Below are 113,581 nucleotides of genomic sequence, written 5' to 3' on the forward strand. Positions count from 1 at the left end.
AGCGTTTGGGCAAGGCTCGCGCAATGCTTCGCGTAGAAGCGGCGTAGGGAATTTTTCATTTTTTGAAGGTTTTAGGGGTTTGGGTAAGCGTAGGCTAAGCGGTAGGCTATTTGGCTTTGGGGTAGTAGGCCGAGTCGATCACTTCCCCTTTTTCATCGAGCAGGTAACCTCTTGAGGCTCCCCTTTTGACGGCTTTCGTGCCGTTGTGGAGTTCGTATCTGGCATCCTTGGTGCACGTCCACACCAGTTGCTCTTTGCGGTTATAGAAACATGCTTTCATGGTCCCGTCTAAGTGTGTGCGGTGTTATTCGGCCTCTACTTCTTCCCGTTGCCGGAGGTACTGATGGACTTTGATGCTCTGGTCTGCCTTGTCACACACCAGCAACAGGTCGCGTAAAGCGCGCAGGCTGTCGGTGTCCATCTCTTCCAGGTGGAAGGTTTCGCGTAAGTAGTTTTTCATGGGCGGTTAATCTTTAGGTTTTAGAAGTTAGGTCAAAGCAGGTATTTGCAGGGAGGCAATTGTTTAACCCCCATATAAGCGTTCTAACTTCTTCCAGTGTCAAGTCTATAAAAGCATCCTGCCCTTCCTGCTCGATTTGCAGTTGAACACTATCGTCATCATTGCAGAGAGATAGCTTTCTTTCGTTTTCGGCAATTAGATTCTGGTTCATAATGATCTTGTTTTAAGGTTAGTATAATTCGTACTCTCTTGGGGTAACTTCCAATTTTCGGATAAAGGCTATTCTGTCTGATTTAGCCTCTCCCTTGTTTTGCTCTCGCATGTAATCCTGTATTGCGTCATCAATACCGTAAGGTGGTGTTACCTGAAATTTCTTTGTAACCCTGCCTGTAAACCACACTATGTAGTATTTCATTTTTGATTAGATTTTCTTGTTGGTGATAAATTCCAGCAGCGCGGTTAAGTTCTCGACGTGCTGCACATCGTCTAAGCAATCTTCCGAGTTAGGGTCATCCGCAGCAGCGACAACATTCCGAAGACCGTCTCGGAAATACAGAAGCTCGTCAACGAGTAGCTGCAACATTTTGTACCTGTAATCTTCTTGTTCTTGTTCCGTCATACATCCATTAGGTTAGTTGATACATTAATTTTCGTTCCCTAAGATGGAGGCGAAAGGCGCGAAGGACTCCGGGAACTCGCAAATCAGTTCCCCTATGACCTTACAGTATCCCAGTCCGTTCTCCTGACAATACACTTCGGCTTCTTCCTGCGTGTTACCCGGCACTTCCGGGCCGCCGTACTTCACCAACCCCCGCTCCGGGGCGGTAGGGTCAAGCGCCATAATTTCGGTTACCCACTGTTTCATAATATCTGTTATCTTAGTTGAAGTCAATAATTCCTAATTCATCTACCTGCTCTAGAGCCGCTTTTAAAGCATAGGGGTAGTAAGGGTAGCACTTATCAGATTCATGCACCTCGTCAATATTGAAGTCGTGTATCTTGAAGGTATAAGGATTCATACCCATTTCCGTAAAGTCTACTACAATCAGGATATTGTAATTTTCTACCAGTTCAAGCATTCGCTGAAGCAGGGCTGTCTTTTCGTTATGTTCCATTTTTAGGATTGGTTTAGTTTGAGCACTGAAAGTAAACTACCTGAAATCGTGGTTTACTTTTAGCCATTAGTATAAGTCTCTACCTCTTTCAGTGTGCTCAATCGTGATTTTGGGAGTAGCCGTAGGCAGATAATTCAAGCCTTCCTGCTTTACTACCTTTGCCGTTACCGTTTCGAGATCATCGTTTTCATCACATAATATTGTTGTGGTTCCAGTGCCTATACCGTACACTATATTAACCGTGTGCTTAACTTTTGCCATGTTGATTCAAATATTAGTCAACCGTGATACATTCGTTTTAAAGTACCCCACTCCTTATAGCAGGAGCAGGCTGTTTTGGGGTTTATTCTGCTACACTTTCTTATTGGGCGTACACTCCTTTCACACTACACTCTATCACATCTCTGGAGGTCTTCATGGCCATGTCGTAGTGCTCCCGTTGGATGCCTGCCGGGTTGCGCTGCCGCATCTCCCAGAGGATGTCGCCTTTCTCGATCTCCACATTGCCGATGGCCTCGGCCAGGGAGTCAGCCGCTTTGGGGCGGGTCTCGTAGTGCTCGATCAAGAGGGTGCGCAGGTGGTTAAGGAAGGCATCGATATGCGCCACCGGCACATCAGCCACGTTCGATAATTGGATGGTAGAGGTGTTGTTCATAGAGGTTAGGTGTTTAAGGTTTTGAAAACTTGATTTAGAGCAGCACTCCCATTTCTTTGCTTATCCGGTTTATCCAGATCAGGCCCCGAATCCACTTGATTACATCCCTGATGTCTGTGCATTCGTAGTTGCCGTTGCAAGCCGGGTAGAAGTACCGGCGCTTCTTGCTGCCAGTGCCGTACACATACTGTTCGATCGTGTAGCCTTTGTATTGGTAGGTTCTTTCCAACATCTTTTAAGCGTTTAGGGGTTGATGTTGAATTAACTTTTCGTAATGCTCTTTACTCATCGCTTTGGCTCTTTTCAACTTCTCTTTCCAGGCCCTCGGGTAGAGTTCGGCAAACAGCTTCTTGTTGTGCTCGTAGATCGTGTGCACCTCTAAGTTTTCCAGTACCAGGTTCCCTTTGAAGGTGGCGAACGCTTTGCACGTCTTGGGTATAATGTGGCTCAGTGTCAGGCTACTCGTCTCCCCGCTGGAGAAGCAGACCGGGTTCTCTGCCAGAAGCTCTTTCTTGATCCGCGAGAGTTCCGACTCCTGCTTCTTGGCTTTCGGGCTTTGCTTTTTGATCTCCTGTTTGGGCTTGGCCTTGCTCACTTTCACTTTCTGCCCTTTGCTGGTGCACTCAGGACACTTGGGGTTTGCTTTCAGCTTCTGATACACCCCGCAGGAACAGAGTTCGTAAGTCATGCGGCTTGGTGGTTAAAGCTGTTGCGCTCTTTCCAGTCCTGCAAGCTCTCCGGGGTGAAGCGGTACTGTTTGCCTGCCTTGTAATAAGCCAGTGCTTTTCTCGCTTTCGGGTTCTCCTTGTAGAGCTTGGCGCAATCCGTAACAAACTGGGTGGACATGCCTATCTTTTCGGCGGCTTGCTTTAAGGTGAAGTCGGTAGAGAGTCCGGCTTGGTTGCCTTTGAGCTTCTCCAGTTCGGCGCGTAGCTCTTTGATCTGTTCCAAGATGGCAAGCCCGTCTTTGGTGGTCATTACCTCGATACCCATATCTTAATATTCAGATTATTTAATTATCCTTTATTCCAGATTCACGTAGTAAGAAACTAAGCGGTAGCCTTGACGCTAAGTAGGGTGTGCAGAAACTCGCGCCCCTTCTGTGTCCAGACCATTTGCGGGTTGCTCTTCTGGTTGCCTTCGCGGTCGATATAGGGCACGTTCTTGATGCGCGTGAATCCTTTGTCGTTGTATTTGGAAGTCATAACCCAGATGCCATGTACTTTGCGGATAACTTTCAACTCTTCCAGCCGCTTGTTGAGGCGGTTGGCGGAAAGCCCGAAGTCCTGCGCAATGATGGTGGTCGGGACAGCGTCGTGCGTGTCAAGTACTTGGTTGTAGTAGGCAACCATTGGAGCTTGCTCCTGAATGACCTTGATGTGCTGTTCGTTCTGCGCCTCAAGTAACAGGGTGCGGTGCTGCGCCTGCTTGAGCTTTTCGTGTGAGAGCAAGAGTGCCTTAGAAAGAAGCTCGTCGTCTGACATGCTCGTTAGCTCCGTCTTGCCAGTGGTCAGGAGTTCTTCGATGCGGTCGTACACCCACAGCTCGAACTCAGGAGAAAGCCAACCGGCGAATTTGAGCGCCAGCTTCTGGTGCATCCATGTGCCGGGGTTGCTCCCGCCGTGATTTACAACCAAGGTTGGTTTTCCAATCTTGCTATCCAGGAGGTCTACAAACTCCTTAGTGTTAGCGTTAAGAATAAACTGAGCAGCCTTCTTGTTAGGAAAAGGTTTTGCCATCTGAGTAGCATTCACCATCACTTCACCATCCTTGCTGAAAGTGATTGGGCTGTTTTGATATTGGAATACTTGCAGGTTCATCAGGCAACAGAGCTTAAATAGTTAGAAATGATTTCGATGGAGGGGTCGGTGTGGGTTTGTGCTGCCTCCGCCTCTTTGATAAGGGCCTGCAGGATAACCGGGTTCTTGATGCGCCCCCAGGCGACGTTGTAGACTTCGCGCTGCTTTTCTACTAACTGTTTGCCTCTTAGAGGTTTGTTGTTGAGCGCCTGCACGATCCGAGTGGCGTACCCCCGGCGCTTGGATAGCTTTGCGCGAATATCGTGGAGCGCTTGCTGGTAATAGGTGGCTTCCATATTGATTGACTTTTTACTATGTTTGAGGTATCGTTTAATCTTCTTTACAAATGTACGTTCAATTGAATATATAAGTCAAGCAAATTGAGTATTTATTTTCAATTGAATGCAAAATAATTTACAAATGACTGTAAACCAGCGAATTGAGAAGTTAATAGAAGCACTCAATTTAAACGCAAGAAGCTTTTCTATTAAGATAGGAGCCAAAGAAGCTACTACTCGCAACTATTTGTCGCGGGGGAGTACACCCAATGCGGAGTATTTGGAAAGCATAGTCAATTCAATTGAAGGGATTAGTTCTGAATGGCTGCTAACCGGGAAGGGGGACATGTTTGACAAGGAAGCGAACACAACCGGCTCCTATAGAATAAAAGGCAACTCGAACGTACAGGGCACCGGCAACCAGGTCTCAGGCTCAGGCGACTGCGAACAGCAACTGGCCATTGCCCTAAAGGAAATAGAGGGGCTGAAAAGGGAAGTGGAACTCTATAAGGAGATGGTCGCCCTCTTGAAGAAATAAACGCGCCGTAACGGCTAGTATGACAAACCCCTACAACGGGCGCTTTCTGGAGGCGTTCGCTTATCTTAAATCCAGGGGGGTGGTCAAGTCCCAGAACAAGTTCTGTTCCGCGCTTGGGTTCCCCCCTACTCACATGACCGGCATCAAGTCCGGCAAGCGCAACATCTCACTCCAGACCATAACCAACCTGTATACAGTTTACGGCGTATCCCTATACTATATGGTTCTAGGGAGGGGACCCGTTATGGCACCAAGTTTAGACGAGGAGGAAAAGCACCGCATGGAACTGGAGCTGGAGCGCACCCGGCAGGCATTGACCATTTACGAGCGCCTGCTGGAGGCGAAAGACGAGGAGATCAGGTATTTACGGGAGCTGCTGCGGCTGGAGGTCAACAAAGAGGGGGATAAGGGTTCGTAGATGGATTGCACCGTTTCGTATAAGTTTTAAAAAATAAACTCCGAAAAGTGACAAAGGGTATTGCATATATATGCGGAGGTTGGTATGTTTAGGCCTGCTAAGAATTTTAGCAAAACCAACCAACACACACCCTTTTTATGAATACAGAAATACTCAATTGGGCGATTACCCTCGCCTGCGTCGCTGGCCTAGGCTTTCTATGCTGGCGTAGATCCAAACCACCCTCTTATGCCCCTGCCCCGGATCCGCTGTACGGCATCGAGGGCTCGGCCAACGTACAGGGCAACCACAACCGCATCACCAAGAAGAAGGTTAAGAAGGTCAGCAACGAATTGCACTACTTTGCCCAGTGCAAGGACCTGCAGCGCACCGTGGACGCCCAGCAGAACACGATCATGCACCTGGAGGCCCATATCCTGGGGGAGGCGATGCTCAAGCAGGAGATGCTCGGGATGCTCAAGGACAAGGACGTCGAGATACAGAAACTGCGCGAGCGCCTGGGGGATATGGAAAACCTGCCCCTGTATGACATGAAACTACTGATCGCCAACTAAACACCACCATGAAAGAGTAAAGCAGGAGCGCCGCACACGCTCCTTTTTTATTTGTAGTAGGCCCAGGCTTTCAGGATCTTCTCTGCTGTCTTGACGGGCTCCAGGTGGGCGTACCTGCCCGTGTTGCCTGCCGTGGCGTGCCCCAATACCAGTTGCGCCGTTTCAAAGTCGCTTGCCTCCCGTACCCTTGATGCTGCCGTGTGCCGGGCCTTGTGCGAGGAAATGACCTTGTGGAGGGGCTCCTCTTTCTCTGTCAGCACCCCGTTCCTGATGGACTCCACCGTCACCAGCCGGTTGAGCTTGGCCTCCTTGGCCGCGTCTTTCAAAAGCTCGTTGTAGTTGGTCTGTATCTTGGGCATCCCCTCGTATTTGTCGTAGATGGATTTAGCCAGCGGCGGGAACGGCACGACTACGGGCTGTCCGGTCTTGCCCTGCCTTTTGCGGATACAAAGCGTAGGGCCGAAGCTCGTCTCGTAGGTGACCAGGTGCAGCTTCTTGACGGACTCCAGATCCCCCCGCCGCAAACCCAACTGGCAAGCGATCAGAAACGCGTCGATGGCCTCCCTGTACTGCGGCTTTGAGAACGTGAATTCATGCAGCATTTTCATCTCCTGCCAGGTCAGGTCGTGGTTGATCTTCTCGGTGTTGAAGGTATTCTTCAGGTGGGGCAAATCAAAGGGCAAACCAGCCATTTTTAAAACGTTTTTCCAGCCCTGCAGGTGTTTACCCACAGTGGAGTCTTCCAGCTCCTCTGAATACAAATAGGCCATGTAGTCGTGCCAGGCCTTCTCGGTCATCTGCTGGGGCGTGATGCCGGGCTTGTGCCGGTTCAGGTGCGTGATGACCTGCCGGAACTTGCGGGCGTGGCTGTCCTTGTTGACCTGCCCGCCGTAGCCCCTTCGGGTGGTGTACGCGTCTATCCACTCCTGCAAATACTCGACGGCCGTGTGGGACTTGGCCTGCTTCTTCTGCTCCCGCAAAGGCCTGAGTATCTTCCGCAGGTCTTCGCCCGTGGGCAGCGTCCCTGCGTCGAGCATCTCCCGGAAGGTCTGCTGCACCTGCCCTTTGATGCGCTCTATCCGGGCGTTCAGGTGGTCGCTGTACTCGTGCCGGGTGGTGACCTGCTCCCGTTTCGGGTTCCACTGGTTGGGCCTGAGCACTTCGCCCGTGGCCTGCCGCAGGCGGTTGATGCCGTCACAGCGCACGTCGATATATAAGGATTGTGTGCCCTTTTCGCTAACTTTGGAATGGAGGTAGAAACGCAGGTGTATCATAAAAAAACGGGTGTGCCTTTATTTGGGCTGCAAGTGTGCCCCCGGTTTACATAAAAGGGCATAACAAACGGTGATGCGGAAAGGTGCAAAGAAGGCGAAAAAGGCCGAAAACAACAACGCCACACAACTTTTTGTTATGTGGCGTGATGCGAAAGTGGGCCCACCTGGAATCGAACCAGGCACCTACTGATTATGAGTCAGTTGCTCTAACCGAATGAGCTATAGGCCCGTTCCCTTAAAAGAAGGTGCTTCCTTTGATTTGGGAGTGCAATTCTACATATTTGTAGGGACAATTTCAAATACCAGACCAAAAAATTTCGTGGACCTGACTAGCGTTAAAAACATCATCTTCGACCTCGGCGGGGTCATCATCAATATAGATTACTTTAAAAGCATACGCGAACTGGAGCAGTACTGCACCGATGGTCACACCATCGAGTACAGCCAACGCGCACAGTCTCACCTCTTTGACCTCTTCGAGACCGGCAACAGCAGCCCCGGGGAGTTTCGCCAGCACCTGCGCGAAGCCTACCACCTCAACGCCACCGACGAGCAGATTGACGAGGCCTGGAACGCCATGCTGCTCGACATTCCGGCCGAAAGAATTGAGTTGCTGCGCGAGTTGGGCAATAAATACCGCATTTTCCTGCTCAGTAATACCAACGCTATCCACATGAAGCGCTTCAACGAGATGGTGGAACACAGCTTTACCATGCCGAGCCTTGACTCGCTCTTCGAGCAGGCCTACTACTCGCACCTGATCGGGCAGCGTAAACCCGACGCCATCGTGTTTGAGCAGATACTCGAGCAAAACGACCTGAAGCGTGAAGAGACGCTCTTCATCGACGACAGCATCCAGCACATCGAAAGCGCAAAAAAGGTGGGTCTGCAGACGCTCTTCCTGGAGCCGCCGCTCACCATCAACCAGGTGTTCAGGGATGTGGTTTCCTAAGCAGCAAGACAGGTATAGCCTGCACCTGCTGCTCTTTGTGCTCACCCTGGTCACGACGACCATTGCCGGAGCCGAGTGGCGCTTTGGCAAGATGTTCTTCTGGGGAGCGGAGGGCTTTTCGTGGACAGGTACGTTTACCTGGGCCGAGCTGGCCGCAGGACTTTACTTCTCTGTCCCTTTTCTGGGGGTGCTCACGGTGCATGAGTTCGGGCACTACTTCACCGCGAAACGATACCGGGCCGACGTATCACTGCCCTATTATATCCCGCTATGGTTCGGCATTACGTCTACCATCGGCACCATGGGGGCTTTCATTCGAATCAGAAGTCGCATCTTTTCCCGGCAGCAGTTCTTCGACATAGGTATAGCCGGTCCGCTGGCCGGTTTTGTGGTAGCAATCCCTTTGCTTTGGTACGGCTTCACACACCTGCCTGACCCCGACTTTATCTTTACGGTTCACCCGGAGTACCAGCAGTTTGGGCAGGACTATGCCAGGTATGTGTACCAGGGAGAAGGCAATTTTTCGCTGGGCAAGAACCTGCTGTTTTTGTTTTTCGAACGCTTCGTCGCAGACCCGGCACTGGTGCCCAATGCCTATGAAGTGATCCACTACCCGTTGCTGTTTGCGGGCTACCTGGCTTTGTTCTTCACGGCGCTCAACCTGCTGCCCATCGGTCAGCTGGACGGCGGACACGTGCTCTACGGCCTGATCGGGTATAAGCGCTTCAACCAACTCTCCCCCATTTTCTTCGCGCTCTTTATCCTATATGCCGGTATGGGCATGATCTCGCCGCACCGCGAACCCCTATGGGATGATAGTTTACTGGTCGTGCTGGCTCCATTTGTTTTCTTTGCCTTCCGGGGCATTCTGCACGACAACCGGCGCGGCCTGATGGCAGCGCTGGGGATGCTACTGGCGCAATACAGCCTGGCTGAGACCTTTCCAGAGCTGGTGGGCTACATCTGGGCATGGCCGCTCTATGTGCTATACCTGTTCTTCGTGCTGGAGCCCGCTACACCTAAGTTCCGCTATACCTTATACCTGGTGCTGGTTGTCTTGACAGCTCAAGTCGCGATTTCCTGGCTATACCCTCCGGCTGACGGCTATAGCGGCTGGCTGGTGTTCGGACTGCTCCTCTCCAGGCTGATGGGCATCTTCCACCCTTCTTGTCCTAACGAGGCACCATTAACTCTAGGGCGTAAGGTGTTAGGGATACTAGCTTTTGTGATTTTCCTGCTATGCTTTACGCCGACGCCGTTTGTGATTGGGTAATTGGGTTAAGAAGATTATTGTGCACGATTAACCTCCCCCTCCCGAGAGGGAAACCACCTCCCCCGGCCCCTCCTTTTAACGAGGGCCCCTATCCCCAAAACAGGAGGGGGTTTTGCGAACGATTAACATCCCCCTACCCCCTTCAAAGGGGGACTTTTTGGTAATTGCCATCTCTCAGGTTTAGTTTTGTAGTCCTCACTCTTTAGTATTGCCTCTGATTATACCCACCCCTGCCCCTCCCAAGAGGGGAATTTCTGTCGCTGCTGATTTGCAGGTAGAGACTTCGTAGAAACTTTCTCAACAAAACCAGGTCCAACCACTCTTTACCCTGCTTATCCTTTAAGAGGGCCCCTACCCCCAGGCGGGGAGCTTTTGCCGCTACTTCTTTAGAGGTATAAGTGCTGTAGGATTTGACACATACCATACTCACCACTGGCAGGTATAGGAAGAGTAACTTGCACCTGAGCGATGAAACAGATGACATGAGCCAGGTGCACCTTTGACGATTTTGTGTTTGAGCGGTCAGCGAGTTTAAAAGCGTCTTGATTTTTTTGCTTACTTTTTTCATCAAGGAAAAAAGTGAGGCCCGCCCGGCCAGGGCAAGCAACAGAGCAACGCAAGTGGAATTCTCACAAAAGCTGCAGCTATACCACTTTCCCGCCGCACAGGCGAAGCTATAAAACAACACTGGTTGCTATACCTGCGGCAGCTCCCGCTACGCAAGCAAAAATCAAATAGCACTTAATAGAAAAAGGGGCCAGAGGCCCCTTCGATAGTAGACACGAGCAAGGACGCTCACGCCATAGACAAAATCAAATCACCCCTGATACCCAGTAATCCCGCCAAGCAGATTTCTCACTTGCTTGAACCCCTGCTGCTGCAGGAAAGCTTTGGCAGAAGCGGATCGCATGCCGGACTTGCAGTGCACGATCACTTCCAGGTCTTTGTAGTCTTCAATGTCGTCAAGGCGCTGTGGCAGCGCTCCCAGCGGGATGTTCTGTGCGCCTTCTATTTTGCTTTCCTGGTGCTCCCAGTCTTCGCGAACGTCGATGATAACGGGCGTTTCTCCCTTGGCGAGTCTTTCCTTGAGTTCCTCGGCCGTGATGTCTGTTGTGATCATAATTTTAGTAGGATGCGTTTGGTAGTGAATGTATGATGGTCGGTTTCAATTCGGATAGTGTATAAGCCTGGCGAAAGCGCTGGGAGGCGCACCGGATCCTGCCAGACTGTTGCTTTATGACGCAGAATCTCACGCCCGGTTACGTCGTAGATCAAAAAAGAACGGTAAGGTCCTGAAAAATGAAGTACACCGGTATTCGGATTGGGGTATACCTGCAGACTCGCCTCAACCGCCTCTTCCTCCAGACCCAGTGCCTGACCAGCCATGACAGGGCGTAGCATCACGGCACCTGCGTTAACCGAATCCTGCTGCCAGCCGCTCACCACTGTGTTGTAAAACAGGCGCCCCGTAGCTCCGGCGTTTCGGTCAAATCCGATGTTAAGGTATAGCGTGGCCGGCTGACTGAAGCCTACATAAAACGTGCCCTCCACCGGAACTGGCTGGTTTAGCTCCACTTCATAGAACGTGTTGAGCCCTTCGTTCTGCTGCACCGGAAACGACTGTTCAAGCAGGGTACGGCCCGGGCGTCCGTTGTCATCGGCCCAGATGCGGAAGATGATGGACACGTTGTTATGCCGCACGCCTACCTGCGGAAAATTCACCCGGAAGGCACGTACCTGATCCGGTACTGCCGCCTCAAAACGTTGTGCCACCTGGGTATTGCCATAGGTATAGAGGCTGCTGTAACCGGCCTCGGCTGAGCCATCGTCCAGGGCAAAGTAATCGCTGAAGGTAGTGCGCTGCAAGGTGCTGTCGTTGGCGCGTTGCCGGGCGTTCTGTTCTTTGGTATCGAGCCAGAAGCCGTGCTCCAGCACAAACATCTCTGGATTCAGATTGAGGTTGCTGATGCGCGGGGTGGCAGTAATACGGCGCTGCCTTGCCTGGCCAGGTATAAGGGCTTCTTCACGCAGAAAGGTATCGACCGGCGAGGCACCGACCTGCCGAATAAAAGCACGCCAGGCGATGGCGCCCGGCAGGTCGCCGAGGTTGTTCAGGCTGGCGGAAATCTCGTCGCGCAGGTATAGCTCGGGGTTGGCCACGAACTGACGGGCAGGCACCGCGGTATAATCCATTAGTGGCGAAATACTTTCACTGATACCGATGTCTCGGGTGGTGTTTTGTCCGCGGCGGCGGTTGCGGTCTAGCTCCACGTAGTCGAGGTTCCAGACATCACGTATGGCGTTGCGGGTTCCCTCGCTGCGGAAACGGAACTGAAACTCGTCGTGAAGGAAACGTTGCTCCCGGATAGCTACCCAGGCCTGCGCAAACTCTGTTACCAGTCCCGGTGCGGACTGTTGCCATACCTGTACCCAGGTGCCAGTGGCGTCTTTAAACTCCAGACGCAAGAGGCGTGGGTTGTTATTATTTCGCTCCGGCGCACTCCCCTGCCCTCCGGACTGCCAGTAAAAACTCAGGTATACTGAATCGGCCGGTGTGAGCCCCCCTAACCGGATGGGTTGAGACGTAAGCGTATCAGTCGGCCCGGCGAGGTTGCTGCCATAGGGATTGCCCTGCGCATTGAGTCCGTCGAATGTCGCTACGTTGCGGGTGATCGGCCGAAGGGCGAAGCGGTTGTTTACATAAGTGCCGCCATTGATCCAGTAGGCTGGGTCGGGCGTGGTGGTGGCACCAGAGAAGTCGTCAAAAAACGGAAGTGAGATCGGGTTGTTCTCTGTCCGGAGTTGGTAAAAGCTGCTAGAAGGTATACGCTGCGAATCCTGCTGCAAGGGCATCAGTACGCCCTGAGCCGAGGCAAAAGAGCCGCAGCAGAGCAGTACCATCGTCAACAGAAACTGTCTTATACCCATAGCTTATAAAAGATGCGCCCGCCACGGTGAGCAGCGAGCGCATTTGTTAGTCTATACCTTGCACAGGCTCTTCGCCGGCCACCCAAAGGTCTACCAGCTCACCTGTTCGTATCTTGGCTTTCACATCGGCGATCGGACGCTGACGAACAATCGTACCGTCCGGCTTACCGCTGCCTGCCACGTAAATGATATTGCCCAACTGGAGTTTCTGGCCTACCAGCAGCACCGAAGCCTCGTCGAGCGGCATGCCTACCACATCCGGCACTTCAAACTCGGTGTTGCCCAGTCCATCGCCCACATGCAGGTCTACGATAGCGCCTTTTGGCACCGGATCGCCCGGCTGTATTTCTTTGCCGTTCACGAACTGCTTCAACACGGCACCATGCTGCAGATCAGGCACATTGGTGATCTTGCCACGACGCAGGTTATAGCTTTTGAGGATAAGCTCCGCATTTTTCACCGAACCGTCGATCAGCTTGGGCATCTTGATCATCGGCGGGTTTTTCATGTTCACGCTGATGTAGATCTTGCGATTTTCCTTCACTTTAGAGCCTGGCGAAGGGTCTTGTGTCAGTATCTCAAAAGGCTTGTACTCTGGATGATAGCTGGAGTCGTTTACGAAATAGCGCAGGTTCTGTTCTTCCAGAAATGGCTCCGCATCCGGCAGCTGCATACCTGTAATTTTCGGCACTGAAATAGTCTCGCCATGGTTGGTAGCCGACGGCAGGTATAGGTAGAAGAATCCGAAGATCAGCCCGGCCACGATCACTCCCATCAAAGCCAGGTGCACCAGCACCCCCACAAATGAATTCGTCTTTAACATTTATTCTTGATTGCTAATTGTTTGCCCCTGAGGGGCTTTTGTTGATTGTTATTTGGCTAAATGGTTAAATTGTTGAATGGTTAAATTGCTGTCCTTGAACGATTAACCCACCCCTGCCCCTCCGAGGAGGGGAATTAAATATTGTGAAGAAATCCCCTCTTGGGAGGGGCAGGGGTGGGTTAATCATGCACCAATCGTTCACCCAACCATCAACAATTTAACCATTTAACAATTTAGTTTCTCGCCTTATACCCTTCCAACTCTTTAGCCCGCTCGTTTCGCTCCACACCGAATGTGAGGATGCGGTCGATGAACTCGTAGGGTTTGTAGCCGTTGATGGCAGTCTGGTGGAAGATGCAGGTTGCCGGCGTCATACCAGGCAGGGAGTTCACCTCGATGATGATGGTCTCCACCTCGTCATTTTCGAGCACACGCACAAACGCATCGATGCGGGCGTATCCTTCGATGTTCAGGATCTGGGCCACGCGCTTCAGGTCTTCCTTCACTTGGTCAGATATCTTTTGGCGGCGCTCCGGGTCAGCAGAGTAACGAGCCGGGGTGATGTTCTGCCCCTCTCCTGCCAAAAACTTCTCCTCCAGCGACAATACTTCTCCTTCCGCCAAAGCTTCGGAAGCTTCGAACACCTCATACTCCACGGTGCCATCCGGTGCATACCTGGTCAACAGGCCGCCGGTGATCTCGAGGAAATGCTTTGCGCCGTTCCGGCTGATCAGCGTTTCCACCAGGTAACCCTGCTTGTTCGGGAATTCTTCTTTGAAACCCAACGACAGCGTTCTGGCGCACTCTGTATCCAGCTCTTCCATCTCACGGAAGATCAGAGTAGTAAAGGCGTCTAATTCTGCTCTGTTCTTGATCTTCTTCACTGCCGAGCTACAGCCATCGTCAGCCGGCTTGGCGATGAACGGATATCGGAACTCGTTCTCAAGGCTCTGGTAGAAAGCCTCTTTGTCTTTCAGCCAGTCCTCTTTCCAGGCCATGCGGTGGTGCGCTACCGGCACGCCGTGTTTGGCCAGGATCTCGTTGGTGTCGTACTTGTTGATCGTGATCTGCGAAGAACTGATGCCGGAACCATTGTAAGGTATAGCCAGCTTCTCGAGCTCCTGCTGCAGGGCACCGTCCTCTCCCGGACGACCGTGCAGCGCGATGAACACCGCATCCACCATGTTCTGCAACTGGCTATAGGTCAGACGCTGCGGCTCGTCGAGGCTCTTGCCTGTATACTTGCGGGTGATGCCTTCTGCCTCTTTTATAATGTCCTGCAGCACCGGGTGCGGTTTGCCGCCCTCTTCAAAATGATGAATCTTTTCTTTGATGTCGTCAGCATTGTCCTTCAGCATGATGTTGATCGGAATGCTGTACAGACGATGGGCCTCGTTACTGCCCGTCAGGAAGATCGGCAGCGGTTCGTATTTAGTAGAGGAAGAAAGCTTCTCGTAAATGTTACGACCACTCTCTACCGAAATATGTCTCTCAGAGGAATAACCACCCATGATCACCCCCACCCGGATCTTGTCGTGGCGGTGGGCGTTCTCTTCCTGTATAGCGTTATCCAGTTTGCTCAACAGCCTGGTCAGCATCACAGTATCTTTGCCTGACTTGAGGCGCTCGGCTACCGAGGTGCGGATGATGTAGGTCAGGAACTGCGATGGGTTCAAGCCGATCTCAGCCGCCTGGTGGAAGAAGAACGACGACGGCAGCATGCCTGAGGTCGTGTTCGGGTCGTTCAGGAAGATGTTGCCTTCTTTGGTGATAAAGCCGTCGAGACGGGCGTATACGTTGAAGCCCAGGTCAACAAACAGCTTGCTACAGTTCTTGCGGATTTGCTGGATCTGTTCGCTTGGCAAATTGATCGGCGTGATCTTGCGTGCCAGACCCGGCAGGTACTTCGAGCGGTAGTCGAAAACCTCATTGCCCTTCACGATCTCTGTTGGCGGCAAAGCGATTGGCTGACCGGCTTCGTCCTGCACCACAATGCAGGAGAACTCGCGCCCTTGGATGAAAGCCTCGACCAGCACCTGCTGCTCGTGTTCTACACTGGTCAGCACGATGGTTTCGGTATCGGTTGTCGCGAAGGTATGGTTGATGTGGTTGAGCAGCTCTTCTGGGTGGTAGAGGATGGTGCCATCTTCCAGCACAACTGGCATGCCGATGCCCTCGCGGATGTCCACGAGTTGCTTCATACTGGCCACCTGCTTCTCCTCACCGAGTGCCTGCCACTGCGCCTTGTAAATGTTCTTGGTAAAGAAACTGCGGTCCATGCCCTGCTCAAAGAGCTCGTAGTTGTGCTCCTTCACAATGGATACGCCAATCGAAGAACCCTGATGCGGCGCCTTCAATACCAGCGGCAGACCCAGGTCTGCTACCAGTGACTCGAACAGCTGCTTGCGGTTGTTTGTATCTTTCCATTCAGCATACTGTACCTTGCGGTAGTCTGGCGTCGGGAAACCGTGCTGCTTGAGCATTTCCTTCTGCGCGGCTTTGTCTATACCTATAGAAGATGGTAGAATACCGGAGCCAGAGTAAGGTATATGGTACCACTCGAGCAAACCCTGAATGCTGCCGTCCTCGCCATATGGTCCGTGAAGCGCCAGAAAAGCGAAGTCGAAGTGGTTGCGGAACTTATGCGGCATCAGGCGCTTGCCAGCTTTGGCAATGATGCGGTCCTGCTCCTCGATGCTCAGCTCACCCAGCGACTCCAGGTAGATCTGCAGTCCGTGCTCGCTCTCCGGCAGGGCCTCCACCGGCGGGTAAAAATCGCGGATAGTGCCTTTGTAGATGTACTGCCAGTCCAGCAGAATGAAATTGCCGAGACTATCAGCAAACACCGGAACAGCCTCAAAAAGGGCTTTATCTAAGTTGTCGTACACGGTGCGGCCGCCTGCGAAAGAGATCTCACGCTCACGGGACGGTCCGCCAAATATTATTCCTACTCTCATGGTATGCAAAGGTAACAAATACACGCTGTATTTAAGGCGCAAAAGATACAGGATGCTTTTGGAAATACATAGCAAATTCGGGATTTATGATAGTTCGCTATTAGTATAACGATGTAGGTTGGGGAAAATTCAATGTTTAACCAAGAGGTAGGCGGTTTTGCCACGTTAGGATTATGGCGCGGGCGTCCTCGCTCGTGTCTGTTATGGTGGGGCCTCTGGCCCAGGTATAGGTATAGCTGCCGGTATGGCTATACCTATACTTGTCGTAGCTTAAGCCTTCCTATACCTTAAGCTGATTTGTTTTATAGCTTCGCCTGTGCGGCGGGCACTCACTTTTTGTCTTGACACAAAAAGTAAGCAAAAAAGTCAAGACGCTCCAAACTCGCTGAACGCTCAAACAGTGGAGCGCCGCAAAGTGCACCTGGCAAAAGTGATTTGCTTTGTAGCTTTCGGGGCAAGTTAGTCTTGCTATACCTGCCAGTGGTCTGTGAAAAGTGCCAGGGAGCTTATACCTGACTAATGGTAGTTACAGACTCCCCTCCTTGGTTAAGGAGGGGCAGGGGTGGTTGGACCCGGTTCAGTAAAGAAAATGCTGAAGCTACTACACTCATACCTATAAAATGGAAGCAGCTGCAAATCCCCTCTAGGGAGGGGCAGGGGTGGGTTAATTGTGTACAGCGAGTAAGCGGCTACAAAGCTTATACCTGTGAAGCAGTACTTACAGATTTCCCATCTTGGATAAGGACGGATACGGGTGGTTGAATACGGTATGCAAGAGCATTCTGGCAACCCGTGGGCCAGGTCTCTCTTAAATCCTGCAAATACTGATTCAGGCAAATACCCTTTTCCCTATATTTGTACAACCATTTACGCATACCGGAAACAAAAACTCCGCAAAAACGAAAAACGAGTAAGACTAACGAAAAAGACAAGTACATGAGAACTGTAGACGCGTATAACTTTGCCGGCAAGAAAGCTTTGGTCCGGGTGGACTTCAACGTGCCACTCGATGCTGACTACCGCATCACCGACGACACCCGCATCCGCGCGGCCGTGCCGACTATCCAGAAAATATTGAATGATGGCGGCGCTGTGATTCTGATGTCGCACCTCGGTCGCCCGAAAGCCGGACCGGAAGAGAAATACTCGCTGCGCCACTTAGTGGATCGCCTCTCCAAAGAATTCAACACCACTGTCAAATTTGCTACTGACTGCGTAGGCCCTGAAGCGGCACAACTGGCGCAAGTCCTGAAGCCAGGTGAGATCCTGCTGCTCGAGAACCTGCGTTTCCACAAAGCCGAGGAGAAAGGCGATGCGGAATTTGCAAGAGAACTATCCACATTGGGTGATGTGTACGTGAACGATGCTTTTGGCACAGCCCACCGCGAACATGCTTCTACAGCTGTGATTGCACGCTACTTCCCCAACGACAAGGTGATGGGCTACGTGATGCACGCCGAGCTCGACAATGCCCGCCGCGTGATGGACAATGCCGAGCGCCCTTATACCGCCATCATGGGTGGTGCCAAGATATCGGACAAGATCCTGATCATCGAGAAACTGATGGACCGCGTAGACAACTTGCTGATCGGCGGGGGCATGAGCTATACCTTCGTGAAAGCAGACGGCGGACAGATCGGTTCTTCGCTGGTGGAAGAAGATAAAGTGGAGCTGGCAAGCCGCCTGATCGCGATGGCCAGAGAAAAAGGCGTGAACCTGATGATCCCGGTGGATTCGATCATCGCTGACGAGTTCAGCAACGATGCCAATGTGGACACGGCACTCAGCCACCACATCAAGCCACTCTGGATGGGCCTCGATATCGGACCAAACGCCCGCGAACTGTACGCCGATGTGATACGCAACTCGAAGACTATACTATGGAACGGTCCGATGGGTGTGTTTGAGATGTCGAACTTCTCGGTTGGTACCGAAGCCGTGGCCGAAGCGGTGGTGGACGCTACCCGTCGCGGTGCTTACTCGCTGATCGGGGGTGGTGACTCCGCCGCTGCCGTCAACCAGCTGGGCTACGCTGACCGCGTGTCTTATGTGTCAACCGGTGGCGGTGCGCTGCTCGAGTACATGGAAGGCAAAACGCTTCCGGGTGTAGCAGCCATTGAGCGCGATGATTATTAATTAATAGGTGATAAGTTTATGGCGCGTGCTTTTTCGCACGTGACTTACTATTGTGGGGCCTCTGGCCCCAGTTGCTAAGCCGAGACAATTCACAACTGGGCCGGAAACCCACCTATAATAAGCACGAGCGAGGACGCTCGCGCTATAGGATTACCCAAATACAAATCCCTCGCTGCTCTTCCGTAGCGGGGGGTTTTACTAAACAGCAAACAGTAGCTCCTACTGTGTTTTTACCCAGGCATGTACCTAATCACACTGGTCCTTTTAAGCTCTGAAGGACGGACAAACTTTACAAGAGCCAGAGACTAAACATGAAAATCTATACCCTATTGCTGGCACTTTTGCTGGCGTGTCCATTTGCGGCTACAGCGCAAACGTCAGAAGGTAATCCATCCCTCTTCAATTTTAAACGCGGTGTTGGTATCGTGACGCCGGACAGTTCCTTCTCAGTCAATATGCGCTTCCGGATGCAAAGCCGGGCAGTGTACAACTCCATTTCCAAAGACGATTTTGGGGTATCGGAGTACGAAATGCGGGTGCGGCGCCTGCGTTTGCGCTTCGAGGGTTTTATGTACTCGCCCAAGCTGACCTACAACATCCAGCTTTCCTTTTCGCGCGGCGACATGGACTGGAGCATGCGCGATCAATCCGACATCAATACAAGCCCCAACGTGGTGCGTGATGCCGTGGTGTACTACAAGCCAAACGACAGGTGGCAGTTTGCCTTCGGGCAGACCAAACTGCCAGGCAACCGCCAGCGTGTGATCTCTTCCGGCGATCAGCAGTTCATCGACCGCTCCATTGTGAACGTGGGCCTCAATGTTGACCGAGACTTCGGCTTTCAGGCGGTGTACAACAATAATTTCGGCACTCTTCATTACCTGCTCAAAGGAGCGCTCACTTCCGGAGAGGGACGCAATGTGTTCTCGACTGACAAAGGCCTGGCTTATACAGGTCGGGTAGAAATTCTTCCCCTTGGAAAGTTCACCAACGGAGGCGACTACTTTGAAGGCGACCTGGAGCGAGAGCCCACTCCGAAGCTGTCGCTGGCGGGCGGCATGAGCCACAACGAAGATGCTCGCCGCACCGGTGGCCAGGTGGGCCGCGACCTGTACGAGCAAACCGATATCCAGACCTATATTTTTGACGGACTGCTCAAGTATAGAGGTATAGCCCTGTATGCCGAGTACATGGCCCGGGAGGCAGATAACCCGATCACTTTGAATGCGGCGGGCGAGCGACGTCATGTCCTGGCCGGCCGTGGGCAGAACTACCAGCTGAGCTATATCTTCCCGAGCAATGTGGAGCTGGCCGGTCGCTACTCACGCATCACCCCTAACCGTGAAGTGCGTTCCTTTGAAAACACCGAGCAGGCGTATGTGGCGGGCGTGACCAAATACCTGCGTGCGCACCGCCTGAAAGTACAGGGCAATGTGGCCTATCACTCACAAAACGCTTTTCTATCCGTGAACAACGATTACCACTGGGCGGCCGGCGTTCAGATTGAGCTTGGGATATAGACCGATAATAGGTATAGCAGCCCGCCGCTAATTAAATTGCGTATTCCCGATAATGTGCGGAACTTGCAAGCCCAAACAACTGCGTATGGAAGAACAGAAAAACAACCCCCTGCACGGCAAAACGCTCGAGCGCATCCTGGTGCAGCTCGTAGACTACTATGGCTGGGAGGAGCTGGGGTATAAGATCAACATCAATAGTTTCAACAGCAACCCAAGCATCAACTCCAGCCTGAAGTTTTTGCGCAAAACTCCCTGGGCACGACAAAAGGTAGAAGAGCTGTATATCAGAACCTTTGCCAACAAATAGGGGCCTCCCAACAGATCAAATATGAAAGATTATAAGAAATACTACATCGTGCCGGCCGCCCCGGAAGAGGTATACGCGGCCCTTACCAACCCCAACACAATCCAGCTTTGGTCAGGCGATCCGGCTGAGATGTCGACGGAGCCGGGTTCGGAGTTCTCGCTTTTTGAGGGAAACATCGTCGGCAAAAACCTGGAGTTTGAGGAGGGCAAGCTGCTGGTACAGGAGTGGTACTTCGGTGAGCAGGAAATTAAATCCATCGTTACCATCAAGCTGCACCCGCACAAGCACGGCACATCCGCCGAGCTACGTCACCTCAACATACCTGACGAGGCATACGACGACATAGTGGAAGGCTGGAACGAGTCTTACTTCGGTGCCCTGATCGAGTTTTACGAAGACGAGTTTTAGGCTTTGAGCTTTTTAGAAGTATCGGGCATCCATGTGCAGGAAGACGGCCATACCGTGCTGCACAACATCAGCTTTCGACAGGGCGAGTATGAGAAGCTGGCGATAGCGGGCGAAACGGGGTCCGGAAAAAGTACCCTGCTGCAGACTATTGCCGGCCTGGTACAGCCCAGCGCAGGACATGTCATTTTTGAGGGCAAACATGTCATCGGTCCGCACGACAAACTGGTACCGGGTCACGAAGGAATCGCCTACCTGTCGCAGCACTACGACTTGCCCCAGTTCCTGCGCGTAGAACAGGTGCTCCGCTACGCCAATATGCTGCAGGGCGACGAGGCCGAAACACTGTATGAAGTATGCCGCATCAGCCATCTAAAGCAGCGCAAAACGAACCAGCTTTCGGGTGGGGAGCGCCAGCGCATTGCCCTGGCCCGGCTGCTCAGCACCTGGCCCAGTCTGCTGCTGCTCGATGAGCCCTACTCCAACCTCGACAAAGGTCACAAGGAATTACTAAAAGAAGTCATTCACGACATTACGGAGCGACTCGCCATTACCTGCATCCTCATCTCCCACGACCCGCACGACACCCTCTCCTGGGCAGACCGCATTTTGGTGATAGAAGGAGGCCGCCTTGTGCAGCAAGGCACACCTGAACAGGTATACCGCCACCCAGCAGATACCTATACCGCTGGTCTGTTTGGCAACTTCAACCGCATACCTGCCGATGCAGCCGCAGAATTTGCCAGTAAGCTAGGTATAGCCACCGCTGGCCGCGACCTGCTGGTGCGCCCGGAGCATTTAAAGTTCGTGGATAAAGGTATAGCCACACTGACTGGCACCGTGCAGAAAATAACGTTCTACGGCGGTTTCTACGATATACTGGTACAGTTACCCGGCATCAGCGTTTCAGTCAGAACACAGGCTATACCTGCCGTTATCGGCGAACAGGTATACCTGGCGGTTCAGGCTGAGGATATCACTTTGATTTAGAACTTTTAGCTTCAGGTGCTAAACACGCCTAATCCACCATATTGCCATTCCCATTCCCCATATCCCGCAGTACCCGTGCTGTTACAAGCAACTGCCCTACGTGGCGCATACTGTGCTCGGCCGCATGAAAGAGCAATCCGAGCACCGTAGACTCTACCTGCGCGCGCCCTACCCTCCTGGATTCGGTCAGGGTGCTTTCATCCGTTTGCCGCAACTGTTCCAGGACCTTGTCCACCTGCTCGTTAAACTTCTGCACCAGCGTTTCGGACTGTTTGTCCTGCCCTACGGGTTTGCCTTCGGCGTACAGGTAAGCCAGTTGCTGCTCTGTCAGTTGCTCACCGCGGGCATAAGTAAAGAGGCGCTCCAGTATGCCGGTAAGGTGCTGCAGGTGGTAACCCACCGAGGCCACGCCGGCAGGCCGCTCCCAGAGCAGTTCATCCGGAAAATCCTGCATAAAGTTTCCGACTTCTTCGCGGGCCTGTAGCAGCGCATGGGCTACTGGCTGCAGCAGGGCGGGCACATCAGGCAGCGGTCCACGCAGCCAGACTTCAAGGTTTTTGGTTTGTGTCATAAGTTGAAGGGCTTGTCTATGAGCGATGTACGGAATCAGGAAATAAACAGTCTACCTTTCCATGTTTTTCAAGCTCCCATGTGCTGATGCCCCTGTCTGCATTTCGGTTTGCACCATCCACGGATTATACCTAATATGCAGCCATCCTATTGTATAACCTATACCTGAGTTTTATGCCAGCTTACATTATTTTAGACATAGACGTAACAGACGCCGCTACTTACGAAGAGTACAAAAAACTGACGCCAGGCTCACTGCAGCCTTTCGACGGCAAGTTTATCGTGCGAGGCGGTAATCCCCAGAACCTCGAAGGTAACTGGAGCCCAACCCGTATCGTGGTGCTCGAATTCCCGACCATGGACCAAGCCAAAGCCTGGCACTCTTCTGATGGGTACGCCCCAGCCAAAGCCCTGCGCCAAAGCGCCTCCAGCACCCAAATGATTGCAGTGGAGGGAAGTTGATTTTAATTGTTAAATGGCTGATGGTTGGATTGTTGGATGCACGATTGGTGCATGATTAACCCACTCCTGCCTCTCCGAGGAGGGGAATTAGGTGCACGATTGCTTGTCTGAATCAGGATTTGCAGGATTAAAGGATTAACAAGATTCTCAATATTGATTGTCTCTTTTAATTAAATCCTGAAAATTATAAAATCCTGCAAATCCTGATTCAGACAAAAAACAACAATTTAACCATCAGCCATTTAACAATTTACCATCCCTCCTATTCAAATAGTCGAGCGCTTCCTGCACTGATATGAGGTCATTTTGGTCGTGGTAGCAGCGGATGCGCTCCATCTCTCCGGCGATGAGTCCGGCGCGGGTATCTTCTACTTTGCCCTGCGAGTGCGTCACTTCCTCCTGCCAGGGCATGGCTTTGCCGGGCAGGCTGTACAGGTATAGCTCAGGGTACTCCCGCAAAGCTGCGGTGATAGCCGTCATAAAAGCGCGGGGCTGCTGGAAAGGAGCCGCTGTCACGACCAGGCTCTTGAAGCCCTGCTCCTTTGCGTAACGTACCGCCGATGTTGCCTCGATCAGGGTATGCAGTATCTCGGTATCAGCGGGCACGGGCGGAACAGGTATAAGCTGCTCCTCTCCTATACCGAGTTTTTTCATTTCCTTTTTCCATACCTCAAACCCGGGATAGCCGCTCATGGCTTTGGTGCCAAGGCAGAGCACTTTCTCGGTACGGCCGTTTTGCAGGAAATTCTGGGCCGTCTCGAAGGCTGCCTGCTGGTTATCTTCGGTCTGGCCGAACAGAAACAAGCCATCCACTGGCTTGTCAGGTATGGTATCGCACAATGCGCGAATGATGAGTTCTTCTATCATAGCTCCGCTTATACGCAACAGAAATGCGCAAGGTATATACCCGCAAAAATGCCTAATTTTGCGCATGATCAAATACCTGCTACCCCTTTTCCTACTTTTATTTAGCAGCAACTCCGCCATGAGCCAAAGCAAACCCGAAATCCCTGCCGTTGTTAAACCAGTGGAGTTGCAGCTGAAAGGCTACAACAACCGCGACATCGACCTGTTTGCCAGCGCCTTCAGCGACACCGTGAAGGTATACCGCCAGCCGGGCGTGCTCACCTACCAGGGTCGCAACGAATTGCACAAGCGCTACGGCGCCATGTTTGCCAGCACACCGGATCTGCACTGCGAAATCGTGAACCGCATTGTGGCAGGCGATGTGGTGATCGACCAGGAGAAAGTGCAGCGCAAAAAAGGCGAGCCGCGTACCGACGCCATCGCCGTGTACCGCGTAAAAGACGGGCTGATTGTGGAGGTGACGTTTATACCGCCCCACAACCAATAAGCTATACCTGCTATACCTTTACTTATACCTAGCTGATGACCAACAAGATAGATAGTATTATATTCGACCTGGACGGCACCCTGTGGGACGCCGCCGACACTGTGGCCAAAGCCTGGAGAGCTGCCCGGGAGAAAGTTAACTTTGAGATACAGGAGATCACTCCTGAAAAGGTCCGCTCCATTGCGGGCACCCAGCACAACCTGATCTTTGACAAGCTGTTCCCACAACTGGACCAGGCGCAACGCCAGGAACTGATGGAAGTGAGCGGCCAGGAAGAAATGGCCCACATCCGCAAGCACGGCGGCAACCTGTACGAAGGACTGGAAGAAACCCTGGAGTACCTGCACGGCAAGTACCCACTCTTTATTGTGAGCAATTGCCAGGACGGCTACATCGAGGCCTTTCTGGAGCGGCACGACCTGGGCAAATATTTCGGCGACTTCGAGTGCTCCGGCCGCACCGGCGACTCCAAAGACATCAACCTGAAAGCCATTGTGGAGCGTAATAACCTGCAGGCTCCGGTTTATGTGGGCGACACCCCCGGCGATCTGGAGGCGAGCCAGAAAGCGGGCGTGCCGTTTATACACGCCGGCTACGGCTACCGCGAGGTAAGCGAGTACGAGCACCGCCTCGAGCGCATCAGCGACCTGACCACACTTTTCTAACTTTCGGTTATGATCTTCGAAGCCCAGCCTGATGATATTGATGAGCTTTACGAGCTCTGGCGCCTGCTGCTTGACACGCAACAGTCCTATCACGTTGTGTTCAGGTATAAACCGGGCAGTGACCAGACCCTGAAGGCAGAGCTGCTCAACCGCATCAAGGACAAAAGTACGCGGGTGTTTGTGTACGAGGTTGATGAAGTTTGGGCGGGTATGCTGGTGGCCAGCCTGCGGCCCGGCTCAGCGGGCTTCAAGCTTTCTAACAAAGGCTACATTGGCGAGACGGTGGTACGGGAGCAATTTCGTGGCAAAGGGATCGGCAAAGAGCTGTTCGAAGCCGCCCGCAAGTGGCTGAGCGATCAGGGGGCTGACCACCTGGAACTGCAGGTGTCGGTGCACAACCCGAGGGGTACCCGCTTCTGGGAATCGCTGGGTTTTACCCCCTCTACACAACACATGGTACTGCCCCTGAAGGAGACGGGGAATTCGAAAAAAAACTAAGGTAAAAGCCTGAACAGAAGCTGCGGGGTTGCGTAACTCACTATGGGCAACGCTGCATGTTGCCATTCCCTAACAGCTTCTACTTACGCATACCATGGTTCTAACTTTACGCACCCTTGCGCCTCTTCTGGCGCTTTTGTTGCTGCTCACAAGCGGCTGCGACAAAGAAAACGAAGATGTATCGCCTCTCCCTGATCCGCCTATTTATAACAAGCAGGTCGCCTTCAGGATTTTCACAGAAACCGATTACAGCGAGGCCCGCTGGCAGGACTCAAAAGTGAATCTGCACCTCAAGCTGCGCCGCATCAGCACCAATTTGCCCAAAGAGCTCATCGTAATGGATACTACGTTCGGTTGGATGCCTTTCCAGGAACTCCCGCTCAAAGGCGCCCCCATGCAGCTGAATAAACAACTGAAGGAGGTGCACAAAGAACAGGATCGGCTCGTGCTGGATGTCACCAAAACTGTATCCATTAACGGGTACGAAACGGTATTCCGCTACGAGCAGACGCTGGACCACAGCAAGCAGCAGGAGACCGTTGAGGTGAAACTGTAGCTACGCTTTAAGGTCGCAGCTCGTATACCTTGTCGAACCAGGTTTCGGCTATTTTCCGGAAGACTGAGAAGCCTGCTGCCGTGGCTGCTTTTTGCAGCTCAGGCTCGTGACCGTCAATGCCGCGCTCTACCCGGTAGACGTGCTCTGCCACAGTAGGTATAACCCTGGTGGAACGCAGGCGCTGGTATTGCTCTTCGCTGACAATGCTGCTGTCTTTCGCTTCTGCCACCACCAGCACACCATCCGCTTTAAGCACCTTTCGGCATTCGGCCAGAAGGTCCTGCAGGCTGTCTCCCATGTGGTGCGCGCTCTCGATCAGGGTGATCAGGTCGTATTGATAGGCGAACACATGCTCATCTATCGCCAACTCGAAGTGTGCGTTGGGGATGTGCTTCTGTTTGGCCAGCAGGTTGGCCCGCTCCACAGAGGAGGCATACCTGTCGAAGCCGAGGAAGGTGGAGTTGGGAAAGACGCGTGCCATCACCAGCGTAGACGCTCCGTGGCGACCGTTGCCAAGATCTGCCACCAGTATGCCAGCCTCCAGTTTTTCGGCCAGACCCGCTATACCCGGAATCCAGCTGTGCAGCAGACTGGACAGGTACTCCTCACTGAAAAACCTTCCGGTTACATCTGCAGGAAGCAGGCTTCGTCCTCTTGCATAATTACTTGGCAGCGCATGCGTCAATTCCATCGGTTTGATCAGTTGGCTACCGTTTGCCTTCATAAAGCGGTTCCCTACATAGTAGGGGCTTGTGGGGTCCGTCATGGCGATGGCGTGCGCTTCAGGGAGGCAGAAAGTGTCAGCCTCACTCTCATGCACCAGGTAACCGTCTGCGGCCAGACTGTCGGCCCAGTGCTTCACCAGCCGGATGCTGGCGCCGGAGTTTCGGGCTATCTGGCCGACCGTCATGGGCCCGGCGTTGGCCATTGCTTTAAATAGCCCCAGTTGGCTGCCCAGGAAAGACATTCTCACCCGCTCGGCAGCACTCAGGTCGTCCAATACATGGTGGGCAAAATCTTCCACCCTTTCTGGTCGGCCTCTTTTTCGTTGAATTGTATTCTCTTTCATGGCGGTAGTGTTTAGTGTGGTAATAACAACCTAAAATTAAAACACTTACAGCATCATGTATTGTATAAATTTCGGAATAATTTGTGCAGACTAGAAGCTCTTTCTTATTTCCAGAGGTGTCTGGCCAGTCTTGCGCTTCATGAAGTGACTGAAATGGGATTGATCCTCAAAATGGAGCATGTAGGCAATCTCCGCCATGCTCATTTCTGTGTTGCTCAGCAGCAGGCGGGCCTCCTGCAGCAGCCGGTTGTGGATCATTTCGTGTGGGGGCTTACCGGTGGTGCTTTTCACGACATCGGACAGGTGCTTGGGCGTGATGTTGAGCAGGCTGGCATACTGCTGCACCTCGTGCATATCGCGGAAGTGCTCGCCTACCAGGTGCTTGTAGGCGCTTGTCAGTTGCACGGCGCGGGTCGCTTTCTCTTTTATGTAGACGGTATACCTGGCCTTGTAGCAATCACGGATGAGCAGCAGCAGGATGTGGATGTAGTCACGAAGCAGCTGTGTTCTTTCCCTCGAATGACCGCTGTTTACTTCCAGGATATTCTCAAAAGACCGCTGCACCAGGTTACTCTCGTTGGCCGTGAGGCTGATGACGTGCTCGGCTTCCAGATCGAAAAAAGGAAACTGTTCTGACAAGGCTCCCTGCAAAACCGGTTCCATAAACGCCGTTGTGAACTCGATGCAGAAGCCCTTGCAATCTTTAATATTGGCCGAAGCATACAGCACATTGGCCGGAACGATCACCAGGTCGTGCGGCAGGAGCCAGCGGTGTTTATCATCAAGCTGAATATCGTGCAGGCCGTCGAGCAGGAGGTAGATCAGATTAAAGTTTCTTCGCAAGGCCGGAATTCCCAGCTTTGGGTCAACATTTTGGTGCCTTTCCTCCATGCGTCCTGGCAGGATCTGAAGTCCCGGATCATGGGGCTGAGTATCGTGGTTTATTTTTCTTTCAAAGGCAGCAATTGTATCAAAGGTCAGTATCTCATTTCTGGACACAAAAATCCGGTTAAATTTCCCTACATACCCTCCTGCGCCAAATTCGCCCGTAATGCGAAGGATGCTTTCTCTGCAAGAAGTATGTTGATATCACTTGAGTTGGTTGCTCTCAAAACTTGCAGGGTTTCTCTCCTAGTTAGAACAACTTATCACTTAAAAAAGTATCAATTTTTAAGCATTTAATTTAAGTATACAGCCGGTTTTGGGTGAAGCTTACCAGCGCGTTGCTGTAGGGCAGCATACAGGAAGCGAACAAAACCTGCAGCGTGTAGCGGGATGAATACGATTGGATTAGAATATGATCAAAACAAGCTGGGCATATCTCTCCTCAAACATTGACTGCAGCCCTTTGACAGGCGGGAAAACAGATTAATGTAGAAAGGGTGCCATTGTTCGGGAAGGTGCTTTGGTTGATTCGCAACGAAGGTATAAGTATAGGTATAGGTATAGGTATAGGTATAGGTATAGGTATAGGGCTATACGCAAAAACACCGCTGAGCTATACCTGTTCTGCCGCCAGGTATAGCTTGCCGCTCTCGGCGTACTTCACGATGCCTGTGTCCACCAGTTCGCGCAATAGCTCGGTTACGGTCTCGGAATGTTTGGCCTCGAATTGCTGCACGAGCTCTTTCGGAAGCAGCTTTTGAGTCTGCACCGCCTCCAAAAGTTGCTGGCGTAAAGCCTGCTGCTCCTGCCCTTCCCGCTCCTTCTTGCGCTGCGCCAGGCAGTAGTCGCAGATGCGGCAGCTTTTGTCGCTGACTTCGGCAAAGTACTCCAGCAGCAGCTGGGTGCGGCAACGATCGGTGGTCTCGACATAATGCGCTATTTCTTTGGCCTGCTTCAGGGCACGGTCGCGCAGTTGGTCCAGCTTTTTGTGGTTGAGCGGCAGGTTGGCGGCATCCAGCCGTGGCGCTGTGAAGACCAGCTGCGGGGCGTCGTGCTGCGGCTCGTACACCAGCACCTGCAGCTTATGCAGGTACTCTAGTTTGCGGCGCACTTCCTGTTCCGGCTTCCTGAGCTGCTCGGCCAGTTTGCGTTCCGATATTTTTACGAAGCCCGTAAAGGCTTCGCCTCCATACATGCGCAGGATCAGGCGCAGCAAGGCATCGTGCTCCGCATTGGCCACCTGGAACTCGTAAAGCGTCATGTTGTCGAGGAGCAGGTATAGCCGCGACGGACTGTAATAAGCCTCGTTGAGCTGTACGTAGCCCTCCCCTTCCAGCCGCTTGATGGCGTGGTGGGTTTCGAGTGCAGACAGTTTGTAGTTCTTGGAAAAGGCCGCCAGATCAAAATCGAAACTGCCCATGAAACCGCTGCCAACCGCCATTTGGTAGTAGTTGGCCAGGCACTGGTACACCCGCCGGATCAGCTCCAGCGGCGGATGCGCCTCCTTTACTTTCTGCAGCAGGTCTTTGGTATCGCTGGGGCCGTAAAGCAGCGTGGCATAGGCATACTTTTCATCACGGCCGGCACGACCCGCCTCCTGGTAATAGGCCTCCAGACTCTCCGGCAGATCAAGGTGCACGACCAGCCGCACATCCGGTTTGTCGATGCCCATGCCGAAGGCGTTGGTTGCCACAATCACGCGTACCTTATCTTCGATCCAGGCCTGCTGTGTTTTGTTGCGCTCTTCAAACTTAAGTCCGGCATGGTAAGCTGCGGCAGGTATACGCCGGCTCTGCAGGAAACGGGCTATCTCGACGGTCTGCCGGCGGCTGCGCACATACACGATCGACTGCCCCGGCAGGCGTTGCAAAATCTCGAGCAGGCGGCCCACTTTGTCTTCGGTATAGAGGCAGGAATAAGAAAGATTAGCCCGGGCAAAGCTTTTGACAAAGACATTTTGCTTTTTGAAAGCCAGTTTCTCCTGAATATCGATGCGCACCTGCTCCGTGGCTGTGGCCGTAAGGGCCAGCACAGGTATAGCAGGAAGCGTTTCGCGCAGGGCGGCCAGCTCCAGGTAAGGCGGCCGGAAGTCGTAGCCCCATTGGGAGATACAGTGCGCCTCGTCCACAGCCAGCAAACTTATTTTCATGCGCTTCACCCGCTCCTGAAACAACTCGGTCTGCAAACGCTCCGGCGACAGGTATAGGAACTTGACGTTGCCATACACGCAGTTGTCCATCGCAATGTCGATCTCCCGACGGTTCATACCCGAGAAAATGGCCACGGCAGGTATACCGCGTTTTTTCAGCTGCTCCACCTGGTCCTTCATCAGCGCAATCAGCGGCGTAATTACCAGGCAGATTCCCTCCATGGCCATGGCCGGCACCTGGAAACAGATCGACTTACCCCCACCCGTCGGTAACAGGGCCAGCGTATCCTGCCCATCCAGCACAGAGCGGATAATATCCTCCTGCAAGGGCCGAAACTGGTCATAGCCCCAATAGGTGCGCAATATGTGGTGGATGTCTTGCAAGGAAGTTCGGGTTTGGGATAGCGAAGATAAAGTATAGAAGACAGAAGTCAGAATTTTTCGCCCCGTATACCTTCATTTCCATTGCAAGTGAGGAATCCTAAACTGGTGTTTGGGAAGAAGTCGAAAGCGCTGTAGTAAGTGCTAAACCTGTTTCCTATACCTGGCTAGAAGGAACCGGGGAGACCATCGTACACTGATACAACTCCCGGCGTAGCGATGACATGAGGATAATACGCAGGCTAAGGGGCATAAAAAAAGCCTCCCGGAGTTAGCTCCGGGAGGCTTTTTTGGTGTGGCAAATCAATTACAGGTTTATTGACACTCCCAGTGTACCAAAGCCGAATGCGCCGCGGCCACCTTCAAGGTAGACACCTACTGTCTCGTTGAACTTATACTTTACGCCCAGTACCGGTCCGATAAAAAAGTTTGTGGAGTTAGCATGCGAACCCTGAAAGTCGTCTTCTCCGGAAATAGTCCTGAATTCCAGTCCCACCAGCAACGTACCGTACAGGTCCAGCTTCTCTTCGCTGATACTCGCTCCCAAAGCTTCGTTTATAAGGGGGACAGCATGGTAAGTAGCTCTGGCACCTACTGAGGTAAAGTTCCATTTGTAGTCATAGCCATAGTGGCTGTACTTCCAGCTGGCATAACCCACGTAAGGGCCTACACTTATACTTTCGTGAATTCCTTTCTCGATAGAAGCAGTAACCGGGATAAATACACCTGAGCGGTTACCTGCAAATCCATAGCCATAGTAGCCCAGCGAAGTTCCTGCATGAATAAATAGATCGCCCTGTTCATAGGCCTTCTTCTGAGCGAACACACACTGCATCATCAGGAAGCAGGCAAAAGTTAAAAGTAATTTTGCTTTCATAAGATCTTAAAATTTACATGAATAATACCGACAAATATATAGGTAAATCTATATATTAAAAAAATGATTCCCTAGCAGCTTAGAATAACTTCCAGGTCAGTCTAAATGAAATTTATAGGATACCCCAAACCCGATACTATCAGGGTAGAAAAACAAAGCGGCCTGTCTCTAAGAGACAGGCCGCTAAACGTTGCTGTACTTGTAGTTTTTAGGCAGCAGCAGACTGACCATCTTCGCGGTCCTCGATCACCTTCTTCAGCTTCTCGATCGCCTGTGCGGCACGCTCTTCGTCAAAGCGGTTGATGTTGAGCAACATCTTGGTCTTTTCCTGGCGCGTGATCACCGGGTTGTTCAGCAGTCGGATGATTTCCTCTTTCTGCTTGGCCGATGCGTAGCGTATACCTGGCGTAGGTTCAGCGTCTGCGGCGGCGGCTTCAGCAGCAGCTGTGGCTGGCGCAGCCTTCATCGTGGCCTTCTTCTCAGTCGGCACGGCAGGCTTCGAAGTCTCGTTGCCCGCATAGTCCATCTCCTCTACCGGAGTTGGCTCGTAACCGGCCGCCCGAATAATCCAGGCCAGAATGTTGCGGTACGCCTTGCCAATGGCACGGGTCTGCGCCATGGAGGCAATCGCGAATTCCTGGTAGTACTTCTTGCCCTGCTCTTTGTTGGAGCAGATCGCAAAGCCGGCACCCACCACCTGCTGACTGCGCAGGTCGAGCAGATTCACCTTCGCCTGGTACTTGATCTCGTCGTCGGTGCTGATGTTTACCACATGCTCCACCACCGGCAAGATACCCAGACGGGAACCGGCATACTGCCAGCCTTCCACGTTCACGTACTCTTTACCTTGTATATTTTGATATAACCTGTTCTCTTTTATAAACTTAGCCAGGTCAACAGCTAAGTGAAGCGTCTCATCAGATTTCGCTATATCATAGCTCTCTACCTTCGGCTTCCTCTCCACTTTTGTCTCTTTATTCACTTGACTCATATCTAGTTAGTTTTCATGTTTTAGTACATATATCAAACATACCTGCTCCTGAAATGGTGCAAAAAAGCATAAAAAATATGCATTATAAACAACTGATTACCAGCCATTTATAAATTATTTTCAGGAAAATACATTTCCTCCTTCATTCGCCTCTTTTTTAGCACAAAAAAGCAAAGGGGGGATATATTGTACGTAAAAATTACAATTGAGATAAGCCTGTGAAATTCAGGACATAATTTCGGGGGAAGGCATACCGGAAAAGCCAGCTACAGGATAGCCAGGTATAGCGCGAACAGGACCGGGATAGGTATAGCTTAAGCTCTGACTTCCTGCACGATCAGGCCGTCTTTCATAACCAGCTTGCGGTCGGCCATGGTGGCCAGCTGCTCGTTGTGCGTTACGATCACGAAGGTCTGGTTGAATTCGTCGCGCAGCTTGAAGAAGATCTCGTGCAGTTCCTGGGCATTTTTGGAGTCGAGGTTACCGCTGGGCTCATCTGCGAAAATGATGCGCGGCGAGTTGATCAGTGCACGCGCTACGGCTGTGCGCTGCTGCTCTCCACCCGACATTTCGGAAGGCTTGTGGTGCATGCGGTGCCCTAGGTTGAGCATGCTCAGCAACTCGGCGGCCCGCTCTGTTACCTCAATTTCCGGGCGACCGGCCAGGAAGCCAGGCAGGCAGGCGTTCTCGAGGGCTGTGAACTCAGGCAGCAGGTTATGGAACTGAAAGATGAAGCCAATGTGCCGGTTACGGAAGCGCGCCAGTTCGGAGGCATTAAGGCGGGAGATGTTCTTGTCGTCAAACAGCACGTCGCCGGTATCGGCCGAGTCGAGCGTGCCCAGAATATGTAGCAGTGTGCTTTTGCCAGCGCCCGAGGCGCCAACAATGGAAACAACTTCGCCGGCATGGATGGTCAGGTCTATACCCTTGAGCACTTCCAGTGAACCGTATTTCTTGTGAACGTTAACTACTTGCAGCACGATCTGGCGGTAATGTGTTTGACAATGAATGATCTGTCAAAGCTACAAAACAAAAGGTATAAGTGAGGTACCTGCCGTCCGAAATTTAGCAGTACCCTCAGTTCAAAGCCAGACCAGCGGGCGCAGCGTTAGCTCCTGTTATAATGAAAATTCCTGGTGCTAGCCGTGCTTAGTTGCAATACTCGATTTTCAGGTCAGGGGTATCATCTTCCATATTCTGATTTGGGAAAATAACGAGTACGCCATTACCATAATCCCATGTGTGCAAACTATAACCAGAAGAATTACCCAGGTATACGACAGTTTCCCACTCATCAGAACCGTCTCTTTTAATGTAAATATTTTGAATCTGGCTGTTGGCTGGTAGGTTTGAGTAGAAGTTGAAAATATCGATCTCCATGATCCAGGAATAATTCCAGGAAAGATCTTTGAAGATAAATTCTTCTGGATTAGTGCAAGCCGGTTCTTCTGTGGGAGCAATAACTGTAACCGTTACCGTATCCTTTGCAGCCAGCTTATCTTCATCGGTCACTGTCAGTTCAAAGTCATAATTGCCAGGCTCAGTAAGTCCACTTGCATAAGCTTTGACATCAGAAAAATGCGGTTGTGTGATTTTGACAGCGGCAGGCCCTTCCATTAATCTCCACTGGTAGGAGATAATGTTAGAATCCGGATCTGTGCTGGCACTGCCGTTTAAAACGTAATCTTTATACGGACGATACAGGGTTGTATCATTTCCCGCACGTGCGATTGGGGCGATGGGTTGGGCTGAAAAGTCAGGGGAAACAGAATCTTCGTCTTTGTTACAGGCGATGCATAGTAGGAGGAGCGTAAATATTACGTTTCTGAACGAGTAGAAGTACTTTATCATGACCCTTTTTTGAAACTAGACTTTTATCATATACCTTTCATTTTTAAACGCAAATTATTGATTATCAGAATAATAAGCATTACATAGTTATCACTATAAGCTATACGAGGTCATTGTTTGGGTAGAACATTTAGCCTTTGCTTTTTTAGTCAAGCTACTGCAATCTCAGGTAAAGTCGCAAAATCTTATACCTAATAAAACTGGACCCGGGAGCTGGTTTTATGAGCAGGTGTAAAGACCCATGTCACCTTTCCCTTTTGAACATTATCTGTAGATCAGGGATCTGTTTGCCAAAGCCTTAAACCCACAAAGGCCACTTAACAATATAAGCCCCGTCAGCTGCAATTGCCTGAAAAATCAACTCTCTACCTCAGCACTTCCACTTGCCTGTACCGTGTCGCTTTCAGCCCCTCTCCCGCTTTCCAGCACGTCTTTTACATACAGTTCGTTAATTACCACAATCAGCACAGCCAGTATGGGGGCCGACATCAGCAAGCCCAATCCACCCTGCAGTATACCCAACAACACCTGAAAAAAGAGCAGCAAGGCGGGAGGCAGATCCACCGTTTTCTGGAAGATGATCGGCGTGATGATGTAAGTCTCCACCATTTGAATGCCCCCGTAGACAATGATGACCAACAGCGCCATATCGGGGCTTACCGTCAGTCCGATCAGCACGGCAGGTATACCAGCCAGCCAGGGACCAATGTTTGGTATAAAGGCCAGAAAAAAGGAGATCAGGCCCAATGCGAGCGCCAGGGGCAGGCCGATGATCATGTACGCAATGGCCGTGCTGACACCAATGATCGCCATGGCTGACAGCATCCCCAGCAGCCACATTTTCAAGGTATAGTAGCAGGCATGCAGCACTTCCAGCATGCGGGTGCGCCGGCGTTCGGGGAACAGCTTCACGAAGCCGTGGGTATAGAGCGTCGGGTTTGCCGCAAAAAAGAGCGCCGTGATCACCACAATGAAAAAATCGGCCAGAACGCTGAGCGTAGAGGAAAAAGCACCCGAAAGGCGCTGCAGGATCTCCCTTTGCTCGGGCATCATGCGCTTGTAGTCTTCAGGCAGCTCCTCTACCAGCCGTTGGCCCCAGTTGTACTGACTCAGCCATTCTTTCAGACTGTTGAAGGCCTGCGGAATCTTTTCGCGCATCTGGTCGCCCTGTTCATAAATAGTAGGTGCCACCAGCAAAAAAGAACCTATCAGCAGGCCAAAGACCAGCAGCGTTACCAGCAGTAAAGCCAGCCAGCGCTTCAGGCCCAGATGCCGCACCACCCAGTCGGTGAGTCCGCAAAACAGCACCGCCATGAGGATGCCGGCAAAAACCAACAGAAAAAAGTAAGCTGCCGCAGCCAGCAGGTAAAACCCAGAGGCAATCAGCAGCACGATGAAAGCGGCCAGCGTCACACGTTTGGCAAATGAGCTTTTTGAGGCCATAGTCCGCTTTTTTATAAGTTCAGTTATAACGTACGTATTACGTACACTTACTGCAATCGATGTTTTACAGTTACTTTCCCTGCACGCTGGTGAGCGAATGCCCGATCTGAGAAGAAACACTGGCCATGGCAGACGGCAGGCAGCGATTCGCCAATATTTTAAAAACCTATTTCTTGAATTTAAGCCGATAAAGGCTTACTTTCGTGCGTCCAATAAAACTGAAAGCATGAACATACACGAATATCAGGCTAAAGAGATTCTGAAAAGCTACGGCGTTCGCATACAGGAAGGCATCGTGGCGGAAACGCCAGACCAGGCTGTAAAAGCGGCTATGAAACTGACCGAAGAAACCGGCACAGGCTGGCACGTGATCAAAGCGCAAATTCATGCGGGTGGCCGTGGTAAAGGCGGTGGCGTGAAGCTGGCCAAAAACCTGGATCAGGTGAAGCAGATCGCCAACGACATCCTGGGCATGACACTGGTAACGCACCAGACTGGTCCTGAAGGCAAACTGGTACAGAAAGTACTCGTGGCGCAGGACGTATACTACCCTGGCGAATCCGATCCGAAGGAGTACTACCTGAGCATCCTGCTGGACCGCGCCAAAGGCCGCAACGTGATCATGGCATCTACTGAAGGTGGTATGGACATCGAAGAAGTAGCTGAGAAAACGCCTGAGAAGATCATCAAAGAGTGGATCGATCCGGCTGTAGGGCTGCGTCCGTTCCAGGCGAACAAAATAGCTTTTGCATTCGGACTGCAGGGCGAGGCTTTCAAAGAGATGGTGAAGTTTATCTCCAACCTTTACAGAGCCTATGTGGAGACTGACTCTTCTATGTTCGAGATCAACCCGGTTCTGAAGACTTCTGACAACAAAATTCTGGCAGTAGACGCCAAAGTGGACCTGGACGACAACGCCCTGTTCCGTCACAAAAACCTGGCTGCCCTGCGCGATACTTCGGAAGAAGATCCGTTGGAAGTAGAGGCGAGCGCATCTAACCTGAACTACGTGAAGCTGGACGGCAACGTAGGTTGTATGGTAAACGGTGCAGGTCTTGCCATGGCTACCATGGACATCATCAAGCTTTCTGGCGGTGAGCCTGCTAACTTCCTGGACGTAGGGGGTGGGGCAAACGCACAGACGGTTGAAGCTGGTTTCCGCATCATCCTGAAAGACCCGAACGTGAAGGCGATTCTGATCAACATCTTCGGCGGTATCGTTCGTTGCGACCGTGTTGCCAATGGTGTGGTAGAGGCTTACAAGAACATCGGTGACATCAAGGTGCCGATCATCGTTCGTCTGCAGGGAACAAACGCCGAAGAAGGCGCCCGCATCATCGACGAGTCTGGCCTGAAGGTATACTCTGCCGTAGCGCTGAAAGAAGCTGCTGAGAAGGTAGAGCAGGTATTGGCTGAAGTAGGAGCTTAATTCCACAACATATAAAACAGAAAGGGCTGCCAAAACTGGCAGCCCTTTCTGTTTTATACTACTTCCAGCTCCACATTGATATTGCCCCGCGTACCGATGGAGTAAGGACATACCTCATGCGCTTCATTCACCAGCTGCTCTGCTTTTTCTTTGTCGAGTCCCTGCAGGTGCACCTCCAGCTTCACGCCCAACCCGTATTTTCCGTCTTCAGACTTAAGCAGATCCACATGCGCCTTTACAGTAGACTCCGGGTTTAACCGGATATGTTGCTTACCCGCAACCAGCAGTAGCGCACTCTGAAAGCAGGCCGCATACCCTGCCGCAAACAGTTGCTCAGGGTTAGACTTCCCCTTCTCCCCTCCCAACCCCTCTGGCAACGAGAGCGGCATATCAATTACACCATCTGACGACACAACATGACCTCTGCGGCCCCCTGTGGCAGTAACCTCTGCCGTATACACTGTTTCCATAGCTTTCTGATTTCGTTTGCTTGATTTGAAATATTATTTATTAACTCTCAAATTCTTCTTATTGTTTTAGGTATGAAGCGATTAAGAGTGTATTCCACTGTTATACCTGCCCGCTCTACCTTTCTGCATTATAATTATCGCTTCTAAAATTTCCTTTTTAGCGCATTGTTTCTATTTTTGCAACACGGTAAGCACCCGTAGTTCAATTGGATAGAATATCGGATTTCGGCTCCGAGGGTTAGGGGTTCGAATCCTCTCGGGTGCACATCAAGAAGCCTTACAGCAATGTAGGGCTTTTTTTATGCCCTGCGCCACGCAATTTTCCACTCCACTGCCTGACTTGCCGGTATTTCTATATCTTTGAATGATGACTCCAAACTGCCGGATGTCCTCAAAACTATAGACAAAAATGGAGAGACCGAATACGCAGCAACACGAACTGCTCCGTGTACTTACTTTAAAAGATGCGGTGGGCGTTGGCCTGGGCGCCATTATCGGGGCAGGTATATTCGTCGTGACCGGGGTGGCGGCAGGTTTGGCCGGTCCGGCGTTTCTGATCGGGTTGCTCTTCGCAGGTATGATCGCGGCCTTCAATGCGCTTTCGTCCGCACAGCTGGCTGCCGTATACCCGCACTCCGGAGGCACTTATGAGTATGGTTACCGGCTGCTCAACCCCACGCTCGGTTTCTCGGCCGGCTGGATGTTCCTGATCAGCAAACTATCCGCAGCGGGTGTTGTCGCCATTGGTTTTGGCAGTTACTTCTACCAGCTTATACCTGTCTTTTCTCCCTTGATCCTTTCGGTACTGGCCGTTCTTTTGCTGACGATGGCCAACTATTTCGGTATCAAAAAAGCCGGGATGCTCAATCTCGTTATTGTTTCAGTGACGCTTATTTCGCTGCTATACCTGGTGTTCAGCGGTATACCTGCCGTCAAACAGGAAAACTTTCAGCCTTTTGCCCCCTTTGGCGTGGCAGGTATAGCGGAGGCGGCAGCCTTGCTGTTTTTCGCTTTCACGGGGTACGCCCGCATTGCCACGCTGGCCGAGGAAGTCCGCGAGCCCCACAAAACCATTCCACGTGCAGTTATCATCACCATCGTTTCAGCTATTGTGCTGTATGCAGCCGTTTCACTGGTAGCGGTTGGCGTGATCGGCACAGAGCGGATGGCCGACAGCAGATCGCCTTTGCAGGTGGTGGCAGCTGCGCTGAGCACGCCCGCCATCCAGACAGTGATCACGATTGGTGCGTCGACGGCGATGCTTGGGGTGCTCCTGAGCCAGATTTTGGGGATTAGCCGGATGATGCTGGCCATGGGAAGACGGCACGATCTGCCGCCTGTGTTTGAGCAGGTGCACCGCCGCTTCAGGGTCCCTCATGTAGGCATCCTCCTTACGGGTGCAATCATTCTGCTGCTGGTCCTGGCGGGTTCCTTCGAATTTATCCTGCGTTCTGCTTCCTTCACGATTCTGCTCTACTATAGCATTACCAACATCGCTGCTTTAAAGCAACCCAATTCGGAGCAGATCTACGGCAAGCTTATACCGGTGCTGGGCCTTGTCGGCTGTCTGGCCATGTCGGTGTCACTGCCGCTTCAGGTAATTCTTTCCGGGCTTGGTCTGCTGGCGGTCGGGTTTGTGCTGCGGTTGCTGTTTCATAAGGTATATGACAAATAAGCTACTCCGAACCCGTTAAGCTAACCGGGCATTATACCTGTAAATAATTTAAGGTATAGATGCGGGCCTGGTCTTGCTATGAAACAACGTTTTTGCTATGTTGCAGAAAATTATCGGGGTGTAGCGTAGCCTGGTATCGCGCCAGCATGGGGTGCTGGAGGTCGTGGGTTCGAATCCCGCCACTCCGACAAAAAAGGGCCTTTACAGCATGTAGAGGCCTTTTTTTATGCAATTAGTTATTCCAATTTCTATAAAGCAATAACATTTTTGTCATCATCCTTTTCCACAAAACTTATAGGAGTAACATAATTGCGCTACATTTATTCTAAATTTCATATATTGTAAAAGTATACTGCATTAGCGTTATGATTATTTTATTAAAACAATAAACACGGATGGGTTTTGCCAATCTTTACAAAAGAGATTCAATCGAGAGCCGGTACCTGGTGAAGATTGCGCAGATATTAGAATTGCCTTACAGCTACTTTTTGGATGAGGACGCGGAGCTATCGCAGAGTACCAGCGGCAGCAATATCCAGCAGGCTTCCAAAGTGGGTCAGAACCACCAGAGCATTAATGTGGGCATGAGCGCAGCCGATTGCGTGCAGAAGCTGGAGGCTTGCCAGCGGGAGAATGCTTTGCTGGAAGAGGCAGTTAAGGATAAGGATATGATTATAGAACTGATGCAAGGCAGAAGGTAGGGAGGCGAATGGCAACTTACAATTTATACTCAACTAGAAACAGATTAACACCCGATGTCTATTCTTATGACTCGTTGCCTAATAAATTAAAGATCCAAGTCATACGGATCTGGAGAAAAATGCATTCTCAAGAATTTGAATACTATTATGGTGATGAATTGGCAGGCAGTTGGTGGGCAATTCACGAAATACTCTGTGATGAGTATGGAACGCACAAGTTGATGTCAAACTTCTATGGCAGCAGCAAGCAAGCTGAAATTGAATCTTTTCTTCAAGATATATCTACAAGTATTGAGCAATGTTTAGATGTTATCGAATTAGTATTTAATTCTATTGCAGCTATAGACCATAAGCTCATCTACGGTCAACACAGGTACCTCCCAGATGAGGCTATTGACGATTTAAATACTAGATTTTTAGAAAATGGAGTTGGTTATGAATTCCGTGATGGTGAAATCATACGCATAGACAACACGCTGCTCCACCGTGAAATCATAATTCCAACCCTACATTTTTTATCCGCATCGGAATTCAAAAACGCCGATGAGGAATATTTGAGTGCTCATGAGCATTTCAGACATGGTCGTACAAAAGAGTGCTTAGTGGACTGCCTCAAGGCAATGGAAAGTACTATCAAAATTATCTGCGACCTGAATGGATGGCCATACAAACAAACAGATAATATTAGCAAGCTTATTTCTACTATAATCGAGCATAATCTAATACCAGATTTTCTACTACAGCACTTCTCTTCTCTTAGATCTACTTTAGAAAGTGGCGTGCCAACTATTCGCAATAAGATGGGCGGCCACGGTGCAGGCACCCAAGTATTAGATGTTCCAATGCATTACGCCAGCTATATGTTATACCTGACGGGCGCCACTATAAATTTCTTGGTCTCTTGCTACCAGGAGCGGAAATAATATTCACTTATAAAATCTCTATATTGTTTACCCTCAACATGGAAGCAAAAGAAGAAAAGTATTTAGACCACCACTTTTCAGGACACTTAGTGCCTGTTGAATTTGATGGATATTCTTACAAGGTAAGTGTTTACACAGATAGTGGAACATCGCTCTTCAAGGAATTAACATCAATCACAAGGCCAGCCATAATCAATAGTGGGAAGCACCATAATTTTGAAGCTACTTTAGCTAATGACACTTTTGCAAAAGCTAAAACCAGGTTAGCGTTCTCATTTTTCGAACAAGGGGAGGAATATATTGAGTCTATAACAACTACCAGTATAGAAAACTCTGATAGTGATTTAACGGATTACGAAATACAGCTCCGAATACTAGAGGGACTTAGAAATATGCGAAAAAGTTTCCCTCAAATTTATCAATATCACAGATTCTCTACCTTAGGCATCCGTAAAATTTTAGGCATCTCTGAACGTCAATATCAATACAATATTGAATTACTAGATGAAGACGCTTTTATTTTTTCTGAAAATACCAGAGAGTGTAATATTGCTAATGGGGGATTTTATATCTCAAGTATTGGGGTTCGGCATCTAGAACATGAACTCACAAATGCTAATTCTGATATTCCTGAAGATTATGATGCAAAATTAGGTGACGAAGAGATACTCCAAACCTTTACCGAGGAGGATGTACTAGAGATGGTTGTCAATTTCAAGAAAGAAGTGAGTGGCCATAGATTATTTTTTGATTACGCTAAAATAGAATCATTCCCAAATGAGCTTTTTCAACTAGAGAAATTAGAAGAAATTATCTTTTATGGATGCGAAACAACAGATATACCAATAGAAATATCTAATCTTCCTAACTTAAAAAAGCTAATCATTATAGAAAGCCAGATAAGAAATTTGGTAGAAATTATACCTTATCTGAATAAGCTTGAAGTTCTGCACTTAGAAGAATTAGATTTAGAAACTATACCACATCAAATTGGAGATTTCAAGAATTTAGAACATTTAGGTTTTTCTGGGAATAAATTAACTGTGCTTCCAAATACTTTTAAGAATTTATCAAGTTTAGTGACTTTAAATTTGGAAAATAATTTATTTGAAAGCTTCCCAGAAATTGTTTTTGAACTTAAAAACCTCTACTTATTAAATTTACAGAATAATCAGTTAACAGATATTCCAGTAGATATTGCTAAGCTCAAAAACTTAGCAACTCTGAATCTTAAGAACAATCAGATAAAATCACTGCCTGAATCGATTTCTTCTTTAAGAAAGATTAACACTCTAGATATTACAGATAATCCATTATCAGAAATGCCTGAACTGGCTAAAATGAGCCTTGTCGAAATTTTCTATTATCTAGATAAGCAGCATGCAGATAAGTCTTATGTTACTCATTGGGAAGTACCCAATTCTTTAAAAATATCATTCCAGCAGTACCTTAATTTTTTCACAGAATTTGTTTATCGCTTGACTGGTGAGGATATAGCTTTCGAAGTTACTAAAACTGAAAATGGGTTGAAGATAACAGCTCAGCCAACCGATAAGCTCAGTATTGATGAAGTAGACGCTTATTTGCAGATGTACATGAAGCAGGACGTTGATATACGACCAGATTCCGGGGCTGATAACTATAAAATATTTGAAATCAGACGCATGCTGCAAGACTGGAAATCTGAAAAACAGAACCTCGACAATAAGGTAGAAAGGCAGTTAGAAACAATTCAGTATTTGTCGAAGTCAAACGAAGAGAAGGAGAAGCAGATAAAGCAGCTATATCTTAACATCAGCTACTTTCAAGATCATTCTTCTCATTTAATTAAACTAATATCCGATTCAACAAACTCTCATTCTTTGAGCCAAAAGTTTTTATATCAATATGTAGAAAAAGATAGTAGTAAGGGAAATTTTGACGATCAGCTGGTCCGGCTCAATCAATTCATGGAGATGATTGAGTCGGACATGAGCCTGAGTAATGAGCAAAGGATTCAGGCAAATTTGGCTCTTGCATCAATGGTTGAAGAGTTAAAGAATAATGAGCCTAATAAGAAGACATTCACTAAAGCACTTGAAGCCACTAAAAAAGTGACTACTATCACTACTCAGCTTGTTAAGCTTTGGAAAGACATTTCAGGTGATACAGAATAGCTTCTGCTTGGCTCAACGCCTGAAGGCATTGATCATACTTTTCTTTCGCTATAAATAGTTTCTCACATACCATATGCCCCTGCACTTTTATTTGTTGAGAAAGAACTTCTCCATATTCGTGTTGTAAGCGTTTGTTCCTTGGGAAGAGCTCTTCGGATTTAAGATAATCTTCAGGTCTTGGAGCAGGCAGCTGTTTAAGAAGCTCAATAATTTCTTGTTTGTCTTTTTCTGTAAACATAAGTTTTCCGAATTGTTCATGTACACCTCTGACAATAATACGATCATAGCATGTACATTAAAAAGACAGTAATTATAATAAGACTTTATGCTGCAATGAAAGTCTAAACATTATTATCTCTAAATACCGTTGAGTCTTTCTCAACCTAACCCTTAGAGATGAAGACTTACGATACTGAAATTAAACTAATTGCCCAAAATGTTGAGAGAAACCTCCAAGTAGTAAATATTAGCTGCTCCCTTTGCCATAACCAAATAGAATATCTCAGAAGTGAGACCGCTTTGATCAAGCGTGTACTGATGGAAAACAGGCAAATTTTAAAAGATATAATGCGAGTTCTAGAGCGCCATGGTGAAAAGCATAAACTTCTTGCGTCAGTTACTGCGTCACTTGACCTTGCGTTAGTATTTGCGTCAGTAGCATACAAAAACCTCGAAATTTTAGCTCAAACCAACATTTAACCAACGCTTCTGAGGCAATTTTACATAAAGTGATTTGGTGGTATTTGCGTTCGAATCCCGCCAATCCGACTAAAAAGACCTTGCAGCAAGCTGCAAGGTCTTTTTGTTAAATCTAATACCTCCTCACGACGGCATCTCCTCCACCAGCTGCGCTATACCTTTCTCTATTTGTTCACGCAGCTTTTCGGGTTTGTCAGAGATGATGCGCTCTGCCGTGCCTTGCCACATCAACTCGTTCTGCACAGGGTCTACCAGGTGCACCGACACCGTGCCTACGTTATAGCGTCCTACTTCCACTTCTTTGCTCTGCCAGGTATAACGGCGCTGCCCGATGTAGCGGGGCGGATCCGTTATGATGTTGGTCTCCCTCGTCTGCACCTTCCTGTCCACGACGATGCCCAGGTTGATCAGCAGATCCGCTTCATCTACAGACGGGGCCTGCTTCAGACCGCGGCGCTCCAATTGACGGGCAAGCTCCTGCTTAACAAAACGCACATGCTCCTCATAATCAGGACCCATCTCCTCCACGTCCGTATCCACCTCCATGAAGGCAAACTGCCGGTAGGTTGCCAGCGTAAAGCCCGGCGCGGGCTCAGACTGAATGCTCGTAGCAGGACTGCAGGCAGACAGGAGCAAGAGCAACAGCAAAGCAGTACTAAACAACAGATTTCTCATTTCGGAAAGTGCTTGAGTGTTCAAAAAAATATATCTGTATACGTAAGCAGTAATCCTTGAAGTATATCTCTATTGCAATTATTATACCTAACTTAGCACCTATCCTACGTCAGGATCCTTTCTTCGATGGAAAATTTACGCATCGTCTAAACCATACGTCCATAAGCTACGTTTTGCCCTACCATGAACACAACAGCACAAGTACTAGAAAAAAACAGAGAGCGCATCCTCGAAAAGTGGATGCAAAATCAGTTGTCCGATGCCTCACTCCGTGACGATCTGATGACGAATGATGAATTGCAGCGTCAGTCAAGAGAAATGCTCGACGGCCTGCTCCGAGCTGTAGCCAAAGGCAATTACGACAACATCTATGACACCGAGTTTGAGCAGGTAACCGATACACTCCGCGACATCTCCATCACCAGAGCAAGGCAAGGATTCAGCCCGCGCGAAACCGGCGCCTATGTGCTGAGCCTGAAGCAGTCGGTGATTGAGGTACTGGTAGAGCAACGCCAGGATGACACAAGCACGCTCTACAAGGAGATCATGCAGCTCAACAACCTGCTCGACAACCTGAGCATCCTCACTTTCGAAACTTTCATCAAAGGTCGTGAAGAAGTTATCCTGCGTCAGACCGATGAGATCAGCGAGATATCTACGCCCGTGATCCGGGTTTGGGATGGCATACTTGCCCTGCCCATCATCGGTACGCTGGACAGTGCCCGTACGCAGGTTGTGATGGAAAACCTGCTGCAGGAGATCGTGAACACAGGCAGTAACATCGCTATCCTGGACATATCAGGCGTACCTGCCGTGGACTCACTGGTAGCTCAGCACCTGATCAAAACCGTAAGCGCCACCCGCCTGATGGGTGCCGAGTGTATTATCAGTGGCATCCGTGCCGAGATTGCGCAGACCATCGTACACCTGGGCATCGACCTGTCCAATATCAAAACCAAGGCCAGCCTGGCCAGTGCACTGCATCTTGCCTTCAGCATGACCAACCTGGAGGTACGCCGCACAGAGCGAAGCAAGGCACCAAAACTAACGCGCTAGTACGATGGAAAGGATACCGATTTTAAAGATGGGGCCCTTCCTGCTGGTTACCATTCAGATAGACCTCTACGACAGGCTGGCTCTGACGCTTGAGAACGACCTGATCAACATGGTAAGCCAGACCGGGGCGCGGGGCGTATTGATTGATATTTCCACGGTAAGCATCGTCGATTCATTTATGGGCCGCATTTTAGGCAACATCGCCTCTATGTCGCGCATTATGGATGCCGAAACCGTAGTAGTAGGAATGCAGCCCGCCGTGGCTATTACGCTTGTGGAGCTTGGCCTGACCCTGCAAGGTGTATACACTGCCCTGAATGTAGAAAAGGGCATGGAATTACTTAACACTAAACTAGGCGATAACCTGGAACTAGACGACGAAGAGGAGGAAGACCAGGATGATCGTAATGACTAAAGACACGATGGAAATCGTGCGCGAACAGGATGTGGTACCCTTCCGCAACCGTGTGCGCGAATTTTGCACCCGCATCGGGATGAGCCTGGTGAACCAGACCAAGCTGATTACGGCGGCGAGCGAACTGGTGCGAAACATGCTCAAGTACGCCACCGGGGGCAAGGTAATACTCGAAGTGATCAGCCTAAACGCCAAAACCGGCATAAGGCTGACCTTCAAGGATGAAGGCCCAGGTATAGCGGATGTCACGTTGGCCATGCGCGATGGCTTCTCTACCGGCAGAAGCCTTGGTCTTGGTCTGCCCGGCGCCAAACGGCTCGTGAACGAATTCGACCTCAAAAGCAATCCGGGAGAAGGCACCACCGTTACAGTCATCCACTGGAAAAATGGACGTTAATCAACACCACCGCTTCGCAGTACCCGACCGCAGCTACGCCAGCCTCACCAAGAAAGACATTACCCGCCTGGCCGAGAGCTTTGCCTTGTCAGAGGGAGCTGTGGGCAAAGTCAACATTATTGTGTCGGAGATGCTCACCAACCTGGAGAAGCACACGACGCAGGGCGGCGAACTACTGGTGAAAGCCATCGGTAAGCCTATCAGAGGTATTGAAATCATCAGCCTCGATAACGGCCCCGGCATGACCGATCCCGATCGCATGCTGGAGGATGGTGTGTCAACTTTTGGCTCAGCGGGTGAAGGCCTCGGGGCAATCAGGCGGCAGTCGGATGTGTTCGATCTTTATTCACATCCCCAGGTAGGCACGGTCATCGTGACCCAGGTATACAAGTCGGCTAAGTCTATACCTTCAGCACGTCGCTATGAAATTGGCAGCGTTATGGTACCCAAGCCAAAAGAGGTAGACTGTGGCGACGGGTATGCCATTATTCACCACGATCGGGGCGCTTACCTGCTGGCCCTGGATGGGCTCGGGCATGGCACCTATGCGATGGAGGCCGCGCAGCTTGCTGTTAAAACCTTCTGCGAAAACCCCATACCTGATCCGGCTTTGTCGCTGCAGGCCATCCACAACGGCATCCGCCGCACCCGGGGCGCAGTAGGCTTTGCCGCCAGCATCGACATCACTCTGAATAAATTCAGTTACTGCGGTATTGGCAACATTGCCGGCAAGCTTTTCTCGATGGAAGGTTCGCTGGGCAATATGCCGTATAAGAATGTGATCTCTTACAATGGCATACTCGGCCATAACGTACCGGGCACTTTCAACAACCAAAGCCTGGATTGGAACCGCAACAAGCTGCTCATTGTGCATAGCGATGGTTTGAAATCGCGCTGGGACCTGAGCCGCTATCCCAATCTGCAACGCCACCTCCCCACTACCATCGCGGCGGTACTTTACAAAGACCACAGTCGCCAGACAGATGACACGCTCGTACTTGTATGTAAAGCCAAACCGTAGCCCATGCCAAAGAATCTTCTCAAGATAAACATTGCCAATGAGCTGGATGTGGTGCTGGCCTACAGGCGGGCCATGCAGCTGTCTGAAAAAACAGGTATGGCGCAGGCGAACCAAACCAAGTTTGCCACGGCCGTTTCAGAGATCTGCCGCAATGTGGTGGAGCATGTAGGCAATGGCACTATTCAGTTTGGCATTGTACAGGAGAGCGGCCACAACTACCTGGAGGCCAGGGTATCGGACCGCGGGCGTGGCATCGGCAACCTCGATCAGATCTATGACCGGGCCAGGTATGCCAGCAGCGCCACAGCGCGTGGCATGGGCATTGTCAACTCCCGCAAGCTCGTCGATTTCTTTGAGATCAAGACCGAAAACGAGCAGGGCACGGCCGTAACCCTCCGCAAGCGCATACCTACGCAGTCGCCGGTCATTACCAAGAGCCTGAAGGAGATCTGGCTGCAGGAGTTTAACGACGAGGAAGGTATATCGCCGTACGCGGAGATCAAAAAACAGAACATGCAGCAGCTCGAACTGCTCGAGAAGCTGCGGCTGCGCAACCTGGAGGCCGAGCAGCAACTGCAGGAAATCAGGAGGCTGAACCTGCAACTCCAGCAATCCAACTCCGAGATACAAACGCTCTCCGAAGAGCGCGAGCGCCGCAACCTGGAGCTCCAGAAAGTGAACGCCGACCTGGATGCCTTTGCCCATACTGTTTCGCACGATCTGCGCTCCCCCCTGCAAAACATCGGCGGCATCATCAACTTTCTGGAAAACAGCCTGCAAAACGGGAATAGCGACGACGCAGCTACCCTCCTGCCGATGCTGCGGGAGCAGGCCAGCAAGATGGACAAACTGATAACAGGTATACTGGCCTACTCGCTAGCCGGTCACCACAGCCTGCACCGCCAGATCGTATCCGTTCGGGTCGTGCTGCAAAAAGTACTGGAGTCACTCTTTATACCGGCGTCTTTCAAAATCATACTGCCGGATGACATGCCGACCCTCTATACCCAGGAGATCTACTTTTACCAAATTTTCAGCAACCTGCTCGGCAACGCGGTTAAGTACCACGACAGACCCGAAGAGGCCGTGATTGAAGTAGAGTATAGCTTTCAGTCCGGTTTTATCTTCTTTGAAGTGCAGGACAACGGCCCAGGTATAGCCCCCGAAGACCAGGAGCAGATCTTTAGCAAATATGAGGCGCTGGGCCACAACCTGACACGTTCCGACAGCTCGGGTCTGGGCCTTGCCATCATAAAACGCATACTCGAGGAAAAGCGGGGTGATGTTTGGGTGGAGTCTGCAGGGCGTGGCGCTCGTTTTGTGTTTTCGTGGCCGGCCAGCGAAGTGGTAACCGAATCGGAGGATTCTGAATAAACAACAAAGCCTGTATACCTTGCGGCGTACAGGCTTTGTTGTGATATTACCTGGTTCTTCTTAGTTTTTGCGGTTCTGGAAAAACTCGGCCAGTATCTCTTTCACATCGTGGTTGGTGAGCGCCTTGGAGAAGTGTTTCTTCACTTTCTTGAAGCTTTTGATACGCTCCAGGTCATAGAAGCTCGCGGAGGAAGTCAGCATCAGAATGATCACGTGGTCACCGGCATCCAAACCCTTGCGCTGGTATTCCTCCAGAAACTCAAAACCGTCCATCATGGGCATCTTAATATCCAGAAAAATAAGGTCAGGGCATTTAAAACCAGCTTCAGGCTTCTCGCCACAGGCTTTGCTCAGGTAGTCAATTGCTTCTCTGCCGTTTTTCAGTACCCGGATCTCTCTGGATACCTTCATATCGGTCAGCAGACGCTTGTTCAGATAATTGGTGGTATCGTCGTCGTCTACCAACAGCACTAGGTCAAGCATTTCGGATGCTTCCTTCATAGTTAGTTTTTTATCTCTCCTAAATCAACAGTAAGGCACAATCACACCCTTGGATGCACTTCTACCCGGTTGAGCCACTAACATATCGAAAACATTTAATGTTCAATATTGCGACTCTTTATGCACTATATAGCAGTATTACGAAAGCGGTACAGAATATGCACACTATAGCGCCGCAAAAGTACATTATTGATCGTAAAGTTTAAAGCTTATTCAGCTGCCATCGCATTTATATTTTTCTGGCCATCACACCTCTCCTGGTCTTTACGTAGCCTTTTTTCTTCTTTTTGCTTTTGCCCCGCCACATCACTATACCTGTCACCCACAAGGTGGCCGGCACCAGGCCCAGAAAGAACCAGAGTATGCGCGTGATCCAGCCGCCAATTTCCCCGAAATGTGTTGGCACGAACCAGTTGCGGGTAAGCTGCGTGCCTACCGGTGCCGTGTGCGGATTGTAATCATAAACGATAGCGCCGGTGTATTGGTCCAGGTATACCATCGGGCGGTACTGCGGGCCGGCCTCCAGTTCGGATGAGGCCAGGTAGGTCAGGTTGAGCGTTGCCGCACTATCAGGGGCCATGACAAGAGTGCGCTTGACGTATCCGGGGTGTAGCGCATCCATCCGGTCGAGTGCCTCATATACAGTGAGCGGCGCTGTTGCTTCCTGATAAGAAGACCGCAGCGCTTTGACGTAAGGTGTCGGCTCCTTGGCCAGCGTCAGCTTATCCACCACGTTTTGGGTTTGCTCCTGAAAGCCAAAATATACTCCGGTAATGGCCGCCAGAAACAGCGGTATGCTAAAGTAGAATCCAAACACATTGTGCAGGTCGAAATTCCGGCGCTTGAACGAGGCATTGGGTTTGAGACGCAAACGCTCTTTCAGTTGGTGCCGCTTGCGCGGAAACCACAGGTATAGCCCCGTCGAGAGCAGCACAAAGGCCAGCAGAAGCGCACATGTTCGAGTGATGAGGGCACCGGTATCGCCCATGGCCAGGTGACGGTGCAGGTCCAGTACCGTGTCCATTGCACCGCGCCGCTTCTCGAGCTGCCCTACATAGTTGCCGGTTGCTGCGTCAAAAAAGAGAAACTGTTTGTTGCCCTTTACCTTGACAATGTAGTTCTCCAGCTCGCGCACCGGGAAAAAAATGTTGGTCACCTGGCCCCCGAACTGCTCTTCAGCATTTTTCACGACTAGGCGCACCTCCACCGGGGCAGCTTCCGGCTCAGAGCTTTTATAGTGCTCGGGGTATAGCGCCACCGTCAGTTCGGGCTGAAACACGTAGAGCGAGCCCATCAAGCCCATAAAGGCTAGCACGGCACCCGCCGTCAGGCCGACCCATAGATGTAGCTGAAGAAGGAATTTGCGCATATACCTGAACTTGAAATCGGCGGCACCGCCCCTGTCAGGACAATGCCGCCGATAAAATTTATCTCTGATCCGTTTACTTAAAACCTAACCCCCACGGTGCCCTGCACAGTAGTAGGCGCACCCGGCATGATCACGGTTACAGACTGTGAGCCTTCGTAGTATTTCACGTTGGTCAGGTTCTTCACGTTCAGAGCCGCATGGAAGCGCTTGCTGTTGTAGAACATGGTTGCATCGTAGCGGGTGTAGCCTGGAAGCATAAAGCTGTTGGCATCATCCACCGGACGATCTTCCACATACGTAAAGCCACCGCCGATACCAAGACCTTTCAAAAAGCCATTCTGCAGTTCGTAAGTTGTCCAAAGGCTACTGTTGTTATACCCCACGCCTCTGAAGCGACGGCCCACTGTGCGTTTCGGATCGTCTCCACTCAGGGCATCCTTCGTCACGCGGGCGTCGGTGTAGGTATAGGTGGCGATCACATTCAGGCCAGGCAGCACCTCCCCTGTAATATCGGTTTCTATACCTTTGCTCTGCACCTCGCCTAGCTGCACACTGGCACCGCTCTGTGTCGGGTGAGGCACCACCACGTTCTGGCGCGTGATGTCGAAGTAAGCGGCCGTCAGGTTCACGCGGTCGTTCAGCAGACCGATTTTCGTACCGGCTTCATACTGCACAGATGTGATCGGCTTGAAGGCCTCGCCCTCCAGTGTCTGTCCTATACCTGGCTGGAAGCCTTTGGAGTAGTTCGCATAAACAGAAACCGGACCGTATACCTCGTACAGCACACCCAGCCTTGGGTTAAAGGCCTTGTTACTTTGTTTGGTCGTTTCGTCTTTCATGCGGTTCTCTTTCTCCTGTTCCCAGAAGTCGTAGCGGCCGCCCAGCAGTACTTTCAGGCGCTGGTTGATAGTAATGAAGTCCTGCAGGTAGAAGCCCAGCACATCCACACGGTCCTGGTAGTCCTGTGAGTAGGTGAGCAGCGAATAGTCCTTGGGCTTCGGGTTATATTGTGGATTCAGGATGTCAAACACGTCGTAAGGAGCACGCTTCACCCAGATGTCAAACACAGAACGCGAAATCTCTATACCTCCCACGGCCTTGTGCTCTACCAGTGCGCCGGTGTTGAAGCTGGCGTATAGCTCATTCTGGGTAGCGATGTTGCGGTCGTAGGTGTCCTGGTCCTGGTGCTGGCGGTTGATGCGGAACGAACCGTCTTTCAGGACGGTGGTTTGCTCCACCACATCGCGCGTTTCGGTGGCGTAGTTGTAGTTGAAGGCGTGGCGGAAGCTCAATGCCTCTGAGAACTTGTGCTGCAGGTTATACTGCGCCATGCGGTTAGTAAACTCCCCTGTATTGCTCGGCTCAAACACCACACGGCTTCTTGGTACGGGAGCAATCTGGCCATTAACCGAGAAGATGCCGCGGTCAGATGGCTGGTCGTGGTTCAGGAACTCGGTCTCCACTGTCAGGGAGGTCTTATCAGAGAAATCGTAGGTGATGGCCGGGGCCACGAATATGCGCTTGGTCTTCACGAAATCGCGGTAGCTGTCGGCACGCTCGTATGCGGCGTTCAGTCTGTATTTAAACGTCTTGGACTCGTTGAAGGCACCGCCCAGGTCGATGGCAGGTCTTACCAGTCCGAAGTTATTGGCCGTGATCTGGATATCCTGGAAGGTATGGGCGGTTGGTTTTTTGGTGGAGATGTTCACCATGCCGCCCGGGTCGCTCACGCCGTACAGCACAGAAGCCGGGCCTTTCATCACTTCGATCTGCTGGATGTTGGCGCTCTCGCGGTAAGTGCGCACTGTGTTGCGGAAGCCGTTTTTGAACACGCTCTGCATATCGGTGCGGAATCCGCGGATCTGGAAAATGTCAGAGCGGCCGCCAAAGCCCGTCTCCATGCTCACCCCGCTCACGTTGCGCATGGCGTCCTCGAGACGCAGTACCTGCAACTGATCCAGGGCGCGCCGCGACACCACCTGCACGGATTGCGGCACCGATTTGATAGGTGCCTCCATTTTGGTGGCCGTGGTAGCGGTACGCTGCAGGTACTCGCCACTGCGGTGCGCGGTCACCTGCACCTCGCCTAGCGAATGCGACGACACGGCCAGGTCCACATTGACGAAGGCCGCCTTCCCGCCTGCTACCTCCAGCAACTGCTTTTGCAGGGTATAGCCTATACCTGAGGCAACCAGCGTATAGTTACCAGCCGGTATGTTTTTGATCAGGAATTTCCCCTCGTCATCTGTCGTGGAGCCGTAAGAGGTACCCTCCAGCCCTACGCTGATGCCGGCTATACCTTCGCCTCTTTCGGATTGGATGCGGCCTTCGATGCGGCCTGTGGTTTGTGCAAATACCTGTTGTGCCAGCAGCACAAGGGTACATACGATGGTGAGTGCGCGTTGCATGTATCTTTAATTAGATCAATTCTAAAAAGTGATGCAAAAGTAAGCACCATATCCATAACAGAAAAGACTTATTTAGATATCTTCTAAATAAGTGACAAAAATCATCGATAGCCAATCAACACCCGCCTTCATACATCCTTTTCGAGCCATTTCAAGTATCTAGAGTGGTACCTGCAAGCAGAGAGTGGTATCGCTAAACATTGAAACAGAACCGAAAGACATGGATACTTACAACCTGAAACCCGAACACATGCGTGCGCCCAACAACCTGACACGCGAGGAAATCGAGAAAAGCCTGGAAGAGCTTGACAGCAAGATCAAGACCCTGAAGGCCCGCGCAAACGCCACCGCTGCCGACTCAAACCATACCTACCACGAGCATGTTGCCGCGCTGGAAGCCAAACGTGAACTGATCGCCAGCAAACTGGGCGACCAGGAGGACAGCCAAAGCAAATGGCAGGGCCTGAAAGACGGCCTCGACAACCTGAGAAAAGACATGGACAACCTGTTCAAATAAAAACAGAAAGCCCCGGCGCTAGGTATAGCACCGGGGCTTTCTGTTTAAGTTACAGCCGCTGATTAGCCAGCCACCGGCTCACGGAAGCCTACCCAGGTAAAGCGCTTGATCACATATTCAGGGTTCGTGAATGAGGCGTTACCGGCCGGGTTGCCGCCCGTCACGTGGAAATCAGAGAAAGCCGCATTCTGGTTCACATAAATGCCACCTGTCAGGTTAAAGCTCACCGGCGTGCCCGCCAGACTCATCTCGTCCATGATCTTCTCTTTTGTCTCTTCATCCGTGGTATAGGCACCGCAGGAGATCGCGCCGTAATTCATGGCCATCTCTTTTGCCAGTTCGATCGACTGGTCCGTGTCCTTGGTTTTGATGATAAGGGCGATTGGGCCAAACAGTTCGCGGCTGAAGCTCTCCTTCTCCGTAGCGTCTACTTCATAGATTACCGGGGAGCAGGTACGGGCATTTTCGAACATCGGGTTGCTGATGTCGCAGGTGCTCAGCACTTCTCTGCCTTTTACGCTGGCTGCCTCTTTCACACGCTCCGCTGTGGCCGGGTTCTGGATAGCCCCCAAAATGTGCGGTCCGGCTTTCGGATTGTTCACCAGACCTGTTACAGCATCGGCCAGTTTTTTCACTACCTCGTCATACGGCATCATCTCCCCGCCCACTTTCACGCCAGACTCAGGCACGAAGAAGTTCTGAGGCGCCGTACACATCTGCCCGGAGTATAGGCTAAGCGAGAAAGCCAGGTTCTGGGCCACCTTGTCAATGTCCTGCACCGAATCCAGGATGATCGAGTTCACGCCTGTTTTCTCTGTGAAAGTAACTTTGCCGGGAAGACTTTCCACGTAGTTACCGAACTCCGTACCGCCCGTGTAGTCGATCAGTTTTACCTTCGGGTTCTCGGCCAGTTCTTTGGTGATAAGGCGATCGTCCGCGTCTACACCCAATTGGCAGATGTAAGGGCTCAGGCCATTTTCCACCAGCACCTTCTGCACCTCTGCTACCACAATGGCGATAGGCAACACCGCTTTCGGGTGCGGCTTCACGATAACCGGGTTGCCGGTAACAAGGCTTGCATACATGCCCGGCACTGTGTTCCAGGTCGGGAATGTAGAGCAGCCGATCACCATGCCGATGCCTTTCGGCACGGCGCGCCAGCTCTTGTTCAGTTTGAGGTTATACTTGCCCATTGGCTTCTCCCACTCCATGTGCTCCGGAAAGCGTGTCTGCTCTTCGTAACCTGCTGCGATCGCCTCCAACGCCCGGTCGGCCGCATGCGGTCCCGATGCCTGAAACGACATCATGTAGGCCTGGCCTGTTGTGTGCATCGTCGCATAAGCGATTTCGAAGAAACGGGTCTTTATGCGCTCCAGCGACTCCACCAGGATGGCAGCGCGGTCAACTGGTTTTACCTTGCGCCACTGGTGGAAAGCCTCGTCGGCACGCTCCACCAGCGTTTCTGCACTAAAGTAAGGGTACTTTATACCTAGTGGCTGCTGCTCATAAGGCGATTCTTCCTGACCTGCCCAATTTTCAGCGCCATCGTGCACCAATTCTGTAAACTTGTTGTTAAGATGCTGCTTATACCTCTCACGGCCTTCCTTATCGGCATTTTCGCCATAGATGTCAGGCATCGGGTTTTCAGGATATTGGGCAAAAAAACGACGCTCGTGCAAGGCTTTCACAGCGTTTTCTAGAATAGGAAGATGTTTATTTTTCAAATCCGAGGTCATAGTATTTATTTTATATAATTAAACACATATATTAGAATCATATTGTTGGAAAGTTACGTATTTTTTTATTAAGCTCGGGAAGCATCTTTAAATTTCGCCGTGCTGTATGCGCTTTACTTTATACCTCTCCCAACTCAGGCAGAGGTTGTATTCACCTAATAGTTTAATATGATTTAATGTTTACCCCAGGGCCAGTGGTTTACCGCTGCATACTTTCTTTCCTGTTTCTAGTCCTGAGTTCGTCCCTGCTGGCTGCGCAGCATCTGGCCGCTCCAGCAGGTATAGGCTCCGCGACTAAACCGCATACCGTCGTCTACAAGCTCAAGCCGCCGTCCGGCAATCAGTTGCGCATGGCTAACGGAAACCCCATGCAAAAAGCCTTGCAAAAGGTAGGTGCCAAATCGGTGGATCAGAAGTTCCCGGGCAAAGCCCCCTCCCCTTTCGCCCGGAAAGCCCGCGTGGACCTCTCGCTGATCTACGAACTGAAATACGACCCTTCGCATAACCTGGAAGCCGTACAGCAAGCCCTGCTGGCAACCGGCTTGGTGGAGTATGTGGAACCCCTTTACGAACGGGTACCCCTTTACCAGCCCAACGACCCTGCCTCCGACTCGACAAAAACCTCGCAGGCATACCTGAGAAACATACAGGCCTATGGCGCCTGGGCCGTGCAAAAGGGCGATACCAACATCGTGATCGGTGTTCTGGATTCCGGCTTCCGCTTTACGCACGAAGACATCAAGAATAAGATCAGGTATAATTACGACGACCCCATCGATGGAATCGACAACGACGGCGACGGACTGATTGATAATTTCTACGGCTGGGATTTTGGGGACAAGGACAATATTCTAACAGATGACTCTCCCTACAAAGGCCACGGCACGAAGGTGGCAGGCGTGGCAATCGGCGAGGCCGACAACGGCGCAGGTATAGCCGGGGTGGGCTTCCGTACCAAGTTTATGCCGATTAAGGTTTTCCCATCTACTTCGTATGGCAGCTTTGGAGGCTACGAGGCCATTGTGTATGCGGCAGACAAGGGTTGCAGCATCATCAACCTGTCCTGGGGAGGTACGGGATTTTCGAAGTTTGAGCAGGACATCATCAACTATGCGGCGCTGGAGAAGGACGTGGTGATCGTGGCGGCGGCTGGCAACACCAATGCATTTGTAAACATATACCCGGCGGCCTATGACAACGTGCTGGCTGTGGGCGGCACGCATAACGATGTGAAGACAAACGGCCATACCTGGAACTACAGGATTAGCCTGACAGCCCCAAGCCAGAGCATCTACAGTACTACCTACAGCCGCGACAACTCTTATGGTAGTGACACCGGCACCTCGCTGGCGTCTCCGCTTGTTGCCGGTGCCGCCGCGCTGCTTCGTTCCCAAATGCCCCACCTCAATGCCGTACAGGTTATCCAGCGCCTGCGCGCCACTGCCGATGACATTTACCAGCTGCCGGGAAATGCCGCTTACCACGAACTGCTCGGCAAGGGGCGCCTGAATGTGAAACGAGCCCTTCGGGATGTCCACGCAAAATCGGTACGCTGCACTTCTTTCAGCGTCGTTGACAACAAAGTTGCCCAGGTCGGTGACACGCTGCTGATTCACTTGAGTATGATGAATTACCTCGACCCGACTGCTGCCCTGAAGTTAACACTCACCTCCACCTCCCCCTTTATCAAAGTCCTGGAGGAGAGTGAACTCAGCATCGGCGCCATGGGTACGCTGGCGACAAGCAACAACCACAGCAAGCCATTCCGGTTCGTGGTGCTCGCCGATGCACCTCATAATGCCCAGGCCACTTTCAGAGTCGGTTTTGAGGATGGCGCTTACCAGGATTTTCAATACTACCAGCTGCCTGTCAACCCCGATTACCTTACCCTGTCGGCTAATAACCTGCACATCACCCTGAACAGCAAAGGCAACCTGGGGTATAACGGGTATAATTTCGGGCAGGGCATCGGTATTACCTACAAAGGCAGCACCTCGTTGCTTTTTGAAGGCGGGCTAATAGTCGCCACTGCCCCGGACCGAGTGTCAGACAATGTACGCAATGCCAGCTGGCAAACAGACAACGACTTTGTATCAGTGAACGCTGCCCGACTGCGCCACAACACGGCTGATGCAGATCAAGAGATCAAAGGCTCGATGCGCGACAAATTCCCGGCTCCGGCCCAGGCAGGCGTGCAGGTGAACTACAAAGGAATGGCCTGGAGCGAAACGCCTGACGCAGACTACATTATTTTGGAGTACCGCATCCGCAATATCACCCCCGATACGATCAAAACCCTGCATGCCGGTCTGTTCGCCGACTGGAACATAACGGATGCCTACATGAATGTGGCCGACTGGGACGAAACGCTGAAAATGGGCTACGTGTATAACATGGGCCAGGCCTCGCCTTATGCTGGTATTAGTCTGCTTTCCGTAACCCCTCCTTCCTATTACGCGATCGATAACCTGTCCGGGGGCTCCTCTACCTTCGCGATTGCCGACGGCTTTAGCACGCAGGAGAAATACAGAGCCTTGTCGGGTGGGGTGGCCAGAAAAAAAGCCTGGGGCAGCGGCTATGGCAATGATGTGGCCCATGTAGTGGGCACTACGGCCAGCAGTTTAGCACCGGGACAGAGCCAACTGGTTTCGTTTGCCATCGTGGCCGGCGACGATCTGGAGCAGCTTCGTCAGAGTGCCAGGGCTGCGCTCATAAAATATCAAACCATGAAAGCCGGACCTGCGCCTTTGGCCATCAGCGATACGGTTTGCGTCGGCGCTTCGGTCAGCCTGACGCCAGCGGGTGGTAAGCAGTTTAAGTTTTTTGCAGACGCGGCCAAGACAAAGCTCCTGGGCACTGGCAATAACTTCAACATCGCCGCCCTCGACACGAGCACCATCTTATATGTTTGCAATGCCGACTCTTTGTTCGACAGCCCGCTGTCGCCCTTTGAGATTGTAGTAGCCGATTCTCCCGTGGCTGGTTTCAGCATCGTGCAGCAACAGGAGCAAATGGAGCCTGGCAAGCGCATCGACTTCCGCAACGAAAGCGAGCATGGCGACAGCTGGCGGTGGAATTTTGGCAACGGCCACACTTCCACGGAGCAGCACCCCAGCTATACCTATGAACTGCCTGGCACTTACGACGTTTCCCTGATTGTCGCGAATGCCTCTGATTGTGGTGAAGACACCGTTGTGCGGCGGATAGAAATCAAACAAGCCGAAACAGTAATTCCGCCGCTGGAAACTCCTCCACAGTTTCAGGTATACCCGAACCCGGCTGTGCACGAGCTGCATATTGCTTTGCCAAAGGCGGATGCCCCACTCACCCTATTGATGACAGATGCGATGGGACGACGGGTTAGTCCGAAGTTACGAAGCCGTTTGCCGCACAAGGCCATTTACGATCTGCACGGTCTGGCAGAAGGGCTTTACATCGTGCAGCTTACATACGAGCAAAATACTACCACGAGTCGCCTGCTGATTATCAGGCCATGAGTGGAGACATGAACAGCAGGTAAACGTCAATAAAAAGCTATACCTGCTCCAAAACAAAACGACAGTTCCAAGAGCAGCTTTTAGGGTAAGAACAAGAGCTATACCAGCATCAAAACAAAACGCCCCACTCTTTCGAGCGGGGCGTTTCTATTTTTGGCAGTTAGCTGCTAATTAACCGTTAGCTGACTGCTTCTGCTGCAAACGGATCAGGTTAAGCGCTGAACCAGCCTTGAACCACTCGATCTGACCTTCGTTGTAGGTATGGTTTACCTGGAAAGCGTCCTGCGAACCATCTTTGTGCGTTAACACCACTTTCAGCGGAACACCTGGCGTAAAGTTCTCCAGACCCAGGATATCGATCGTGTCGTTCTCCTCGATCAGGTCATAATCCGCTTTGTTAGCGAACGTAAGACCCAGCATACCCTGCTTCTTCAGGTTGGTTTCGTGGATACGCGCGAATGACTTCACGATAACGGCACGAACACCCAGGTGACGCGGCTCCATGGCAGCGTGCTCACGAGATGAACCTTCACCATAGTTCTCGTCACCTATCACCACTGTTCCGATACCGGCAGCCTTATACGTACGGGCCGTGGCAGGCACAGTGTCGTAACCACGCGTCATGTCGTTGAATACCTTGTTAGCCTCCCCGTTGAAGGCGTTGATAGCACCGATCAGCATGTTATTGGAGATGTTGTCGAGGTGACCACGGTACTTCAACCAAGGACCAGCCATGGAGATGTGGTCAGTCGTACACTTGCCTTGTGCCTTGATGAGCAGCTTCAGACCTTTCAGGTCAGTACCCTCCCATGGCTTAAAGCCTTCCAGCAACTGCAGACGATCAGACTTCGGATCTACCACTACTTCTACGCTGCTACCGTCTTCGGCTGGGGCTACATAGCCTGCGTCTTCTACGGCGAAGCCTTGCGGCGGCAATTCAATGCCTCTTGGCTCATCCAGCATTACTTCTTCACCGTCGGAGTTGATCAACTTGTCAACCAGCGGGTTGAAAGTCAGGTCACCTGCAATGGCGAAAGCAGTTACGATCTCAGGCGAAGCCACGAACGCGTGTGTGTTCGGGTTGCCGTCGTTACGCTTGGCGAAGTTACGGTTGAATGACGTGATGATCGAGTTCTTGCGAGTTGGGTCGTCAGTGTGACGGGCCCACTGTCCGATGCACGGTCCGCAGGCGTTTGCCAGTACCACACCGCCCATCTGAGCGAAGGTATCCAACAAGCCGTCGCGGGCTGTCGTGAAGCGTACCAGTTCAGAACCTGGTGTGATGGTGAACTCAGCCTGTGCAACCAGTTTCTTAGACACCGCCTGTTCTGCGATAGAGGCCGAACGGGTCAAGTCTTCATAAGAAGAGTTGGTACAAGAACCGATCAGACCTACTTCCAGTTTAGATGGCCAGTTGTGCTCTTTTACAACAGCAGCGAACTGAGAAATTGGCCAGGCCGCATCCGGCGTGAACGGGCCGTTTACGTGTGGCTCCAATGTAGAAAGATCAATCTCGATCAGCTGATCGTAGAAAGCAGCCGGATCAGCGTATACCTCGTCGTCGGCACGCAGGTAGGCAGCTACCTCGTCTGCCATTTCTACTACTTCTTCGCGGTTGGTAGCGCGCAGGTATGCACGCATGCTGTCGTCATAAGAGAATACCGATGTAGTTGCCCCGATCTCAGCACCCATGTTACAGATGGTGCCTTTACCGGTACAAGACATAGACTCAGCACCATCACCGAAGTACTCCACAATCGCGCCTGTGCCACCTTTTACAGTCAGGATACCGGCTACTTTCAGGATTACGTCTTTCGGTGAAGTCCAGCCACTCATTTTGCCGGTCAGTTTCACACCGATCACTTTCGGGAATTTAAGCTCCCAGGCCATGCCGGACATAACGTCTACAGCATCAGCACCACCTACACCAATCGCCACCATACCCAAGCCACCAGCGTTTGGTGTGTGGGAGTCCGTACCGATCATCATACCGCCCGGGAAGGCGTAGTTCTCGAGTACCACCTGGTGGATGATACCGGCACCCGGCTTCCAGAAGCCGATGCCATATTTATTTGAAACAGAGGCAAGGAAATCGTATACCTCTTTGTTTTCAGTATAAGCGTCCTGCAAGTCCTGGTCAGCACCTACGCGGGCCTGAATCAGGTGATCGCAATGTACTGTAGAAGGTACAGCTGCCTGCGGCTTGCCAGCCTGCATGAACTGAAGCAAGGCCATTTGTGCCGTTGCATCCTGCATAGCCACCCTGTCCGGAGCGAAGTCCACGTAGGTCTTGCCGCGCTCAAAAGACTGTGTCGCGTTGCCGTCGTAGAGGTGCGCGTACAAGATTTTTTCTGTTAGGGTAAGCGGTCTGCCTACTGCGTTACGGGCAGCATTCACGCGCTCGGCCATCCCGGCATATACTGCCTTGATCATTCCTAAATCAAATGCCATAGTTCTGCTATTGTTGTTATGTTTAATGCTTCGTTGTGAAGTTTACAAATGTACGAAATATGAGTGTTTAAGCACAACATTAGCGGTCATGAATATAACATTTCCACCACCGCCTGCGCTATTCATTCTCATGTTTCGCATTTAACGATTCCTTCTCGTAATTTTGCCGTATGATACGTACTTGTTTTAATACCCCGGCAAGGCTGATTTTGTTGTTGGCTTTGTCATTCACGCAGCTATTAACCTCCTGTGGCTCTATGACATCTACTGATAACACCATCAAACCGGGCCCGTGGCGCGTTGTGCTGCAGTCACAGGGCCAGGAGATTCCCTTTATCATGGAAGCAGAAGAGCAGAACGGCAAGACCGTGCTATACCTGGTGAACGCCGATGAGCGCATTCTGGTGGATGAATTTCACCAGGAGGGTGATTCGCTCCGGATCAGGCTGCACATTTTCGACGCCGACCTGATCGCGAAAGTAGACGGCGATAAAATGGCCGGCCGCTTCACCCGAAACGACCTGTCCAAGCCTTACTCCGTTCCTTTTACAGCCGAGCACGGCAAAACCAACCGCTTCAAGGAAAACCCTGCTCCGGCTACTTTTGACTATACCGGCAAATGGGAAGTGACTTTTACGAACAAAGACGGCAAAACCTACCCAGCTATCGGTGTGTTTGAGCAGAAGGATAATCACGTAACCGGCACGTTCATCACCCAGACTGGCGATTACCGCTACCTGGAAGGACAGGTGGAAGGCAACGAGCTGAAGCTGTCGACTTTTGACGGCAACCACGACTACCTGTTCACAGCCAAACCAAGTGCGGACAGTACGTTGCAAGGCGAGTACTTTGCCGGCCTCTACGACTACGAGTCCTGGACAGCCAAGCGCAACGAGAACGCCGAGCTGGCCAACGCTAACGAACTGACTTTCCTGAAGCCAGGCTATGAGTCGCTGGAATTCACTTTCCCGGATCTGGAAGGGAACAAAGTTTCTTTGTCGGATGACAAGTACCAGGGCAAGGTGGTGCTGGTGCAACTGCTGGGTTCCTGGTGCCCGAACTGTATGGACGAAACCCAGTTCCTGGCCCCTTACTACAGCAAGAACAAAGACCGCGGCCTGGAGATCATCGGCCTGGGTTTTGAGCGCACCAAAGGCTACGAACAAGCCGTACCGCGCTTGACAAAGATGAAAGACCGCTTTGATATCGAGTACGACCTGCTTTACGCAGGTCCGGCCGACAAAGAAGCTGCCGCACAGGCGCTCCCGGCACTCAACCATGTCCTCTCCTTCCCCACCACCATCTTCATCGACCGCCAGGGTAAAGTGCGCAAGATCCACACCGGATTCTCTGGCCCCGGCACCGGCAAGTACTACGAAGAGTGGGTAGCGGATTTTAACAAAACGATGGACGAGCTGCTGGCGGAGGACATCTAATTGTTGATTGCTGATTGTTGATTGCTGATTGTTTGATCGGCAGGTATAGCAAAGGCCGCTACTGGTGCAGTAGCGGCCTTTGTTTTGCATACCTTTTGCCCTTTTATGTTGAACTCAGTACCTAAAATTTAATTTTCTCTCACTTTCGTAGCTCTGGAGCTACACTAGTTTCCGAAGCCTCACAATCCGGAACGTGCCTCCAAGTGCAGCCGGCTCATTCAGCTCTACCTGAAGAGAAGTATGGCTGGCGATGCTGCCGATGCTACGGTTGATGTCAGAAAAGAGCGTGCCGGCTACCTGGTTAAAGAGGCGCCGCAGCAGCGAGGGTTTCTGCCCGTCGGGCAAAAACTTATCGAAAACCATCACCTTGCCGCCCGGCTTGAGCACCCGCTCTACCTCCTTGATGCAGGCCACCGGATCAGGTATAACCGCAATGATCAGGTGCAGGATAACAGCATCAAAACTGTTGTCAGGATAGGTCATTTGCTGCCCGTTCATCACTTGCGCATTGACAGGTATACCTAGTTTTTCGGCACGGGATCTCAGCTTGCTGATCATGCCAGGGGTAATGTCGTTGGCAGTGATGTGGGTGTATCCTTGCAGGTATGGCAAGTCAAGTCCGGTACCCGCACCGACAATCAGGATGGCGTCATTGGGTTTGGCTTGCAGCAGTTGGATGGAACGCTGGCGGTACTTTCGGAAAATCCGGTCAGCGATCAGGTCGTAAATGGGCAGGTATACCGTATAGCGCAGCCGGTTCCAGGTATTGGTGTTGAGACTCATTTTTCACAGGTTATTTTGCACACTCAAAATTACCTACGCATCTGCCTCTAAAGATTACAGATTTCGTTAGGAGGTTTACAGATATTTCTGATTGGCTATACAGGCACTACGAGCTAATGAGAAGTAGTCTTATTACCTAGGTCTGAAACCTCATTGCAGTAAAGTGCTTTTGTTCTGTCGCAAACCTTCGCCAGTCACAAACTTGCAGCACGCACAATCACAAGTTAGGCTTGCGGTAGAGGCCAGATATGCGGTATAGTCTTAAGTGCAATTACACTAATCCCGTAAATCCTGATTCCGACAAATTATACCTGTGCACGATTCGGACAGGTCACAACCTGTCCCTACCAAGGTCGGCTATACCTAGGACAGAGAACATCCTGCTAATCTAAGATTAACAATTTAACCATCAACAATTTAACAATTCAATTCTACTTCTCGCGCTCTATCGTGTAGGCGATCAGTTGCTCCAGGGAGGTGCGGGATGGGGAGGCGGGGAAGGTATGGAGGATGGCCAGGGCCTCGGCGTGGTATTGGTTCATCGCCTCGATGGTGTACTGTATACCGCCAGAGGTTTTCACATAGTCGATCACCTGCTGCACGCGCTTGTTGTCGCCGTTGTTGTTTTTCACGTTGTAGATCACGCGGCGGCGTGTCATCCAGTCAGCTTCGCGCAGGGCGTGGATCAGCGGCAGTGTCATCTTCTTTTCCTTGATGTCGATGCCAACTGGCTTGCCGATCTCTGCCGTGCCGTAGTCGAACAGGTCGTCTTTGATCTGGAAAGCAATGCCTACTTTTTCACCAAACAGACGGGCCTTCTCGATGTCCTCTTTGGAGGCACCGGCCGAGGCAGCGCCAACCGCGCAGCAGGAAGCAATAAGCGAAGCGGTTTTCTGACGAATGATGTCAAAGTAAACAGCTTCGTCGATGTCCAGGCGGCGGGCTTTTTCGATCTGCAGCAGCTCGCCCTCGCTCATCTCCTTCACAGCATTAGACACGATCTTGAGCAGTTCGTAATCGTCATTCTGTAGGGAAAGCAGCAAACCTTTGGAGAGCAGGTAGTCGCCTACCAGCACGGCAATCTTGTTTTTCCAGAGGGCGTTCACCGAGAAGAAACCGCGGCGGTAGTTGGCCTCGTCCACCACATCGTCGTGCACGAGGGTGGCCGTGTGCAATAGTTCAATGAGGGCGGCCCCCCGGTAGGTGGCATCGCCAATGGCGTCGCCGCGGAAAAGCTTGGCCATGAAGAACACGAACATCGGCCGCATCTGCTTGCCTTTGCGCTTTACGATGTAGCTCATGATCTTGTCGAGCAGCAGTACCTTAGACTTCATCGAAGTCCTGAACTTTTTCTCGAACAGCTCCATCTCCTGGGCAATGGGCGCTTGTATTTCCTTTAGGCTAATGCTCATGTGATATTCCGCAATATTACTAGGTGTGGGGGTCGTTTCCAAACAAGTATAGCAATATCAGCGTTTAAATAATCTAAGTTTAGCGCGCTGGTATACTTTACCAACAGCACAGCCTTGTGCTGGTTTGCCGCTTGCTGAAAATAACTATATTGCCTTCTGATAACACAGCGCATCTTGCCATGGCAGACACACTCAAAGTAGACTTCGTGGTATACCCGGAGCACGCGCGTCCTTTTACCGCTGACGCCACTTACAACCCGGACGGAAACAGGAAGCCGGTCGTGCTCTATACCCATGGTTTCAAGGGCTTCAAAGACTGGGGCCACTTCAACCTGCTGGCCGACTATTTCGCCAGCCAGGGCTTTGTGTTCGTCAAGTTCAACTTCTCGCACAACGGCACCAGCGTCGACAACGATTCGGACCTGCACGACATGGAAGCCTTCGGGCGCAACAACTTCAGCATCGAGCTTGAGGACCTCAAGTCGCTCATCGACTTGATGCATGACGAAGAAGGACCGCTGCCACAAAATGAGCTGGACCTGAACCGCATTTACCTGATCGGCCACAGCCGTGGCGGCGGATCTGTTATACTCAAAGCCGCTGAAGACACCCGTGTGCGGGCCGTGGCTACCTGGGCCGCCGTGAATAACTTTGACCAGCGCTGGGACGAGTTGGAAAAGGAATCCTGGAAAAAAGAGGGGGTGCAGTGGGTGACGAATGCCCGCACAGGTATACGCATGCCGCTCTACTACCAGATCGTGGAAGACTACCTGGCCAATGTGGAGCGTTTGGAAATCCCGACGGTGATCCGGAAAATGCAGCAGCCTTTGCTCATACTACATGGTGAGGAAGACGAAACCCTGCCTGTGCAAATGGCCCACGACCTGCATACCTGGAAACCGGATGCCGAGCTGCATTTGTTACCGGGCGCCGATCATTCTTTTGGCGGCCAGCACCCATACCAGCAGGAAGTATTACCTACAGCGGCCAGAGCCGCCGCCGACCTGAGCATTGCCTTTTTCAACAAACATGCCTAAGCTATACCTGCTCCTGGGCGGCAACCTCGGTGACCGCCCGCTATACCTGTTTCAAGCCCGCGAACGCATTGCAGCACAGATCGGCCCGATCGCGCAAAGCTCCTCCCTTTACGAAACTGCCGCCTGGGGCAAAACCGATCAGCCTGCCTTCCTGAACCAGGTGCTGGAAGTGGAAACGGACCTTAGTCCGGAACAGGTGCTGCAAGGTATAAACCAGATCGAGCAGGAACTGGGGCGCATCCGGCACGAGCACTGGGGAGCCCGCGTCATCGACATCGACATCCTGTTCTACGACCTGTTGGTCATGCAGACGCAGCGCCTGACCATCCCCCATCCGCAGTTGCACCTGCGACGGTTTACGCTGCTGCCACTGAGCGAGATCGCACCGCAGCTGCTGCACCCGGTGCTCAACCAGCCGGTAACACAGCTCCTACATGATTGCCCGGACGAACTCCCCGTTCACCCCTTTGTTTCGGCCGCTGACTAAGGGCATGTTATACCCGAGTTCCTTTTAAGCAGTATCATAAATAAAAAAGACCATTGCAGCAGCGGCCGCAATGGTCTTTTTCAATTTCACGCGAAGTGTTATGCTACTGAACTTACCTCAGCTGTACGCTCGATCTTTTTCACCAAGCCCTGCAGTACTTTACCCGGACCGCACTCCATAAAGTGCGTGGCGCCATCGGCAACCATTTGCTGTACCGATTGCGTCCAGCGAACGGGGGCTGTCAGCTGGCTGATCAGGTTTTGCTTGATCTCTTCGGGATCAGTATGCGGCATGGCGTCCACGTTCTGATAGATCGGGCAGATGCCCTTGCTGAAGGTGGTTTCGTTGATGGCTTTGGCCAGTTCTACTTCTGCCGGTTTCATGAGTGGCGAGTGGAAAGCGCCACCAACCGGCAATGGCAAGGCGCGCTTGGCTCCGGCTTCCTTCATCTTCTCACAGGCAATCTCTATCCCTTTGTTAGAACCGGAGATCACCAGCTGGCCCGGGCAGTTGTAGTTGGCTGCCACCACTACTTCCCCTTCTATGGAGGCGCATACCTCTTCTACCTTCGCATCGTCCAGTCCCAGTATAGCGGCCATGGTAGACGGGTTCGCTTCGCAGGCTGCCTGCATGGCCATCGCTCTTTTATACACCAGTCTCAGGCCGTCTTCAAAGCTCAGCACTTTGCTGGCCACCAATGCCGAAAACTCACCAAGCGAGTGCCCCGCTACCATGTCAGGATTAAAGTCCTGGGCCACGGCCGCCTGCGCTACCGAATGCAGGAAAATAGCCGGCTGTGTTACACGGGTCTGCTTTAGCTCCTCGTCCGTACCGCTGAACATGATCTCTGTGATGTTGAATCCCAGGATCTCGTTTGCTTTTTCGAACAGCTGACGGGCAGTCTCGTGCTGCTCGTACAGATCCTTGCCCATACCCACAAACTGAGAACCCTGTCCCGGGAATACGTATGCCTTTTTCATTCTTTATTATTAAGGTTGATTGCTGATTGTCGATGGTTGCATGGTTGAATTGTTGATGGTTGAATTGTTAAATGGTTGAGAACTTGGGTGTGCTTACATAAATGGCAAACCTACACCTGAGATTTAGCTATACCTTATTTTAACAATAACTGATCTCTGGCTATACCTGTATTATACCTGCTCGCAGGCTTGCGCTTACAGGTATAGGTACATTAACAATCGTCTATACCTTTCCGTGCTTATACCGCTTACCAAGGTATAAGAAGGGGCAATAAAGCCAACAGCTGTTCGGCAAGCTAAAGCCCAACAACCATTTAACCATCAACAATTTAACAATTTAGTAAGCCACAAACCGGGCCCTTTCCTCGGGGCTGGGCAGCATGCAGGCTTCATTGCGTCCTGCTATGCGGTAGCGGTGTTTCGCGATGAAGCGGTACACAAAATTGCGGAAAGATAAGGGAATAAACCTAAAATAGTAAAGCACGGCCCATGGAAAATTGAGATGGCGGGCAATGCGAAGTGCGGCTTCTGACTCGGTATAGAGCTGGCCGTTTTCAAAAAAAAGAATGGAATCCGGCAAGGGATCAGGCACAAGCTGCTGCGGCACGAGCTGCTCTACCAATCCGGATTGCAAAGCGGCAAAATGCAGGTTCTGCCGCTTGTTATACTTCAAAGCGATTTGTATGCTGGCCTGGCAAAAGCCGCAGGTGCCATCGTAAAATACGATGGGCAAACCCTGCAGCCGGTCCAGTTCCTCTTTTGTCATTAGCGTACTATTTCTACCCAGCCTTTGTATTTACTGCGGCTGCGTTCAGGGTCAATGGATATAAATTCAACCTCGGCCTCGTAGTAGTAAACCCCATCTGAGAGGCGCTTACCATCATTGTCGGTGCCCGGCCAGTTGATATACGGATCTTCGTTGCTTTCGTATACCTTCACCCCCCAACGGTTAAATACCTTGAAAGTGGTGGAGCGTATGAACGCCGCCCTTGGATCCGGTCTGAACACATCGTTTTTGCCGTCATCGTTTGGCGTGATGATGTTCGGAAGCTGGAAGAAGAAGCAGTTGTCCTTACACTCTTCGTTGCTTGGCTCACTTTCCTCCCCTGTCATGCTGGTGGCCGTCACGTAGTAGCAGGCGGCAAAAGACTCCAGCCCGGTATGGGTATAGGTGGTCTCTTTGGTGGTAGCGATGGCCCGATGCTCCGTCTCGCCCGGCCCTCTGAAGTAGACGGTATAGAAGTCGATCTCATCCGTGCACCCATCCCCGATCTTCGGCACCCAGTTGAGCACATTCTGGTAAGGCGGCTTGGTTGGATTTGCGAAGAAGGCCTCGCAATCCAGCACATCCAGGGTCAGCTCCGGCGGACAGATGACAAGCGGTAACTGCACGCACACTTCCTGGCTCAGGTTCTGCAAGGGTTCCGGCAACCCTTCTATCTGGTAAGTGCCCTGGGTGCGCACGACGTAGCAGTAGGTCTGGCCACGTTCCAGCGGCGCTGCGGCCGTACCTTGGTCCACAAAAGCACCTCCTGTAGCCGAAGCCGTCACGCTGCCAACCTGTACCAGTTCGCCATTTACCACTCTGAAGATCTGGTGCTCGAGCACTTCATTTCGCCATGGCACATTGTAGGTCCAGCTGAGCGAGACTTGCATGGCGTCGCCCGAGCTCTGCGCTTCAGCTGCCAATCGCACACTGGAGGCTGAGGTGGAGTCGCGCAGCATGTTCGGAGTGGCGCCACCCGCTGTACGAGTACTGTAGAATTCGAGCTTATACCTGTAAGCATTTGCCTCTGTGTTCAGTCCGCTGTTTACGAACACCGTGTCACTCAGTCTGCGCGAAGTGAATACCTGCTGATAGGCTCCGCCCGGCTCCTGCCCTACCTTGCGGTATAGCCTGTACTCGAAAGGAGGATTCAGGCGCTCTATACCTGGGCCAGGCTGCGTCCAGCGAACTGTGATCTGTCCGTTGGTGGCTGCGGTGCGGTCTACTGTTACATTCGTAATATAAGGTATGTCACGCTCGAGCACGACACAGGCTTCCAGCGATGCAATGCTTTGTCCACCTGCTGGTCTTGGGAACTCCGCGTAGATCACGTAGCAGTACTCCGCTCCGGCGGTCAGGCCCTGTCCGTTGTTATTGTCTAAAAACTCCGTCTTATCCTTGCTCACCTCGCCTATCAGCGTATAGCCTGCACTGGCCGGCACACCGGTTTCGCAAGGCCCTGGTCGCCAACCCGACGGCCCCTCGCGCCTGTAAATGCGGATGGTGGAGGCATTCTGGCAAATGTATTTGTCCCAGGTCAGGCGCACGGTACGGTCCTCACCGTTAGCCAGCAGGTTCTGAGGCGCTGGACCTATGACGGTGATGCGGTAAGGCTGCAGGTCGGCCAGCTGCCTGGCGGGTGGTGGCGGGTTGTCCTCTGCCCTGAAAATCAGCTGGTAAGGATTGGCCCGCACATCGTTGCAGGAAGTATTCCATACCAACTGTCCGGCGGCGCGGCCTGGCTGGTTGACAGTCCCTCTGAAAGTGGCCGGAGGTAATATACCGCCTGTGCCTGGTACGGTCAGGTTGATCAAATGTCCGTCGGGGTCGGTCGCTGTGATGGTGGTGCGCAGCGTTTCGCCGGCCACGATACAAGTGTCGCGGGGCACGAGCACCGGCGGTTTGTTACGGGCATCCACTACCAGGATCTGCATGTCGCGCACCACCGTACTGATCAGCACGGGGGCAGCCCCTGTTGTACGCCACTCCTCTACCACAAAGGCCACGTTATATTCCCCCAGTCGGCAGGGGGCATCCCAGGTGAGCTGTCCGGTAATGGGGTCGAGGGTGAAGGTGGAAGGTCCGGTGTTAGTGGCGTTACGGCAGTTGTCAACCGTATGCGGGTCGCGGTAGCCGGGCACGTTCGTGATCAGGCCGGTGGCCTGGTTGCGGTGCTGGGGCTGTATCAGTTTGTAGGCGAGGCTGTCGCCGTCAGCGTCGATTGCTCCCGGGTTATGCACCCAGCGCTCGCCGGCAGTAGCTTCGTCAATTGGGGCAACCTGCAGTATCGGCGTGCTGTTCAGGCCACGAAGCGGGTTAATGGAGATCGTCGTAGAAATGGCAAAGGTCAGCTGATCAGTTGGGGCGGCCATGTTCAGGATGCCTCCGTTCCGGTTTTCGCCTACCCACGTTACGATAAAGGTGCCGTTGGCCGGAAAGGTATACTCCCACTTAAACTCTTCGCGGTCTACGTCCGGCTTGATGTTGGTGACAGACAGGCGTTCTACTGTGACAGTCTCTCCAGTACCCATCGAGATGAATACCCTCGGGTCATCGGCTGTGGAGGAGGTTTTGGTGTACATCACCATGGTGAAAAAGAACTTCCGGGGGTTGGGATTGGGACCTGTGTCCCTGACGGCGGTAATGTCCCCGGCCCGGATGTGTGTCGCCTGCGCCGCGTTTGCATACCCCAACAACAACATCAATACCAACAGCACTATGCGGCCAGGCAAGCAACAGCTCAAGCGTAAACTATTTGGCATAAGCGTAGAGTTAGATTTGGCGCTGAACAAAGGTAAAATGAAAACTGAAATTTTACCTTTTTATTATCAACAAAAGCAAGAAAAGTGGGTTTATAATATATGGTTTTCAGTCCTACGCATTGCAATTTAGATTGATTCAAAATATGCTATTTTATTGTTTTATACAGGCTCCGCATGTACCTTTGGGCATTAAAAAGCATTCATTACTTAACCTTCTAACAAATACAGATGAATTGGTTTACTAAAACGTTTTCCAGTACAATCGGACGTAAGATCATCATGTCGGTAACGGGCCTTTTCCTGTGCTCCTTCCTGGTGGTGCACCTTGTGGGTAACCTTACGCTGTTTTACCAAGATGGTGGCGAGGCATTTAACATCTACTCCCATTTTATGGCCAACAATCCCGTTATCCGTACGATGGAAATAGTGCTGGTACTTGGATTCCTGTTCCACATCTACGATGCGATCGTGTTGACGCGCCGCAACAAAGTTGCCCGTCCTGTTGGGTACGCTGAGAACCACCCGCAGGAAAACTCTACCTGGTCTTCGCGCAACATGGGCCTGCTGGGTACCATTATCCTGGTGTTCCTGCTGGTGCACCTGTGGAACTTCTTTGTGCCGGCCCGCTTCGGAGAGCTGGAGGGCGTTCCAAACGCTGAGTACACAAACCTGTACGCCGAGGTAGTAAGAGCATTCAAAAACCCGATCTACGTAGGCCTTTATGTTATCTCGATGATTGCATTGGCCTATCACCTGATCCACGGTTTCCAGAGCGCGTTCCAGTCTCTGGGTCTCACACACAAGAAGTACACGCCGTTCATCAAAACCTTCGGTGTGGCTTTCTCAGTGCTTATCAGCCTGGGTTTTGCGCTTATCCCGCTTTACTTCTTTTTCTTCGTTAACTTGTAATTAAGCTAATATACTTGCTATGATATTAGATTCTAAAATCCCGGAAGGCGCATTAGCTGAAAAGTGGGATAAGCATAAATTCAATGTGAAGCTGGTAAACCCGGCCAACAAACGTAAATACGACATCATTGTAGTAGGTACCGGTCTTGCCGGTGCTTCTGCCGCTGCCACACTGGGCGAACTGGGCTATAACGTGAAGGCGTTCTGCTTCCAGGATTCACCGCGTCGCGCACACTCGATCGCCGCACAGGGTGGTATCAACGCCGCTAAAAACTACCAGAACGACGGTGACTCGATCTACCGTCTGTTCTACGACACCATCAAAGGTGGTGACTACCGCGCCCGTGAGGCCAACGTGTACCGCCTGGCGCAGGTGTCTGTTGACATTATTGACCAGTGCGTGGCACAAGGTGTTCCTTTCGCGCGTGAGTACGGCGGACTGCTCGCTAACCGTTCGTTCGGTGGAGCGCAGGTATCGCGTACCTTCTACGCCCGCGGCCAAACCGGACAGCAGCTGTTACTGGGTGCTTACTCTGCCCTGAACCGTCAGGTAGCCTATGGCAAAGTGAAAATGTACCCGCGCACCGAAATGCTGGACCTCGTGATGGTGGACGGCAAAGCCCGTGGCATTGTGGTGCGTAACCTGATCACAGGTAAAGTTGAGTCGCACAGCGCGCACGCAGTAGTGCTGGCAACAGGTGGCTACGGCAACGTATTCTTCCTGTCTACCAACGCGATGGGCTCCAACGCCACGGCGGCCTGGAGAGCGCACAAGAAAGGCGCTTTGTTCGCTAACCCTTGCTTCACGCAGATTCACCCAACCTGTATACCTGTATCCGGCGACTACCAGTCCAAGCTGACGCTGATGTCTGAGTCGCTCCGTAACGATGGCCGTGTATGGGTGCCGAAGACAGTGGAGATTGCCCAGCGCCTGCGCAAGGGTGAGATCTCAGTGAACGATATCAAAGAAGAAGACCGCGACTACTACCTGGAGCGTAAGTACCCTGCCTTCGGTAACCTCGTACCGCGCGACGTGGCATCACGCAATGCCAAGCTGGTATGCGACGAAGGCCGCGGTGTAGGCTCCTCTGGTCTGGCCGTATACCTGGACTTTGCAGATGCGATCAATCGTGAAGGCCAGCCGGCCATTGCTGCCAAGTACGGTAACCTGTTCGAGATGTATGCCAAGATCACGGACGAGAACCCTTACGAAAAGCCGATGCGCATTTACCCTGCCGTGCACTATACCATGGGTGGCCTTTGGGTGGACTACAACCTGATGACCAACATACCGGGTCTGTACGCGACGGGCGAGTGTAACTTCTCTGACCACGGTGCTAACCGCCTCGGTGCTTCGGCCCTGATGCAGGGTCTGGCCGACGGTTATTTCGTGATCCCTTACACCATTGGTGATTACCTGGCGCAAACACCTTACGACAAGGTGAGCACAGAGCACCCAGCCTTTAAGGAAGCTGAGCAGAACGTGATGGGCATTACCCAGCGTCTACTATCTATCAAAGGAAACCGCACGGTGGATGACTTCCACAAGGCGCTTGGACAGATCATGTGGGACTACTGTGGTATGGCCCGTAACGCCGAAGGTCTTCAGTTCGCGAAGCAGGAGATCCGCAAGCTGCGCGACGAGTTCTGGCAGAACGTGAAAGTGACCGGTGTGAACGAAGAGCTGAACCAGACATTGGAGAAAGCGCACCGCGTGGCTGACTTCCTGGAACTTGGTGAGCTAATGGTAGACGACGCGCTGCACAGAAACGAGTCTTGCGGCGGTCACTTCCGTGAGGAATACCAGACGCCTGAGAACGAGGCCCTGCGTGATGACGAGAACTTTGCTTATGTAGCTGCCTGGGAGTTTACAGGAACTGGCAACCAGCCGGTGCTGCACAAGGAAGAACTGAAGTTCGAGAACGTGAAGCTGACGCAGCGTAGCTATAAGTAATGGATAATTAATAATTGGGAATGAATAATCAAGAATGAATCGCCCTTTCCAAATGTTATACGAGGGCATCCTTTCTGATAATTCCTAATTCATAATTTATAATTTCTAATATAAAAGAAATGGCTGGAAGTAATCCAAATGCTAAACCAATGGACCTCACATTGAAGATTTGGCGCCAAAAAGATAAAAACTCTGCAGGTCAGCTGGTAACGTATCCACTTAAGAACATATCTCCGGATATGTCTTTTCTGGAGATGCTGGACGTGCTCAACGAAGAACTCCTGGTAGCAGGCCAAGACCCTGTTGCCTTCGACCATGACTGCCGTGAAGGTATATGCGGTATGTGCAGCTTGTTCATCAACGGCCGTGCACACGGTCCGGAGCGCGGCACGACCACATGCCAGTTGCACATGCGTCACTTCAACCACGGCGATACGATCACGATCGAGCCCTGGCGAGCGGCCGCTTTCCCGGTGCACAAAGACCTGATCGTAGACCGTTCTGCCTTCGACCGCATTCAGCAGGCGGGCGGTTACGTGTCGGTAAACACAGGTGGTGTACCTGACGCAAACGAGATTGCTATACCTAAGACGATCGCTGACAAAGCGTTTGACGCTGCTACCTGTATTGGTTGTGGTGCTTGTGTGGCGGCTTGTAAGAATGCCTCTGCCATGCTATTCGTGAGCGCGAAGGTGTCACAGTTGGCTATGCTGCCGCAAGGCAAAGTAGAGGCTAAAACGCGCGTGGAGAACATGGTAGCCCAGATGGACGTGGAAGGCTTCGGTGCCTGCTCGAACACAGGCGCCTGTGCTGCTGAGTGCCCGGTAGGTATTTCGCTGGACAACATCGCGATGATGAACAGGGAATACTTGGGAGCAAAAGCAAGCTCTGAGAACGTATAGTTTTCCTGATACGAATAAGCAAAAGGCGAGACAGGCAACTGTTCTCGCCTTTTGCTTTTATATTCGCATTTATATTCTGACATCTATACCTTTCTGCAAACCGTAGAGCTTAGCGTCTGTTTACAGAAGGACACCAAAAGACACCATGATCACCATCATAACGGGCACCAACAGACCTTCCTCCAACTCCCGAGCAGTGGCCAATCTATACGCCAAGTTGCTGGACGAGCGCCAGGTAGAAAACCAGATCCTCGACCTGGCCGACCTCCCGGCTGACTTTACGGCTTCTGCTCTCTATGACAACATTGGCACTAACCCGGCCTTTAACGAGCTAAGCGCTGTAATTGGCGAATCCGAGAAGTTTGTGTTCATCGTGCCGGAATACAACGGTTCTTTCCCAGGGGTGCTCAAGGCCTTTATCGATGGGCTCTCCTACCCGAACACCTTCCGCAACAAGAAAGCTGCTCTGGTGGGCCTCTCCTCCGGGGTACAGGGCAGCGGCCTGGCCATGAGCCACCTGACGGACATCTTCAACTACCTGGGCATGCATGTGCTGGCACTCAAGCCCCGCCTGGCCCAGTTTGAGAAGAACTACGATGGCAACGCCATCACAAATCCGCTCTACCTGGAGTTGCTGAACCAGCAGATCGAGCAGTTTATCCATTTCTAAAAGACAGGCTATACCTTGCCATCGGCTAAGCAAGCGCTACCATTCCCTACTAGTAATCTTAGTTAACCTGACCATTGTTGTTCTGCTGGTTTACAAGGTATGGACAGGCTATGACAAGGCTCCAATTTTATTCCTGTTCGTTTACCTCCTGCTTATACTGGCCAATCTGTTTGTTTGGGCGATACTGAAAGACTTGCGCCAGCCTGCATCGATCCTCTATTTGACTACTATAAAACTTCTGCTACTGCTGCTTATACTGGCCATTTTTGTATCGACCTTATTTCAGTCAGGTAATAAAGAGCTAAGGATAGGACAGGTATAGCTGATGTAAAGACCAGGTATAAGTCAGGTATAAGTCAGGTATAGGTCTAGGTATAGGTCTAGGTATAAGTATAGAAGAGTACCGGTATAGCCATTTAATCAGTCTGGTCTAAAGCAAAAGAGCCCACCATAATGGCGGGCTCTTTACATTATTAGAAAACAGGATAAATGATTAGTCTACATTGTCATGCAGAAAACGGTTGTCGCCCAGTATCTCGTTGTCATCGTTCAGGTTGAAACGGGAGATGTTGCGCTCTGAGGAATGCGCCACTGAATCAAGGGCCACATTGCGGCGCAGGTAAGCAGGCACATCCATTTTTTCTTTCATCGCTTCGCTCGTCGTCATATCCGTGCTCAGCATTTTCAGGCGCTCACGGCGCTCAATGGCTTTTTGTCGCATCAACTCACGCTCTGCTTCCAGACGCTTCGCTTCACGCGTGGCATAGTCTTCCTGCTGTGGAGCACCAAAGCCGTTGCCGAACTCTTGTGTGGTAGAGCCTTCCAGGTTAAAAACGCGGCGCTGCGGCTGCTGCTGAACGGGCTGCTGAGGCTGTGGTGCCTGTGGCTGCTGGTACTGCTGCTGTTGCGGGGCCTGCGGCTGCACCGGCTGTTGCGGCTGCTCTACCATCGGACGACGGATCTCGAACTGCTGCTGCACGGGCTGCGGCGGCTGAGGCGTAGCAACAGGTGCTACCACTGGCTCAGGCACGAAGTTCACCATTTTGGGCTGCTCCGGCTTGGCTGGCTCAGCTACTTCTATTTTTTTTTGGCTTTCCAGGTCAAATACTGTTTTTTTTGGCTCGATGATCGCCTCAGCACTGCTGGCAAAACCAGTGGCGATTACGGTCACGCGGATGCTCTGACCCAATGAAGAGTCGATACCGTGGCCGAAGATCACTTCTGCCTCCTGACCGGCTTTGTCCTGGATGTATTCCGTGATCTCAGTCAGTTCATCCATTTCCAGTTCCGCCTGGTCACCAGACATGATAGAAAGGAGGATCTTCTGAGCACCGTGGATATCAGTGTTGTTAAGCAAAGGAGAAGAAAGCGCCTCTTCAGCAGCTCGGAGCGCACGCCCCTCACCTTCTGTCGTTGCAGAACCCATCACTGCAGCTCCAGAATCTTTCATAACCGTTTTCACGTCTTCGAAGTCGACGTTGATCTCGGCTGTTACGGTAATGATTTCAGCAATAGATTTAGCGGCTGTGGTCAGCACGTTGTCGGCCTTCGCGAAAGCCTCACGGATCGCCAGGTTACCGAACATCTCACGCAGCTTGTCATTGAGGATCACAAGGATCGTGTCGCAGTTTTCGCTCAGTTCCTTGATACCGTTTTCTGCGGCAATCTTTTTCTTTCTGCCTTCGAAGCCAAACGGCGCCGTTACGATACCTACTGTCAGGATACCCAGTTCTTTAGCGACTTTAGCAATGACAGGTGCAGCACCCGTACCAGTACCACCTCCCATACCAGCGGTAATGAATACCATTTTGGTATCGTTGCTGAGTAGCTCACGTATCTCCTCCTTGCTTTCAAGGGCGGCGTGCTTTCCTTTCTCAGGGTTGGCTCCGGCTCCCAGACCTTCGGTCAGGTTAAGGCCAATCTGAAGTCTGTTGGGTACGCTGCTGCTTTTCAAGGCTTGCATATCCGTGTTGCAAATCACGAACTCTACATCCTTGATGCCTTGGCCATACATGAAGTTTACCGCGTTGCTGCCTCCACCTCCGACGCCAATCACCTTAATGATGGACTTGCCGCTTGCCGGCAGGTCAAAACTGTACATTGATGTCATACTAAAATCTCCTGCTATTATGGGTTTCTAATAATTATGCTTCTACCTAATCGATGTCGTCCGACAAAAGACCTTTAAGTCTGTCGAGCAATCTTTTGCTGCTGCCTTCTTTGTTGGCAGTTTTGGTTACTACTTTATTGTATACTTCCGGTTGCTGCTGTACCTCCACATGCTTCTCTTCGCGCTGGTCGAGCGACTGATAGCCGGCCAGCACCAGGCCAACGCCTGTTGCATGCATCGGGCTCTTCACCGCGTCGATCTTCGACTTGCCCAGGTGCTCGTTCGGATAGCCAATGCGGGTATCCATGCCGGTGATGTACTCTACCAACTGCACCAGGTTCTGGAGCTGCGCGCCACCACCGGTGATCACGATGCCTGCCGCCAGGCTATTGCTATACCCTGAACGAACAATCTCTGAGTAAATCAGTTCCACGATCTCCTCCATTCTCGCCTCAATAATGTAGGCCAGGTTCTTCAAAGAGATTTCCTTTGGTGTGCGGTCACGCAAGCCAGGTATGGAAACGATCTCGTTATCTGAAGCCTCATCAGCAATCGCCTTCCCAAACTTCACTTTCAGCTGCTCCGCCTGGTTTTGCATCACCATGCAGCCCTGCTTGATGTCGGAGGTGATGATGTTGCCGCCGAATGGAAGAACTGCCGTATGGCGGATAATATTGTCTTTGAAAATGGCAAGATCAGTCGTGCCACCGCCAATGTCAACCAGCGCCACCCCTGCTTCCTTCTCCTCGTCGCTGAGCACCGACATGCTCGAGGCAAGCGGCTCCAGGATCAGGTTGTCAATTTCCAGTCCGGCACGGGCGATGCATTTGTTGATGTTGCTGATCGCGTTTGACTGCGCGGTGATGATATGGAAGTTGCCCTCCAGACGCACACCCGACATACCTACCGGGTCGGTAATTCCTTCCTCGTAGTCTACTTTGTACTCCTGCGGCATCACGTGAATGATCTCGCTGCCGGGAGGTGTCACCAAACGGTACATGTCATTGGTCAGACGATTCACATCGTCTATCGTAATCTCATCGTCGGTCATCTGACGCGTGATGCTGCCATTGTGCTGCAGGCTCTTGATGTGCTGACCGGCAATGCCCACATTCACTACCTTGATGTTGATGCTCGCCTGATCTTCGGCCTGCTGAACGGCTTTCCTGATCGCCTCTACGGTTTTGTCGATATTGCTGACAATACCGCGTACCACCCCTTCCGAGATGGCTTTGCCCATCCCAAGAATTTCCAGCTTTCCATACTCATTCTTCCGACCAACAAGTGCGCAAACTTTGGTTGTGCCGATGTCCAAGCCTACTACAATTTTGTCGTTCTGCATATGCTGTATATGTTATTCACAAATTATCTGATCTTCGTATTCCACGTTGACTCTCTTATATTTATCCCAGCCCATCACGGGTAGTACCTCTTTATAAAAGACCATCAACTTCTTAAATTTTTGTTCCGCCTCGTTCGGTTTTCCAAACTCAATGGTATGCTCCCCCACCTGCGGCAGGAAAGTTACTTTGCCCTTCTCATCGATATGCATCTGGGCTAACTGGGCTTTCCAAAACTGATCGTTTTCAATGAAACGCAGCAGGGAAAGGTAGGCCCGGCCTGTAGAGTCCTGGAAGAAATCCCGGCCGAAAGGTCTGCCGGACTGGGTCTTCGTAATAGGTATGACACGAGCGGTGTATCTGTCGGAGAGAGGCAGCATATTCCCCTCTGCGTCGATGTAGACATCCTGATCTGGTCGTATAATTCTAGCTATAGGCCTGTTCTGTTTTATGCTTACTTGTATGGTGCCGTCCAATGCCTTGAACACTTCTGCTTCTTTCACAAAGCTGTGCGCTTCAATGCGCTTTTCCAAGTTCTTCAGGTCAATCTGCTGGTTGGGCAAACCCTCCAGTTTTCGTTCGCCCTCACGGGTCAGGAGGTCTCTTACTTCCTCTTCCCCAATAAAGTAATTATTGTACTCATTATCAATTGTTATTGACACTTTCTCACACTTTTTTTCATTTTGGCGAGAAGAAGCGAACCCTGCAAGTGCAGCGATGGTGACCACGCAACAACATGCAAAAATTAAAGATTTTATTTTATTATTCAAGCCCATCTCAGTTATTTTCTAAAATATTCTTTATGGGCTTCACCAATGTATCGATATCGCCGGCTCCCACCGTCGCGAGTACCTCAAAATCAGCGTTTTCGGCTAAATAAGCCGCTACCTCCTCTTTATGCAATAGTATTTTTTTCGGACCGTTTACCAAGCCCAAAATCATTTCTGACGTCACGCCTTCAATTGGCTTTTCCCGTGCCGGGTATATGTCCAGCAGTATCAGTTCGTCGGCAGCACTCAAACTTTGTGCAAACTCGGTTGCAAAGTCGCGGGTACGGCTGAACAGATGCGGCTGAAACACCACCGTCAGCTTTTTAGCTGGGTAAATGGCACGTAAAGATGTCATGAACGCATCGATCTCTTTCGGATGGTGCGCATAGTCGTCAATGTATACCTGCCCCTGCCCTTCGTACACGATTTCAAAGCGACGCTTCACCCCTCTGTATGTTGCCAGCGCCTCGCGCAGCCTGTCTTCTGAAACGCCCATGAGTTGACCCGCTATCAGCGCGGCCAGCGCATTCTCCACATTGTGGTATCCGGGCAAAGCCAGTTTCAGACGGGCTATGTTACCGAAGGGTGTCTCTGCGTCAAAACAAAAGCTGTACCCCTGTATCTCAAGCTGTTGCACACGGCTATCACCCTCGTTCAGGCTATAGCGGATCACCTGCACACCCTCCTGCACTTTTTCCAATAAGCGAGGGTCGGTGTCGCTGTGTAAAATCAAATAGCCGCCGGGCTTTACCTGACTGATGAACCTCTGAAAGGTCCTGATCAGTTCCTCTTTGTCACCATAAATATCCAGGTGATCGGGATCTGCCGAGGTCACGATGGCGATGTCCGGGTATAGCGTCAGGAAAGAGCGGTCGTACTCGTCTGCTTCCACTACAATCGTCTCCTGCTCAGCCGTGCCTTTGCCTATCAGAAGGTTCGAGTTCAGGTTGGTCGCTATACCTCCGAGGAACGCCGAACAGTCCACGCCGCCCTCGTGCAGCAGATGCGTCACGATAGAAGAAGTCGTTGTTTTGCCATGCGTTCCGGCCACAGCCACGGTATAGGCCGAACCTGTGATAATGCCCAGCACCTCCGAGCGCTTTTTGATAGTATAGCCCTGCGCCTTCAGGTAGGCCCACTCTGTATGCTCGGCAGGTATAGCCGGCGTGAGCACGACCAAGGTAGCTTCCTTGTTATCCAGTATTTCGCTTGGCAACTGGTTGACATCATCTTCATAATGCACCCGGATGCCCTCCTGCTCCAGCGCTTCAGTGAGTGGGGTGCGCGTTTTGTCATAACCCCAAACCGGAAGCCCCCGGGCATTGAACCAGCGGGCGATGGCACTCATGCCGATGCCGCCGATGCCAAGGAAATAGATATAGCTATAATCTTCCAGTCTCACTTGATCAACTTTAACAATTCGTTTACAATATCGACAGCGGCATTTGGCCGCGCCAGTTTCAGTATGTTCTGCGCCAGACGGTGCTGCTCTGCCTCGTTGCCGGCCAGCTCCAAGGCAGCCGGTATAAGCTGTTGCTGCGCTTCGGCATCGCGCACCAGCAAGGCGGCCTGCTCCTGCACCAGCGACATGGCGTTTTTGGTCTGGTGGTCTTCGGCCACATTCGGTGAAGGCACCAGGATCGATGGCTTTCCGGCAAGGCACAGCTCCGAAATCGAAAGTGCTCCGGCCCTGGATACCACCACATCGGCGGCGGCATAGGCCAGATCCATCTGCCGGATGAAATCGAAGGTGCGTATACCTGCGTTGGCAAATGGTTTCTCCAGTTCCTGTGCCTGCGGATAAAATACTCTGCCCGTCTGCCAGATCAGTTGGTAGCCCGCCTCTGCGACTTGCTGCAAACCAGCGGCCATACTCTGGTTAATGGTTCTGGCACCCAGGCTTCCGCCTATCACCAGGATGGTTTTCTTTTCAGAAGTCAGTCCGAAGTGCAGCAAGGCCTCACGGCGCTTGCCTTCGAGCTCCATAATATCTTTTCGAACCGGGTTGCCCGTCAGCACTAGCTTATCAGCCGGGAAGAAGGCATCCATGTTGTTGTAAGCCACGCATATTTTCTGCACCCGCTTTGCCAACAGTTTGTTGGTGATGCCGGCATAGGAGTTCTGCTCCTGAACAAGCGCCGGTATACCTTGCTTGGTCGCCGCGTACAACAGCGGACCACTCGCATAGCCACCCACGCCCACCACCGCATCCGGCTTAAAATCACGGATGATCTTGTTCGACATCCGGATACTGGAGATCACTTTCCAGGGGAAAGAGAGGTTATCCAGTGTGAGGCGGCGCTGCAGCCCGCTGATCCAGAGACCCACGATCTTATACCCTGCTTCCGGCACACGCGTCATTTCCATACGCCCGATCGCTCCTACAAACAGGATCTCCGCATCAGGGTGCACCACCTTGATCTGGTTGGCAATGGCAATGGCCGGGTAGATGTGCCCGCCGGTGCCGCCACCGCTGATGATGAAGCGATATGGACGCTGCGGATTAGGCATTTGCCGACACTTTAGCGGTTGGACCAAATGTTTCCTCTGCCTTCACGGTACGGCTCACGCTCAGGATGATCCCGATGGAAATACCCGTAAAGATCAGGGACGTCCCCCCCATACTCAGGAGCGGCAATGGCAAACCCGTAATCGGACCCAGTCCTACGGCCACGCCCATGTTGATCATCCCCTGCAGCACCAGACTGAAACTCAGACCGGCTGCCAGCAAACCGCCGAAGGCACCGTTGCTTTTCGTGACCGTGACTAACCCCCTATAGAGCAAGGCCAGGTATAGGAAGAGTACCAACACCCCTCCCAGCAAACCGTATTCCTCCAGGATAATCGCGTAGATGAAGTCAGAGTAAGGGTGCGGCAGAATATCGCGCTGGTCGCTATTGCCCGGGCCTTTGCCCACCACGCCGCCTGTAGCGATCGCGATGTAAGATTGCTCGAGCTGGAAAGCGGTTTCGGATTCGTCAAAGAAAGCCTCTACCCGGCTGATGGCCGTACCCAGACGCTGACCAGCCGCCAAACCAGTGCCGCCCAACATAGCACCCGCTATTACAAAAACTGCTAGTGATTTCATCGGCACACGTCCGATGAACATCAGCAAAAGGCTTGTCAGGAACAGCAACACCGCTGTGGAGGTGTTTGTCAGGGCGATAAGGGCGCAGATGAAGCCAGTCCAGGCAAAGATCGGCAGCAGGTTGCGTTTCCAGTCATCCAGGTTGTTTTGCTTTTTCGAGAGCATACTGGCCAGGTATGAGATCAGGGCCAGTTTCGCCAAATCCGAAGGCTGGAAGGTCTGGTTGATCACGGGAATGGTGATCCAACGGGACGCTTCGTTGATGTTCGAACCAAAGAAGAAGGTATAGAGCAACAGCGGGACCGCCAAGATGAGCGCCACCAGCGATAATCGGGAATAGTAACGGTAGTCGATCTTGTGCGCCAGCCACATAAAGGCCAGTCCGATGAAGATCAGGGAAGAGTGCTTAAAGAGGAAGTACTCCGTGTTACCGTCTTTTTGCTTATAGGCCAGGGTACCGGTAGCCGAATACACGACTGCCACGCTGATAAGCGAGAACATCAGCACGATGCCCCAAAGCACTGCGTCCCCTTTCAGGTTGCGCTGTAACCACTGCTTGATCATAATACCTTTGGCTAAAAATTAAAAACTTACTTTTTCAAAACTATCTTCTCCACGGCCTCCTGGAAGCGCTGCCCCCGGTGCTCGTAATTGTTGAACAAATCGAAACTCGCGCAGGCCGGTGACAACAGCACTACATCCCCCGGCGTCGACAGCAATTTGCCCATGCGCACGGCATACTCGATCGAAGTTGTTTCCACTACCACCGGTACGATGCGCCCGAACGCTTCTTTCAGCTTGTCGTTGTCCTTGCCCAGGCACACCAGCACTTTCACTTTCTCTTTGGCCAGTTCGGTAAGCACGCTGTAGTCGTTGCCTTTGTCCACGCCGCCCGCTATCCAGATGATCGGCTGTTTTATACCTTCCAGGGCATAGTAAACGGCTTCCACGTTAGTTGCTTTCGAGTCGTTGATGTAGGTGACTTCCCTTGACACCGTGATCACCTGCAAGCGGTGTTCGGCGTTCTCAAAAGTCTCCAGTCCTTTTTCAATCTGGCTGTCGGCTACCCCCATCAGTTTCGCGACTGCCACAGCGGCCATCGTGTTGTACTGGTTGTGCTTGCCGATCAGGGCAGAGCGCGAGGCATCGATATCACCTTCGAAGAACCTGACGTTTACTTTGACACGTGTTCCTTCACATAGTACTTTCGCACCTTCCGTTGCCTGGAGCGAGAATGGGACTGTGGTTCCGCCAAAAGACGCAGAATCGAACGCATTACGGATAATATCATCATCGTTGTTTAAGATAAAATAGTCCGCGCCGCTCATGTTCTGCGCAATGCGCAACTTGGAGGCGGCGTACTTGTTCATGTCATAGCCATACCGGTCAAGGTGGTCTGGCGTAATATTTAACAGTACTCCAATATGTGCTTTGAACTGGTACATGTTGTCGAGCTGAAAACTGCTCAGCTCCACCACGTAGTACTCGTGTTTGTTGTCAATCACTTTCTCGGCCAAACTCTCGCCGATGTTACCCGCCAGGCCCACGTTTATACCTGCGTTTTTCAGCAAATGGTAAGTCAGCAAGGTCGTCGTGGTCTTGCCGTTGGTACCGGTGATGCAAATGAACTTCGCGTCCGTATACCTGCCGGCGAACTCAATTTCCGATATCACCGGAATGCCGCGCTTGATGGCTTCCTGAATGATCGCCGCATTCTCCGGTATACCCGGGCTTTTGATGATCTCGTTGGCTTCCAGGATGCGCTCGAAGGTATGGGTGCCCTCTTCGTAAGGTATAGCCGCTGTTGCCAGCTTGGCCTTGTATACCTCCTTGATCTGACCCATGTCGGACACGAACACATCCAGCCCCTTGGCCTTGGCCAGCAATGCTGCCCCAACGCCACTTTCTCCCGCTCCGAGTATCGCTAGTTTCATAGTGCCTATCTCAGTTTAAGGGTTGCCAATGTCAAAATCGCCAGCATGATGCCCACGATCCAGAAACGCGAAACGATCTTGGATTCGTGGTAGCCGTTCTTCTGGTAATGGTGGTGCAGCGGCGACATCTTGAAGATGCGTCGGCCTTCACCGTATTTTTTCTTCGTATACTTGAAGTAGCTCACTTGCAGCATCACCGACAGGTTCTCAATCAGGAAAATGCCGCACAGGATAGGTATCAGCAATTCTTTGCGCACGATCAGGGCCATTACCGCAATGATACCGCCAATCGCCAAACTGCCCGTATCGCCCATGAACACCTGTGCCGGGTAAGAGTTATACCACAGGAAGCCCACACAGGCGCCCACAAAGGCCAGCGCGAAAATGGTCAGCTCACCCGAATTTGGAATGAACATGATGTCCAGGTAGTCGGCAAAAATGGTGTTACCGGATATCCACGCAAAGATCGCCAGCGTCAGACCGATGATGGCCGACGTACCAGCCGCCAGCCCGTCGATACCGTCGGTGATGTTGGCACCGTTGGATACGGCCGTGATCACCAGGATCACAAAGGGGATATAGAGATAGCACGACCAGCCTGCGAAAAGCGGACCCGCGAAAGAGAACAGATTGCAGTAGTCGAGCTCGTTATTTTTGCGGAAAGGAATGGTTGTAATCATGGACTTGATGTCCACCCACTTGCTCGTGGCGTTCACGGCGGAGGTAGAACCATCGGTGAAAATGTACTGTCTTACGACAACATCGTCACTAAAGTATAGAGTCAAACCCACAATAATTCCTAAGCCAATCTGACCCAGTACCTTAAATTTTCCGGCCAGTCCTTCTTTATTCTTCTTGAATACCTTGATGTAGTCATCCAGAAAGCCGATCAACCCGAGCCAGATCGTCGAAACGATCATCAACAACACGTAAATGTTATCCAGACGAGCGAAGAGAAGCGTTGGTACCAGGATAGCCAGCAGGATGATCAGACCACCCATGGTTGGGGTACCCTTTTTCTCCATCTGTCCTTCCAGACCCAGGTCGCGGATGCTTTCGCCTACCTGCTTGCGCTGCAGTAGCTTAATCAAACGACCGCCAAAAATCATTGCAATCAGCAATGAGGTAAGCGTTGCCATACCTGCCCTGAACGAGATGTATTGAAATACACCCGCCCCCAAAAGGTCGTATTCACGGTCAAGGTATGTAAAGAGATGGTAGAGCATTTAATCTATCGTCTGTTCGTAATTCTGTTGTTTTCTATAGCTTATTTACCAAGCTGTTGCAGGGCTTCCTGCAGCACTTCTTTATCGTCAAAAGGGTACTTCACTCCCTTAATTTCCTGATAGGTCTCGTGCCCTTTGCCCGCTACCAGGATGATGTCCTCCTTACCGGCCAGCATGCAGGCTGTGCGAATGGCCTCTCTCCTGTCCAGCACACTCAGCGTCTTCTTGAAATCCAGCGGCTTTACGCCTTTCTGCATGTCCTCCAGTATGGCCTGCGGCTCCTCAAAACGCGGATTGTCGGAGGTCAGAATCACTTTGTCGCTGAGGCGGCAAGCGATGTCGGCCATCACCGGGCGCTTGGTCGCGTCGCGGTTGCCGCCACAACCCACTACTGTTATCACCTTCTGCAATGGCGTACGGATTTGCTGGATCGTGTTGAGCACGTTTTCCAGCGCGTCCGGCGTGTGGGCGTAATCCACTATACCTGTGATCTGTTCGGTCTCCGACACGATGTAATCGAAGCGACCTGCTGCCGTATTCAGACTGGAGAGCACGGTGAGGGCTTCTACCGGATCCTCGTCCAGCAACACGGCCACGCCATAGGCACCCAGCAGGTTATAAGCATTAAAAGCCCCGATCAGCTTAGCCCATATCTCGTGTCCGTCTATTTCCAGGTGCAGGCCTTGCAGCGTGTTATCGATCAGGCGCGCCTTGAAATCCGTTATTTTGCGCAGTGAAAAATAGCGCACATCCGCTTTGGTGTTCTGCACCATCACCGGCCCACGCTTGTCATCTGCATTGATCAAGGCAAAAGCACCTGCCGGCAGCATATCAAAGAAAGACTTCTTCGCCTTGATGTATTCATCAAACGTGCCGTGGTAGTCCAGGTGATCGTGCGTGATGTTGGTGAACACACCGCCGGCAAACGTTATACCTGCTACGCGCTGCTGCACCATAGCATGCGAACTCACCTCCATAAAGGCGTAAGTACAGCCTGCCTTCACCATCTTGTCCAGCAGCGCATTCAGCGACACGGCATCGGGTGTGGTATGCGTTGACGGGATCACTTCCTCATCGATCTGGTTCTGTACCGTGGAGATCATGCCCACATGGTAGCCCAGTTCGCGGAACAGCTTGTGCAGCAAGGTAACCGACGTGGTTTTGCCGTTAGTACCTGTTACGCCCACCAGTTTCAGTTTTCTGGACGGGTAGCTGTAAAACGCAGAAGCCATCAAGCCCAGGGCCTGACCGCTATCTTTTACTTTGATATAAGTAACATCTCCGCCCCGTTCTGCCGGTAACTCTTCGCAAACGATGGCAACGGCCTTCGCCTCCGCGGCTTTCGCCATGAAGTCGTGTCCGTCCACCCGTACGCCGCGCATGGCCACAAACAGCACCCCTTCGCGTACCTGGCGCGAGTCGAACGTGATCGACTCAACCTGCACATCCAGAGGGCCGTGGCTTTCCAGCACGGTAACGTCTTTCAATATGTCCTGTAGTAGCTGCATTAGCTCAGTACAATCGTAATTTTAGTTTCTTTGTTAATTTCAGTGCCCGCCTGTACCGACTGCTTCACCACGCGCTTGCCCATACCTTCCACATGCACTTTCAGGTGCTGGTTGCCCAGGATGAAGAGCGCGTCGCGCAGTGTCATACCCATTACGTCCGGCACCTGGCCGCCCATTACCGGGTGTGGCTCAAACTTCAGCGAACGCATTTGCGGCGTCACGCGCACCCACTCGTCGTCATTGGTAGCCGTGGAGTGGTTGCTCACACCGATCTTGTTCAGGATCAGGCTCAGGTCATCGAAGCTGCCGGCTTTCACCTGTGGCAGGCTGTCTTTGTTTGGCACCACTCGGGCGCGCAGCGGCTGGTGCATGGCCAGGTCGCGGGCATAGGCCTTGTCAGCCACTTCCTTAAACACCGGCGCGGCCACATCGCCGCCGTACACGTTCACCCCTCTCGGGCTGTCGATGATCACAATGCAGCTGTACTTCGGGTTGTCGGCCGGAAAATAACCGGCAAACGAAGTGGAGTACAGTCGCACGTATTTGCCGTCCTTCACCTTGCGGGCGGTTCCGGTTTTGCCGGCCACCTTATAGTCGGCATTGCGGAGATTCTTGGCGGTACCGTTCTGCACCACGCCTTCCAGCATCGTGCGCACCTTCTTAATGGTTTCTTCCGAGGCAATGCGCTCGTTCAGCACACGCGTCTGAAAAGTCTGCACGACTTGATCGGCGCGCCGAATTTCTTTCACGATGATCGGCTGCACCTTCACCCCGTTGTTTGCCACGGCATTGTAAAGGGCCAGCGTCTGCAGCGGGGCGAGCTTCATTTCGTAGCCAATCGACATGGAGGTGAGCGTAGTGCCATACCATGTTCTGTCGCTGGTGTTCTTGATATAAGGCCTTGCTTCTCCGTCCATCTGGAAACCCAGCGTGCTGCTCAAACCAAACTTATGCAGGTAGTCCACAAAAGCTTGCTGGTTGTCGCCAAAGTTCTCCTGTATCAGTTTTGCAACACCGATGTTGGACGATTTTTCAAAGACATCCTGTATCGAGATCTTACCATACCCGCCGATTTTCACATCGGTCATGGTCGTGTTCTTAATGCGGTACCTTCCGTCTCCGGCATCCACTGTGTCAGCCAGCTCGAGGTTTGTATGTTCGAACAGTGCCATCATCGACGCCAGCTTAAAGGTAGAGCCCGGCTCTGTACGTCCCTGGTTACCAACCGCATAGTTATAATCTTCAATATAGCCGCCCTTGGTCTTTCCCAGGTTGGCCATCGCCTTGATCTCGCCTGTCTTCACCTCCATCAGAATCACGCAACCGTAGTCGGCGTTCTTCTCCACCAGGGCCTTGTAGAGGGCGTTCTCCGCCACGTCCTGCAGGTTGATGTCGATGGTGGTTTTGATGTCGTAACCGTTCTGCGGGGCCACTTCCGTGCCGTCGTATATCGGTTTGTTACCGCCCGCTATACGCTCAAAAAGGGCCTCCCCGTCCGTACCCGCCAACTCGCCGTTATAGCTGTACTCCAGACCAGCCCCGTTTTTATCTTCGTTGATGAAGCCGATGGTTCGCTCGGCCAGCATCCCGAAAGGCTTGAAGCGCTTCTCCACTTTCTCGAAGATCACACCGCCTTTGTTCTTGCCCGCCCGGAAGATCGGCCAGCTCGCCATCATCTTCTTTTCCTGGTAGTTGATCTGGCGGCTGTTCAGTCTGATATACCTTCTACCGGCATGCCGCGCATTCTTGATCTTGCGGCGGTAGTGCTCCGGCGACTGGTCTTTGTAAAAACGCGACAGCAGCATGGCCAGCGAGTCTATACCTGTATTGAAGGTCTCTGCCTGGGCAATAGCCGGGTCAAAGGCCACGCGGTAAAACGGCAGCGAGGTGGCCAATATGCTCTCGTTGTCGGAGTAGATATTGCCTCGCGTAGCCGGCACCGGCTGGTAACGGATGCGGCGCTCTTTCGATATCTGCTTCCACTTGGTGCCGTCCAGTACCTGTATCTGTACAATTTTGTACACAATAGCACAGGCAAAAAGACATACCAGCAAAAACACGATCCGTACTCGCAGTACGATGGACTTCTTAATATTCATCTGCCGCTACTTCTACTTGATAAGGTGGAGATGAACTTTCAACCAGGCCCAGCGGTGCCACGTTGCGCGCTACTTCAGACTGCTTGCTGGCGCCCATATAATCAGACTTCAGGGTAGTGTAATCCGCCCGGAGGTCTTCGGTCTCTACTTTGATCTTAGCAATTTTGCGGATGGTCTTCTCGGCGTAGTGGGTGTTGCCGATGTAGAAGAGCGTGATGCCCGTCATGAAAAGCACATGCGGCAGGTACTTGGTTGGCACTCCCTCCTGAAACAGAAAGTCAACGTTGGTGTATTTGTCCAGCCACTTGAACAGGCTGAACCCCTTCTTTTTAGCCTTTACCTCCGGCTTTGCCTTTGCCTCTTCCTCTTGCTTCACGCGCAGCGTGTTGCCTTTGGGTGCGGCAGCTGTCTTAGTCATAAGGTTCGGAGCCATAGTTAAGTTTAGGTTACTACACTGTTGTTTAATCTATTTCTGCATTCGCTATCTCTTCTCTGCGATTCTTAGTTTGGCGCTCCGTGAGCGGCTGTTCTCGAGCAACTCCTGTTCGGAGGCTGTGATCGGCTTGCGGCTGACGGCGTCGAGTGGTTTTTTCTCGTTGCCGAACAGGTCTTTTTCCACTTCGCCGAAGAATTTGCCTTTGGCGATGAAATTCTTCACCAGCCGGTCTTCGAGTGAGTGGTAGGACATGACCACCAATCTTCCTCCGGGCTTCAGCACCTCGGCCGCCTGCTCCAGCATTTCCTCGAGCGCCTTCAGCTCGTCGTTCACTTCTATGCGAAGCGCCTGAAACACTTGCGCCAGGTATTTGTTCTCCTTCCCGCGCGGGGTGCAGGAGCTGATGGCTTTTTTAAACTCACCGATCGTTTCAATCGGTTGGCGAGCTCGTTGCGACACGATCACGCCGGCCAGCGTTTTGGCGTTTTTCACTTCGCCGTAAATGCCGAAGATCTTGTGCAGCTGCTCCTGGCTGTAGGTGTTCACCACCTCGCTTGCAGGTATACCTGACTCCGGGTCCATGCGCATGTCCAGCGGACCGTCGAAACGGGTCGAGAAACCACGCTCGGCTTCGTCGAACTGGTGCGACGACACACCCAGGTCAGCCAGAATGCCGTCCACTTCTTTCACGCGGTACAGACGCAGGTACTTTTTCAGGTCCCGGAAATTGGCGCGTACGAACGTGAAAGCCGGGCTGTCAATCTTCTTCGACTGCTCCTCGGCGTCGCGGTCCTGGTCAAACGAGTAAAGCTGACCTGTTGTCAGCTTGCTGGCGATTACCCTGGAGTGACCGCCGCCTCCGAACGTCACATCCACATACACGCCGTCTGGTTTAATTTCCAGTGCGTCGATGCATTCCTGCAACATGACTGGTCTGTGGTACTCCATTAAATCAAAGGCTCTGCAGCCGGTTTATCTCCTAAAAACTTCTCGGCTAGTTGCGAGAAACTCTGCTGGTCCTTGATCAGGAAGTCTTCATACCTGTCCGGGTTCCAGATCTCGACACGATTGCCCAGGCCTACTACAATTGCCTCCTTTTCCAGATCGGCGAAGCGGGCCATGGTGCGGGGCACAATAAAGCGGCCCGTGCCGTCCAGCTCGATTTCCGTATTACCACGGAAGAAATTGCGCTGAAACTGGCGGTACTCCTCATTAAACTCGTTCAGACCCGCCACCTTGTCATAGATCGTCTTCCACTCCGACTTCGGGTAGAGCACGAGGCAAGGTTCAAAGCCCCTTGTCAGCACCACATGATTGCCCGACGCCTCCGGCAAGTTGGTTTTTATCTTTGCAGGTAAAACCAACCTCCCCTTCGGATCAATCTTGCATTCATATTCGCCAGACAGGAAGTTCATGGGTTGTGACACTTTAATCCGTATAGTTTTCGGAGTATACAAATGTAACGATTCACCAAAAGACCGCAACCACAATCTCCCACTTTTTACCACTTTGTGGATAAATTATGGTTATCCACCCCACTTATCCACATTATCCACATTTCGGACCTTCATTTTGCGGATAAGTTTATTTGCAGAAAATATCACCTTTCGTTAATATACGAGAGGCTATATATTTTAATGAATTGAAAATCAAGCAACTACCCCTCTAAACTGGTACATCCAGCACCCGCCACGGCATGTTTTCAGCAAAAGTGGGACAAAGTGGAGAATGTGGGACAAAGTGGGGCGTTATCCCGAGCGTGGATAAAGTTTGTGGTAGAAGTGGGGTGAATTTCCGTATATTTGTGCTGTGATTCAGACCATCCGCCATACGGTTACATTGCTGCTGACCCTGAGCATTTTGCTGGGCTCATTTGGCGTGGCTCTGAGCGAGCAACTGTGCCTGATGACTGGCATCAGAACACTGGCCGCGCAAGAGCAAATGGACGGCTGCTGTCAAAAGCCTGATTCGCAGGAAGATGACAAACAGGAAAGTGAGGACGACGACTGTTGCACAACAGCAATGTCCTTCGAAAAACTGGAGCCCGTGTCTTCTCTTAAGGCCTTTTCGCTCGAGCTTCCGGTTTTCTTTGCCGTTACCTTTACACCACTTTTTACCACCTGGGCACCGGCTGTCGCCACTGACCAGCGCATTCTCACCTACTCCGACAGCTCTCCCCCGCTCTACGGACGTCAATTGCTGCATTCCCTGCACATCCTGATCGTTTAGACGCTCAGCTTGCTCCAAAGGCAAGGCGCTCCGCCTGTGCCTATACCTGCATTCTGAAAATTTAAGCGATTCCGTTTTATGTATTTCACCATACCAGCGCAGCAGTTCTACCGAATCCTCGGAACGCTCGCACTCTTTATAAGTATCCTATACCCTGCCGCTGCCCAGCAACTGACGGGTAAAGTGTTAGACAAAACCACCAACTCTCCCTTGATCGGGGCCAGCGCCGTCTGGAAGGGCACCACCAAAGGCACCTCCACAGATGCAGCCGGCAACTTTACGCTGCAACTGGCGGATGCCGCCACCCCGGAGATCATTGTCTCCTACCTGGGGTACAAGGCCGACACGATCGCTGTGAGCGGCAAAACCGCTGTCACCATCGCGCTCTCTTCTACCGGCTCCCTGAAAGAGGTCGTGGTAGAAGGACAACAGACGCGCTATTCCGCTCTCACGCCTACCAACTCCCAGATCATCACAAGCCGCGACCTGGAGAAGTCCGCTTGCTGTAACCTGGCGGAAAGCTTTGAAACCAATGCCTCCGTGGAAGTGACTACCACTGATGCCGTGTCGGGTGCCAAACAGATCCAGATGCTGGGACTGGACGGCTCCTATACCTTGCTCACCACCGACAACGTACCGGCCTTGCGCGGCCTGTCCACCCCCTACCGCCTTAACTACCTGTCCGGCACTTACATTGAATCGATCGATATCATCAAAGGCATGGGCTCTGTGCTCAATGGGTATGAGTCGATATCGGGGCAGGTGAATGTGAAGTTGCGGGATCCGGAAAAAACCGAACGCCTATACCTGAACCTGTATGGCAACAGCCTGGCTAAGTTCGATGCCAACCTGAACGTGTCGGCTCAGGTGAGCCCGAAGTGGAGCACGCTCCTGATGCTGCATTCCGACCACCTGGGCAACCGCGTAGACCGCAACAAAGACGGCTTCATGGACCTGGCGCTGGGCACGCACCACAACGTGTACAACAAGTGGAAGTACAAGCATGGCGATACCTGGGTGTCGGAGTTTGGCTTCAATGCCCTGCGTGAGACGAAGCTGGGGGGCCAGATGGATTACGTGAAGGGCGAGCCTGTGAGCCCGACACAACGTTACGGAACAGAGTCTGAGACAGACCGCCTGTCTTTCTACAACAAGACGTCCTATACCTTTCCGGGCAGGCCTTACCAGAGCCTGGGCTTCATCTCCTCGGGCGTGCACCACAAGTTTAACTCCCTCTATGGCCGCCGGCAGTATAACGGAGAGCAGAACACCGGCGACTTGCGCTTTATCTTCCAGTCCATCATTGGGCATACAGGCCATACCTATAAGGTGGGCGCCAGCTTCCTGTACGATGACTATACCGAGCGGCTGGAGCAAACGAGACTGGCCCGCACGGAGCGCGTGCCGGGTATTTTTGCGGAGTACATCTTCAACAATGCGGAGAACCTGACCGTGGTAGCCGGCGCCCGTACCGACTTCCATAACCTGTACGGCACGGTGTTCACCCCACGGCTGAACGTGAAATATGACCTGACACCGAACACCATTTTCCGGGTAGCGGCAGGCAAAGGCTTCCGGGTAGCCAACCCGATTTCGGAGAACACGGCGGCTTTGGTCAGCAACCGCGCCTTTACCTTCCGGGAAGAGTTGGAACCGGAGAAAGCCTGGAACCTGGGTGGGTCTTTCACGCAGTATTTTGAGCTGGGCGGGCGTTCGGGCGCCTTCATCACCGACTATTATTATACCACGTTCCAGAACCAGGTGGTGGCCGACATGTACAGCAGCGCCAACCAGGTAGCCTTTTACAACCTGCAGGGCCGCTCCTTTTCGCGCAGCTTCCAGGCGGAGCTGCAGTACGAGGTGCTGAAAGGCTTTGACGTGAAAACGGCCTATAAGTACTTCGACGTACAGACCACCTATAATGGACAATTGCAGCAGCGGCCGATGATTCCGCAGCACCGCTTCTTCGTGAACCTCGGCTTCGCCACACCTTTTGACAAATGGCGCGCCGACCTGACGGCGCAGTACTTCGGACAGATGCCACTGGCTTACATGGAAGCCCATGGCGGTGCAGCGAATGTCCGGAAGTCGGATGCTTTCTATACCTTGAACGGGCAGGTGTCGCGAGCCTTCAAGCGCTTGGAAATTTATGTGGGCGGCGAAAACCTGTTGAACTTCCGTCAGCCGAATGCGATTATAGGTGCCCATGACCCTTTCGGTTCCAACTTCGATGCCAGCATGGTGTGGGGACCGATCACGGGCAGAGTAATTTATGCCGGCATGCGCTTTAAGATTGAATAGCGGTATATTATTTGCAGCAAGCTTATAGCTCAAACAAGAAATTCTCAATCATTTAAATAAAATTTCACCAATCAAACAGTTACATCATGAAAACCTTCAGAAACCTTGGATTAGCACTCGTTATGTTCTTCGCCACACTAAGTGTGCAAGCCCAGAACAGCAACGAAAAAACGATTCAGATCAAAACCTCGGCCGTGTGTAACATGTGCAAAAAGAGCCTGGAAAAAACCATGGCCTACGAGAAAGGCGTTAAAAAATCCAATCTGGACGTGGACTCCAAAATGCTCACCGTGTCTTATGACCCGAAAAAAACCAACGAAGACAAGATTCGCAAGGCTGTGAACGACACAGGCTACGACGCCGACGACAAGCCAGCCACCCCGCGTGCCTACAACAAGCTGGACGATTGCTGCCGCAAGGAAGCTGGCGCTCACTAAGCTTTTTCTGAAAAGAGATGGTTCGACAAAGGATGGCTTTACAAATAGCACAAGAATAAGCAAATTGCTTATTCCCAACAAACTGCACCTATTGTCTACTTAAAACATAAAACGGCCTGCCTCTGGAATTCCGGAGGCAGGCCGTTTTTTATACCTGAAAACTTTAAGTCCTTTCTCCAAAGGCACTACCCTTTCGCTTTATACAGCTGCCACCAAGGCAGGTAGGGCTTGTCGTGGTGCTCGTAGTGGTAACCGAAGAAGTAGCAACTCACAAAGGCCCACAGGTGGTTTTTGCCCTGCGTGCCGGACTTGTGGCGGTTATCGGGGGCATGTTCGCCACGGTGCGGCAGGTAGGTGCCGAAGTAAAACAACTGGAAGGTAGCCAATATAGCCGGTACCATCCAGAATAGGACCACATTCTCGAGCGGAAAAAACAGCTGCAGTACGTTGTAAGTTATGGCCATGAGCACGATCTGCCACCAGGTGATATAGTTTTTGAGAAAACTGTAATACCAGGGCCAGAACGAACCGTGGTGGTAGTCTGGGTCCTCCTCGGTCGCTACATGCTTGTGATGCTGGTGGTGTTTCGGTAAGAGTCGCGGGTACCAGTTGTAGGCAAATAGAAAAGCCGTGACAGTGCCGATCAAACGATTCAGCTTCGGCCTCCCGGGAGCCGCTACGCCGTGCATGGCGTCGTGAGCGGTGATGAAGAGACCGGTGTACAAATGTGTTTGCACCAGCAGGAACAGGTATGGCAGCGGCGAAGCAAAGTCTACCGGAAAGCGCAACAGGTATACGAGCAAGCCAAACCAGCACGCCACGATGGTGGCCGCGACTGCTATGCCTCTGTTATCTCGTTTGATCGTCTTCGCCATTGTCTTTTTGACAAAAAATAGTTTGACAACGGATAAAGAAGGAATTTACTACCCATGTCGTGTATGGTTTCTCCAGCCGTCTATCCCGTGCTATACCTATAGTTGCCAAGTTGGGTTTACCTGTACGGTAGAGGTTTTAAGCTTGCCCTATACCTGACTTACTCCCGGCTATACCTTGTTTACGGCAACTTACCTATACCTGCCTATACCGCTTCCCTGAGCAAAATATCGCGCACCTCCTCCATCAGCCACATCGGCGTGGAAGTGGCACCGCAAATCCCTACGGTGTCGCCGTCGGCAAACCACGAAGGCTGCAGTTCTTCTACCTTCGATACAAAGTAAGTGGCCGGATTGGTTTCCTTGCATACCTGGTAGAGGACTTTGCCGTTGCTCGACTTGGTACCTGACACGAAGATAATCTTATCGAATTGCGCGGCAAACTTTCGCAGGTCTTTGTCGCGGTTCGATACCTGCCGGCAGATGGTGTCGTTGGCGTCTACTTCGTAGCCTTTTTGCTCGAGCGTGTCTTTGATGTTGTAGAAGCTGTTGGTGCTTTTGGTGGTCTGGCTGTAGAGGGTGATTTTAGATGGCAACTCGTGCTGCATCAGCTCGTCCAGATTCTCGAACACTACCGCCTTGTTGCTCGTTTGCCCCAATAAACCCATTACCTCAGCGTGCCCGTGCTTTCCGTAGATGAAGATCCGATCATCCTTGTCGTAGGACGTTTTGATCCGGTTCTGCAGCTTCAGCACCACCGGGCAGGACGCGTCAATCAAGGTCAGGTTATTCTGCATGGCCATGTGGTAGGTAGTAGGCGGCTCCCCATGGGCGCGTATCAATACCGCCTCGTCGCGCAGTTCCCGTAGTTGGGCGTGGTCAATGATGCGCAAGCCGCGTTTCTGCAGCCTCTCTACCTCCACGTCGTTGTGCACGATATCACCCAGGCAATAAAGATACCCTTGCTCGTCGAGCAGGTCTTCAGCCATCTGGATGGCATAGACCACGCCGAAGCAAAAGCCTGAGTTAGAATCGATCGTGACTTGAAGGTTCCGCATATACCTTTATACAGCCAAAGGTTGATATTGTTTAACGGCGAAGCGCTGTTTTAAGCCCTCATAAATCGAAATGGTGAGCAACAGCATCAACATGGAGTACATCGAATCCTCCACAGGTATAGACACAATGCGCAAGCCCAGGTTGTGGCTGTTGTTATACCACACGATCGGCAGGTAGGTCAAAACCCCGTTCACCAACAGAAACGGCACCAGGTGCACGATATAGGCCAGGTAGAAACGTCCTAATTTTTGGGTATTGAAATAGTAGTAATGCACGCCCAACATCGCGGCCAGCAGTGTGAAGGTGATAGAAGTATAGAGTTTCTCGAGATGGAAGGCCGCCAGTAGCAAGAGCACAGGTATAAGTAAGAAGGTTACTCCCTTGGCATAAGGCTGCAACAGGTCTTTGGTGATGTAGGCGTTCAGGCATTCATAGATAAACACACAGGCATAGGGCACCGTGATGAAGAAGAGCACCTCCTCCAGCGGCAAATTGAAGATATAGATGCTCACCAGATACTCCGGATTGAAGCCCCATATACCGGCCTGGGTAAAAAGCTCGTCCCAGATCATAAAGAGCGCTGCGTTGACAAGGATAGCCGGCCACAGGTACGGCCAGTTTTTGTAGAAAGCCACTTTCCTGTCGAACGAGAGCAGCAGGGGAAACAGAATGGTGAAAATGTTCAGGTACAGGTATAGCGGCATCGGGTTTAAATCGGTATGCGTTTGATTCTTTGTTTTTCTTGTTCAGTACAGTGGTCTTTCGTCAGCATGAAAGCGCGGATATCGCGGGCCATGTCATTGGAAAGGCCCGATTTAGGGTGACGCTCCAGGCCGGCGATGATCGTGGCTTTGTCGTCTTCCAGGTTTTTGCTCAGGTTGAGATAGCGCGGCACATAATGCTCCACCGTGAAGCGCAAAAACCGAATTTCAGGGTTCGAAGCATTGAGCTGCACCGCCTCTTCAAATATTTCAGAAGACTTCTGCAAATGCTTCATCTTCATGTAAGGGTTCCAGACGTGCTTGGCCATTATTGCCTCTGAAATCGCCTTATAGGCCAGTACCACGGGGTTATTGTCCTCGTAGTCACTCATCAGCTTATGAAAATCGCGGCCGGCCTTGCTGTCTTTGCTGGCCTCCAGAAACTGCACGCGAAGGTCTGACAATTTGTACTTTCTGGAATTGTCGGCCAGCGCCGTAAAACTAAAAAACAGGAAAATGAAAAGTATTTGTAAGCTATTCTTCACGTGGTTAGATGGCGTTTAATTGGTACCTGACATAGGAGCCTAAAAGTAAGGCAAACTTTGTATTATCAGGTACTCTTACGCGCTCATTCAGGATATGGGTTGCTGGCAGTCCTTTGATTTTCCGGAAAAGCTTCTGGTAATAAACGTAGGCCAGGTATACGCCCATACGCGCCGAACGGGGCAAAGCCAGTATGCCGGCGTACGCGTCCTCAAAGTCTTTGGCGATGTCAGCCTCTATCTGCGATTTGCACAGATTGTTGAACGTGCGGATGTCCACAGCCGGAAAATACACCCTGCCCCGGTCCTTAAAGTCACTCTGCATGTCGCGCAGGAAGTTCACTTTCTGGAAGGCAGCTCCCAGGCTGCTGGCCGGTTTCTTCAGCCGCTCAAACTGTTCCGCATCTCCTTCGCAGAAGACCTTCAGACACATCAGTCCTACTACTTCCGCCGAACCATAGATGTACTCTTTATACAAGGCCGGGTCATACACGTGGTCGTCCAGATCCATCGCCATGCTTTTCAGGAAGGCCTCGATGTAGGCGCGGTCGATCTGATACTCGTTCACTACGCACTGAAAAGCATGCAGCACTGGGTTCAGGCTGATGCCCTGCTCAATGGCCTCAAAGGTCTGTTGGCTGAACTGGTCGAGCAATTTGCGTTTGTCGAAGTCATGAAAGGTGTCCACGATCTCGTCGGCGCAACGCACAAAGCCGTAGATGGCATAGATCGGGTCATGGAATTTGCGGTGCAGCGTCTTGATACCAAGCGTAAACGACGTGCTGTACGCCTCGGTAATCAGCTTGCTGCACTTCAGGCAGGTGTCTTTGAATAGATCCATAGTTCTATTGGGGCGTTAATTGCTCACTGGTAATCGCTGACCCGGCGCCAACGCATAATCTTTCGCTACTTCCTTCGCCACCACCTGACCCGAAATCAGGGAAGGCGGTACGCCCGGACCAGGCACCGTTAGCTGACCGGTATAGTAAAGGTTTTTCACTTTCTTGCTTTTGAGGCTTGGTTTGAGCAAGGCGGTTTGCATCAGCGTGTTGGCCAGGCCATAGGCATTGCCATTAAAGGCATTGTAGTCGGACATGAAATCGCGGTGGGCGTAGGTGCGCTTAAACACCACGGCACTGCGCACGTCCTGTTTGGTCAGGTACTCCAGCCGGTCCATGATCAGGTTGTAATAGCGCTCCCGCAATTCCTCTGTATCTTCTAAGTCTGGTGCCACCGGCATCAGCACAAACAGGTTCTCACAGTCATCCGGCGCTACACTGGCATCCGTCACCGACGGTGCTGACACATAGAACAGTGGTTTGGCAGGCCATTTGGGGTCGGTATAGATCTCGTGCGCATGCGGACCAAAGTCTTCGTCGAAGAACAGGTTGTGGTGGCGCAGGTTGCCGAGCTTCTTGCCTATACCCAGGTAGAAGATCAAACAGGAAGGGGCCATCACGCGACTTTCCCAATATTTGTCAGTATAAGTTTGATAGGCCGGAGCCAACAGGTTCTTCTCCACATGATGGTAATCGGCGCTGGCCACCACCACATCGGCCTCAAAAGTACCGGTGGCAGTGCGTATGCGGCGGGCTATACCTTGTTCTACTTCTATCGCCTGCGCATCCTGGTTGTAGAGGAACGAAACGCCTTTCTCTTCCGCCAGCTGCACCATCCCTTCAATGATCTTGTACATGCCCCCCATCGGATACCAGGTTCCGAGACTGATGTCAGCGTAGTTCATTAAACTATAGAGGGCGGGGGTGTTTTGGGGAAGTGCCCCCAGGAACAGCACCGGAAACTCCATCAGCTTGATGATCTTCTCATGTGAGAAAAAGCGGCGGATGTGCGTGTGGATGGACTGAAAAACATCCATGCGGAGCACATCCAGCAACAGGCGCAGGCTCATGAACTCGGTCACCGATCGGCCGGGCTTGTACACCAGCTGGTTTATACCTACCTCATACTTATAGGCGGCCTGTTCCAGAAATTTATCGAGGCGGGCGGCGCTTCCCGGCTCCCATTGTTCAAACAGGGCCTTCAGTTCCCCTAAGGAAGCTGGAAGATCCACAAAATCATCCTCGCCGAACACCACCGTGTAGGATGGGTCAAGGCGAACGAGGTCATAGTAATCGGATACGGTTTTGCCAAACTTGTTGAAGTAAGCCTCAAACACGTCGGGCATCCAGTACCAGCTCGGGCCCATGTCGAAGGTATAGCCATCAGCCCCGAAGCTGCGGGCGCGGCCGCCGGGCGTGGCATTCTTCTCGAGCACCGTCACTTCATACCCTTGATCAGCCAGGCTGGTAGCGGCCGCAAGACCCGAGAAACCGGCACCGATCACGATTACTTTTTTGGACATCATTTAGAAATTTACTAAAAAATCAAGTTTAAGTTGTAGCTAGTCGCCATAAACCTGCAGCATCTTCTTCAATTCCTTGCGGGCGATGTGGATGCGGTTTTTCACCGTGCCGATCGGAATATTCAGTTTTTCAGCGATTTCTAAGTATTTATATCCGATGTAATACATCATAAAAGGCGTGCGGTGCTCTTCATTTAATTTCGCGATGGCCGCCTTTATATCGCTCATGACGAACGCAGCCGTGCCTTTGTTAACCGTCACAAAGCTGTCGTCTGTGTTCAGGTACTGCAGGTACTCCGTGCTGTCGATGTTGCTGCTGCGCTTGGTGATCTTGTTGTAATTGTTGATAAACGTGTTGCGCATGATGGTGTAGAGCCATGCCTTCAGGTTGGTGCCGGCGTGGAACTTCTCGCGGTTTGCCAGCGCCTTGAGAAGTGTTTCCTGCACCAGGTCTTTGGCATCGTCCGCATTGCGGGTAAGGTTCATGGCTACCGGCTTCAACGAACCAGCTGCCAACTGAATATGAGTGGAGAATTCTAATGCCGTCATAATGTTTAACGTTTATTATAAATAACTAAACAATTATACGGCGTTAAGAATTTTAAGTCAAGTTTTGTTTAACATTAATTTTAAATATTTAAACAGAATAAACTATATAGAAAACTTCATTTTAGAACTTTTCCCAACAAAAAAGGTCAAACCTGATGGGGTTTGACCTTTTTTGTTGAACTATCCCTAGCCCGTATACCTGTTTAACTTCTAACTACTTTTTTTCAACACAGCCTCAAAATCGGCAATGCAACTCAGGCGCTTTGCATTTTTGGGGAAGTTGAGCAAACTATGCTGCGCCTGGTAGCCATAGAAATAGATTTGTGCTTCCGGGAATGCGGAGGCCACCCGTTCAATGTATTCCTGCACAAAGTCCCGCTCCGGCACAATCGTCATAACCGTGCAGATAATGGCGGGCTTCAGTTGCTCGTACGTCTTTTTTAGGTCTTCAAAAGGCAGGTTCTGGCCCAGGTAGATCACCTGGTAGTGGTGCGCCCGGATTAAGTAATTCATGAAGAGCAATGCGATCTCGTGCAGTTCGCCTTCCGGCAGGTATAGCAAATAGGTAGGTGTGTCTTCGGTGCGTTTCACCACCTGCCCATCAATCGCCACAATTAGTTTCTGCCGCACCAGGTTACTCACAAAGTGCTCGTGCGCAGGGCTTATGTTATTGGTCTGCCACAAAATGCCAATTTTGTGCAGAAAGGGGTAGAGCACCTTCAGCATGGCATCCTGAAAACCCAGCTGCAGGGTTACGGTGGAAAAGGTCTTGTCGAACCGCTCTTCGTCCATATCGACCATCGCCGTGACCAGGTTGTTGATGTGGTGCGAGAGGGTCGTATTCTCATGCTCAGCCAATTGCTGCACCGTCAGCTTCAGCTGCTCGGGGCTCATCTTGGCTATCTTGGAGATCTTGTACCCTTGTTCGTTGAGAAGCGAAATGTTCAGGAGTGTTTTTAAGTCAGCATCGCTGTAATACCGGATGTTGGTATCGGTGCGCTGGGGACAAAGCACATTATAGCGCTGTTCCCAGATGCGGATCGTGTGAGCCTTGATACCGGACAGGTGCTCTAGCTCTTTGATGGTGTACTGCGCCACGTCTGTTCCCCTTGTTGTCGTTTCTGTAAAATTGAGTATGCGGACCTGAAGTACTTCGGTGCCACCCACAGCATGCCATAAGATTCGGAACCGTCGCGGTCCGTGTGCTTATGATGCACTTTGTGCGCCATGTTTAAGGCTTTGAGGTAAACATTAGACGTATTACCAAAAAGCCTGATGCGCCTGTGGATGAAAACATCGTGTATCAGGAAATAAGCCACGCCATAAAGTGTAATGCCTGCGCCTATCCAGAACCTATAATCAATGGGCTCGCTGCCAAATACAAAGAACAGCATCGCTAGCGTTCCATAATAGGCAAAAAACAGGTCATTCCACTCAAAAGCGTGCTTGTGATGCCTGTGATGGGACTTGTGCAGGAACCACAGAAAACCGTGCAGCACGTACTTGTGCATGACCCAGGCCACGCCCTCCATGGCTACAAAGGTAAGCAACATGATTCCAAGTCCCATCAGCATACTCATCAAACAACAAGTTTAACAAATGGTTTTGAAAGTTTAACAGAAATCTACCAGGTCAGCGCCTGTTTGTTTAAGAACGCATCGATTCCGCGCTGACAGTCCTCGCTGCCACGGGCTACGGCGTTCATCTCGGCGGCATACTGCAGACCATCTTCCAGCGACATCTCCTGCACGCGCGCAATCATCTCTTTGGTGACTTCCATGCTCTGGCGGGAATTCTCCCTGCAGAGCTTCTGGGCGAAGTCGAAGACCTTGCTTTCCAGTTCTTCGGCAGGTACCACGTAGTTCACCAAGCCGTACGTCTGGGCTTCTTCAGCGGAGATCAGGTCGCCGGTCAGCAGGAGCTGCTTGGCGCGGGCCTCCCCTATCTTACGCAACAGAAATACCTTCACGATGGCAGGTATAAAGCCGATCTTCACCTCCGTATAACCGAACTTGGCCTCCGGCACAGTGAAGGTAAAGTCGCAGATGGCGGCCAACCCACAGCCGCCCGCAATGGCGTGGCCATGTACCTGTGCGATCACTACTTTCTTTAAGGTATAGATCTGGCGGAAGAGCTCCATCAGGTGAGTAGAGTCGGCGAGGTTGTCGTGGTAGTCGTACTGCTGCAGGCGCTGCAGGTACTCCAGATCGGCCCCGGCGCAGAACACCTTGCCTTCGGCGCGCAGCACGATCACTTTGCAGGTTTCGTCATCCTCAGCAGCGGCAAAGGCGCGCTTCAGCTCGGTTACCATTTCAGCGTTCAGCGCATTGCGCTTCTCGGATCTGGTCAGGGTGATGTACCCAACACGCTCCTTTACTTCGTAATGCACGAAATCCATGGTTTGCGTGACAGAGGGTTGTGTTGTATCAGTCATGGTTTGTGTCTTCTAAATTTTGGTTTCACTTACCGGCAAGCCGGTTTCAAGTATACGCGAGCAAATCGGTAATGCTCCATTAATATAAGGAAACGTCCGCTATTTTATAGCTTTTAAAGCAATTTCTTCTAGTAAACAGACCGCAAAAAACGATCCAGGGTTACAAAGGCGGCTGCTCCGGAATTAAATCTACAAGAGTTGAGCTTGTGCAGGCGGCAATACAAGCTCCCCTATTCCCCTTCAGCAGACAGTGCACCAGCAACTTCGGAGTAAGTGTACACGTAAAAATAACTTGCTAACGAACGTTAGGTTGTTTACATTTGTTGTTAGCTATATAAGGAGTACACAGTGAGCAGGAAAGAACAGATAGAGCAAACGGCTACGGCCTTATTCAAGACCAGAGGATTTTCGGCTACGTCCATGCGCGATTTGGCCAATGCTCTGGGTATAGAGGCGGCCAGCATTTACTCGCATATCCGTTCCAAAGAAGAGATTCTGCAGCGCGTGTGCTTTCGGATGGCAGAGGAGTTTTTCGGGGCGATTGAGGCTGTGAAAGACGAGGACGCCAATGCTACGGAGCAACTGAAGCACGCTATTTCGGCGCATGTGCAGGTGCTCACCCGCAACACGGAGGCTTCGGCGGTGTTCCTGCAGGAGTGGCGCCATTTGAGCGAGCCTTTTCACACCGAGTTTCTGGCCCTGCGCGACCGGTATGAAAGTTACTTCCGCCAGATCATCCGCCAGGGTATAGCCAACGGCGAGTTTCAGGTGCCGGACGAGAAGTTTGCCGTGCTAACGATACTTTCCGGCCTGAACTGGATCCATACCTGGTACAAGCCGGACGGAAAGATGAAGCCAGCCGAGATTGCAGAGAACCTGTCGGCCATGCTGCTGAACGGATTAAAGACGAACCTTAATTAAACTGACCTATACCTAACCTTAGCCGGACTATCCACCTTAATGGTCCGGCGCTTTTTACTGAACCTTAAATCTGAAAATATTATGTACGGAGGAGGAAACGTTTTTGAAGCTACCAAATTCGACGACCTGCAGACCGAAGATCCTGCAAAGCTGGCCGAATTTGAAGCGCGCATCGCCCGTGGCGAGAAGATCGAGCCAAACGACTGGATGCCGCAATTGTACCGTAAGCAGCTGATTCGCATGATCGAGCAGCATGCACACTCTGAGATCATCGGCGCTCTGCCGGAAGGGACGTGGATCACCCGTGCACCGGGCTTCCGTCGCAAAATGGCTCAGATGGCCAAGGTGCAGGACGAAGTAGGACACGCACAATTATTGTACAGTGCGGCCGAGACGCTGGGCAAAACGCGTGAGCAAATGCTGACCGACCTGATCAATGGCAAGAGCAAGTACTCGAACGTGTTCAACTACCCGGCTTATACCTGGGCTGATTCCAACATCATCTCCTGGTTGATTGACGCAGGCGCGATCGTAAACCAAATGGCCAATGCCAAAGGTTCGTACGGCCCTTACTCAAGGGCTTTGGAGCGTATCTGCGCCGAGGAGGCCTTCCACCTGAAGTACGGTCACGACGCCGTGGTGCATATGGCGACGGGTACACCGAAGCAGCGCGAAATGATTCAGGCTGCCCTGAACCGCTGGTGGCCTCCTATTATGACCTTCTTCGGACCATCGGACAAAATGAGCACGCACACCGAAACCCTGATGCGCTGGAAAGTGAAGATGGCCTCCAACGATGAATGCCGTCAGCAGTTCCTCGACATGTATGTGCCGAAGATCTGGGAGCTTGGCCTGACCGTGCCGGATCCGAACCTGAAAAAGAACATGGAAACCGGCCAGTGGGAATACACCGAGCCGGATTGGGATGAGTTTAAGCGCGTGATCAACGGCGATGGCCCTTGCAACGCCGAGCGCCTGGCTGTACGCCGCACCGCCGAAGAGCGTGGTGCCTGGGTTCGCAGAGCCCTCCTCAACCCAAAAGCAAAGTATGTCCGTCCGTTGGCATAGCCAATGGTAGTTAAAAGTTGAGAGTTAAGAGTTTAAAGTGGATTTACACTGAACTCATATCTCTCAACTCATAACTCTTAACTAAGATAATTATGTCTTTGACATCACTAGACCCAAGAGTAACCCGATTGAACCTGCCGGAAGGCGAGGCGCCAGCCATTGAGCCAAAGCCGGAGCTGGACCAGTTCGAAACGTACGAGGCCTTCCATCAGAAAAAAGAAGGTGCTGCCTATACCTATGTAGGTCCTGTTCACGCGCCCAATGAGGATGTGGCTTTCCTGTTTGCAAAAGAGCAGTATAGCCGCCGATACGCTTGCGTGGGTCTTTGGATTGTAAGAACCGAGCACATCCAGCTAACCCCTTATGTGGGCGACCAGGAAAATGTGTACGACATGCTGCGCATGGAAGAACCAACTGAACGCAGCGCAGAAGCTGAGGCTTACGAAATTTTCCATTTGAAAAAACGCGGCAAAGCCCATACCCATACCGGCCGCGTCATGGCGACTTCTTATCAGGAGGCGCTACAGGAAGCCCGCCAGCAATTCGGCGAAAATGGCCCTATTGTGAACGTTTGGGTAGTGAAGTCAAAGCATGTACTGCAGTCAGCAGAAGAAGACAAGGACTTGTGGGCGACTATACCTGAGAAGAAGTACCGCGAAGCCATCGCCTACAAAGTGATGGATAAAATCACAAAGTATAAAGAAGAAAACAAAACGACTGCCTCCTAATGAACGAGCTCGCGATAAAAGACCTGTTATACAAACTGGCCGACGACCAACTGATACTGGGCCACCGCAACTCTGAGTGGACCGGCTTCGGCCCGATACTCGAAGAAGACATTGCTTTTTCGTCGATGGCGCAGGATAAGATTGGTCATAGCCTGGCCTTCTATACCTTGCTGCAGGAGCTTGGCGAAGCCGATCCGGACACGGTCGCCTTCACCCGCAACGCCAACCAGTTCCACAACAGCCAGCTGGTGGAGCTGCCCAACGGCGAGTATGATTTCAGCCTGATCCGTCACTTCCTGTACGACAATGCCGAGATCATCCGCTTCGAGATGTTGAGCCAGTCGAGCTATGACCCAATTGCGAAGGTAGCCACTAAACTGAAAGGTGAAGTGAAGTACCATGTATTACACGCCAACACCTGGATCAAGAATCTGGGCACTTCTACTGAAGAAGCGATCCTGCGTTTGCAGTCTTCCCTGAACGAAGCTATACCTTACGCCTTAGGCTTGTTCGAGCCATCTAAGTATGAGCAAGAGCTGATTGAGGCCGGCGTATACCCTGGTGAGGAAGCTGTGAAAGCCGAGTGGCTGAAGCGTATTGTGGCGGTGATTGAAAAGACAGACCTGAAATTACCAAGCCTTGCTACGGTTGAGCCAAAACTAGGCGGTCGTTACGGCGAACACACCGAGCACCTGCAGCCGCTTTTAGACGAAATGGCCGAGGTGTTCAAAATTGATCCGACAGCGGAGTGGTAACTTTTAGCGTATCACGACACACGTAGCACGACTTCACTTAGAAGATTGGCAGAAGAGTTCTTGATACTTGCCACGTGCTACCTGATTCGAACCAAACAAAATGGAGTTGACGAAAGAGAACATACTGACCCTGTTGGAAGAGGTGAAAGACCCTGAGATACCGGTATTGTCGCTGGTGGACCTGGGGGTCATCACAGGCGTGGAGATTTCAGATGAAGGCCACGTGACCGTGAACATGACGCCTACCTTTGCCGGTTGCCCTGCCATGGACTACATAAAAAAGGACGTGGAGCGCACGCTGGACAAGTACGGCATCACCGACCATACCGTCATTATGTCTTTCGATCAACCCTGGGACAGTAACAAGCTTTCGGAGAGAGGCCGTCAGCACTTGAAAGAGTTTGGTCTGGCACCACCACCCAAGTATGACCTGATTCTGGACCTCGACATTCTCGAGCATGTGAAATGCCCCTACTGCGACAGCGAAAACACAGATATGCGCACGCCTTTCGGCCCAACCCTTTGCCGCTCGATGCACTACTGCAACGACTGCCGGCAGATGTTTGAGCAATTTAAGCCTTTGTAAGGATCTTGATAATGAAATGGAAATCGCCTGTTAGAAAAGACAGGCGATTTTTTTGTGAATCAGGATTTTTATTGCCGTTACTTTGAGGGTTTGAGGGGGTTGGAAAGGTCAGGGAGAGAAATCGAGGGCTTCGCAACGTCTTTTAAACCTGCGAGCGTCTGAAGCTACCAAGAAATTGATTGTCTGAATCAGGATTTTCAGAATTTGAGGATTAACAGGATTCTTATGCGCAATTAAATCTGCCAACGCGCCTCTTTGTGAAGAGGGCTCTACCCTCAACGTGGACTTTCCTTCTACTGCTTTCCAGTCTATCACCCTGGAAAGTAGGTCGGACAGTTGCTATAATGCACCCCTGCCCCTCTCTAGAGGGGAATTGCCGCTACTGTCGAGACACAGGCGTTAGCGTTGTTGCAGCAGATTATGCCTTGCAGTTCCGTGTCTAACCACCCCTAACCCCTCTTTATCCTTTAAGAGGGCCCGTACCTCCAGGCGGGGAATCTGTCGCTGCCAATTTACAGGTATAAGCATCTTAACTCCAGTATATCTGTGCACGATTAACCTGCCCCTCCCGACAGGGGATTGAAAGCCGATACGATTCTACTTTACAGGTATAAGCTTCGTGGCACCTATCATACCCCACTGGCAGGTATAGCAAGACTAACTTACCCCGGAGGCTATGGAACAGATAGCTGTACACGGTGCACCTTTGACGATTTTTTGTTTGAGCGGTCAGCGAGTTTAAAAGCGTCTTGATTTTTTTGCTTACTTTTTTCATCAAGGAAAAAAGTGAGGCCCGCCCGGCTAGGGCAAGCTATAACACAATACTGTTTTCTTTACCTCGACAGCCGCCACTTCGCCAGTTGCAAATTGGCTACCATGCACAACCACATTTGCGCTGACGCTAAACTTGGGGTATAAGCTAGGCTAGCTGTATAGACAAAGCTATATAAGCAAGAGCTCGCAATACCTGAATAATTTCATCGCTACGCCAGAGAGGTTTAGGCATAGATAAAGGTATAGATACAACTAATCTCCTCTCACAAAAACAGCAACCACCTTCCCACCCAACATCAACTCTAACCGCTCCTCACCTACTCTATACCTTAGTTCCCCATCACTTAATACTTTTAAGAATTGACTCTCTACCTCCATATTCGGGCAAGCCATTCTGGTGGAGGCAAGAGGGCCGAAGTTAATTCTGTCGCCTATTGGTTCAAGCGTGCCTGTTATTCGATTGCAACCTGCGCTACCAGATACCTTTCCCTCAGTCAGATCGATTACCATAGCCGGCTGGTTTTGATCGAAGTCTTTCGGGTTAATTTTTTTCCCCTGCAGTTCTACCAGATTCCAGGTGCCGTTTAAGCGGGAGTCACGGAGGTACATGCCGCAGCCTTGGAATACTGTATCGTCTTTTAATACAGTTACCATGTAAGGTAATTCGCGACCTGTCATGGTGTTGACGCATGTCTCTTTCATCAACCGGATTTCCAGATTGCCTGTTACAGTCTGCACTCTGTAGATGGTGCCCTCCCCTAAATCCGGCTTTTCAGCGACAGGTATAGGCGTCAGCACACTACCATCTTCTTCGTCCAACAGCCTAAACTCAATCATTTTCTCTAAGTCAATCTCCAACGACCAGAACGGCTCATTGCCAATGGCGGCAAAGTCTATCCCGCGCTCGTACTTCTCGCGCCACAGACTGGGGTTGTCCTCTGGTTCATCTGGACTTTTTCGACGCAGGCGGTAGGCATCGGCCAGTGCTGAATCAATACGGTTTCCGTCGCCATCCAGCATCACCAGCGCTTCGCCTTCCAGGGCAAACTGGTTGTTGCCCGTGCATTGTTTCTTTAGCTGCACCCTCCCATTGCCCACACCCCAGGTGCCCGACTGCACAAATGGCGTCGCGCTTCGGCCCTGGTACACCATGCGCTCGCGGTACGTGCTGTCAGGGTTGAGGTCCAGGGTATAGCCTATGCCCGGGCAGTCGGCGCAGGGAATGGTGCCTTCCCACGAACCTACGGCTCCCCGAGCTACCTCGGCATTCGACATGGGTGCGTTCGACTGCGAGACAGAAGTTGGCTCGGTGGAACAGGCTGCAGCGATGCACAACAAGATCATCCCGATGGGAAGCAAGCGATTGAGCGGATCCATTTTTCTTCGTGAACAGGTATAAAAATCTCTACGGTAAAGCCCTTGCTACAGGTAGGCGGAGTTCCATAAATCGAACCGGCAGGTATAGCTATACCTGCCAGGCCGCTGACGGCAACCGGATATTTATACAAAAGCCCCGGCACTACCTGAGAGGTAACGCCGGGGCTTTTGTACAGGTATAGCTATATCTTAAATCTTGGCCATTTCGCCTTTCACAAAGTCAACCAGACTCTTGATGTACTCGGTGCTGAAATCGAATTTAATACCGGCGGCTTCATACACTTCGCCAATTGTGACGGTATAACCCAGGCTGAGGGCTCGCTTGTAGGCGGCGAGTCCTTCGGAAGGGTTTTCTTTATAGTTCTTCCAAACCGCAATCGCACCCAATTGTGCCATGGCATACTCCACGTAGTAAAAAGGCACTTCGTAGATGTGCAGCTGTTTCTGCCAGATGAAGGGCTTATACTTCTCGAGTCCGCTCCAGTTCACCTCCAGGTGGTTAAAACGCCCGAAAATATTGAGCCACTCCTGGTGGCGTTCTTCCTGTTTGTGCTCAGGATGTTCATACAGCCAGTGCTGAAACTTGTCTACGGTGGCTACCCACGGGAAGGTCTCGAGCACACTTTCCAGGTGCGTGCGTTTGGCGCGGCGCAACTCGTCTTCGTCTATGAAGAAGGTGTCCCAATAATCCATCGAGATCAGCTCCATCGACATAGAGGCCAGCTCGGCTACTTCAGATGGCGGGTGTTTGAATGCGCTCAGGGTCAGGTCGCGGGTCAGGAAAGAGTGTACGGCGTGGCCACCTTCGTGCAGCATCGTAATCACGTCGCGCAGACTCGAGGTGGCGTTCATGAAAATGAATGGTACGCCAATCTCATCCAACGGATAGTTATACCCGCCCGGGGCCTTCCCTTTTCTAGACTCCAGATCCAGGTGGCCCATCTCGCGCATGGTAGCCAGGCAGTCACCCAGGTACGTGTCGAGGTTGTAGAATACTTGTATGGTCTTCTCCAGGAGTTCTTCGCCTGAGTGGAACGGCTCCAGAGGGGCTTTTCCGCTTGGGTCTACGTCCAGGTCCCAGGGGCGAAGATCGGCTATACCTAGCTTCTCTTTGCGCTCGTGGTCTATACCTGTCAGCAAAGGCACAATGGTCTCCTCGATGGACTGGTGGAAATCAAAGCAATCCTGCGGCGTATAGTCGAAGCGGCCCATGGCGGCGAACATGTAGTCGCGGAAGTTGTCGAAGTCGGCGTTTTTAGCCACCTGCGTGCGGAGCTTCAGGAGTTCGTCGAACAGGTCGTCGAGTTTCTGGCGGTCCTGCGTGCGGCGCTCCTGTATGGCGCGCCATGCTTCTTCGCGCACGGCACGCTCGTTTCGCTTCAGGCGGTCGGCGGCGCGTTGCAGGGTCATCTCCTCCCCGTCCAGCGTCACGGTCATGGCCCCTGTTATGGCGGCGTACTGTTGCTGCTTGGTGCTGATTTCGGTGTTCAGCGGAATGTTCTCTTCGCGGAAAATCTCCAGCGCACGCTCCACACCGCGCAGGTAGATGCGGTATTTGTCTTTGTCAAGCCCGTTCACATAAGGCGAGTGCATCAACTTCAGGTTGAGCTCGTGGTCGTAAGGGGCTATTTGGGGTTCTATCTCTGATACGAAATACTGGAAAGCCTTTGTGATATCCTCGTTCTGGGTGTCGCAGGTCATGCGGATGTAGCGCCAGCCCAGGTCTTCGGAGAGCACGCTCTCAAGCTCGCTGCGGTCTTTCATCCACTTCTCCAGCTCCTCCACCGAGTTGATGGCGCGGCTTTTCAGTTCTTCAAAATATGGCTGTATGGTTTCCCAATTATCTATTTTAAAGTCTTCGGACAGGTAAACCCGCTTCTTTCGTTCGGGTACTTGTATCATAGCTTCTGTTTTACTCATAGATGGTTCTGTAAAGAAGAGGTAATATAGACACTTCTTCTGAAAGTGCAAAAAAAAGCTGCACTATATATGTAAAATATAGTGCAGCTAAACTGATTTATAAACAAATATTTTTATCCTATTTCGATGACCACGTTGGAGGTGAGCGGATGGCCTACGCAGTTGAGCACGTACCCTTCATCTAACTCAGCGTCTGATAGTCCTTCGCGCTCGTCCAGATGCACTTTTCCGCTCAGGCATTTGCCCCGGCAGGCAGTGCACAGACCAGCCTGGCAGGAGTATGGCAGATCCACGTCCTGGTCCAACGCCGCTTCCAGAATAGTCTGGTCCGGCTCCACTACCACGCTGTATTCGGCTCCTTCGTAAATGATGGTTACGGTCTGGGTCGTGATCTCGCCGTCATCGTCCGAAGAAGAAACGTCGCCGTGGTGCTCCTGCTCCTGCTGCTCCACCAGTTTGTTGCTCACAAAACTCTCCCGGAAAATGCGCTCAGCAGGCACGTGCAGCACGTTCAGAGCCTTGCGCACCTCCTCCATCATCCCATCAGGTCCGCACATGTAGTACAGGGCATCTGTTGCTTTGGACAGCTGTTGACGCTCCAGTATTTTCAAGATCACGCTCTGGTTCATGCGGCCGCGGTAGTCGCAGGCCTGCTTGGGCTGGCTGTAAATGTACTCCACCCGCAGGCGATTCGGGTTGGCATCCTGCAGCTCCTGCAGCTGTTGCTTGAAGATAACAGAGTTCTCGTCGCGGTTGCCGTACAGCAGCGTCACCTTCGTGTTGGGCTCTTCGCGCAGGGCCGCTCGGAGCATGGACATCAGTGGCGTAATGCCGCTACCAGCCCCGAAAAGGATAATATGGCGGCTCTTTTCGGCCTCCGGCACAAGGTTGAAATTACCGAGTGGCTCCATTACCTCAATTTCCTGTCCAACTTGCAGATTATCAAGCAAATAATTGGAAACCAGACCACCTTCTACACGTTTAACAGTTACTGACAGTCTACTGCCCTCATTCGGGGCGCAACACAGTGAGTAAGAACGGCGGACTTTCTTTCCGTCTATCGGAAGGATAAGTGTCAGGAACTGACCTGCCTTGAATGGAATCGGTTTTTTATCGGGATGTTCTAAGTGTATCGTAATCGCATCTGAGGTTTCGCGTGTTATCTCCACGACCTTCAGCATGAAATAGGGGCTACTCATATCGTTTTTATACTAGTCTATTAAGAGGAAACATGGTTTCAGACTGAAAGTTACGACAATCTGTCCTGTTCAGTGAAAATTTCGGCTATTTTTTAAAACCGATTTCCTGAATCACGTATTATAACCAAATCATTAACAGAAAGAACGCTGGATGAAAAAAAAACTGCACATTTGTAACATAGTACATACAAGTGCTGTAGTCAGGTACTAACCAACCCCCGCATTCCGTTCTTTACCATACCATTATTGAAAACACCAATGCTCTACAAACTAACTCTCAAAAACTGTGAAAAAACCGTAGTAGTGGACGACCGCACCTACGAGTACATTCAGAACAATGCTTACCTGCAGCAAATTGATTTTTTGAAGCACCTGCGCATTCACTCTAACGGTTACGCCTTCTTCCAGAAGAACTGGCCGCTGAAAAACGGCAAGTACCGCAACGAAACCATCTACCTGCACAAAATGATCGGCGAACAGCTGATTGAAAAGCCCGAAAGCAACATCAAGCTGTATGTGCACTTCAAGAACGGCAACAAGCTCGACTGCCGCCTCGAAAACCTGGAGTGGGCTCCGCTCTGCAAGATTGTGCGCAACACAGCCAAAACGGAGAACAAACTGGGCGTACGCGGCGTGCACAAAGAAGCGCAGAAGTACCGCGCCATCATCCACCATAACAAGCAACGCATCAACCTCGGCACTTTCGACACGCTGCAGGAAGCTGCGCAGGCTTACAGCAAGAAGTCCGAAGAGCTTTTTGGCAAGACCAAGAGCCTGAAGACACTCTCCAAGTATGTAGAAGAAGTCGCATAATTCTTCTTATACTTGTACTTGCGTGGCGGCACATTTCCCGCCTTACTACCACATGCTGAATACCGAAAAGAAACTTAGCGATATTCTAAGACGGCACACTGTTGCCTTCGGGCCCGTACTCGATACGGACCTGAACGGCGGGCAAGTGTGCCGTCTTGATTTTACGGCAGCCAACCAATTGTTGCAGCAAACTGACCTGCGCAATACCGAAGCTTTTAACCAGGCTGTGAACCGCATGCTGCAGGAACAGAACGCCACCATCGGCGTGGGTGGCTATCTGGAGAACCGATTCATTTACCGCCGCAGCCAACACTTCGACGCGGCCGAGGAGAGCCGCGACCTGCACTTAGGTATAGATGTTTGGCTACCCGCCGGCACGGCCGTGTTTGCCCCGCTTGACGGCAGGGTGCACAGCTTTGCCGACAACGCCAACTTCGGCGACTACGGCCCCACCATTATTCTGGAGCACGAACTCGAAGGCGTGACGTTCTATACCTTGTATGGCCACCTGAATGTGTCTTGCCTGGAGGGGCTGTCGGTTGGCAAGAAAATCCGGAAAGGCGACAAGATTGCCGAGGTGGGCCCATACCCCGAGAACGGCGACTGGCCGCCGCATCTGCACTTTCAGGTAATGTGCTCGATGGACGGAAAACAGGGCGATTATCCCGGTGTGGCCCGACTGTCAGAACGCGCTTTGTATGAAGGCCTTTGCCCGGACCCGAACCTGATCCTGAACTGCCGC

Annotated in this window: 115 protein-coding genes and 3 tRNA genes (2 of these 118 running past the window's edge); 48 read left to right on the top strand and 70 right to left on the bottom strand. The window is 51.6% G+C overall.

All coding sequences use genetic code 11. The annotated features are described in order from the left end of the window. The 15 genes from Q4E40_RS02830 to Q4E40_RS02900 all read right to left on the bottom strand — a co-directional run. Nucleotides 1-59, bottom strand: partial view of a hypothetical protein gene (locus Q4E40_RS02830; protein ID WP_303409907.1) — the start only. The gene continues 304 nt to the left of window position 1, outside the view; only the first 59 of its 363 coding nucleotides appear in the window; its start codon is at nt 57-59; its stop codon lies beyond the left edge, outside the window. Between the two features lie 47 nt (nt 60-106). Beyond that, entirely contained in the window at nt 107-280 is a 174-nt protein-coding gene (locus tag Q4E40_RS02835) for a hypothetical protein (protein ID WP_303409908.1), read from the bottom strand. Nucleotides 281-304: 24 nt separating this feature from the next. Then, complete coding sequence (locus Q4E40_RS02840) at nt 305-460, bottom strand: hypothetical protein (RefSeq protein ID WP_303409909.1); 156 nt, start codon at nt 458-460, stop codon at nt 305-307. Between the two features lie 13 nt (nt 461-473). Beyond that, nucleotides 474-671 carry a hypothetical protein gene (locus Q4E40_RS02845; protein ID WP_303409910.1) on the bottom strand — a complete coding sequence of 66 codons (198 nt, stop codon included), beginning with the start codon at nt 669-671 and terminating at the stop codon, nt 474-476. An 18-nt stretch (nt 672-689) separates the two neighbouring features. Next, entirely contained in the window at nt 690-875 is a 186-nt protein-coding gene (locus Q4E40_RS02850; protein WP_303409911.1) for a hypothetical protein, read from the bottom strand. A 6-nt stretch (nt 876-881) separates the two neighbouring features. After that, entirely contained in the window at nt 882-1,079 is a 198-nt protein-coding gene (locus tag Q4E40_RS02855) for a hypothetical protein (RefSeq protein WP_303409912.1), read from the bottom strand. A 24-nt stretch (nt 1,080-1,103) separates the two neighbouring features. Beyond that, nucleotides 1,104-1,325, bottom strand: a complete 222-nt coding sequence (locus Q4E40_RS02860) for a hypothetical protein (protein WP_303409913.1) — start codon at nt 1,323-1,325, stop codon at nt 1,104-1,106. 13 nt (nt 1,326-1,338) lie between these two features. After that, the gene (locus tag Q4E40_RS02865; RefSeq protein ID WP_303409914.1) at nt 1,339-1,575 is read right to left on the bottom strand and encodes a hypothetical protein; all 237 of its coding nucleotides are present in this window, start codon (nt 1,573-1,575) and stop codon (nt 1,339-1,341) included. Between the two features lie 66 nt (nt 1,576-1,641). Beyond that, complete coding sequence (locus Q4E40_RS02870; RefSeq protein WP_303409915.1) at nt 1,642-1,836, bottom strand: hypothetical protein; 195 nt, start codon at nt 1,834-1,836, stop codon at nt 1,642-1,644. A 100-nt stretch (nt 1,837-1,936) separates the two neighbouring features. Beyond that, a complete protein-coding gene (locus Q4E40_RS02875; RefSeq protein WP_303409916.1) occupies nt 1,937-2,230 on the bottom strand; it encodes a hypothetical protein in 294 nt (97 codons plus the stop codon). A gap of 34 nt (nt 2,231-2,264) precedes the next feature. After that, on the bottom strand, nt 2,265-2,462 hold the full coding sequence (locus Q4E40_RS02880) for a hypothetical protein (protein ID WP_303409917.1): 198 nt from the start codon (nt 2,460-2,462) through the stop codon (nt 2,265-2,267). A 3-nt stretch (nt 2,463-2,465) separates the two neighbouring features. Then, a complete protein-coding gene (locus Q4E40_RS02885; protein WP_303409918.1) occupies nt 2,466-2,918 on the bottom strand; it encodes a hypothetical protein in 453 nt (150 codons plus the stop codon). Further along, nucleotides 2,915-3,223: a helix-turn-helix domain-containing protein gene (locus Q4E40_RS02890; RefSeq protein WP_303409919.1), complete on the bottom strand. Its 309-nt coding sequence runs from the start codon at nt 3,221-3,223 to the stop codon at nt 2,915-2,917. Before Q4E40_RS02890 ends, Q4E40_RS02885 begins: the two co-directional genes overlap by 4 nt. 56 nt (nt 3,224-3,279) lie before the next feature. After that, a complete protein-coding gene (locus tag Q4E40_RS02895; protein ID WP_303409920.1) occupies nt 3,280-4,050 on the bottom strand; it encodes a phage antirepressor KilAC domain-containing protein in 771 nt (256 codons plus the stop codon). Further along, nucleotides 4,050-4,325, bottom strand: coding sequence for a hypothetical protein (locus Q4E40_RS02900; RefSeq protein ID WP_303409921.1), 276 nt, complete (start codon nt 4,323-4,325; stop codon nt 4,050-4,052). Before Q4E40_RS02900 ends, Q4E40_RS02895 begins: the two co-directional genes overlap by 1 nt. Before the next feature lie 328 nt (nt 4,326-4,653). On the opposite strand from Q4E40_RS02900, the gene Q4E40_RS02905 reads away from it, so the two are divergent. The 3 genes from Q4E40_RS02905 (at nt 4,654) to Q4E40_RS02915 (ending at nt 5,817) form a co-directional block, all read left to right on the top strand. Beyond that, a complete protein-coding gene (locus Q4E40_RS02905) occupies nt 4,654-4,845 on the top strand; it encodes a hypothetical protein (protein WP_303409922.1) in 192 nt (63 codons plus the stop codon). A gap of 19 nt (nt 4,846-4,864) precedes the next feature. Next, nucleotides 4,865-5,263, top strand: a complete 399-nt coding sequence (locus Q4E40_RS02910) for a hypothetical protein (RefSeq protein ID WP_303409923.1) — start codon at nt 4,865-4,867, stop codon at nt 5,261-5,263. Nucleotides 5,264-5,400: 137 nt separating this feature from the next. Further along, nucleotides 5,401-5,817, top strand: a complete 417-nt coding sequence (locus tag Q4E40_RS02915) for a hypothetical protein (RefSeq protein WP_303409925.1) — start codon at nt 5,401-5,403, stop codon at nt 5,815-5,817. A 47-nt stretch (nt 5,818-5,864) separates the two neighbouring features. Here the strand turns inward: Q4E40_RS02915 and Q4E40_RS02920 are convergent, their stop codons facing one another. Continuing rightward, entirely contained in the window at nt 5,865-7,091 is a 1,227-nt protein-coding gene (locus Q4E40_RS02920) for a tyrosine-type recombinase/integrase (protein ID WP_303409926.1), read from the bottom strand. 155 nt (nt 7,092-7,246) lie between these two features. Continuing rightward, a tRNA-Ile gene (locus tag Q4E40_RS02925) sits at nt 7,247-7,320 on the bottom strand. A gap of 90 nt (nt 7,321-7,410) precedes the next feature. Between Q4E40_RS02925 and Q4E40_RS02930 the strand changes: the two genes are divergently transcribed. Both Q4E40_RS02930 and Q4E40_RS02935 read left to right on the top strand, forming a co-directional pair. After that, a complete protein-coding gene (locus Q4E40_RS02930; protein WP_303409927.1) occupies nt 7,411-8,043 on the top strand; it encodes an HAD family hydrolase in 633 nt (210 codons plus the stop codon). Then, the gene (locus Q4E40_RS02935) at nt 8,030-9,316 is read left to right on the top strand and encodes a site-2 protease family protein (protein ID WP_303409928.1); all 1,287 of its coding nucleotides are present in this window, start codon (nt 8,030-8,032) and stop codon (nt 9,314-9,316) included. Before Q4E40_RS02930 ends, Q4E40_RS02935 begins: the two co-directional genes overlap by 14 nt. Nucleotides 9,317-10,133: 817 nt before the next feature. Here Q4E40_RS02935 and Q4E40_RS02940 read toward each other — a convergent pair. From Q4E40_RS02940 to Q4E40_RS02955, 4 genes are all read right to left on the bottom strand, one after another. Next, nucleotides 10,134-10,436, bottom strand: coding sequence for a rhodanese-like domain-containing protein (locus Q4E40_RS02940; RefSeq protein ID WP_007654834.1), 303 nt, complete (start codon nt 10,434-10,436; stop codon nt 10,134-10,136). Continuing rightward, the gene (locus Q4E40_RS02945) at nt 10,433-12,244 is read right to left on the bottom strand and encodes a T9SS type A sorting domain-containing protein (RefSeq protein WP_303409930.1); all 1,812 of its coding nucleotides are present in this window, start codon (nt 12,242-12,244) and stop codon (nt 10,433-10,435) included. The genes Q4E40_RS02940 and Q4E40_RS02945 overlap by 4 nt, the downstream gene beginning before the upstream one ends. Nucleotides 12,245-12,290: 46 nt before the next feature. Next, complete coding sequence (locus tag Q4E40_RS02950; RefSeq protein WP_188500204.1) at nt 12,291-13,067, bottom strand: PASTA domain-containing protein; 777 nt, start codon at nt 13,065-13,067, stop codon at nt 12,291-12,293. A gap of 233 nt (nt 13,068-13,300) precedes the next feature. Next, entirely contained in the window at nt 13,301-16,024 is a 2,724-nt protein-coding gene (locus Q4E40_RS02955) for a D-alanine--D-alanine ligase family protein (RefSeq protein WP_303409932.1), read from the bottom strand. A 936-nt stretch (nt 16,025-16,960) separates the two neighbouring features. On the opposite strand from Q4E40_RS02955, the gene Q4E40_RS02960 reads away from it, so the two are divergent. From Q4E40_RS02960 to Q4E40_RS02980, 5 genes are all read left to right on the top strand, one after another. Next, nucleotides 16,961-18,160 carry a phosphoglycerate kinase gene (locus Q4E40_RS02960; RefSeq protein WP_303409933.1) on the top strand — a complete coding sequence of 400 codons (1,200 nt, stop codon included), beginning with the start codon at nt 16,961-16,963 and terminating at the stop codon, nt 18,158-18,160. Nucleotides 18,161-18,471: 311 nt separating this feature from the next. Continuing rightward, nucleotides 18,472-19,680, top strand: a complete 1,209-nt coding sequence (locus Q4E40_RS02965) for a porin (protein ID WP_303409934.1) — start codon at nt 18,472-18,474, stop codon at nt 19,678-19,680. 85 nt (nt 19,681-19,765) lie between these two features. Continuing rightward, nucleotides 19,766-19,987, top strand: coding sequence for a VF530 family protein (locus Q4E40_RS02970; protein ID WP_188500208.1), 222 nt, complete (start codon nt 19,766-19,768; stop codon nt 19,985-19,987). A gap of 21 nt (nt 19,988-20,008) precedes the next feature. After that, the gene (locus Q4E40_RS02975) at nt 20,009-20,395 is read left to right on the top strand and encodes an SRPBCC domain-containing protein (protein WP_303409937.1); all 387 of its coding nucleotides are present in this window, start codon (nt 20,009-20,011) and stop codon (nt 20,393-20,395) included. Nucleotides 20,396-20,398: 3 nt separating this feature from the next. Then, nucleotides 20,399-21,382 (top strand): ABC transporter ATP-binding protein, encoded by a 984-nt coding sequence (locus Q4E40_RS02980; protein ID WP_303409938.1) that lies wholly within the window; start codon nt 20,399-20,401, stop codon nt 21,380-21,382. A gap of 28 nt (nt 21,383-21,410) precedes the next feature. Here Q4E40_RS02980 and Q4E40_RS02985 read toward each other — a convergent pair whose 3' ends face one another. Further along, on the bottom strand, nt 21,411-21,953 hold the full coding sequence (locus tag Q4E40_RS02985; RefSeq protein ID WP_303409939.1) for a DinB family protein: 543 nt from the start codon (nt 21,951-21,953) through the stop codon (nt 21,411-21,413). A 173-nt stretch (nt 21,954-22,126) separates the two neighbouring features. Between Q4E40_RS02985 and Q4E40_RS02990 the strand changes: the two genes are divergently transcribed. Continuing rightward, the gene (locus Q4E40_RS02990; protein WP_303409941.1) at nt 22,127-22,414 is read left to right on the top strand and encodes a DUF1330 domain-containing protein; all 288 of its coding nucleotides are present in this window, start codon (nt 22,127-22,129) and stop codon (nt 22,412-22,414) included. Between the two features lie 234 nt (nt 22,415-22,648). Here the strand turns inward: Q4E40_RS02990 and Q4E40_RS02995 are convergent, their stop codons facing one another. Next, a complete protein-coding gene (locus Q4E40_RS02995) occupies nt 22,649-23,281 on the bottom strand; it encodes a YdcF family protein (protein ID WP_303409942.1) in 633 nt (210 codons plus the stop codon). A gap of 118 nt (nt 23,282-23,399) precedes the next feature. Here Q4E40_RS02995 and Q4E40_RS03000 point away from each other — a divergent pair, with 118 nt between their 5' ends. From Q4E40_RS03000 to Q4E40_RS03015, 4 genes are all read left to right on the top strand, one after another. Next, a complete protein-coding gene (locus Q4E40_RS03000; protein ID WP_303409943.1) occupies nt 23,400-23,768 on the top strand; it encodes a nuclear transport factor 2 family protein in 369 nt (122 codons plus the stop codon). Nucleotides 23,769-23,803: 35 nt separating this feature from the next. Beyond that, entirely contained in the window at nt 23,804-24,433 is a 630-nt protein-coding gene (locus tag Q4E40_RS03005; RefSeq protein ID WP_303409944.1) for an HAD family hydrolase, read from the top strand. 9 nt (nt 24,434-24,442) lie between these two features. Continuing rightward, nucleotides 24,443-24,931 (top strand): GNAT family N-acetyltransferase, encoded by a 489-nt coding sequence (locus tag Q4E40_RS03010; RefSeq protein ID WP_303409945.1) that lies wholly within the window; start codon nt 24,443-24,445, stop codon nt 24,929-24,931. Nucleotides 24,932-25,025: 94 nt separating this feature from the next. Further along, nucleotides 25,026-25,487: a hypothetical protein gene (locus tag Q4E40_RS03015; protein ID WP_303409946.1), complete on the top strand. Its 462-nt coding sequence runs from the start codon at nt 25,026-25,028 to the stop codon at nt 25,485-25,487. Between the two features lie 7 nt (nt 25,488-25,494). On the opposite strand, the gene Q4E40_RS03020 is transcribed toward Q4E40_RS03015, so the two are convergent. From Q4E40_RS03020 to Q4E40_RS03055, 8 genes are all read right to left on the bottom strand, one after another. Beyond that, on the bottom strand, nt 25,495-26,556 hold the full coding sequence (locus Q4E40_RS03020; protein WP_303409947.1) for a class I SAM-dependent methyltransferase: 1,062 nt from the start codon (nt 26,554-26,556) through the stop codon (nt 25,495-25,497). Between the two features lie 90 nt (nt 26,557-26,646). Beyond that, nucleotides 26,647-27,555, bottom strand: coding sequence for a helix-turn-helix domain-containing protein (locus Q4E40_RS03025; RefSeq protein WP_303409948.1), 909 nt, complete (start codon nt 27,553-27,555; stop codon nt 26,647-26,649). 499 nt (nt 27,556-28,054) lie between these two features. After that, on the bottom strand, nt 28,055-29,974 hold the full coding sequence (locus tag Q4E40_RS03030) for a RecQ family ATP-dependent DNA helicase (RefSeq protein WP_303409949.1): 1,920 nt from the start codon (nt 29,972-29,974) through the stop codon (nt 28,055-28,057). 304 nt (nt 29,975-30,278) lie between these two features. Beyond that, on the bottom strand, nt 30,279-30,848 hold the full coding sequence (locus Q4E40_RS03035; protein WP_303409950.1) for a hypothetical protein: 570 nt from the start codon (nt 30,846-30,848) through the stop codon (nt 30,279-30,281). Nucleotides 30,849-31,056: 208 nt separating this feature from the next. Next, nucleotides 31,057-31,839 (bottom strand): hypothetical protein, encoded by a 783-nt coding sequence (locus tag Q4E40_RS03040; protein WP_188500222.1) that lies wholly within the window; start codon nt 31,837-31,839, stop codon nt 31,057-31,059. Between the two features lie 314 nt (nt 31,840-32,153). Beyond that, complete coding sequence (locus Q4E40_RS03045) at nt 32,154-32,819, bottom strand: ABC transporter ATP-binding protein (RefSeq protein ID WP_303409951.1); 666 nt, start codon at nt 32,817-32,819, stop codon at nt 32,154-32,156. Nucleotides 32,820-32,988: 169 nt separating this feature from the next. Beyond that, nucleotides 32,989-33,690, bottom strand: a complete 702-nt coding sequence (locus Q4E40_RS03050) for a PKD domain-containing protein (protein WP_303409952.1) — start codon at nt 33,688-33,690, stop codon at nt 32,989-32,991. Nucleotides 33,691-34,047: 357 nt separating this feature from the next. Next, nucleotides 34,048-35,133: an AI-2E family transporter gene (locus Q4E40_RS03055; RefSeq protein ID WP_303409953.1), complete on the bottom strand. Its 1,086-nt coding sequence runs from the start codon at nt 35,131-35,133 to the stop codon at nt 34,048-34,050. Between the two features lie 226 nt (nt 35,134-35,359). On the opposite strand from Q4E40_RS03055, the gene sucC reads away from it, so the two are divergent. Next, complete coding sequence (gene sucC, locus Q4E40_RS03060) at nt 35,360-36,562, top strand: ADP-forming succinate--CoA ligase subunit beta (RefSeq protein ID WP_303409954.1); 1,203 nt, start codon at nt 35,360-35,362, stop codon at nt 36,560-36,562. Between the two features lie 53 nt (nt 36,563-36,615). Here sucC and Q4E40_RS03065 read toward each other — a convergent pair whose 3' ends face one another. Then, on the bottom strand, nt 36,616-37,032 hold the full coding sequence (locus tag Q4E40_RS03065; RefSeq protein WP_303409955.1) for an organic hydroperoxide resistance protein: 417 nt from the start codon (nt 37,030-37,032) through the stop codon (nt 36,616-36,618). Between the two features lie 191 nt (nt 37,033-37,223). Here Q4E40_RS03065 and Q4E40_RS03070 point away from each other — a divergent pair. From Q4E40_RS03070 to Q4E40_RS03095, 6 genes are all read left to right on the top strand, one after another. Beyond that, a tRNA-Arg gene (locus tag Q4E40_RS03070) sits at nt 37,224-37,297 on the top strand. A 144-nt stretch (nt 37,298-37,441) separates the two neighbouring features. Then, entirely contained in the window at nt 37,442-38,707 is a 1,266-nt protein-coding gene (locus tag Q4E40_RS03075; RefSeq protein WP_303409957.1) for an APC family permease, read from the top strand. Nucleotides 38,708-38,821: 114 nt separating this feature from the next. Beyond that, nucleotides 38,822-38,895, top strand: a tRNA-Pro gene (locus Q4E40_RS03080). Between the two features lie 207 nt (nt 38,896-39,102). After that, entirely contained in the window at nt 39,103-39,408 is a 306-nt protein-coding gene (locus tag Q4E40_RS03085; protein ID WP_303409959.1) for a hypothetical protein, read from the top strand. A gap of 8 nt (nt 39,409-39,416) precedes the next feature. Then, a complete protein-coding gene (locus Q4E40_RS03090; protein ID WP_303409961.1) occupies nt 39,417-40,331 on the top strand; it encodes an STM4504/CBY_0614 family protein in 915 nt (304 codons plus the stop codon). Between the two features lie 38 nt (nt 40,332-40,369). Beyond that, nucleotides 40,370-42,487: a leucine-rich repeat domain-containing protein gene (locus tag Q4E40_RS03095; protein WP_303409962.1), complete on the top strand. Its 2,118-nt coding sequence runs from the start codon at nt 40,370-40,372 to the stop codon at nt 42,485-42,487. Here Q4E40_RS03095 and Q4E40_RS03100 read toward each other — a convergent pair. Next, on the bottom strand, nt 42,450-42,725 hold the full coding sequence (locus Q4E40_RS03100; protein WP_303409963.1) for a hypothetical protein: 276 nt from the start codon (nt 42,723-42,725) through the stop codon (nt 42,450-42,452). The two genes, Q4E40_RS03095 and Q4E40_RS03100, sit on opposite strands and share 38 nt — an antisense overlap. A 158-nt stretch (nt 42,726-42,883) precedes the next feature. On the opposite strand from Q4E40_RS03100, the gene Q4E40_RS03105 reads away from it, so the two are divergent. Beyond that, on the top strand, nt 42,884-43,186 hold the full coding sequence (locus Q4E40_RS03105; RefSeq protein WP_303409964.1) for a hypothetical protein: 303 nt from the start codon (nt 42,884-42,886) through the stop codon (nt 43,184-43,186). 123 nt (nt 43,187-43,309) lie between these two features. On the opposite strand, the gene Q4E40_RS03110 is transcribed toward Q4E40_RS03105, so the two are convergent. Then, nucleotides 43,310-43,861, bottom strand: a complete 552-nt coding sequence (locus tag Q4E40_RS03110) for a DUF4136 domain-containing protein (protein WP_303409965.1) — start codon at nt 43,859-43,861, stop codon at nt 43,310-43,312. Nucleotides 43,862-44,044: 183 nt separating this feature from the next. On the opposite strand from Q4E40_RS03110, the gene Q4E40_RS03115 reads away from it, so the two are divergent. From Q4E40_RS03115 to Q4E40_RS03135, 5 genes are read left to right on the top strand one after another with little or no spacing between them, the layout of a single operon-like run. Then, complete coding sequence (locus Q4E40_RS03115; protein ID WP_303409966.1) at nt 44,045-44,917, top strand: STAS domain-containing protein; 873 nt, start codon at nt 44,045-44,047, stop codon at nt 44,915-44,917. Between the two features lie 4 nt (nt 44,918-44,921). Next, the gene (locus Q4E40_RS03120) at nt 44,922-45,332 is read left to right on the top strand and encodes an STAS domain-containing protein (protein WP_303409967.1); all 411 of its coding nucleotides are present in this window, start codon (nt 44,922-44,924) and stop codon (nt 45,330-45,332) included. Then, entirely contained in the window at nt 45,325-45,729 is a 405-nt protein-coding gene (locus tag Q4E40_RS03125; RefSeq protein ID WP_303410148.1) for an anti-sigma regulatory factor, read from the top strand. The genes Q4E40_RS03120 and Q4E40_RS03125 overlap by 8 nt, the downstream gene beginning before the upstream one ends. Continuing rightward, on the top strand, nt 45,719-46,750 hold the full coding sequence (locus Q4E40_RS03130) for an ATP-binding protein (protein ID WP_303409968.1): 1,032 nt from the start codon (nt 45,719-45,721) through the stop codon (nt 46,748-46,750). Before Q4E40_RS03125 ends, Q4E40_RS03130 begins: the two co-directional genes overlap by 11 nt. Before the next feature lie 3 nt (nt 46,751-46,753). Next, nucleotides 46,754-48,124, top strand: coding sequence for a sensor histidine kinase (locus tag Q4E40_RS03135; protein WP_303409969.1), 1,371 nt, complete (start codon nt 46,754-46,756; stop codon nt 48,122-48,124). A 60-nt stretch (nt 48,125-48,184) separates the two neighbouring features. On the opposite strand, the gene Q4E40_RS03140 is transcribed toward Q4E40_RS03135, so the two are convergent. The 3 genes from Q4E40_RS03140 to Q4E40_RS03150 form a co-directional block, all read right to left on the bottom strand. Continuing rightward, nucleotides 48,185-48,625: a response regulator gene (locus Q4E40_RS03140; protein WP_303409970.1), complete on the bottom strand. Its 441-nt coding sequence runs from the start codon at nt 48,623-48,625 to the stop codon at nt 48,185-48,187. Between the two features lie 229 nt (nt 48,626-48,854). Beyond that, nucleotides 48,855-49,994: a PepSY-associated TM helix domain-containing protein gene (locus tag Q4E40_RS03145; protein ID WP_303409971.1), complete on the bottom strand. Its 1,140-nt coding sequence runs from the start codon at nt 49,992-49,994 to the stop codon at nt 48,855-48,857. 77 nt (nt 49,995-50,071) lie between these two features. Next, nucleotides 50,072-52,402 (bottom strand): TonB-dependent receptor, encoded by a 2,331-nt coding sequence (locus Q4E40_RS03150; RefSeq protein WP_303409972.1) that lies wholly within the window; start codon nt 52,400-52,402, stop codon nt 50,072-50,074. 220 nt (nt 52,403-52,622) lie between these two features. Here Q4E40_RS03150 and Q4E40_RS03155 point away from each other — a divergent pair, with 220 nt between their 5' ends. After that, complete coding sequence (locus Q4E40_RS03155) at nt 52,623-52,919, top strand: sll1863 family stress response protein (protein ID WP_188500237.1); 297 nt, start codon at nt 52,623-52,625, stop codon at nt 52,917-52,919. Nucleotides 52,920-52,981: 62 nt separating this feature from the next. Here Q4E40_RS03155 and paaN read toward each other — a convergent pair whose 3' ends face one another. Continuing rightward, nucleotides 52,982-54,655: a phenylacetic acid degradation protein PaaN gene (gene paaN, locus Q4E40_RS03160; protein WP_303409973.1), complete on the bottom strand. Its 1,674-nt coding sequence runs from the start codon at nt 54,653-54,655 to the stop codon at nt 52,982-52,984. Nucleotides 54,656-54,831: 176 nt separating this feature from the next. Here paaN and Q4E40_RS03165 point away from each other — a divergent pair, with 176 nt between their 5' ends. Then, nucleotides 54,832-58,152, top strand: a complete 3,321-nt coding sequence (locus Q4E40_RS03165) for a S8 family serine peptidase (protein WP_303409974.1) — start codon at nt 54,832-54,834, stop codon at nt 58,150-58,152. A 171-nt stretch (nt 58,153-58,323) separates the two neighbouring features. On the opposite strand, the gene Q4E40_RS03170 is transcribed toward Q4E40_RS03165, so the two are convergent. Further along, nucleotides 58,324-60,603 carry an aconitate hydratase gene (locus tag Q4E40_RS03170; protein ID WP_303409976.1) on the bottom strand — a complete coding sequence of 760 codons (2,280 nt, stop codon included), beginning with the start codon at nt 60,601-60,603 and terminating at the stop codon, nt 58,324-58,326. 257 nt (nt 60,604-60,860) lie between these two features. Between Q4E40_RS03170 and Q4E40_RS03175 the strand changes: the two genes are divergently transcribed. Further along, nucleotides 60,861-62,039 carry a peroxiredoxin family protein gene (locus Q4E40_RS03175; RefSeq protein ID WP_303409977.1) on the top strand — a complete coding sequence of 393 codons (1,179 nt, stop codon included), beginning with the start codon at nt 60,861-60,863 and terminating at the stop codon, nt 62,037-62,039. Between the two features lie 159 nt (nt 62,040-62,198). Here the strand turns inward: Q4E40_RS03175 and Q4E40_RS03180 are convergent, their stop codons facing one another. Then, nucleotides 62,199-62,822 (bottom strand): class I SAM-dependent methyltransferase, encoded by a 624-nt coding sequence (locus tag Q4E40_RS03180; protein ID WP_303409978.1) that lies wholly within the window; start codon nt 62,820-62,822, stop codon nt 62,199-62,201. 431 nt (nt 62,823-63,253) lie between these two features. Further along, nucleotides 63,254-64,234 carry a polyprenyl synthetase family protein gene (locus tag Q4E40_RS03185; RefSeq protein WP_303409980.1) on the bottom strand — a complete coding sequence of 327 codons (981 nt, stop codon included), beginning with the start codon at nt 64,232-64,234 and terminating at the stop codon, nt 63,254-63,256. Between the two features lie 179 nt (nt 64,235-64,413). Between Q4E40_RS03185 and Q4E40_RS03190 the strand changes: the two genes are divergently transcribed. Both Q4E40_RS03190 and folK read left to right on the top strand, forming a co-directional pair. Then, the gene (locus Q4E40_RS03190) at nt 64,414-65,271 is read left to right on the top strand and encodes an alpha/beta hydrolase family protein (protein ID WP_303409981.1); all 858 of its coding nucleotides are present in this window, start codon (nt 64,414-64,416) and stop codon (nt 65,269-65,271) included. Further along, nucleotides 65,264-65,758 carry a 2-amino-4-hydroxy-6-hydroxymethyldihydropteridine diphosphokinase gene (gene folK, locus Q4E40_RS03195; RefSeq protein WP_303409982.1) on the top strand — a complete coding sequence of 165 codons (495 nt, stop codon included), beginning with the start codon at nt 65,264-65,266 and terminating at the stop codon, nt 65,756-65,758. Before Q4E40_RS03190 ends, folK begins: the two co-directional genes overlap by 8 nt. Nucleotides 65,759-65,856: 98 nt before the next feature. On the opposite strand, the gene fabD is transcribed toward folK, so the two are convergent. From fabD to Q4E40_RS03210, 3 genes are all read right to left on the bottom strand, one after another. Further along, the gene (gene fabD / locus Q4E40_RS03200) at nt 65,857-66,738 is read right to left on the bottom strand and encodes an ACP S-malonyltransferase (protein ID WP_303409983.1); all 882 of its coding nucleotides are present in this window, start codon (nt 66,736-66,738) and stop codon (nt 65,857-65,859) included. A gap of 337 nt (nt 66,739-67,075) precedes the next feature. After that, on the bottom strand, nt 67,076-67,504 hold the full coding sequence (locus tag Q4E40_RS03205) for a thiol-disulfide oxidoreductase DCC family protein (protein WP_303409984.1): 429 nt from the start codon (nt 67,502-67,504) through the stop codon (nt 67,076-67,078). Continuing rightward, the gene (locus Q4E40_RS03210) at nt 67,504-70,236 is read right to left on the bottom strand and encodes a T9SS type B sorting domain-containing protein (protein ID WP_303409985.1); all 2,733 of its coding nucleotides are present in this window, start codon (nt 70,234-70,236) and stop codon (nt 67,504-67,506) included. The genes Q4E40_RS03205 and Q4E40_RS03210 overlap by 1 nt, the downstream gene beginning before the upstream one ends. On the opposite strand from Q4E40_RS03210, the gene Q4E40_RS03215 reads away from it, so the two are divergent. The 5 genes from Q4E40_RS03215 to Q4E40_RS03235 all read left to right on the top strand — a co-directional run bounded on the left by Q4E40_RS03215 (nt 70,223) and on the right by Q4E40_RS03235 (nt 74,701). Continuing rightward, nucleotides 70,223-70,396: a hypothetical protein gene (locus tag Q4E40_RS03215; protein ID WP_188500248.1), complete on the top strand. Its 174-nt coding sequence runs from the start codon at nt 70,223-70,225 to the stop codon at nt 70,394-70,396. The genes Q4E40_RS03210 and Q4E40_RS03215 overlap by 14 nt on opposite strands. Nucleotides 70,397-70,494: 98 nt before the next feature. Next, nucleotides 70,495-71,175: a succinate dehydrogenase cytochrome b subunit gene (locus Q4E40_RS03220; RefSeq protein WP_303409986.1), complete on the top strand. Its 681-nt coding sequence runs from the start codon at nt 70,495-70,497 to the stop codon at nt 71,173-71,175. A gap of 19 nt (nt 71,176-71,194) precedes the next feature. After that, complete coding sequence (locus tag Q4E40_RS03225) at nt 71,195-73,129, top strand: fumarate reductase/succinate dehydrogenase flavoprotein subunit (protein ID WP_303409987.1); 1,935 nt, start codon at nt 71,195-71,197, stop codon at nt 73,127-73,129. Nucleotides 73,130-73,278: 149 nt separating this feature from the next. Further along, a complete protein-coding gene (locus Q4E40_RS03230) occupies nt 73,279-74,031 on the top strand; it encodes a succinate dehydrogenase/fumarate reductase iron-sulfur subunit (RefSeq protein WP_303409988.1) in 753 nt (250 codons plus the stop codon). Between the two features lie 145 nt (nt 74,032-74,176). Then, complete coding sequence (locus tag Q4E40_RS03235; RefSeq protein ID WP_303409989.1) at nt 74,177-74,701, top strand: NADPH-dependent FMN reductase; 525 nt, start codon at nt 74,177-74,179, stop codon at nt 74,699-74,701. Nucleotides 74,702-75,194: 493 nt separating this feature from the next. Here the strand turns inward: Q4E40_RS03235 and ftsZ are convergent, their stop codons facing one another. The 13 genes from ftsZ to mraZ all read right to left on the bottom strand — a co-directional run bounded on the left by ftsZ (nt 75,195) and on the right by mraZ (nt 90,627). Then, nucleotides 75,195-76,811, bottom strand: a complete 1,617-nt coding sequence (gene ftsZ, locus Q4E40_RS03240; protein WP_303409990.1) for a cell division protein FtsZ — start codon at nt 76,809-76,811, stop codon at nt 75,195-75,197. A 46-nt stretch (nt 76,812-76,857) separates the two neighbouring features. After that, nucleotides 76,858-78,153 (bottom strand): cell division protein FtsA, encoded by a 1,296-nt coding sequence (gene ftsA, locus Q4E40_RS03245; RefSeq protein ID WP_303409992.1) that lies wholly within the window; start codon nt 78,151-78,153, stop codon nt 76,858-76,860. 12 nt (nt 78,154-78,165) lie between these two features. Continuing rightward, a complete protein-coding gene (locus Q4E40_RS03250) occupies nt 78,166-78,927 on the bottom strand; it encodes a cell division protein FtsQ/DivIB (protein WP_303409994.1) in 762 nt (253 codons plus the stop codon). A 1-nt stretch (nt 78,928) separates the two neighbouring features. Beyond that, nucleotides 78,929-80,323 carry a UDP-N-acetylmuramate--L-alanine ligase gene (gene murC, locus Q4E40_RS03255; protein ID WP_303409996.1) on the bottom strand — a complete coding sequence of 465 codons (1,395 nt, stop codon included), beginning with the start codon at nt 80,321-80,323 and terminating at the stop codon, nt 78,929-78,931. Beyond that, nucleotides 80,320-81,432 carry an undecaprenyldiphospho-muramoylpentapeptide beta-N-acetylglucosaminyltransferase gene (gene murG / locus Q4E40_RS03260; RefSeq protein ID WP_303409997.1) on the bottom strand — a complete coding sequence of 371 codons (1,113 nt, stop codon included), beginning with the start codon at nt 81,430-81,432 and terminating at the stop codon, nt 80,320-80,322. Before murG ends, murC begins: the two co-directional genes overlap by 4 nt. After that, nucleotides 81,425-82,573 carry an FtsW/RodA/SpoVE family cell cycle protein gene (locus Q4E40_RS03265; RefSeq protein ID WP_303409998.1) on the bottom strand — a complete coding sequence of 383 codons (1,149 nt, stop codon included), beginning with the start codon at nt 82,571-82,573 and terminating at the stop codon, nt 81,425-81,427. Before Q4E40_RS03265 ends, murG begins: the two co-directional genes overlap by 8 nt. Nucleotides 82,574-82,599: 26 nt before the next feature. Then, nucleotides 82,600-83,943 carry a UDP-N-acetylmuramoyl-L-alanine--D-glutamate ligase gene (murD, locus tag Q4E40_RS03270; RefSeq protein WP_303410000.1) on the bottom strand — a complete coding sequence of 448 codons (1,344 nt, stop codon included), beginning with the start codon at nt 83,941-83,943 and terminating at the stop codon, nt 82,600-82,602. A gap of 5 nt (nt 83,944-83,948) precedes the next feature. Continuing rightward, nucleotides 83,949-85,169: a phospho-N-acetylmuramoyl-pentapeptide-transferase gene (mraY, locus tag Q4E40_RS03275; RefSeq protein WP_303410001.1), complete on the bottom strand. Its 1,221-nt coding sequence runs from the start codon at nt 85,167-85,169 to the stop codon at nt 83,949-83,951. Between the two features lie 41 nt (nt 85,170-85,210). After that, nucleotides 85,211-86,677 (bottom strand): UDP-N-acetylmuramoyl-L-alanyl-D-glutamate--2,6-diaminopimelate ligase, encoded by a 1,467-nt coding sequence (locus tag Q4E40_RS03280; RefSeq protein WP_303410002.1) that lies wholly within the window; start codon nt 86,675-86,677, stop codon nt 85,211-85,213. Continuing rightward, nucleotides 86,677-88,776, bottom strand: a complete 2,100-nt coding sequence (locus Q4E40_RS03285) for a penicillin-binding protein (RefSeq protein WP_303410004.1) — start codon at nt 88,774-88,776, stop codon at nt 86,677-86,679. Before Q4E40_RS03285 ends, Q4E40_RS03280 begins: the two co-directional genes overlap by 1 nt. Next, nucleotides 88,766-89,194, bottom strand: coding sequence for an FtsL-like putative cell division protein (locus Q4E40_RS03290; protein ID WP_368411157.1), 429 nt, complete (start codon nt 89,192-89,194; stop codon nt 88,766-88,768). Before Q4E40_RS03290 ends, Q4E40_RS03285 begins: the two co-directional genes overlap by 11 nt. Before the next feature lie 63 nt (nt 89,195-89,257). Further along, the gene (gene rsmH / locus Q4E40_RS03295; protein ID WP_303410006.1) at nt 89,258-90,160 is read right to left on the bottom strand and encodes a 16S rRNA (cytosine(1402)-N(4))-methyltransferase RsmH; all 903 of its coding nucleotides are present in this window, start codon (nt 90,158-90,160) and stop codon (nt 89,258-89,260) included. Continuing rightward, a complete protein-coding gene (gene mraZ / locus Q4E40_RS03300; protein WP_253405141.1) occupies nt 90,160-90,627 on the bottom strand; it encodes a division/cell wall cluster transcriptional repressor MraZ in 468 nt (155 codons plus the stop codon). The genes rsmH and mraZ overlap by 1 nt, the downstream gene beginning before the upstream one ends. A gap of 394 nt (nt 90,628-91,021) precedes the next feature. On the opposite strand from mraZ, the gene Q4E40_RS03305 reads away from it, so the two are divergent. From Q4E40_RS03305 to Q4E40_RS03315, 3 genes are all read left to right on the top strand, one after another. Beyond that, nucleotides 91,022-91,441 carry an HYC_CC_PP family protein gene (locus tag Q4E40_RS03305; RefSeq protein WP_303410008.1) on the top strand — a complete coding sequence of 140 codons (420 nt, stop codon included), beginning with the start codon at nt 91,022-91,024 and terminating at the stop codon, nt 91,439-91,441. 78 nt (nt 91,442-91,519) lie between these two features. Further along, nucleotides 91,520-93,742: a TonB-dependent receptor gene (locus tag Q4E40_RS03310; protein WP_303410009.1), complete on the top strand. Its 2,223-nt coding sequence runs from the start codon at nt 91,520-91,522 to the stop codon at nt 93,740-93,742. Nucleotides 93,743-93,828: 86 nt separating this feature from the next. Then, entirely contained in the window at nt 93,829-94,179 is a 351-nt protein-coding gene (locus Q4E40_RS03315; RefSeq protein WP_303410010.1) for a heavy-metal-associated domain-containing protein, read from the top strand. A gap of 185 nt (nt 94,180-94,364) precedes the next feature. Here Q4E40_RS03315 and Q4E40_RS03320 read toward each other — a convergent pair whose 3' ends face one another. From Q4E40_RS03320 to Q4E40_RS03365, 10 genes are all read right to left on the bottom strand, one after another. After that, nucleotides 94,365-95,054: a fatty acid desaturase gene (locus Q4E40_RS03320; RefSeq protein WP_303410012.1), complete on the bottom strand. Its 690-nt coding sequence runs from the start codon at nt 95,052-95,054 to the stop codon at nt 94,365-94,367. 203 nt (nt 95,055-95,257) lie between these two features. Further along, a complete protein-coding gene (locus Q4E40_RS03325; RefSeq protein ID WP_303410013.1) occupies nt 95,258-96,109 on the bottom strand; it encodes a 4-hydroxy-3-methylbut-2-enyl diphosphate reductase in 852 nt (283 codons plus the stop codon). 6 nt (nt 96,110-96,115) lie between these two features. Beyond that, on the bottom strand, nt 96,116-96,814 hold the full coding sequence (locus Q4E40_RS03330) for a lycopene cyclase domain-containing protein (protein WP_303410014.1): 699 nt from the start codon (nt 96,812-96,814) through the stop codon (nt 96,116-96,118). Between the two features lie 5 nt (nt 96,815-96,819). After that, entirely contained in the window at nt 96,820-97,356 is a 537-nt protein-coding gene (locus tag Q4E40_RS03335) for a hypothetical protein (RefSeq protein WP_303410015.1), read from the bottom strand. Nucleotides 97,357-97,360: 4 nt separating this feature from the next. Then, a complete protein-coding gene (locus tag Q4E40_RS03340) occupies nt 97,361-98,194 on the bottom strand; it encodes a phytoene/squalene synthase family protein (protein ID WP_303410017.1) in 834 nt (277 codons plus the stop codon). Nucleotides 98,195-98,209: 15 nt separating this feature from the next. Beyond that, the gene (locus Q4E40_RS03345) at nt 98,210-99,715 is read right to left on the bottom strand and encodes a phytoene desaturase family protein (protein WP_303410018.1); all 1,506 of its coding nucleotides are present in this window, start codon (nt 99,713-99,715) and stop codon (nt 98,210-98,212) included. A gap of 39 nt (nt 99,716-99,754) precedes the next feature. Beyond that, nucleotides 99,755-100,264, bottom strand: a complete 510-nt coding sequence (locus Q4E40_RS03350) for an RNA polymerase sigma factor (protein ID WP_303410019.1) — start codon at nt 100,262-100,264, stop codon at nt 99,755-99,757. A 210-nt stretch (nt 100,265-100,474) separates the two neighbouring features. Further along, on the bottom strand, nt 100,475-101,362 hold the full coding sequence (locus tag Q4E40_RS03355; RefSeq protein ID WP_303410020.1) for a MerR family transcriptional regulator: 888 nt from the start codon (nt 101,360-101,362) through the stop codon (nt 100,475-100,477). Then, nucleotides 101,335-101,844, bottom strand: coding sequence for a sterol desaturase family protein (locus Q4E40_RS03360; protein ID WP_303410149.1), 510 nt, complete (start codon nt 101,842-101,844; stop codon nt 101,335-101,337). Before Q4E40_RS03360 ends, Q4E40_RS03355 begins: the two co-directional genes overlap by 28 nt. Before the next feature lie 44 nt (nt 101,845-101,888). Further along, entirely contained in the window at nt 101,889-102,698 is an 810-nt protein-coding gene (locus Q4E40_RS03365; protein ID WP_303410021.1) for an enoyl-CoA hydratase/isomerase family protein, read from the bottom strand. A 348-nt stretch (nt 102,699-103,046) separates the two neighbouring features. On the opposite strand from Q4E40_RS03365, the gene Q4E40_RS03370 reads away from it, so the two are divergent. The 5 genes from Q4E40_RS03370 to paaD all read left to right on the top strand — a co-directional run bounded on the left by Q4E40_RS03370 (nt 103,047) and on the right by paaD (nt 106,756). Continuing rightward, on the top strand, nt 103,047-103,619 hold the full coding sequence (locus tag Q4E40_RS03370; protein WP_303410022.1) for a TetR/AcrR family transcriptional regulator: 573 nt from the start codon (nt 103,047-103,049) through the stop codon (nt 103,617-103,619). Between the two features lie 81 nt (nt 103,620-103,700). Then, on the top strand, nt 103,701-104,687 hold the full coding sequence (gene paaA, locus Q4E40_RS03375) for a 1,2-phenylacetyl-CoA epoxidase subunit PaaA (RefSeq protein ID WP_303410023.1): 987 nt from the start codon (nt 103,701-103,703) through the stop codon (nt 104,685-104,687). Between the two features lie 92 nt (nt 104,688-104,779). Beyond that, complete coding sequence (locus Q4E40_RS03380; RefSeq protein ID WP_303410025.1) at nt 104,780-105,415, top strand: phenylacetic acid degradation b; 636 nt, start codon at nt 104,780-104,782, stop codon at nt 105,413-105,415. Then, complete coding sequence (paaC, locus tag Q4E40_RS03385) at nt 105,415-106,170, top strand: 1,2-phenylacetyl-CoA epoxidase subunit PaaC (protein ID WP_303410027.1); 756 nt, start codon at nt 105,415-105,417, stop codon at nt 106,168-106,170. Before Q4E40_RS03380 ends, paaC begins: the two co-directional genes overlap by 1 nt. Nucleotides 106,171-106,270: 100 nt before the next feature. Next, nucleotides 106,271-106,756, top strand: coding sequence for a 1,2-phenylacetyl-CoA epoxidase subunit PaaD (gene paaD, locus Q4E40_RS03390; protein WP_303410029.1), 486 nt, complete (start codon nt 106,271-106,273; stop codon nt 106,754-106,756). Between the two features lie 1,026 nt (nt 106,757-107,782). On the opposite strand, the gene Q4E40_RS03395 is transcribed toward paaD, so the two are convergent. From Q4E40_RS03395 to Q4E40_RS03405, 3 genes are all read right to left on the bottom strand, one after another. After that, nucleotides 107,783-108,907: an META domain-containing protein gene (locus Q4E40_RS03395; protein WP_303410031.1), complete on the bottom strand. Its 1,125-nt coding sequence runs from the start codon at nt 108,905-108,907 to the stop codon at nt 107,783-107,785. A gap of 189 nt (nt 108,908-109,096) precedes the next feature. Then, nucleotides 109,097-110,809, bottom strand: coding sequence for a M3 family oligoendopeptidase (locus Q4E40_RS03400; RefSeq protein ID WP_303410033.1), 1,713 nt, complete (start codon nt 110,807-110,809; stop codon nt 109,097-109,099). Nucleotides 110,810-110,940: 131 nt separating this feature from the next. Then, nucleotides 110,941-112,026 (bottom strand): ferredoxin--NADP reductase, encoded by a 1,086-nt coding sequence (locus tag Q4E40_RS03405; RefSeq protein WP_303410035.1) that lies wholly within the window; start codon nt 112,024-112,026, stop codon nt 110,941-110,943. Between the two features lie 258 nt (nt 112,027-112,284). On the opposite strand from Q4E40_RS03405, the gene Q4E40_RS03410 reads away from it, so the two are divergent. Beyond that, nucleotides 112,285-112,839: an HNH endonuclease gene (locus tag Q4E40_RS03410; RefSeq protein WP_116543081.1), complete on the top strand. Its 555-nt coding sequence runs from the start codon at nt 112,285-112,287 to the stop codon at nt 112,837-112,839. A gap of 52 nt (nt 112,840-112,891) precedes the next feature. Next, on the top strand, nt 112,892-113,581 hold the 5' portion of the coding sequence (locus Q4E40_RS03415; protein WP_303410038.1) for a peptidoglycan DD-metalloendopeptidase family protein. The gene runs 12 nt beyond the window's last position; 690 of the gene's 702 nt are visible here — the first part of the coding sequence; its start codon is at nt 112,892-112,894; its stop codon lies off the right edge, out of view.

Origin of the sequence: Pontibacter coccineus, from assembly GCF_030546575.1 — a bacterium.
In the GTDB taxonomy this organism is placed as follows: domain Bacteria; phylum Bacteroidota; class Bacteroidia; order Cytophagales; family Hymenobacteraceae; genus Pontibacter; species Pontibacter coccineus.

Coding starts and splice junctions, on each gene's coding strand:
- Q4E40_RS02855 (WP_303409912.1), bottom strand. CDS start 1,079: ATGACGGAACAAGAACAAGAAGATTACAGGTACAAAATGTTGCAGCTA.
- Q4E40_RS03290 (WP_368411157.1), bottom strand. CDS start 89,194: ATGACTAAGACAGCTGCCGCACCCAAAGGCAACACGCTGCGCGTGAAG.
- Q4E40_RS03175 (WP_303409977.1), top strand. CDS start 60,861: ATGACATCTACTGATAACACCATCAAACCGGGCCCGTGGCGCGTTGTG.
- Q4E40_RS03100 (WP_303409963.1), bottom strand. CDS start 42,725: ATGTTTACAGAAAAAGACAAACAAGAAATTATTGAGCTTCTTAAACAG.
- Q4E40_RS02880 (WP_303409917.1), bottom strand. CDS start 2,462: ATGTTGGAAAGAACCTACCAATACAAAGGCTACACGATCGAACAGTAT.
- Q4E40_RS02975 (WP_303409937.1), top strand. CDS start 20,009: ATGAAAGATTATAAGAAATACTACATCGTGCCGGCCGCCCCGGAAGAG.
- Q4E40_RS02850 (WP_303409911.1), bottom strand. CDS start 875: ATGAAATACTACATAGTGTGGTTTACAGGCAGGGTTACAAAGAAATTT.
- Q4E40_RS03380 (WP_303410025.1), top strand. CDS start 104,780: ATGTCTTTGACATCACTAGACCCAAGAGTAACCCGATTGAACCTGCCG.
- Q4E40_RS03140 (WP_303409970.1), bottom strand. CDS start 48,625: ATGAAGGAAGCATCCGAAATGCTTGACCTAGTGCTGTTGGTAGACGAC.
- Q4E40_RS03325 (WP_303410013.1), bottom strand. CDS start 96,109: ATGCGGAACCTTCAAGTCACGATCGATTCTAACTCAGGCTTTTGCTTC.
- Q4E40_RS02885 (WP_303409918.1), bottom strand. CDS start 2,918: ATGACTTACGAACTCTGTTCCTGCGGGGTGTATCAGAAGCTGAAAGCA.
- Q4E40_RS03110 (WP_303409965.1), bottom strand. CDS start 43,861: ATGAGAAATCTGTTGTTTAGTACTGCTTTGCTGTTGCTCTTGCTCCTG.
- Q4E40_RS03165 (WP_303409974.1), top strand. CDS start 54,832: ATGTTTACCCCAGGGCCAGTGGTTTACCGCTGCATACTTTCTTTCCTG.
- Q4E40_RS03315 (WP_303410010.1), top strand. CDS start 93,829: ATGAAAACCTTCAGAAACCTTGGATTAGCACTCGTTATGTTCTTCGCC.
- Q4E40_RS03105 (WP_303409964.1), top strand. CDS start 42,884: ATGAAGACTTACGATACTGAAATTAAACTAATTGCCCAAAATGTTGAG.
- Q4E40_RS03155 (WP_188500237.1), top strand. CDS start 52,623: ATGGATACTTACAACCTGAAACCCGAACACATGCGTGCGCCCAACAAC.
- Q4E40_RS03330 (WP_303410014.1), bottom strand. CDS start 96,814: ATGCCGCTATACCTGTACCTGAACATTTTCACCATTCTGTTTCCCCTG.
- fabD (WP_303409983.1), bottom strand. CDS start 66,738: ATGAAAAAGGCATACGTATTCCCGGGACAGGGTTCTCAGTTTGTGGGT.
- Q4E40_RS03055 (WP_303409953.1), bottom strand. CDS start 35,133: ATGGCCTCAAAAAGCTCATTTGCCAAACGTGTGACGCTGGCCGCTTTC.
- Q4E40_RS03005 (WP_303409944.1), top strand. CDS start 23,804: ATGACCAACAAGATAGATAGTATTATATTCGACCTGGACGGCACCCTG.
- Q4E40_RS02985 (WP_303409939.1), bottom strand. CDS start 21,953: ATGACACAAACCAAAAACCTTGAAGTCTGGCTGCGTGGACCGCTGCCT.
- Q4E40_RS03010 (WP_303409945.1), top strand. CDS start 24,443: ATGATCTTCGAAGCCCAGCCTGATGATATTGATGAGCTTTACGAGCTC.
- Q4E40_RS02950 (WP_188500204.1), bottom strand. CDS start 13,067: ATGTTAAAGACGAATTCATTTGTGGGGGTGCTGGTGCACCTGGCTTTG.
- Q4E40_RS03050 (WP_303409952.1), bottom strand. CDS start 33,690: ATGATAAAGTACTTCTACTCGTTCAGAAACGTAATATTTACGCTCCTC.
- Q4E40_RS03145 (WP_303409971.1), bottom strand. CDS start 49,994: ATGCGCAAATTCCTTCTTCAGCTACATCTATGGGTCGGCCTGACGGCG.
- Q4E40_RS02870 (WP_303409915.1), bottom strand. CDS start 1,836: ATGGCAAAAGTTAAGCACACGGTTAATATAGTGTACGGTATAGGCACT.
- Q4E40_RS03190 (WP_303409981.1), top strand. CDS start 64,414: ATGGCAGACACACTCAAAGTAGACTTCGTGGTATACCCGGAGCACGCG.
- Q4E40_RS03235 (WP_303409989.1), top strand. CDS start 74,177: ATGATCACCATCATAACGGGCACCAACAGACCTTCCTCCAACTCCCGA.
- Q4E40_RS03360 (WP_303410149.1), bottom strand. CDS start 101,844: ATGAGTATGCTGATGGGACTTGGAATCATGTTGCTTACCTTTGTAGCC.
- Q4E40_RS03115 (WP_303409966.1), top strand. CDS start 44,045: ATGAACACAACAGCACAAGTACTAGAAAAAAACAGAGAGCGCATCCTC.
- paaD (WP_303410029.1), top strand. CDS start 106,271: ATGGAGTTGACGAAAGAGAACATACTGACCCTGTTGGAAGAGGTGAAA.
- Q4E40_RS03340 (WP_303410017.1), bottom strand. CDS start 98,194: ATGGATCTATTCAAAGACACCTGCCTGAAGTGCAGCAAGCTGATTACC.
- Q4E40_RS03250 (WP_303409994.1), bottom strand. CDS start 78,927: ATGGGCTTGAATAATAAAATAAAATCTTTAATTTTTGCATGTTGTTGC.
- Q4E40_RS02935 (WP_303409928.1), top strand. CDS start 8,030: ATGTGGTTTCCTAAGCAGCAAGACAGGTATAGCCTGCACCTGCTGCTC.
- Q4E40_RS03150 (WP_303409972.1), bottom strand. CDS start 52,402: ATGCAACGCGCACTCACCATCGTATGTACCCTTGTGCTGCTGGCACAA.
- Q4E40_RS02900 (WP_303409921.1), bottom strand. CDS start 4,325: ATGGAAGCCACCTATTACCAGCAAGCGCTCCACGATATTCGCGCAAAG.
- Q4E40_RS02890 (WP_303409919.1), bottom strand. CDS start 3,223: ATGGGTATCGAGGTAATGACCACCAAAGACGGGCTTGCCATCTTGGAA.
- Q4E40_RS03230 (WP_303409988.1), top strand. CDS start 73,279: ATGGACCTCACATTGAAGATTTGGCGCCAAAAAGATAAAAACTCTGCA.
- Q4E40_RS03205 (WP_303409984.1), bottom strand. CDS start 67,504: ATGACAAAAGAGGAACTGGACCGGCTGCAGGGTTTGCCCATCGTATTT.
- Q4E40_RS03365 (WP_303410021.1), bottom strand. CDS start 102,698: ATGACTGATACAACACAACCCTCTGTCACGCAAACCATGGATTTCGTG.
- sucC (WP_303409954.1), top strand. CDS start 35,360: ATGAACATACACGAATATCAGGCTAAAGAGATTCTGAAAAGCTACGGC.
- Q4E40_RS03135 (WP_303409969.1), top strand. CDS start 46,754: ATGCCAAAGAATCTTCTCAAGATAAACATTGCCAATGAGCTGGATGTG.
- Q4E40_RS02860 (WP_303409913.1), bottom strand. CDS start 1,325: ATGAAACAGTGGGTAACCGAAATTATGGCGCTTGACCCTACCGCCCCG.
- Q4E40_RS02965 (WP_303409934.1), top strand. CDS start 18,472: ATGAAAATCTATACCCTATTGCTGGCACTTTTGCTGGCGTGTCCATTT.
- Q4E40_RS03180 (WP_303409978.1), bottom strand. CDS start 62,822: ATGAGTCTCAACACCAATACCTGGAACCGGCTGCGCTATACGGTATAC.
- Q4E40_RS03000 (WP_303409943.1), top strand. CDS start 23,400: ATGAGCCAAAGCAAACCCGAAATCCCTGCCGTTGTTAAACCAGTGGAG.
- Q4E40_RS03125 (WP_303410148.1), top strand. CDS start 45,325: ATGACTAAAGACACGATGGAAATCGTGCGCGAACAGGATGTGGTACCC.
- Q4E40_RS03085 (WP_303409959.1), top strand. CDS start 39,103: ATGGGTTTTGCCAATCTTTACAAAAGAGATTCAATCGAGAGCCGGTAC.
- Q4E40_RS03320 (WP_303410012.1), bottom strand. CDS start 95,054: ATGGCGAAGACGATCAAACGAGATAACAGAGGCATAGCAGTCGCGGCC.
- paaC (WP_303410027.1), top strand. CDS start 105,415: ATGAACGAGCTCGCGATAAAAGACCTGTTATACAAACTGGCCGACGAC.
- Q4E40_RS02835 (WP_303409908.1), bottom strand. CDS start 280: ATGAAAGCATGTTTCTATAACCGCAAAGAGCAACTGGTGTGGACGTGC.
- rsmH (WP_303410006.1), bottom strand. CDS start 90,160: ATGGAGTACCACAGACCAGTCATGTTGCAGGAATGCATCGACGCACTG.
- Q4E40_RS02910 (WP_303409923.1), top strand. CDS start 4,865: ATGACAAACCCCTACAACGGGCGCTTTCTGGAGGCGTTCGCTTATCTT.
- Q4E40_RS03285 (WP_303410004.1), bottom strand. CDS start 88,776: ATGAATATTAAGAAGTCCATCGTACTGCGAGTACGGATCGTGTTTTTG.
- Q4E40_RS03345 (WP_303410018.1), bottom strand. CDS start 99,715: ATGTCCAAAAAAGTAATCGTGATCGGTGCCGGTTTCTCGGGTCTTGCG.
- Q4E40_RS03215 (WP_188500248.1), top strand. CDS start 70,223: ATGCGGCCAGGCAAGCAACAGCTCAAGCGTAAACTATTTGGCATAAGC.
- Q4E40_RS03020 (WP_303409947.1), bottom strand. CDS start 26,556: ATGAAAGAGAATACAATTCAACGAAAAAGAGGCCGACCAGAAAGGGTG.
- Q4E40_RS03075 (WP_303409957.1), top strand. CDS start 37,442: ATGGAGAGACCGAATACGCAGCAACACGAACTGCTCCGTGTACTTACT.
- Q4E40_RS02865 (WP_303409914.1), bottom strand. CDS start 1,575: ATGGAACATAACGAAAAGACAGCCCTGCTTCAGCGAATGCTTGAACTG.
- mraZ (WP_253405141.1), bottom strand. CDS start 90,627: ATGAACTTCCTGTCTGGCGAATATGAATGCAAGATTGATCCGAAGGGG.
- Q4E40_RS03015 (WP_303409946.1), top strand. CDS start 25,026: ATGGTTCTAACTTTACGCACCCTTGCGCCTCTTCTGGCGCTTTTGTTG.
- murD (WP_303410000.1), bottom strand. CDS start 83,943: ATGAAACTAGCGATACTCGGAGCGGGAGAAAGTGGCGTTGGGGCAGCA.
- Q4E40_RS02905 (WP_303409922.1), top strand. CDS start 4,654: ATGTTTGACAAGGAAGCGAACACAACCGGCTCCTATAGAATAAAAGGC.
- Q4E40_RS03310 (WP_303410009.1), top strand. CDS start 91,520: ATGTATTTCACCATACCAGCGCAGCAGTTCTACCGAATCCTCGGAACG.
- Q4E40_RS02955 (WP_303409932.1), bottom strand. CDS start 16,024: ATGAGAGTAGGAATAATATTTGGCGGACCGTCCCGTGAGCGTGAGATC.
- paaA (WP_303410023.1), top strand. CDS start 103,701: ATGTACGGAGGAGGAAACGTTTTTGAAGCTACCAAATTCGACGACCTG.
- Q4E40_RS03130 (WP_303409968.1), top strand. CDS start 45,719: ATGGACGTTAATCAACACCACCGCTTCGCAGTACCCGACCGCAGCTAC.
- Q4E40_RS03040 (WP_188500222.1), bottom strand. CDS start 31,839: ATGAGTCAAGTGAATAAAGAGACAAAAGTGGAGAGGAAGCCGAAGGTA.
- Q4E40_RS02875 (WP_303409916.1), bottom strand. CDS start 2,230: ATGAACAACACCTCTACCATCCAATTATCGAACGTGGCTGATGTGCCG.
- Q4E40_RS02845 (WP_303409910.1), bottom strand. CDS start 671: ATGAACCAGAATCTAATTGCCGAAAACGAAAGAAAGCTATCTCTCTGC.
- Q4E40_RS03400 (WP_303410033.1), bottom strand. CDS start 110,809: ATGATACAAGTACCCGAACGAAAGAAGCGGGTTTACCTGTCCGAAGAC.
- Q4E40_RS02990 (WP_303409941.1), top strand. CDS start 22,127: ATGCCAGCTTACATTATTTTAGACATAGACGTAACAGACGCCGCTACT.
- Q4E40_RS03185 (WP_303409980.1), bottom strand. CDS start 64,234: ATGAGCATTAGCCTAAAGGAAATACAAGCGCCCATTGCCCAGGAGATG.
- Q4E40_RS02840 (WP_303409909.1), bottom strand. CDS start 460: ATGAAAAACTACTTACGCGAAACCTTCCACCTGGAAGAGATGGACACC.
- Q4E40_RS03395 (WP_303410031.1), bottom strand. CDS start 108,907: ATGGATCCGCTCAATCGCTTGCTTCCCATCGGGATGATCTTGTTGTGC.
- folK (WP_303409982.1), top strand. CDS start 65,264: ATGCCTAAGCTATACCTGCTCCTGGGCGGCAACCTCGGTGACCGCCCG.
- Q4E40_RS03120 (WP_303409967.1), top strand. CDS start 44,922: ATGGAAAGGATACCGATTTTAAAGATGGGGCCCTTCCTGCTGGTTACC.
- Q4E40_RS03225 (WP_303409987.1), top strand. CDS start 71,195: ATGATATTAGATTCTAAAATCCCGGAAGGCGCATTAGCTGAAAAGTGG.
- Q4E40_RS03220 (WP_303409986.1), top strand. CDS start 70,495: ATGAATTGGTTTACTAAAACGTTTTCCAGTACAATCGGACGTAAGATC.
- Q4E40_RS03405 (WP_303410035.1), bottom strand. CDS start 112,026: ATGAGTAGCCCCTATTTCATGCTGAAGGTCGTGGAGATAACACGCGAA.
- Q4E40_RS02915 (WP_303409925.1), top strand. CDS start 5,401: ATGAATACAGAAATACTCAATTGGGCGATTACCCTCGCCTGCGTCGCT.
- Q4E40_RS03410 (WP_116543081.1), top strand. CDS start 112,285: ATGCTCTACAAACTAACTCTCAAAAACTGTGAAAAAACCGTAGTAGTG.
- Q4E40_RS02995 (WP_303409942.1), bottom strand. CDS start 23,281: ATGATAGAAGAACTCATCATTCGCGCATTGTGCGATACCATACCTGAC.
- Q4E40_RS03170 (WP_303409976.1), bottom strand. CDS start 60,603: ATGGCATTTGATTTAGGAATGATCAAGGCAGTATATGCCGGGATGGCC.
- Q4E40_RS02970 (WP_188500208.1), top strand. CDS start 19,766: ATGGAAGAACAGAAAAACAACCCCCTGCACGGCAAAACGCTCGAGCGC.
- Q4E40_RS02945 (WP_303409930.1), bottom strand. CDS start 12,244: ATGGGTATAAGACAGTTTCTGTTGACGATGGTACTGCTCTGCTGCGGC.
- ftsA (WP_303409992.1), bottom strand. CDS start 78,153: ATGCAGAACGACAAAATTGTAGTAGGCTTGGACATCGGCACAACCAAA.
- mraY (WP_303410001.1), bottom strand. CDS start 85,169: ATGCTCTACCATCTCTTTACATACCTTGACCGTGAATACGACCTTTTG.
- ftsZ (WP_303409990.1), bottom strand. CDS start 76,811: ATGACATCAATGTACAGTTTTGACCTGCCGGCAAGCGGCAAGTCCATC.
- Q4E40_RS03350 (WP_303410019.1), bottom strand. CDS start 100,264: ATGACGGCATTAGAATTCTCCACTCATATTCAGTTGGCAGCTGGTTCG.
- Q4E40_RS03065 (WP_303409955.1), bottom strand. CDS start 37,032: ATGGAAACAGTGTATACGGCAGAGGTTACTGCCACAGGGGGCCGCAGA.
- Q4E40_RS02920 (WP_303409926.1), bottom strand. CDS start 7,091: ATGATACACCTGCGTTTCTACCTCCATTCCAAAGTTAGCGAAAAGGGC.
- Q4E40_RS03265 (WP_303409998.1), bottom strand. CDS start 82,573: ATGATCAAGCAGTGGTTACAGCGCAACCTGAAAGGGGACGCAGTGCTT.
- Q4E40_RS02895 (WP_303409920.1), bottom strand. CDS start 4,050: ATGAACCTGCAAGTATTCCAATATCAAAACAGCCCAATCACTTTCAGC.
- Q4E40_RS02960 (WP_303409933.1), top strand. CDS start 16,961: ATGAGAACTGTAGACGCGTATAACTTTGCCGGCAAGAAAGCTTTGGTC.
- murG (WP_303409997.1), bottom strand. CDS start 81,432: ATGCCTAATCCGCAGCGTCCATATCGCTTCATCATCAGCGGTGGCGGC.
- Q4E40_RS03090 (WP_303409961.1), top strand. CDS start 39,417: ATGGCAACTTACAATTTATACTCAACTAGAAACAGATTAACACCCGAT.
- Q4E40_RS03035 (WP_303409950.1), bottom strand. CDS start 30,848: ATGAAAGCAAAATTACTTTTAACTTTTGCCTGCTTCCTGATGATGCAG.
- Q4E40_RS03280 (WP_303410002.1), bottom strand. CDS start 86,677: ATGCAGCTACTACAGGACATATTGAAAGACGTTACCGTGCTGGAAAGC.
- Q4E40_RS03095 (WP_303409962.1), top strand. CDS start 40,370: ATGGAAGCAAAAGAAGAAAAGTATTTAGACCACCACTTTTCAGGACAC.
- Q4E40_RS02940 (WP_007654834.1), bottom strand. CDS start 10,436: ATGATCACAACAGACATCACGGCCGAGGAACTCAAGGAAAGACTCGCC.
- paaN (WP_303409973.1), bottom strand. CDS start 54,655: ATGACCTCGGATTTGAAAAATAAACATCTTCCTATTCTAGAAAACGCT.